Raw genomic sequence first — 115,343 nt, forward strand, 5'->3', positions numbered from 1 at the left:
AGCGAAGAGGTCACACCCGTTCCCATTCCGAACACGGCAGTTAAGCTCTTCAGCGCCGATGGTAGTTGGGGGTTTCCCCCTGTGAGAGTAGGACGCCGCCAAGCCATTTCGAAGGTCAGCCATTAGGCTGGTCTTTTTTTGTTTTCAGACTGGTACCATTAAAATAAAATGAAATCATTCACTGTTGCTAGGACAGGACAAGTTAGATATTGAAAACAACTTTCCGTCGATCTTTGATTAAAATCCCTGGATAAGCTGTTCAACCTATCTGAAAGAATTTATAATTAGAAAAATAGGCAAGCTGTTTAATAAGGGTGGAACAAAAATATTCATGAAAATAGTGAATGCAGGAAAGGAACGATTCTGTGAGTAAAAAGGGTAAAGAAAAGTTTGAAGTTAGAGAAGGAGAAAGCATTGATGAATGCCTAGATCGAATAAAGGCTGCAGGGTATTTTCCTGTGAGGAGAATGGAAGAACCCATTTTTGAGGAAAGAATCACGAATGGAATGGCTCATTATGAACCAATTAACAGGAAAATTGTATTTGAAGCAAAGTTATTGGAGCAAAACACGAACGATCATTAAGTATTCTATAAAAATATTCGATTTTGTCTTGACAATGAAAATGCGTGACGGTAAGATGAATGTATATTAATACCTCTCATATAATCCTGGGGATATGGCCCAAAAGTTTCTACCTGATGACCGTAAATCATCGGACTATGAGAAAAGTAGCTGACTTATTCGGAAACTATCGAAGTCTTTTTTGTGAAGACTTTTTTCCGGGCAGATTGCTTTCTCTATGAGGAAGAAGTCTGCCCGTTTTTTTTTGAAAATTATAGATGAAAGAATGGAAAGTGGGAGGGACAGTATTATGAAGTCGCAGGTCGGGGTCATTATGGGTAGCGTCTCGGATTGGGAAACGATGAAGTATGCTTGTGAATCATTGGAACAACTTGAAATCCCCTATGAAAAAAGAGTCGTTTCGGCCCACCGCACACCAGACTTATTGTTTGAATATGCAGAGAGTGCAAGAGAGCGCGGGATTAAGGTAATAATAGCAGGTGCAGGTGGAGCTGCTCATCTACCCGGTATGACGGCAGCTAAAACAATAGTACCTGTGATTGGAGTGCCAATCCAATCCAAGGCTTTAAACGGTTTGGATTCATTGTTATCAATTGTTCAAATGCCAGGCGGGGTACCGGTTGCCACGGTAGCCATCGGAAAGGCAGGGGCGATTAACGCAGGTTTGCTTGCGGCGCAGATATTGGCTGCTTTCGATTCAGAAATCGCCGATAGGATAGAGGTTCTCCGAGACGAAACTAGGGAAAAGGTGTTATTGAGCAGTGAACAACTTAAATAAGGTCATTTTACCGGGTCAGACGATTGGAATTATTGGCGGTGGACAGTTAGGCAGGATGATGGCCTTAGCGGCTAAGGCAGCAGGCTTTAAGATAGCTGTTCTTGAACCAACGACTAATGGTCCTTGTGCTCAAGTGGCAGATATAGAGATCCTTGGGGCTTATGATGACATAGATGCATTGAAAAGGCTGGCAAATGTCAGTGACGTCATTACCTATGAGTTCGAAAATATCAGTTCCAAGGCTCTAGATTGGTTGAAACAGCATGCCTATCTTCCTCAAGGGTCGGAATTATTAAAACAAACACAGGATCGGCTTACTGAAAAGAAAGCCATAGCAGGTGCCGGAGCAACGGTTGCCCCGTACCGGGAAATTCAGGATGTTTCGGAAATATACCTACATATAGAAGAATTAGGGTACCCAAGTGTGTTAAAAACGACCCGTGGCGGTTATGATGGAAAAGGGCAGTTAGTCATTAATGAGGAAGCTGATATTAAAAAGGCTGAATCCCTGCTCCAAACAGGTGTATGTGTATTAGAAGCTTGGATACCTTTCGTTAAGGAAATCTCGGTTGTCGTGACGCGTAAAGCGAATGGTGAAACAAGTCATTTTCCGGTAGCAGAAAATATTCATATTGAAAATATACTGCATAAAAGCATCGTTCCCGCTCGCATCAGTCAGAGTGCTGAAGAAAAGGCCATTGTGGAGGCTCGACAGCTTGCCGAGAAACTAGAACTGGTCGGTACATTGGCCGTGGAGATGTTTTTAACGGCAAAGGATGAAATCATCATCAATGAGCTTGCACCAAGACCACACAATTCGGGTCATTATACATTGGAAGCATGTGCAACATCCCAATTTGAACAGCATATCCGTGCTGTCTGTAATTGGCCCCTCGGAAATACCTCCTTGTTGCAACCGGTGGTCATGGTCAACGTCCTAGGTGAACACTTGGAGCCATTACTTCATGAAATTCCGGAGCTTACAGATTGGAAGATTCATCTTTATGGTAAAAGAGAGGCCAAGATAAAACGGAAAATGGGGCATGTTAACATTTTACGTCCAACACTCGAGGAAGCCCTTTTAGAAAGTGATCGAAGCAAAATTTGGAATCAACAGGTTGAAACGGAGGAAGCAAAATGATTGAACGTTATACCCGCCCTGAAATGGGTAACATTTGGACAGAGAAAAACCGCTTTAATGCATGGTTGGAAGTAGAAATCTTGGCATGTGAAGCATGGTCGGAACTTGGTGTCATACCGAAAGAAGACGTGAAGCTCCTTCGTGAAAATGCATCATTCGATGTAGAGCGCATCAATGAAATTGAAAAAGATACTCGCCATGATGTTGTGGCCTTCACGCGTGCGGTTTCCGAAACATTAGGTGAAGAACGTAAATGGGTGCATTATGGTCTGACTTCAACGGATGTAGTTGATACGGCACTTTCTTATGTGATTAAACAAGCGAATGATATTCTTTCAAAGGATTTAAATAATTTTGTCGAGATCTTGAAAAACAAAGCGAAAGAACATAAATATACCGTTCAAATGGGACGTACACATGGTGTGCATGCAGAACCGACTACTTTCGGCTTGAAGCTTGCCCTTTGGTACCAAGAAATGAAACGGAATGTGGAACGTTTTGATGCTGCTCGAAAAAACATCGAGGTAGGTAAAATCTCCGGTGCTGTTGGTACATATGCAAACATCGACCCGTTCGTTGAACAATTCGTCTGTGAAAAGCTGGGCCTTGAAGCTGATCCGATTTCAACGCAAACCTTGCAACGTGATCGCCATGCACACTATATGAGTACATTGGCGTTAATTGCAACTTCCATCGAAAAATTCGCTGTGGAAATCCGAGGATTACAAAAAAGCGAAACGCGCGAAGTGGAAGAATTCTTTGCAAAAGGACAAAAAGGATCATCGGCAATGCCTCATAAACGGAATCCTATCGGTTCTGAGAACATGACAGGAATGGCCCGGGTCATCCGTGGATACATGATGACAGCGTATGAGAATGTAGCTTTATGGCACGAACGTGATATCTCCCACTCTTCTGCTGAACGAATCATCTTGCCGGATGCAACGATTGCTTTGAATTATATGTTGAACCGCTTCAGTAACATCGTGAAAAACCTTACTGTCTATCCTGAGAACATGAAGCGTAACATGGATCGTACTCTTGGATTAATCTTCTCTCAACGCGTGTTGCTTGCTCTTATTGACAAGGGTCTTGTCCGTGAAGAGGCGTATGATACGGTTCAGCCACATGCGATGGACGCCTGGGAGCAACAAGTCCCATTCAGGAGCCTGATCGACAAGGATGATAAAATCACAAGCCTGCTTACTAAAGAAGAACTTGATGACTGTTTCGACCCTACCCATCATTTGAAAAACGTAGATGTGATCTTTGATCGCCTAGGCTTATAAAACAAGGTTGCAAACGTGAATCCCAGTCGGGTGAAGCGTTTGCTCCTTGCCTAATGATAAAATAAAAATTCATAATATTCACAATTCGGAGGTCTTAACAGATGGAAAAGCGAGAATTGCTGTATGAAGGGAAAGCGAAACAGATTTATGCAACGGACAACAGTGAAATAGTATGGGTGGAATACAAAGATTCAGCAACGGCTTTCAATGGCGAGAAGAAGTCAGAAATCGCTGGTAAAGGCCAGTTGAATAATCAAATTACTAGTTTACTATTTTCAAAGCTTGCCGAACAAAACATTCCTTCTCATTTTATAGAAAAGCTTTCCGAGCGGGAGCAACTGGTTAAAAAGGTCTCCATCATACCTCTTGAAGTGGTCGTTAGAAACACGGCTGCCGGTAGCTTCTCTAAACGCACTGGCATGGAAGAAGGCCACCCACTAAAGAAAACGCTCGTTGAATTTTATTATAAAGACGACGCACTCGGCGATCCCCTGTTGACGGAAGACCATATTGAAGAATTGGAACTTGCCAGCAAGGAAGATGTAGCTATCTTAAAGGAAAAGGCACGGGAAATCAGTAAGGTCCTATCAACCATCTTCCAAGAGATGGGCATTAACTTGATTGATTTTAAACTGGAGTTTGGCAAGACATCGGATGGGGAAATCCTATTGGCTGATGAAATTTCACCGGATACTTGTCGCCTTTGGGATGCAGTGACAAATGAAAAACTGGACAAAGACGTATTCCGCCGTGATTTAGGTAGTTTAACAGATGCATATGGAAAAATTCTAGCAAAGTTGGAGGGTACTCAACATGTATAAGGTTAAGGTATATATCACACTACGAGAAAGTGTACTGGATCCACAGGGGACAGCGGTTCAACAATCCCTTCATAGTTTGACATATAACGAAGTAAGCGATGTTCGTGTCGGGAAATACATTGAACTGACGATTGAAGACACCGACCGTGATTTAGATCAACTGGTGAAGGAAATGTGTGAAAAGCTATTAGCCAATACAGTCATTGAAGCGTACCGTTATGACGTGGAGGAGGTTGTCACCCAATGAAATTTGCTGTGATCGTTTTCCCTGGCTCCAATTGTGATGTCGACATGTACCATGCGATACAGGATGCGCTTGGGGAGGAAGTGGAGTATGTATGGCATTCCACGGATAATCTAGACAAATTTGACGGGATCCTGCTTCCAGGCGGATTCTCTTATGGCGACTACCTACGTTCAGGAGCGATTGCCCGTTTTTCCAATGTGATGGCCGAAGTCGTAAAAGCGGCTCAAGCAGGAAAGCCAGTTCTTGGCGTCTGCAATGGTTTTCAAATTTTGCTTGAAGCAGGGCTGTTACCGGGAGCGATGCGACGTAATGATGGTCTGAAATTCATCTGTCGTAATGTAGAGCTGAATGTTCAAAATAATGAATCAATGTTTACCACGGGATATTCATTAAACGAATCAATCACCATTCCAGTGGCCCATGGTGAAGGAAACTATTACTGTGATAAAGACACACTGGAGGAATTAAAACAAAATAACCGCATTCTGTTCACTTATAAGGGTGAAAATCCCAACGGTAGCCTAGAACAAATCGCGGGAATCACCAATGCACAAGGTAATGTCCTCGGAATGATGCCTCATCCCGAACGTGCTGTTGACTCACTGCTTGGCAGTAAAGACGGCTTAAAGATCTTTCAATCCATCGTGAAAAACTGGAGGGAATCACATGTTGTTACAGCTTGAACCAAGTCCGGATAAAATTAAATCGGAGCGTTTATACGCAAGTATGGGGCTATCCGATGAAGAATTCGCCATGGTGGAGAAAATCTTAGGCAGACTGCCGAATTATACGGAAACGGGTTTGTTTTCCGTCATGTGGTCAGAGCATTGTTCCTACAAAAATTCAAAACCCATCTTAAGAAAATTCCCGATTACGGGGGAAAAAGTATTACAAGGTCCTGGGGAAGGCGCAGGAATCGTCGATATCGGTGATAATCAGGCCGTCGTTTTCAAGATTGAAAGCCATAACCATCCATCGGCCATTGAGCCATATCAAGGAGCAGCGACAGGCGTCGGGGGCATTATCCGTGATGTCTTCTCCATGGGAGCCCGGCCTATCGCCATGTTGAATTCACTGCGCTTCGGTGAATTGGATAACGAACGCGTGAAGTATTTATTCAAAGAAGTGGTTGCAGGGATTGCTGGATATGGGAACTGCATTGGGATTCCCACTGTCGGCGGTGAAATTCAATTCGATCCTTCCTATGAGGGAAATCCATTAGTCAATGCCATGTGCGTCGGGTTAATTGACCATAAGGACATCAAGAAAGGCCAAGCTCATGGTGTCGGGAATACGGTTATGTACGTGGGTGCCAAAACTGGCCGTGATGGCATTCATGGAGCTACATTTGCATCGGAAGAACTTTCAGAGTCTTCAGAAGAGAAAAGACCAGCCGTGCAAGTTGGCGATCCATTCATGGAGAAATTACTGTTAGAAGCTTGCCTTGAACTCATCCATAATGATGCGCTTGTCGGCATTCAGGATATGGGCGCAGCGGGGCTTACTAGCTCTTCGGCTGAGATGGCGAGTAAAGCTGGATCAGGGATTAAAATGAACCTTGATTTAGTGCCTCAACGTGAAACAGGCATGACTGCGTATGAAATGATGCTGTCTGAGTCACAAGAACGGATGTTAATCGTCGTTACTAAAGGACGGGAACAGGAAATCGTTGATTTGTTTACGAAGTATGACCTGGAAGCAGTTGCTGTTGGTGAAGTAACGGATGATAAAAACTTAACACTTTCCCATCAAGGTGAAATCGTTGCGGAAGTTCCGGTTGATGCATTGGCTGAAGAAGCACCAATCTATCAAAAGCCATCTGCTGAGCCACAGTATTTCCGCGACTTCCAAAGCATGACGGCAAAAGTGCCGGTTATCAAGGATTATAAGGGTACTCTTATAGCGTTATTACAACAGCCTACCATTTCAAGCAAGGAATGGGTTTACGACCAATACGATTATATGGTTCGTACGAATACAGTGGTATCACCTGGTTCCGACGCTGCAGTGGTACGTGTGCGAGGAACGAATAAAGCTCTTGCAATGACAACGGATTGTAACTCCCGCTATATTTACCTCGACCCCGAGACAGGCGGTAAGATTGCTGTAGCTGAGGCGGCCCGTAACATTGTCTGTTCAGGTGGAGAACCTTTGGCGATTACAGATTGCTTGAATTTTGGAAATCCAGAAAAGCCAGAGATATTTTGGCAACTGGAAAAAGCCGCTGATGGCATGAGCGAAGCATGTCGCAGCTTAAGTACGCCTGTCATTGGTGGAAATGTATCTCTTTATAATGAAACGAATGGCGAGGCCATTTATCCAACTCCAGTAGTGGGGATGGTTGGTCTTGTACATGACCTTCAACATATCACGACCCAAACGTTCAAACATGAATCCGACTTGATATATGTGGTCGGGGAAGCGAAAGCTGAATTTGGCGGCAGTGAACTTCAAAAAATGGTAGAAGGAAAAATCTTTGGACCTGCACCGGAATTGGACTTACATGTTGAACAAAAACGGCAAGCACAAATTCTTGAAGCCATTCGAGCAGGGCATATCGCCTCCGCACATGATCTTTCAGAGGGTGGTTTGGCTGTTGCCTTAAGTGAATCTCTATTCGGTCCGACTACACTCGGCGCAAACGTTCAGGTTTCCGGCGAATTGGTATCCGGGTTGTTCAGTGAAACGCAATCCCGATTCTTACTATCCGTTAGTCCAGAAAACCAAGTGGCATTTGAATCCATTGTTGAAGATGCAATCCTTATAGGGGAAGTAACGAATGATCCAAAAATAATCGTGACGGATGATGGCGATAATCTGGTATTTGAAGTAAATGTTGATGAATTACAATCAGCTTGGAAAGGGGCCATTCCATGCTTGCTGAAATAAGAAGTCTTAATGAGGAATGTGGCGTAGTAGGAGTCTGGGGACATCAAGATGCAGCACAGCTTGCCTATTACGGACTGCATAGCTTACAGCATCGGGGCCAAGAGGGAGCAGGCATTGTCGTGACGGACGGTAATCAAATGTCCATCACGAAAGGGGAAGGTCTTGTAACGGAAATCTTCACGGCAGAAAAAATGCAGGCACTTTCCGGTACAGGGAAGTCAGCGATAGGTCATGTCCGTTATACGACAGCAGGCGGCGGTGGATATCAAAACGTCCAGCCTTTCTTGTTCAATTCACATACAGGGGGGCTGGCTCTTGCCCATAATGGGAATATCGTCAATGCCAGCCAGTTAAAAGCACAGTTAGAGGGACAGGGGAGCATTTTTCAAACGACGTCGGATACGGAAGTCCTTGCACATTTGATTAAACGCTCCGGTTATTCTGATATAAGGGATTCTGTGAAAAATAGCTTAAGTATGCTGAAGGGTGCCTACGCATTTGTTATCATGACAGAAAACCAAATGATTTTAGCGCGGGATCCACATGGTTTCCGTCCACTTTCCCTCGGAAAGATAGGAGATGCGTATTACGCCGCTTCTGAAACATGTGCTCTTGATATCGTTGGGGCGGAATTCATCCGTGATATCGAACCAGGCGAGCTTGTCGTCATCAATGATGAAGGAATCTATTCAGAATACTTTTCCCTTTCCAGTCAACAAGCCATGTGTACGATGGAATATGTGTATTTTTCCCGCCCGGATAGCAATATTGATGGGATTAATGTACATACAGCCAGGAAAAACCTTGGTAAGCAAATGGCTCAGGAAGCGAAAATCGAAGCGGATGTTGTCACGGGTGTTCCGGATTCAAGCATATCGGCGGCCATTGGTTATGCCGAAGCTGCGGGCATCCCTTATGAAATGGGCTTAATTAAGAACCGTTATGTCGGACGGACATTTATTCAACCGTCGCAAAGCCTTCGCGAACAGGGTGTGAAGATGAAGCTATCACCGGTACGAGGCGTCGTTGAAGGGAAACGCGTGATCATGGTGGACGATTCGATCGTACGTGGTACGACCAGCAGAAGGATTGTCCGCATGCTGAAAGATGCAGGGGCGAAAGAGGTCCATGTTGTGATCAGTTCGCCTCCAATTAAAAATCCATGTTTTTACGGTATTGATACATCGAAAAAAGATGAACTGATTGCCAGCTCCAAATCGGTGGAGGAAATACGGGAAATCATTGAAGCCGATTCATTAACCTTCTTAAGTGTGGAAGGCATGGTCGAAGCGATTGGACGTCCGTTTGCTGGAGAAACACGCGGTTCATGTCTAGCATGCTTCACGGGAAATTATCCAACGGAAATTTTCGATTATGAACGGGAAAAAATTAAATGCTAAAAAGGCATCGATAAGAACGAGTGGTTTTCGGAGGGGGATTTCAAATGGCTAATGCATATAAGCAGGCTGGCGTCGATATTGAAGCGGGCTACGAAGCGGTAAATCGGATGAAGAAACATGTAAAACGGACATTTCGTCCTGAAGTAATGAACGGATTGGGTGGTTTCGGAGGCATGTTCGATTTGTCTTCGTTACACCTTAAAGAGCCTGTCCTTATCTCAGGAACGGATGGAGTCGGGACGAAGCTTTTACTCGCGTTCATGATGGATAAACATGATACAATTGGAATAGATTGTGTAGCGATGTGCGTCAATGATGTGGTCGTACAGGGGGCTGCGCCGTTGTACTTTTTAGATTACATAGCTTGCGGCAAAGCTGATCCCGAGAGAATTGAAATGATCGTTAAAGGGATTGCGGACGGATGTGAGCAAGCGGGTTGTGCTTTAATCGGTGGGGAAACAGCTGAAATGCCAGGGATGTACGAAATCGAAGAATATGACGTGGCTGGGTTCACTGTTGGGGCGGTTGAAAAATCACGCTTAATTACGGGTGAGGGCATATCCAATGGTGATGTTGTCATCGGTCTTGCTTCAAGCGGGATCCATAGCAATGGCTATTCACTTGTCCGTAAAATCCTTCTTGAAGATGCAGGAATGGATTTACAGGAACTCGTGCCGGAGTTCGGTTGCAAATTGGGTGAAGAATTGTTGAAACCGACAAGGATCTATGTCCAGTCGATATTATCAACACTTGAAAAGTTTGAAGTGAAGGGACTAGCACATATTACAGGTGGCGGGTTCATCGAAAATATTCCGCGTATCCTTCCTGAAAACTGCGGTGTTGAAATTGAGTTGGGCAGCTGGACGATTCCCCCAGTATTCTCGTACCTTGAGGAAAAAGGAAATCTTGTTCAGGAGGAAATGTTCAATATATTCAATATGGGCATCGGGATGACGGCCGTCGTGAGAAAATCGGATGCTCCTGCGATCATTGCGCATCTACAGTCTTGTGGTGAACAGGCTTCTGTCATAGGAACGATTATTGAGGGTGAAGGAGTGTCTTTTAAGCGATGAGACGCCTTGCTGTCTTTGCATCGGGTAATGGAAGCAACTTTCAAGCAATCGCTGATGCAATAAAAGAGGGAAATCTAGAAGCGGATATATGCCTTGTTGTTTGTGACCGTGAGGATGCTTACGTAATTGAGAGGGCTAGAATGGAGAACATTCCGGTATTCTCATTCTCAGCAAAACAGCACGTAAATAAGGCGGGATATGAACGGGAGATACTCGATGAACTTCATGTCCATGACGTAGAATTCATTATTCTTGCTGGTTATATGCGGTTAATAGGATCGACGTTATTAGGGGAGTATTCACACAGGATTGTGAATATTCACCCTTCTCTTTTGCCTTGCTTTCCAGGTAAGGATGCTATTGGCCAGGCTTTTAAGGCTGAAGTGAAGGAAACCGGGGTCACGATTCATTATGTCGATGAGGGAATGGATACAGGACCGATTATTGCTCAACAGGCGGTCCCCATTCTTAACGGAGATACAAAAGACATCCTCCAAAAAAGAATTCAGGAATTGGAACATGATCTGTATCCAAAAATTTTGCAACAGCTATGCCAAGAGAAACAACATACATAATGGAGGGAACAACATACCATGAAGAAACGTGCGTTAATTAGTGTATCGGATAAAACAGGTATCGTAGAATTTGCCAAAGGGTTGAAAGAGGCCGGGTTTGAAATCATTTCAACGGGCGGTACGAGTAAAACATTACAGGATAATGGCGTGGATGTTATCGGTATCAGTGAAATCACTGGTTTCCCGGAAATTCTGGACGGCCGCGTTAAAACGCTACACCCGAATGTCCATGCAGCAGTCTTAGCCAAGCATGGAGATGAAGGGCATAAAGCTCAACTAGCAGAGCATCATATTGAACCGATTCAGTTGGTCTGTGTGAACCTTTATCCTTTCCAATCGACGATATCGAAACCGGATGTGACGGTGGAAGATGCGATTGAGAACATCGATATCGGAGGACCGACCATGCTACGTTCGTCTGCGAAAAACCACGAGTATGTGACAGTTATCGTCGATAGCGAGGATTATGCAACGGTATTGGCTGAGCTAAAAGAAAACGGAGATGTCTCAAAAACGACGAATCGTCGTCTGGCAGCTAAAGTCTTCCGTCATACAGCGGCATACGATGCCGTGATTTCAGAATATATGACTGAGCTTGCCGAAGAAGAGAATCCAGAATCACTTACTGTTACTTATGAATTGAAACAGTCGCTTCGTTATGGGGAAAATCCTCATCAAAAAGCAGCGTTCTATAAAAAACCGCTTGGATCTACCTTCTCGATTGCGGAAGCAAAACAACTGCACGGAAAAGAGCTTTCATACAATAACATCAATGATGCAGACGCAGCCCTTCAAATCGTTAAGGAATTCAAAGAACCGGCAGCCGTGGCCGTCAAGCATATGAATCCTTGTGGAGTCGGTGTTGGTGATACGATTCTGGAAGCATTCGATAAAGCGTATGAAGCGGATTCCACTTCGATTTTTGGTGGCATCATCGCCTTGAACCGTGAAGTGGATAAAGCGACTGCGGAAAAGCTTCACGAAATTTTCCTTGAAATCATCATCGCTCCAGGATTCTCTAAGGAAGCATTGGATGTATTGACAAGTAAGAAGAACCTTCGTCTATTAACGGTTAATTTCCAGGCTGCTAAAAAACCGGAACGTAAATTGACTTCAATTGAAGGTGGTTTACTCGTGCAAGAACGTGATGCTTTCGGTTTGAAGGATGCAGAAGTAAAAGTGGCAACAAAACGCGAACCGACCGCAGAAGAGTGGAAAGCTCTTGAACTTGGTTGGAAAATCGTGAAACATGTCAAATCGAATGCCATCGTTATTTGTAATGATCAGATGACATTGGGCGTGGGTGCAGGGCAAATGAACCGTGTCGGCGCAGCAAAAATAGCTCTAGAACAAGCTAGTGAAAGAGTAGCGGGAAGTGCTTTGGCATCGGATGCTTTCTTCCCTATGGACGATACCGTGGAGGCGGCGGCAAAAGCAGGCGTAACGGCAATCATCCAGCCAGGTGGATCGAAGAAAGACCAAGATTCAATTGATAAAGCCGATGAATATGGAATAGCAATGGTATTCACAGGAGTTCGCCACTTTAAACATTAATCGAAGATGAGGTGCGGTAATGAATGTACTAGTGATTGGCCGTGGAGGCAGGGAGCACGCTATCGCCCGTAAACTGTTTGAAAGCAAACGGGTTAAGAAAGTCTTCGTGGCGCCAGGGAATCCCGGCATGGAAGATGTTGCCGAGCTTATATCAATCGAGGAAACCAATCATCAAGAATTGGTCGCTTTCGCAAAAGAAAATGCGATTGCCTTGACGGTGATTGGACCGGAAACGCCTTTACTTAATGGGTTGGCTGATGACTTTGAGAAAGAAAACTTGCAGGTGTTCGGACCAAACAGCCGGGCTGCGGTCATTGAAGGAAGTAAATCATTTGCTAAGAATTTAATGAGGGATTATCATATTCCAACAGCAGAATATGAGACGTTTTCTGATTATGAGCAGGCAAAGGCATATATCGAAAAAGCGGGCGCTCCCATCGTCATCAAGGCTGATGGCCTGGCTGCGGGCAAAGGCGTAGTAGTCGCCATGACGATGCAGGAGGCAATGGAAGCCATTCATGATATGCTAGTCGGTGCAAAGTTCGGGGAAGCTTCAGCAAAGGTTGTCATCGAGGAATACCTGGATGGCGAGGAGTTTTCATTGATGGCCTTTGTGAACGGGGATAAAGTATATCCAATGGTAATCGCACAGGATCATAAACGTGCGTACAATGGTGATAAAGGACCGAATACTGGTGGAATGGGTGCGTACTCCCCCGTCCCTCAAATATCCGATAGTATGGTGCAAGCAGCGGTAGATGCCATTCTGCAACCGACGGTTCATGCGATGATTTCAGAAAATCGCCGATTTACAGGCATATTATATGCCGGGTTAATTGCAACGGAAAAGGGTACAAAAGTGATTGAATTCAACGCCCGTTTTGGGGATCCGGAAACTCAAGTAGTATTGCCCCGCTTAAAGACGGATTTCGTCGATACCCTTGAAGCGGTCCTTGCAGGGGAAGATTTAGATCTTGAATGGCATGATGAAGCGGTTCTTGGTGTAGTCGTGGCTGCAGAAGGCTATCCTGGAGCATACACGAAGGGGGCGGTCATCAAAGGGTTGGATAGGATTCAGCCGGACACCCATATTTACCATGCCGGGACGGCCAAAAACGACGAGGGAGATCTAGTTTCCAATGGAGGCAGGGTATTGCTTGTTGCGGCTAAAGGAAACGACCTTGCGTCTGCCCAAAGACAAGTCTATAAAGAAGTAGAACATATTGAAAAAGAAGGCCTGTTTTGGCGTACGGATATTGGATATCGAGCCATAGAATAGGTTCCTTGACCATAAAAAGAAGCTGGCTCAAATCTCGAGTCAGCTTCTTTTAAAATGAAATCAATACGAATCAGATTGGTCATCCCTGTTCTGCTTATCCTTCATCATGGCTTGGCCATTTTCCATTACATCGACAACGGGGCAATAGCGCAATATGCCTTCGCCTATTTTCATGGCAGCAAGGATGACCACCATTAAGTAAGATTGATTTTTCCATGGCTTTTTAACCATTTTCGCTGTGGCCCAGGTAAGAAAGGTAAAGCCACAGGTAATCCGCATAAGCGCATTGACTATGCTGATATTTTGTTTGAATTTCATGATAAGTTCATCCTTTCACAAAAATTTCACAGTATTCTGGTTAACTTTACTGTGTTAATGAAATAAATATGTTACTATAAGATAAAATTGGATTGAATTGGGATTTCAATTCCTTTGTCTTACAATTCATGGAGGGATGTTTATGCTGGAACAACGTTATAGATGGAAAAATAAACATCTACGGGAACATATAGATGTGCTGGATGGAAAGAGGTCACCACACATTCTTTTGAAAAATGCTACATATTTAAACCAGGCTTTACGAAAATGGGTGAAAGCAAATATATGGATTTATGACGATCGCATTATCTATGTCGGTACAAACCTTCCTGAAAATATAGACCGCTGTGAAATGGTTGATTGTTCAGATCAGTACCTGGTCCCGGGATATATTGAGCCGCATTCACACCCTTCTCAATTATATAATCCCCTGTCTTTCTCACGCTATGCATCCCATTTTGGGACAACGACACTTATCAATGATAACCTGCCATTCCTTTTGCAATTAGGAAAAAAGAAAGCGTTTTCTCTTTTGAAGGAGCTACGTAACATCCCTGTTACGATGTATTGGTGGAGCCGTTTTGATGGACAAACGGAGTTGATCGATGAAGATACCGTATTTTCTCATGGAGCGGTTAAATCCTGGCTTGAGCATGATGCCGTTTTACAGGGCGGTGAACTGACGGGGTGGCCTAAGCTTCTTGATGGCGATGACATGATGCTGCATTGGATTCAGGAGGCCAAGCGGATGAGGAAGAAGATAGAGGGTCACTTTCCTGGTGCTTCTGAGAAAACACTTGCCAAGATGACACTATTTGGAGCCGATTGTGACCATGAGGCCATGACAGGTGATGAGGTGATGGAGCGCTTACTTCAAGGCTATTTCGTTTCATTAAGGCATTCATCCATCCGTCCGGATCTCCCAAACATATTGCAGGAAATTCATGAACTGGGTATCGATCAATATGATAAGTTCTTTTATACAACGGATGGTTCACCACCGTCTTTTTATGAAAAGGGATTCATAGATTGCTTGATTAAAATAGCAATCGAACAGGGTGTACCAGTCATTGACGCCTATAATATGGCCACTATCAATATCGCACGCTATTATAATATTGAATATCTCCATGGCAATATTGCTACGGGCAGAGTCGCCAATATCAATTTTCTGTCTGATATTGAGGAGCCCGCCCCGGTTTCTGTCATGGCTAAAGGGAAATGGGTGAAGCGGGATGGGGAAATCATTCCGGATTCACAAGAAATCAACTGGAGCGATTTTGACTTTAAACCGTTGGAAATGGACTGGGACCTTAGTTTGAAGGAAGATTTCGAATTCTCGATGCCGTTCGGAATAGAGCTGGTCAATAACGTGATCACCAAACCATATTCCCTTTCAAACGATGTGGGATATGAAGAGCTTACCTTTCAAGATGATGAGTGTTTCTTCATGCTCATCGATAAGGAAGGGAAATGGCGGATCAATACGATACTGAAGGGGTTTGCCGATAAGTTATGCGGTTTTGCAGCCACCTATACGAATACCGGGGATATCATTTTGATTGGGAAACGTAAGAAGGATATGCACCTGGCCTTCAACCGGCTGAAGGAAATCGGCGGCGGTATTGTTTTGACAGAGCAAGGAGAAGTGATTCATGAGGTGCCATTAACATTAAAAGGGATAATGTCCAATAAGGAAGTTCCTGAATTAATTATAGAAGAAAATGAATTGAAAAGATTGTTGCGTGAACGGGGTTATCGCTTCGCTGATCCCGTATATACCCTATCCTTTTTTTCTACGACCCATTTACCGTATATCAGGGTTACCCAGCGTGGGGTATATGATGTAATGAATAAAAATATACTCTTCCCTACTATAATGCGTTAAAATATAAAAGAACGCAGCAAACGACACGGTTGAGTAATCAGGAGCGTGAAAAGTGTATGAAAAAGTTTCTTTTCATCATGATAGCGATGTTACTTTTAGTAGGCTGTTCAGCGAAGGATAAGACAGAGGAAGACCAGCAAGACGAATCTGTCATGAAAGATACAGATGGTTCTTCAGGTGTTTTTCCGCTAACGGGAATAAGCACAGATGGAGAGAAGAAGCGTAGGGCCGTAGCGGTGATGATCAATAATCACCCACAGGCGCGTCCCCAATCGGGTCTTTCTGAAGCGGACATCGTTTATGAATTGCTGGCGGAGGGTGACATTACAAGGTTGTTAGCCGTTTTCCAGAGTGAGACCCCAGATCAAATCGGTCCGATTAGAAGTGCGAGAGATTATTATATCGAACTTGCCAAAGGCTTGGACTGTCTCTATGTATGCCACGGTAATAGCCCGGAGGCAAAGACGATGCTTGACAAAGGTTATGTTGATAACTTGAATGGCTTATATTATGATGGTACTCTATTTCAGCGGACTACAGACCGAAAAGCCCCACATAACTCCTACACCTCTTTTGAAAATATTGAAAAAGGTGCAAAGGAAAAAGGCTATGAGTTGACTGGTGCCCCCGAACCGTTTGCATTCTTGACGGAGGAAGAGGCAAAAGGTCTGCAAGGAGATGCAGCTTTGAACATCGATGTCGTCTATGGAGATGCATCATCCAATGTTCATTATGAGTATGAAAAAGCAGAAGAAAAATACACACGTTATTCGAATGGTGAGCAAACGGTTGAGTATCAATCTAAGAAACCTGTCCTGTTAGATAATATATTCATCATTGAGGCTGCTCATCAGGTGGTTGACGATAAAGGACGCCGAAAGATTGATTTGAAAAGCGGCGGAAAAGGTTACCTACTTCAAAAGGGGAAAATCAATGAAGTAGAATGGGTGAATAAAGATGACCGGATTATACCCGTGATTAATGGGAAAGAAGTAGGGTTGGTGACAGGCAAGACCTGGGTCAACGTAATTCCGAACCAACCAGGTATAGATAAGAACGTGTCATTTGATGCCCAAGAAAATTAAGGGGGAGTATGTATGCAAATTGATAAGTTAAGAGGGAAAGCGACAGATCAATTGTTTAATTCGATTCTTTCTTTGCGCGATTTAGACGAGTGCTATCGCTTTTTTGATGATTTATGCACCGTCAATGAAATATCATCTTTGGCACAACGTCTTGAAGTGGCCCGCATGCTTGAGGAAGGTAAAACTTATCATAAGATTGAAACGGAAACCGGAGCCAGCACGGCTACGATATCCAGGGTCAAACGTTGCTTGAACTACGGGAATGACGCTTATTCCATGGCCATCAATCGCATTAAAGAAGATGTAGAGGAACCAACTGAAACGTAATGGGACGTTTCCTATAATGGATGAATCGAAAAAAACCGAGGAACTCGTTTTCTTGGTTTTTTATTTTGAGTTTATCCAGGTGGTCGGCAGCTTTTTGAGAGGAGTTGCCACGATAGAGTGGGTTTTCGATTCATAGGTTTTTTTTGGAAAACTTTTTATCAGCACTTCTCTTTTTTTATGAAAAATCTTAATGCTATAATGGTTTAATGGGAAGTGTGAATGGAGGATTATTATGTACGATTTTCGCGAGTGGAAACATGTTTTCAAACTCGATCCAAATAAAGAAATAAGCGATGAAGCATTGGAAAAGGTTTGTGAATCTGGAACAGATGCCATTATGGTCGGCGGCACGGACGGAGTCACGCTTGAGAATGTGCTTCATTTAATGGCAAGGGTCAGGCGCTATACCGTTCCGTGCGTGATGGAGATTTCGTCAGTGGAAACGGTGACGCCGGGGTTCGATTTATATTTTATCCCAAGTGTGCTGAATAGCACCGATCCTGATTGGATGATGAAATTGCATCAGCAGGCGGTCAAGGAATACGGATATTTAATGAATTGGGACGAGATTTTTGTCGAGGGATATTGTATCCTCAACCCTGATTGCAAGGTGGCTCAATTGACGAATGCCAACACTGAATTGGATATGGATGATGTGGGTGCCTATGCGATGATGGCCGAAAAGATGTTCAATCTCCCTATTTTTTATCTGGAGTATAGCGGTATATATGGAGATGTCCGGATGCTGGAGGCTGCTAAAGAGAGCATGGAGAATAGCGTGCTATTCTATGGAGGCGGCATTAAATCAGTCGAACAGGCTAAAGAAATGGCCAAGTTTGCGGATGTAATCGTGGTTGGAAATGTAATTTATGAAGACTTGAAGGCGGCACTTGCAACGGTTGCCGCTGTTAAATAAAACGTTCATGGGATTAATGAAGTGTAGTATAATAAAAGAACAAATGTTCGTACAGGCGGTGTAATGATGCAATATTTAGCGGAAAAATTACTAACGGGTTTGAATGAACAACAACAAAAAGCAGTAAAAGCAACGGATGGCCCACTATTGATCATGGCTGGTGCAGGTAGTGGAAAGACCCGTGTTCTAACACATAGGATCGCATACTTGATGGTGGAGAAAGAAATCGCTCCTTGGAATATCCTTGCCATTACGTTTACCAACAAAGCGGCCCGAGAAATGAAAGAAAGAATCCGGGCGATTCTAGGTGGAGCATCCGAGGACATTTGGATTTCGACATTTCACTCCATGTGTGTCCGGATTTTACGAAGAGATATCGACCGGATGGGTTTTAACCGGAACTTCTCCATTTTAGACACGACAGATCAGCAATCAGTCGTTAAGCAAATCCTGAAAGACCGCAATCTGGATCCAAAGAAATATGATTATCGGGCTATCCTTGGAAGTATCAGCTCGGCGAAAAATGAATTGGTCGGTCCGGAAGAATACCAAAAAACCGCATCGGACTTTTTCACAAAAATCACGGCGGATGTCTATACGGAATACCAAAAAAGGTTACGGAAAAACTCAGCACTTGATTTTGATGATTTGATCATGATGACGATCCAATTATTCCAGATAGTTCCGGAAGTTTTGGAATACTATCAACGCAAGTTTCAATATATCCATGTCGATGAGTATCAAGATACCAACCGTGCCCAATATATGCTTGTTAAACTACTTGCCTCACGTTTTCGTAATCTATGCGTTGTAGGGGATTCGGATCAGTCAATCTATCGGTGGCGCGGTGCGGATATAGCCAATATCCTTTCTTTTGAAAAGGATTATCCGAATGCTACGATGATTTTCCTTGAACAGAATTACCGTTCAACGAAAAAAATCCTTGAAGCGGCCAATAAGGTCATTGATAATAACCAAAACCGTAAGCCGAAGAATCTATGGACAGAGAACGTAGCGGGTAATAAGTTATCTTATTTCAGGGCAGACAATGAGCAAGGTGAAGCACAATTCGTAGCAGGGAAAATAAATGAATTAACGCTAAAAGGCGAAAGAAAGTATTCTGATATAGCAATCCTGTATCGGACAAACGCACAGTCCCGGGTAATGGAGGAAGTGCTGCTTAAGTCAAACATCAACTATGCCATTGTCGGCGGCACCAAGTTCTATGATCGTAAAGAGATCAAGGACCTGCTTGCTTATCTACGGCTCATCGCCAATCCTGACGATGATATTAGCCTGCGCCGTGTAATCAATGTTCCAAAACGCGGCATTGGCGCAACATCGATGGATAAGGTGGCGGATTACGCCAATCAATATGATATTTCCATTTATAAAGCGCTCGAGTCGATAGAAATGATCGGGATTAGCGGGAAGGCGACGAAAGCAGCCCGTGAATTCCATACGTTGATTACGAATTATACGAATCAGCAGGAATTTTTGTCCGTTACGGAATTGGTAGAAGAAGTCATCGAAAAAACGGGATACCGTGAAATGTTAAGGGCTGAAAAAACGATTGAATCACAAAGCCGCCTAGAAAATATTGATGAGTTTCTATCCGTGACGAAAGCATTTGAAAGTAATAGTGAAGATAAATCATTAGTGGGCTTTTTAACGGATTTGGCGTTGGTGGCCGATATCGATAAACTAGATGAAAACCCAGAAGACGCTAACGATGCGGTAACGCTGATGACGCTCCATTCTGCGAAGGGCCTCGAATATCCGGTCGTCTTTTTACTTGGGCTTGAAGAAGGGGTATTCCCACATAGCCGCTCCCTCATGGATGAGGAAGAGATGGAAGAAGAACGCCGTCTTGCCTACGTGGGCATTACAAGGGCTGAAAACGAATTGTTTTTAAGCAATGCCCAAATGCGGACACTTTACGGACGCACGAACATGAATCCAGTGTCCCGTTTCATTTCGGAAATCCCGGCAGAACTTCTGGAAGATTTAAAACCGAAACCCGCTCCCAAGTCTAAGCAAACTTCATTCAGTTCTTCGGCGAGGACAGGTTCTACTGCACCTACCCATGCTAGAAAAACACCTAGCTTCGGACGTGCTGTTTCTGCCCCATCTGCAACAGGCGGTGAAGAAATAGGCTGGGCTGTCGGTGATAAGGCTTCCCATAAAAAATGGGGTGTCGGAACGGTAGTCAGTGTAAAAGGGGAAGGCGAAGGAAAAGAATTGGATATCGCATTTCCTAGTCCGACCGGAATCAAGCGTTTGTTGGCGAAGTTTGCACCAATCGAAAAAGTTTAAGCTATGAATATACGCCTACTGGCAAAGGATAAAGTTACCTGCATGTACGTCGCCTTCTCATAAAGAAGGCGACCGGGTTTCTTTAGAAAGGATTGAATGTATGGATATACAAGCTGCAAAGAAAAGTGTCCTTGAATTACAAACACTATTAAATCAATACAGTTATGAATACTATGTGCTGGATCAACCTTCTGTGCCGGATGCCGAATATGACCGACTTTTACGCGATCTCATCGAGCTTGAGGAAAAATTCCCCGAGTTGAAGACTCCTGATTCTCCAACGCAGCGTGTCGGCGGGGCCATCCTGGATATGTTTGAAAAAGTGGAGCACACAACACCCATGCTTAGCTTGGGCAATGCCTTCAATGAAGATGATCTACGTGATTTTGATAGAAAGGTCCGTCAGGCCGTTGGGGAGAATTATTCCTATGTATGTGAGTTGAAAATCGATGGATTGGCCGTCACTCTTCAATATGAAAATGGTTACTTCATAAAAGGGGCGACCCGGGGGGATGGAACGATTGGTGAAGATATCACCGAGAACCTGAAAACAATCAAATCCATTCCATTGAAGATCAGGAAACCAATCGGAATCGAAGTCCGTGGAGAGGCATTCATGCCGAAGAGATCCTTTGAAGGGTTGAATGCGGCGAAAGAAGAACGTGGGGAAGAACCGTTTGCGAATCCTCGTAATGCAGCAGCTGGTTCTTTAAGGCAGCTTGATCCCAAGCTTGCGGCAAAGCGGAATCTGGACATTTTTCTTTACGCCATTGCCGATTTAGGAGAAACTGGGGTTGGTTCCCATGGTGAAGCGCTCGATTTACTGGACGAACTAGGATTTAAGACGAATAAAGAACGAAAGACCTGTTCGAATATAGATGAGGTACTCGCCTATATCGAAAATTGGACAGAACAGCGTCCAAACTTGGCGTATGATATCGATGGGATTGTCGTAAAAGTCGATTCACTTGAACAACAGGATGAATTGGGATTCACGGCCAAAAGCCCAAGATGGGCAATCGCCTACAAGTTCCCGGCAGAAGAAGTGGTCACGACGCTACGATCCATTGAACTGAATGTTGGTCGTACGGGTGTTTTGACGCCAACGGCTGTGTTGGATCCTGTCAGAGTCGCGGGCTCTACCGTTCAACGGGCTTCACTACATAATGAAGATTTAATCCGGGAGAAAGATATTCGGATTGGAGACCAAGTGGTCGTAAAAAAGGCAGGCGATATTATACCAGAGGTCGTCAATGTACTAGTGGAACGCCGTACAGGTGAAGAAGTAGAATTCCAGATGCCGACTGAATGCCCTGAATGTGAAAGTGAGCTCGTGAGACTTGAAGGGGAAGTGGCCCTGCGTTGCATCAACCCTAAATGTCCCGCTCAGATTCGTGAAGGGTTAATTCACTTTGTATCACGTACTGCCATGAATATCGACAGTATGGGTGAAAAGGTCATCAGCCAGCTTTTCAAGGAAGAACTGATACACGATGTAGCCGATATATATAAACTTACGTATGATCAAGTCATTGAATTGGAACGGATGGGGGAAAAATCCGTCAATAAGTTGCTTCAAGCGATAGAGGCATCCAAAAGCAATTCACTTGAAAAGTTGTTATTCGGTCTTGGTATCCGACATGTCGGTTCGAAAGCCGCGAAGACGCTAGCACGGGAGTTCGGCACCATGGATGCCCTGAGCAAGGCAAGCCGCGAACAATTAACGGGAATCAACGAAATCGGTGAAAAAATGGCCGATTCAATCGTTGCGTATTTTGAGCAAGAAGAAGTTCATGCGTTGCTAGAGGAGTTGAAATCAGCGGGTGTGAATCTGGCCTATAAAGGGGCTAGAGCCATTCCAGTGGAAGAAATCGATTCTATATTTGCAGGGAAAACGGTTGTTTTGACCGGGAAACTACATCAGCTTACACGCAATGAAGCAAAAGAGAAATTAGAAGCACTAGGTGCCAACGTCGCTGGAAGTGTCAGCAAGAAGACTGATTTGGTTGTGGCAGGCGAAGATGCTGGATCAAAGCTTGAAAAGGCAGAGAGCTTAGGTGTTCTAGTGTGGGATGAAGAGAGACTAATCGAGGAATTTACTAAATAAGAGGTGTAGGCTATGAGGAAACACTCCATTTTGGGAATGCTTCTTATCCTACTGCTTGCTGGTTGTGCACCAAGTTTCGATGATGAGCAAGAGGTAGTGAAAGATTCCAAGGACAAAGAGGAGACAGCAATCATTCCGAAATACAAAATTTCGGATGAATATTATCAAACGATTCTTCCATTTGAGCCATCAAAGGCCCGCGGTTTGGTTGTATCGAATTTAAACACTCGATACGATATAGAAGAATTTGAAAACGGACTTATGCGATTGGCGCAAAATCAGTTTAATCCAGACGATTATTTGTTCCAAGAAGGACAAATGCTTGACAGTTCGACGATTTCATCTTGGCTGAACAGAAAATACACAAAAAGCCAGTTGAAAGAAAAAGACTTGAAAGCCAGTGAGAATCTAGGCTTGAACCCTGTAGATACAGGTAAGGGCGACATTGATAAACGGAATGAAGAAAACCCAATCTATCTAGCTCATATTCTGGAACATAATTACTTGACGAAAACGGAAGATAATAAAGTCAGCCTTGGCGGTGTCGTCATCGGCCTTGCCTTGAATTCGGTTCATTATTATCAAAAAGAAGCATACGGTGCCACGTATGAAACCAAAATAGATAGTAAGGAACTGAAAAGAGAAGGAGAACAAATCGCGGAAGAAGTCCTGAAACGATTACGTAAAACGGAAAAATTAAAGAATGTGCCGATTACGATTGCCCTTTTCGAACAGAACGAGAAATCTTCCGTCGTCCCTGGGAATTTCATATCCTATACGAATATCGAAAAAAGCTCTAATGAAATCAAGAAATGGAACAGTGTAGATGAAAAATACTACCTATTCCCTTCGACAAAAGCAGAAAAAAAATATAGGGACGACGTCAACACCTTCACCAATTTCAAAGAGGATGTCGAAGAGTATTTCCCTAACTTCAATGGCGTAATAGGCCGGGCCTTTTATATGGACAACCAATTACAGAAGTTGAACATCGACATACCCATTCAATTCTATGGGAATTCCGAAGCTATCGGCTTCACTCAATATGTAGCGGGTCTCGTGATGGAACGTTTTCCAAAGTATATTTCCGTGCAAGTATCAATTACTTCGGTCAACGGACCAGAAGCACTCATCGTCCGTCAGGCAAATCAAGACGAACCGACTGTGCATATATACGAATAAAGGAAAAGGAGGAGATGGAGCCTGATATGGCCCCATCTTCTTTCATGATTAGTAAGGGGTTCTGGAGAGATACGAGGTATCTTGGAATTCCGCCAGGGAATTTCCGACAGCATTCTCATATTTCCCGGAAAATACTACTTTTTCCTTTGAAAATTTTGAAATTCGACATTGCAACTCTTGTTGCTTTACTGTGTAATAGTTTGATATGATTTAAACGATGATTTTCTGGAGAAAAGCGACTAGATTCAGTGGCTTTGGATATTTTGGAGGTGAAGAGAATGTCACGTATAACTATGGACCAAGTTAAGCACGTTGCCCATTTGGCACGTTTGGCAATTACGGAAGAAGAAGCAGAAAAATTCCAACATCAGCTTGATCAAATGATTTCATTTGCTGAACAGTTGAATGAACTTGATACAGACCAGGTAAAACCGACTTCTCACGTTTTGGATATGAAAAATGTAATGCGTGAAGATGTAGCGAAACCAGGACTACCGGTGGAAGAAGTAGTCAAGAATGCACCAGATAGCAAAGATGGTTATATCCGCGTACCATCTATAATGGAATAAGGAGGGACAATGATGTCGTTGTTCGAACAAAAGGTTTCCGAGCTTCATGAACGTTTACATAATAAAGAAATCAGTGTTACTGATCTTGTTAACGAATCGTATGAACGGATCGGACAGGTAGAAGACAAGGTACAGGCATTTTTAACATTAGATGAAGAAAACGCCCGCAACCAAGCAAAAAAAATGGATGACCAATTAGCTAAAGGCGAGAGTCAAGGCGTCTTGTTCGGTATGCCGATTGGTGTAAAAGATAATATTGTCACAAAAAATTTACGGACTACATGTGCAAGTAAAATATTGGAGAACTTCAATCCAATATATGATGCCACTGCCGTTCAAAAATTACAAAGTGCTGAAACAGTGACGATTGGTAAGTTGAACATGGATGAATTCGCGATGGGATCTTCAAATGAGAATTCAGCTTATAAGGCGACTCGCAATCCATGGAATACGGATTATGTACCAGGTGGGTCTTCAGGCGGTTCTGCTGCCTCTGTCGCTGCTGGTGAAGTCCTGTTCTCATTAGGTTCGGATACAGGTGGTTCGATTCGCCAACCAGCTGCTTATTGCGGAGTCGTTGGCTTAAAACCTACATATGGACGGGTATCCCGTTTTGGGCTTGTGGCATTTGCTTCTTCATTAGACCAAATTGGTCCGATTACAAGAACGGTTGAAGATAATGCATATTTACTTGAAGCGATTTCTGGTGTCGATCCAATGGATTCCACATCGGCTAACGTGGATGTGCCAAGTTTTGTGAATTCATTAACAGGCGATGTTAAAGGATTGAAAATTGCCGTGCCAAAGGAATATCTTGGTGAAGGCGTTGGGGAAGAGGCACGCAACTCCGTGCTTGAAGCCTTAAAAGTATTAGAAGGACTTGGAGCAGAATGGGAAGAGGTTTCATTGCCGCATTCCAAATACGCTCTAGCAGCCTACTACCTGCTTTCTTCATCTGAAGCGTCTGCCAACCTTTCTCGTTTTGACGGGGTTCGTTATGGCCACCGTACGGATAATGCCGAAACGCTAATCGAAATGTACAAGCAAACACGTGCGGAAGGTTTCGGTGATGAAGTTAAACGCCGTATCATGCTTGGAACGTTCTCCTTAAGCTCCGGCTATTATGATGCTTATTATAAAAAAGCTCAAAAAGTCCGTACATTAATCAAAAAAGACTTTGAAGATGTATTCGAAAAATATGATGTCATCGTGGGACCAACCACGCCTACACCAGCATTCAAAATCGGTGAGAAAGTCGATGATCCATTAACGATGTATGCGAATGATATTTTGACGATTCCAGTCAACCTTGCGGGTGTACCAGGCATTTCGGTACCATGCGGATTCGCGGCTAACGGTCTACCACTTGGTCTACAAATGATCGGGAAACATTTTGATGAAAGCACGATTTATCGCGCAGCTCACGCTTTTGAGCAAGCAACAGATTTTCATAAACAATTTCCTAAGCTGTAAGGGGTGAAATAAATGGACTTTGAAACGGTAATTGGTCTAGAAGTACACGTAGAATTAAAGACAGATTCAAAAATTTTCTCAAGCAGCCCGAATCATTTCGGTGCTTCTCCAAATAGCAATACGACTGTCATTGATCTTGGTTATCCTGGGGTGCTGCCAGTCGTCAATAAAAAGGCTGTTGATTTTGCAATGAAGGCAGCCATCGCGCTGAATTGTGAAATCGCAGAGATTACGAAATTCGACCGTAAAAATTATTTTTATCCAGATAATCCGAAAGCCTATCAAATTTCACAATTTGATCAACCAATCGGGGAACATGGATGGATTGAAATCGAAGTCGGCGGAAAGAAAAAGAAAATCGGCATTACCCGTATCCATATGGAAGAAGATGCAGGGAAACTTACGCATAAAGGCAACCATTCTCTATGTGACTATAACCGCCAAGGTACACCACTTGTTGAAATCGTATCCGAGCCGGATATCACTTCTCCAGAAGAGGCCTATGCTTATCTTGAAAAGTTGAAATCCATCATACAATACACGGGTGTCAGTGATTGTAAAATGGAAGAAGGCTCACTTCGTTGTGACGCGAACATTTCCTTGAAACCGGTTGGTCAAAAGGAATTCGGTACGAAAACCGAACTGAAGAACTTGAACTCGTTCAACTTCGTTCGTAAAGGACTTGAGCATGAGGAAATCCGCCAAGCCGAAATATTGAATGAAGGTGGCGTCATTGAACAAGAAACACGCCGTTTCGATGAGGCTACTGGCAGAACGGTTCTGATGCGTGTCAAAGAGGGTTCTGATGATTATCGTTACTTCCCGGAACCGGACTTATTGACGATCCATATCGATGAGGAATGGAAAGCGCGCATTGCTGCGGAAATTCCTGAACTGCCGGATGCACGGAAAAAGCGTTATGCTGAAGAGTTTGGCTTACCGGAGTATGATGCAGCTGTTCTTACCGTAACAAAAGAAATGGCTGATTTCTTTGAAGCATCGGTTGCAGCAGGTGCGGATGCAAAACTGGCGTCAAACTGGATCATGGGTGAAGTTTCTGCATTCTTGAATGCTGAAGGAAAAGAACTTCACGATGTGGCATTGACTGCCGAGTCATTGGCAGGCATGATCAAACTTATCAAAGATGGCACAATTTCTTCTAAAATCGCGAAAAAGGTATTCAAGGAATTGATTGAAAACGGCGGTGACGCTGAAGCTATCGTTAAGGAAAAAGGACTTGTCCAGATTTCTGACGAAGGTGCGTTAAAGACAGCTGTTGAGGAAGCCTTGAATAATAACCCTCAATCGATTGAAGACTTTAAAGCGGGTAAACAAAAAGCTATTGGATTCCTTGTCGGACAAATCATGAAAGCGACAAAAGGACAAGCCAATCCACAACTTGTAAATAAAATCTTGATTGAAGAAATCAATAAACGCTAATCGATGGCCGTATCACTTCCGGGTGGTACGGTTTTCTCATGGAGAATAGTACATGCAGAAAAAATTTATTTAGGAGTTATCTGTAGGGATAACTCCTTTTTGTCTCGTCTATAACATGAAAGCTTAAATGAAAGGGGGGAGAGAAGTGACAGATGCGTTAGTGGAGAAGGTAAGAAGTGGGAATGATCATGCTTTCCGCATTTTGATTGAAACGTATAAAGAATCGGTTTTCAGGACGGTTTATTCCGTCCTGCACAATCAAAAGGATGCTGAAGATGCCACACAGGAAGTCTTCATCAAAATCTACACTTCTCTTCCCCAATATCAAAATCAAGGGTTCAAAACGTGGATGACGCGAATAGCCGTCAATCATGCGATAGACTTGAAGCGGAAAAGAGACCGGAAAAAGGAAGTATCGCATGAGGAACAGCCATCAGAGGGGCATCTAGGTTTATCCGAAGATGTTGAGGCACTATTCTTCCAGAATGAAAGAAGAAAACTGGTGCTACAAAAACTTGATGACCTTCCAGCTGGATACCGTGAAGTGGTGCACGACTTTTACATAAAGGAAAAAACCTATCAACAAATTGCCGAGGAACAGCAAATCCAAGTGAAATCGGTTGAAGTAAAGCTGTACCGGGCAAGAAATTGGATGAAAAAACATTGGAAAGAGGAGGATTTTTCATGAAACATGTTTCTGTAACAGAGTGGACTGCGTATATCGCAGATGAAATCCCGGATGCTCTAAAAGTAGAATATGAAAATCATCTGTACTCCTGTGACGATTGTTTAACGCATTATATGGAAGCGCTAGAAAGAGAGGAAAGTGTTCGGCCTAACGAGGAACTGGATATCGCGGATAGCGTGATGAACACGATTGCAGCACTCAAAACCGTGCCATCCGCAGAGGATGAAACAAAGAACACCCGTTCAATGAGGACCATTACAAAACACTATTTGATTGCCGCAGGCTTTACTGTGTTACTGATGGCGAGTGGAGCGTTTCACTCTTTGACTAAATACGTCGATAATGTGGAGTCTGGGGCTATAAAAGAAACGCCGCCGGTAACAGACGGACTGATTGATAAAACATTTAACTGGATGGATGATATCGAAAAGAAAAATAAGGAGGGGTTTAAATATGAATAAAAGTCCGGTGTTAGCCTTTATATTGTCGTTTTTCCCCGGGGCCGGCCATTTCTACTTGGGCAGGATCTTCAAAGGGCTATTTTATTTTTTGGCTACGGTAGGATTGGGGGCTATCGGGATCCTACTAGCCGTGGTCAGTCAAGATGATGGTTTCCTTGCTATTTCGATTTTGGGAGTCTTCGTGTACCTCATCAGCATTTTTGATTTGGTGATCACTTCTTTAAGAGGGGCAAACATTAAATCAGGCTCGGAAGGCAGTAGCATGGTTCAGCCTGAGGCCGAAAGGTTCTATGTGATCGTCCTGTCATTCGTACCGGGCCTGGGCCATTTTCAGCTCGGTCTCATGAATCGCGGGCTCACGTTTTTGATTGGGTTCCTGGGGCTCGGCGTTATGGTGATATTCATAACGGCAATGACCCATATAGATGGCTTGTTGATATTCATGGCCCTTTTACCGGTGATTTGGGTGTACAGCTTTTTTGATGGCATCCAACAGCTGAACAAAAAGCAAAAAGGGGAAGAGCTGGTTGATCGTTCGGTTTTAGAAGATTTGGAAGAGAGAAGGGAATCTGGCAAGAAGAGTAAATCGGTTGCCACATTGTTCTCTGTATTCCCAGGTGCAGGCCACTTATATTTGGGCTTACAAAAACGTGGAATCCAATTAATGGCGGGATTCTTATTCGCCATCTATATCCTGGATTTACTTCGATTGGGTTTTTTCTTCTTTCTGATTCCCATCATTTGGTTTTATAGCTTTTTTGATGGCTTGCAAAAAGCATCCAAAATGGATGAAGGACCACTGGTGGACACGCCAATCATTACAGGCATTGCCCATCAACAAAAGTGGTTCGGATATGGGTTGGTGGCTATAGGCGTTTATTTCTTCGCGAGCAATATCATAGTACCCGCAGCAGCTCCCTATTTACAGCAATGGCTAGGGGATAACTTTGAGTATTGGTTTAGGGATTATTTTCAAAAAGGGATTGTATGTGTCCTATTAATAGGCGGCGGAATCAAATTGCTGTCTGGAAGTAAGAAAGAGAAAGTTAGGGGGGAAACAAAATGAGAACATGGAGAGTTGGGACGGTGTCAATGGGTGTGGCCCTAATCGGGTTAGGCGTACTTTTGTTGCTTTCACAGATTTCAGATATGAGTTTGACGACGATCCTTTTATCCTGGTGGCCGCTTCTTTTCATCATTTTAGGAGGCGAGATCCTCTTTTATATCTATTATTCAAGGAAAGAGAGTTCTTTCGTAAAATATGATTTTATTAGTATCATTTTTGTAGGACTGCTTGGAATGATGGGCATTGCTTTACTTTTGCTAACATCAAGCGGCGTGATGGAACAGGTGACGGCAGCGGTGAAAAGCGAGGAAAAAACCGTCGATTTGCCTGGCTTCAATGAAAAAGCCGGGAAAAAAATTCAGCGGGTCGTATTGGATCCGGGATACTACCCTCTAACGGTTGAAGGAGGGAGCAATGAGAATGTTTCCATTTTTGGCACGTACGATGAACGTGTAATGGAAGATAGTGAGTCACTATTAAAAGAGGCTGAAGACTATCTAATGGTGGAAAGGAAAGGCGATACACTTTATATCAGTTTGAAAGATCTCCCCGTTCAAAATGGACTGCTGGGTGGAGATAGGATGAACCTTGAAGCAACGCTCATCATACCTGCCGACCTGGCTTTGGAAGTCGAGGGAAAAGACACAGACCTCACTTTAAAGCCGAGAGAACTAGTTAACGATTGGAATGTAGATGATGCAGGTTCTCTTACTGTCTATCTACAGGAAAAAAGCGATATAACGATACAGGCATTTGGAGTCGAAGAGCTGGAAGGGCCAAAAGATAGCTGGAAATCTGTCAGCGTGAAGACGGAAGATGATGAAGATAGCGACGTAAAGAATGGTACGTTGAAATTTGGCAAAGGACGTCATACCTTGACGATTTCAGATTCTTATAACGTGAACGTTCGGTATCATTAATTAAGACTAGATACTAGAATAAATTCATAAAAAGCTATATAATTTCTCTGATAAGATAGCAGATATGAATAAATAAGGATGGGCCAGCTTACGGTCCTTTTTTTTGAGGGAAATTGCTTTTCGTGAAGTGAAGGATTATTATGTAACTTATGGAATCAATACGTATAAGGATGATGGGAAATGAAAAGAGCGAGGTTAATTTATAACCCGACATCAGGACGGGAAGCCATCAAGAAAAGTTTACCAGCGGTGCTCGCCAAGCTAGAGGCAGCTGGATACGAGGCTTCGACACATGCAACTACCGGTGCTGGTGATGCAACGAACGCTGCCAAAATTGCCATCGAACGCGGATATGATATCGTTATCGCAGCGGGCGGAGATGGTACAATCTATGAGGTGGTAAACGGACTTGCCGATGCAGAAAAACGCCCGAAATTAGGAATCATTCCGACGGGAACAACGAATGATTTTGCACGGGCATTGCATTTACCGAAATCCATTGAGGGCGCAGCCGATATCATTGCCAATGGGCATACGATGCCGATTGATATTGGAAAGATGAATGAGAAGTACTTCATCAATATTGCAGGCGGAGGACGATTGACCGAATTAACTTACGATGTACCAATCAAGCTCAAAACAATGCTGGGACAGCTGGCCTACTATATTAAAGGAATCGAGATGTTGCCTTCCATCAAACCGACGGAAGTGTCGATAGAATATGATGGAAAGCTTTTTGAAGGCGAAATCATGTTGTTTTTAGTAGCTAACACGAACTCTGTCGGCGGTTTTGAAAAATTGGCACCAGATGCATCGCTCAATGATGGGATGTTCACGCTGCTAATATTGAAAAAAGCAAATCTTGCAGATATCGTCCGCATTGTTACGTTGGCCATGCGCGGAGAACATATCCATGATAGAAATGTCATCTATGTAAAAGCCAATAGAATCAAAATTACATCAAAAAAAGAAATGATGCTCAACCTAGATGGGGAATTCGGTGGTATGGCACCAGCTGAATTCGTTAACCAGTATCGTCATTTCGATGTTTTCATTCCACAAGGCATTTTGGCGGATGACCCGGAAAATAAATAATCAATAAAGGTCACTTCACATTGAGTGGCCTTTTCATTTTATTCTAGTAAGGAGATTGAGGAACGTGACTATCAGAAGAGCAACTAAAGAAGACGCAGAAAAGGCAGCAATATTAATACGTTTTGCCATCAAGGAAATAGCCGAAACACTTACCGGTGAAACGAAGGAAGAAAAAATACTTGCTGTTCTTGGGGATTTTTTCAGAAGCAGTGGAAACAGAATGAGTTATGAAAATACGTTGGTGTATGAACAGGATGGGCAAGTGGCTGGATTGATCATCGCCTATCATGGAAAAGATGCCGTGGCCTTGGATGAACCGATAGCGGAACGATTAAGAAGGAAAAAGAATGACCCAAGCATTAACATCGACAAAGAAGCGGAGATGGAAGACTTCTATTTGGATACAATAAGTGTGGATCCCGATTTTCGCGGCAAAGGTATTGGGACATCTTTAATTCATCAAATGGAAGCGTTCGGAGTAGAGAAGGGATATCCAAGTATTTCATTAATTGTTGAAGATGTTAATCCCGATGCAGGGCGTCTTTATAAACGATTAGGATACAAAAAGACGAAGATGATTAGAGTTAGTGACGGGGAATTTGCCTATATGGTCAAGGAACTAGAAAAAACCCCAGTATAAACTGGGGATCAGGCTTGCAGATGTAAGGATTGACCCTTCTATGTTTGCTGTCCATTCATGGCAGCCCAGTCGGCATATGCGCCGGAACCATTGCAGCCGGGACAGTCGTGGATATCTGAAAAATGATACTCCGTCGGTACAAAAGAGCTGTATCCCCGACCGTAACAATCTGGACAAAGGCCTTTTTCTTCCATGCTTGCTCGATGTTTTTCTAGCCTGTTTGAGTTCCAGTCTGATATGGAGCTGAATAAACCCATTTCTTCACCTCATTCACTTTTCCTTACTTTTCTCGATCCTGCGCCGTTTTATGCACAAAACGATGAATTAATCAGGAATTCTTTTTCTATATTTTTATGAGGAATAGCGTGAATTGGTGAGTCATTTTGTGGCAAGGCTATGTTTGTGGTAAAATACAGGTTAGCTTAAAAAAGAAAAGAGAAGATGATATGAAAACAACAACACCTGTTAATAAGAATGATATTATAGAGGTTTTATTCGAAGATTTAACGCACGAAGGTGCTGGAGTAGCTAAAGTTGATGGCTATCCGATCTTCGTTCAGAACGCGCTACCTGGTGAAAAAGCAAAAATTAAAGTCTTGAAGGCCAATAAAGGATATGGATTCGGACGTTTGATGGAAATTATCGAAAATAGTCCATATCGCGTGGAGATCCCTACTGAAGACTATAACAAGTATGGTGGCTGTCAACTGCAACATATGAGTTATGAAGGTCAATTGGAGTTTAAGGAAAAACAAGTGCGTGACGTGATGACCCGCATTGGAAAACTTGAGGATGCGACGGTTTATCCGGTTATTGGGATGGAAGATCCTACCCATTACCGTAATAAAGCGCAAGTGCCTGTCGGGGAGAAAGATGGCAAGCTGATTGCAGGGTTCTTTAAACCACGTACACATGAAATTGTGGAAACAAAAGAAAGCATCATTCAGAATGAAGTGATTAGCGAAGCTGTTCAGGTTGTGAAGGAAGTCTTTAGTCATCTGGGAATTCCCGCTTACAATGAGCAAACACATAAAGGTGTTTTGCGTCACATCATGGCTCGTTATGCTAAACAAACGGGTGAGCTAATGATCGTGCTTGTTACACGGACCAGGAGTATCCCATTCATCGAAACCATCGTGAAGGAAATCACTGACCGACTTCCACAGGTGAAATCAATCGTTCAAAACGTGAATACGAAGAAGACGAATGTCATTTTGGGAGAAAAAATGTTCGTGCTTTGGGGTAACGAAGTAATCTATGACATGATTGGCGACGTGAAATTTGCGATTTCGGCTAAATCCTTCTACCAAATCAACCCGGACCAAACGAAAGTCCTTTATGACAAGGCGCTGGAGTATGCTGGATTAACGGGAGAAGAAACCGTGATTGATGCCTATTGTGGCATTGGTACCATTTCCTTATTCTTGGCACAAAAAGCGAAAAAGGTCATCGGCGTGGAAGTGGTGGAAGAAGCCATAGAAGACGCACGCCGCAATGCAGAACTGAATGAGATTACGAATGCCGAATTCGTTGTTGGTGATGCAGGAAGCGTGATTGCTGAATACTATCAAAAAGGTAATACAGCTGACGTCATCGTCATGGACCCACCGCGCAAGGGCTGTGAAGAAACGCTTCTAAATACAATTATTGAGATGAAACCGAAGAAAGTCGTTTATGTATCTTGCAACCCAGGAACATTAGCCCGGGATCTTCATATTTTGGAAGAAGGCGGATATAAGGCTGTTCATGTCCAACCTGTTGATATGTTCCCGATGACTACGCATGTTGAAAATGTTGTGTTATTAGAGTTAAAGTGAATGTGAATAATTGTCTTTAATAGAAAATGAATGCCGAAGCAGGATCCAATAAGGGTCCTGCTTTTTGATTTTTTTTCATTTACCCATTCTTGTCCTTAAGATTTGGACATATATTAAGGAATATCGAATAGGGAGCAAGGTGGTTTTATCAATTTTCAAAAAGTAGTGGCAGTGATTGTTGGTAGCTTTTTGATTGGTGTTGGGATAAATGGATTCTTGGTCCCTTATCACTTGATAGATGGTGGGATTATCGGGATCGCTCTCGTTCTACATTACTTCTTTGACTTTCAGACAGGGCTTTCGATGTTGGTTCTTAGCATCCCTTTATTTACATATGCCTGGTGTTATGAGCGTTCCCTTTTCTATAGCAGCATCCATGGGTTACTATTGACTTCTCTTTTCATGGATTGGTTAAGCCCATTAAAAAGGGAATTTGCGGTTTCTATTTTCACCAGTTCATTGGTTGGTGGGGTAATTATCGGGGTGGGGATAGGGCTTATGCTCAGATATGAAACAAGCAGTGGAGGAACGGATTTGTTGGCAAAATTCATTGCCAAATCCTCCTCCATGGATATTGCTTTAATCATTATCATCATTGATACCGCAATCATATCAGCCGGTTTATTTATTTTAGGAATAGAGATTTTTCTGTTTTCATGTCTGACTATTGTCATTATCGGTGTGATTACATCCATCATGGAAGTACGAAAATGAATGCTCTTACGCCTAAAGAAATATAATTAATTTTTCAACATGAAGGTTACCTCATCAATGGCTTTTTGCAGTTTCTCACTATTTTTACTATACATCGCTTTGGCATCTTTTGATTCAGTAGAGAGGGCAAACACCTCTAAGTCTGCTTGGCACTTTTTTAAAGTCGCGAGCATTAGAGGTCTTTCTTGAGGAGAAGGGACCTTAAGTTTATCGTCATATAGATCAACCGTTAACTCTCCATTCGAATTCGCTTGTCCAAGAAAGACATTTTCAAGGAGCACTCCTGATTTATCCAGTTCATCATTGAGCCAGTTACGATTTAGCCCAATGGTGGAGAGCGGTTCATCCAGGATCTTCCCATCCATGATGACCGTCTGTGGTTCCTTGACTGAAGCAACTGTCATGTTTAAATCTTTTGCCGTTAGAGGTTGGTTTTCTTTCTTTAACAGGACGGAAAAATCACCATTTGCCTCTAATAAGGCAAACTCGACTGTGGATACATCAAAGACATCTTTACTTCTAAGTAACCACAATAATTCATCGGTTGTATACTTTTCTTTTTTTAAATTGTCTTCCATGATCTTTCCGTCTTTAATAAACACCGTCGCTTTCCCTTCCACCAAATCACGGAAAATTTTACTTTTCATCGAAACCAATCCAGCTAAGAAAGGTGCCAATGCGAAAACGAGAATGGAGAGGACGCCATGCATTATGTTTCCTTCTACCTTTGTGGCTAATTCCGCTCCGATGTTTCCGATTGTTATACCGGTGACATATTCAAAAAACGAAAGCTGGGATATTTGTTTTTTTCCTAACCATTTAGTAATTAAAAAAAGGACAACTAAAAAAAATAGGGATCGTAAAACAATCTGCAACCATTCAGGCATTATTCAGCACCTCCTGTAAATAAAGGGTTTTAAAACCCCTTATATTGTGGTTCTTCTCTCTCTAACTCTCCGACCCTCTTTTGAATATCTTTCATTACTTCATTCACTTTCATCATTGTTTCATGTAAAATCCGCTTCGATTCATCATCCTGAGTTCGGAGCGCTAGGCTAGATAGTCCAGCTTCTACACCTCTAAGACTGGCGGCACATTGTTTAACATCAGATGCTATAGTCATCTTAAAAACTCCTTATTCATTTGGATTAAACTCAACCATTCAGATTTTCCTACTGAATCCTAATTTATTATGGTTGTTGCTGAGCGTCATATTCAATCGAAACGGCATGGGCAATACATGGAATCGATTCACTTTGTTGAAAGGATAGAGGAGATAATAAGGCACCTGTAGCCACGACTAGCATCCGTTTGATTTCTCCTTTTTTCATACGATTTAATAGATGACCATATACAACAGTTGCCGAACATCCGGGCCCGCTGGCCCCTGCCAAAACTGGCTGGGTATCTCTATAAATCATTAGCCCACAATCAACATACTGTTCTTCCTTGATGGGAGTGCCGTGTTTTTTGAATATCTCAAGTGAGACCTCATGCCCGATTTTCCCTAAATCGCCCGTCACGATTAAATCATAATAAGAAGGATCGAGATTCCGTTCTTTTAGGTGTGTTTCAATCGTATCAACAGCAGCTGGGGCCATAGCTCCCCCCATGTTAAAAGGGTCCATTAATCCCATATCAATGACACGCCCGATCGTTGCCGATGTGACCTGAGGGCCGGTGCCGGAACTGCTTAATAAGGCGACGCCTGCACCGGTCACGGTCCATTGTGCAGTGGGCGGTTTTTGACCGCCGTATTCAGTTGGGTAACGAAATTGCTTTTCAACTGCGGCGTTGTGACTAGAGGCACCGGTTAATAAATAATCCGCGCCCTTTGTGTTGATCAGGTAAGCACCAAGAGCGAGTCCTTCCATCGAAGTTGAGCATGCCCCAAATAAGCCAAGGTATGGTGTACCAAGCGTCCGGCAGGCAAAACTTGTCGGTGTTATTTGATTGATGAGATCGCCCCCAAGGAAGAACTGTATCTGTTCTTTTTGTAGGCCAGCCTTTTCAATTGCTTTTGTATTTGCTTCTTCTAGAAGAACTTTATGAGCTTTTTCATAGGAATCCTGATTCAACCATAAGTCGGAATGAAGAGTATCGAAATCATCTGCTAACATTCCTTTTGCTTCAAATGGTCCACCGATGGTACCTGTGGAGAGTATGACAGGCTTTTGATCAAAAATCCATGTGCGATGCCCCGTCAGCATTATAAATCACCCCAATGTGTGAGAATTGATTTTTATAAGATTAAAGAAGACAGTCATTAAAAGTCTTAGCAAGAAATATAAAAAGGTTGGTTGTCTCAACCAACCTCTTTATATTTTTATTGCTTATATTGTGGTTCTTCTTGTTCAATTTCATTAATACGTGGAGTAATGTTGTCAACTATCTCCTGTGCTTGTTGAGCAGCTTGCTGATAGAGTTGCTTCGCTTGTTCGTTATCAGTTGAAAGGGCGAAAGTTTCGAAGCTAGCTTGAGCACTTTTTAGACCGGCTAAGGTTGTTTTTACATCACTGATTACTGTCATGGATGATACCTCCTGTTATTTACTTTCCTTTATATAATGGTAAAGGATCATTTTTAATATTCCTGCCATTTTTTTCTCTAGTTGAGTCGAGACGTAGGAAGACAGATGGAGATGCACATATATAAGAGATGACTGTAAGTAATTACCAACTAAAACTAACCGCATTTTCACCGATACAATCATTATCACGTACTCGCGTAATAGAAAAATGCAACTTAAGTAGGAGATGGAAAGATGAAGATGACTGTAAAGAAAAAATTACTATGGAGCTTTTGCGGAGTATTGTCTCTTTTAGCTATCATAACGGGGATAACATTTTATCAGTTCAACAGTGTAGACGATAGTTATTCAAGTGTCATAGAAGACCGTGTCAAAAAGATTTCTCTTTCGACAAAAATGGTCGATGCGATTCGCACGGAACAAATCGCCCTCCGAGGGTACTTGGTCAATGATACGGATAAATATTTATCAGCGTTCCAACAATCGAAGGATTCCTTCAAACAAGCTTTCGATACATATAGTGGGCTTAGTCTAGATCCCGAGGCAAAGGAAATTTTGGACGAGCTAAATGGCTATGCTACCGAATATGAAACGCTGGCCGGACAGCTAATTGAATTAAAGGATCTAGATGATAAAAAAGGATACATCGACTTAATGAACAATCAAGGAGCTCCCCTTACAATAAAATTAAATGAAGTGAGTGAAGAGGCATTTAATTATCAACAGGCTGCCCTTTTAGAAAAAAGTGATGAATTGTCCGTTCAGGTTAACGGGGTGAAAAGGATTATTCTGATTATAAGCGTCCTAGCCATTATCACGGGGGTGGCGATTGCTTTAATCATAAACCGGAGCATCTCAAAACCTGTGCTGCTCGTTTCAGCTGCAGCGAAACAGATTGCAGCCGGAAATTTGACGATAGAAGATGTGAAAGTGAAGAATAGGGATGAAATCGGTGAATTGGCCAGCTCTTTTAATGAAATGAAAGGTAATTTGCGAAGTTTGATCAATACGGTGAATGTTGCAACGGATCAAGTTGCTGCTTCTTCGGAGGAACTGATGGCAAGCGCGGAACAAACCAATTCTGCGACAACACAGGTGGTAACGGCCATACAAGAAGTGGCCGGTGGGGCTGAAACTCAAAATAACTATGTAGAAGAGAGTTCAAAGGGTGTCCAAGTCATGGCCATCGGTACCAAGAAAGTTGCCTTAACGACTTCCGCTGTTACTGAATCGGCAATGGAGGCCGCAAAACAAGCCAATATCGGTAGCGAGTATCTTAACAAAGTGATTGAACAAATGAAATCCATTTCAACGTCCACAAACGAATCAAATGAAGTGGTGAAAAAACTGAATGATCAATCCAATGAAATTGGCAAGATCATCGAAGTGATCACGGGCATAGCCGACCAGACGAATCTCTTAGCCTTGAACGCGGCTATCGAATCGGCAAGAGCCGGTGAACATGGGAAAGGTTTTGCAGTCGTGGCTGATGAAGTCAAGAAATTGGCTGAACAATCTCGCCAGTCAGCTAAGCAGATTGCTGACCTCATTCAGGATATTCAAGATGATACGGTACTTGTGGTCAATACGATGAACTATGGCACCCAGGAAGTGACAGAGGGAATGAAACTTGTCGAGGAGACTGGGAAAACATTCGATTCCATCCTAGAGTCGATAGAAATGGTAAGTTCCGAAATACAAGAGGCATCCGCTGTATCGGAGGAAATGGCAGCGAGTGTAGATCAAGTGAGCGCGGCCATTGAGCAAGTAACCCGTATTGCGGAAGGATCGGTAACAAGTACGGCCGAAATTGCTTCAGCTTCAGAGGAACAGCTGGCTTCCATGGAGGAAATCACCGCCTCTGCTTCATCACTGGCGAGGATGGCCGAGGAATTGAAAGAGAAGGTCGTTGCTTTCAAAATTTAAGCAAACAAGAGATGTCCGGGAAACCGGGCTTTTTTTGTGGCTTTTTGTCAGAAAGTTATCTTCTGAACAAGAAGGAATCTACCAGGGAAAAAAGAACTATTGTAGTGAGACAAAAAAGGGTTAGGAAGGGGAGAGGAAATGAATAATAAGAGGAAGGCGGCAAGTATGTTATTAGCGGTGGCATTGGTGGCCACGCCATTCAGTGCAACGGCCAAACAGGCGAAAGTGGAGTATGTCGCTTTAGGGGATTCGTTGGCCGCTGGGCAAACACCGGATGGGGTCATCGATTATGGATATGCCGATTATATTGCGGATTCTTTTGTGAAGAATAAATATAAGCTGGCCGATTTCGATAATTTTGGTGTACCCGGGTATACCTCTGAAAAATTGAAGAATGATTTGGTTAAAAGCAGTAAGGTCAGAAAGGAAATTAAAGAAGCGACCCATATCACCATTGATATTGGTGCCAATGATCTCCTAGGTAAAATTAAGACGGACCCTTACAATGCACAGGAAGCAATCGATGTGGTCCGTATTAATTTGCAAAGCATTCTCCGTACGATCGATAAACTGAACCCAAAGGCCAAGGTATATGTGATGGGTTATTATAATCCCTTCCCCTACTATCCGAAAGAGCAACAGGAACTTCTTTTGCCACTATTGAAAAGTCTAAATGAACAAATCAAAGCGGTAGCAAAGAAAAATGGGGATACTTACGTATCGACCGAAACTCAAATAGGGAAAAAATATAAAGAGTATCTTCCAAATAAACAAGATATCCATCTGAGTAAGTCCGGGTATAAGGTAGTTGCCAAAGAGTTTTGGAAAGGCATAACTAAAAAGAAGTAGAAGGTCATCCTTTCAAAGACGTTAAAGTCAACATGTTAGTATGTTGGCTTTTTTTTTGATGAAGAAGAGGATGGTCCCTTTTAAAATTTAATCAATCGTTTGATTAATGGGGGGGAACGGTAGTATGCTTGGGTTTCATGATGCCATGAAAGAAATAAGGAGTGAATGATCATTGGGAGCATGCAATCTTAACCATACCAGGCAAGATGTCAGGATGAAGCTTAATAGCCAACAGGATTTCTTGCCAAAAACGCTAGGCGAAGCTTTGAAGGAGTTGCTGGAAAAAGAGCAGACGCAAGAAATGCTTAATGAACTTTTCCATCTGCTAAAGAAATATGATTTATCTTCCAAAGAAGAGCAAGACGCAAGAAATGAAAAATTAGCCCAACTCATAAACTGAGTCAGGTGAAACGGGAGCGCTAAGGTGCTCCCGTTTTTTTTAGGCTTGATATGGGTGGTTTACCCGAAAACGGGATTTACAGTAATAATATCAGGCTGGATGTACATAGGATAAGGCGATGTGTCATTTACACCGAGCAATAGGAATAAGAAAAAATTGAGGTAAGGGGTGATACGTAAAACGAATGGGTACTCATGCCTATTATTCCTGTAGGATTTGTCTTTTTTTGTCGAAAACATAGAATTATAGAAATATGTTGTTTATGATGATAAAGGACTAACGTTTTAGTAGTTTATGGAGTCATAAGCAGGATAAGGGAGAGAGAAATGAAAAATGAAAAATTGTAAAACATGTGGTAAGCCGGTGGATGCGGATGCAAAATTTTGTCCTTCATGCGGTGCGGTACTTCCGGGGGAAGAACAGCTCACGGAAAAGGAAATAGCCGCTGCAGAAATGAGGCAGGAGCAAGCTGAGGAAAAGCCCTCTAAGAAGCGATTTAACAAAAGAACGCTAATCATTGCGGCAATCTTAACAATCATCCTTATTTCCAGTGCAGCTGCAGCCATTATTCTTCATAAATCCCCAAAAGAATTATATCTACTTTCTGAATATAAATCGTATCAATATGCAAAAGAGCAATGGGTGGATCAGCATGGTGATTCATTGGAATTCCAAGAGAAAACGATGCAGCAACCTTCCCGTTCGGAGATGACACTAAGTGGGGATGTCGACATGGATTCCTTAGGGAGCGATCAAGACTTCGAGATGGTCAAGGAACTATTGGGCCAGGCATCGATTTCCGCCAAAATGGATCAGGATCCCAAAACGAATCAGGGTCATTACACCGTCGCATTAAATATTGATAAGGAAAAAGCAATGGATGTGGAAATGGTCCAATCCAAGGACCAAGCCGGACTAAAGGTGCCCATGTTATATGATAAGTTCTTTTTCCTGAACTTTGATGAATATGGGGAGTTCATGCGGATGATGGATCCGTTATATGATGGACCGGAAACATTGGAAATATCAGACCTTGAATGGCAGGATTTGAAACTGACAGAGAAGGAACAGAAACATATACAAAAACGCTATGGATCTTTCCTGATGGATAATTTGGATGATGATCAATTCAAGGTTGAAAAAGGTGTGGAATATAAGCACGAAGGCGATGCCATGAAGGTAAGGAAAGTCACTCTGAAACTTTCTGCTTCTGAAACTAAAACATTCATAGACGACTTAATGGATGAAATGATTAAAGATACAGAGCTTCATAATATTCTAGTGAAACGGGCTCAAAAGGTGGCGGGTGCTGCTGCCTTAACCGAACAGGTAGATGAAGAGATGCAAGATACAAAGGCAATGAAACGCCAATTGGTTGACGGCTTGAAAGACGCTAAGGGTGAATTGAAGGATATCCGTTTTGCTGAAGGATTTACCTCCACTTTATTAATAGACAAGAAAGAGCGAATCATCGACCGTAAAGTAACGACATCAATAGGGGATAGCTCTGATCAAGTTAATGTGGTCATGAAAGGTAAAAACATTCCTTACGGGGATGATCAGGCATTCAAAGAATTCAGTATCAATTTAGCACCTGATCATGATCAGGATACAGAGGTAATGTTCAGTGTCACGAATGATGCTGCCGCAAAAAAAGAGAAGCGGACTGAAGATCTCAAGGCAGCCTTTATGTTTAAAGAGTTTGGTGATACCAATGAAATCAAGTTTACGATGAAGAGTGACATCAAAGAAGAAAAAGCTGGGAAACAGGATATCACCAGGACATTCAACCTGGACTTTGATGGTGCGGATTTCTCGGATATGCCGTCTGCATGGAAGGGAACGGTTGAACAGAAGAATGACCTGAACATAAAGGATGAGTATTCTAATTCAAAATTCAAGATGACAGTCGGACTAGAGGATGCTTCGGAATCGGGAAGCGTCACAATCAACCTGGATTCCAAGACGAAGCTGAAAGATAAAGTGGATATGCAGGACTTTAAGCTTGATTCTGGTCAGGGATTAAGTGTTGTCGACATTTCTCCTGATGAGATTTATGAAATCCAGCAAGAAGTAGGGACGAATCTTATGGAGCTCGGTATGAAATACGGGCTCATTTCTGAAGATATGTTCGATTACGATTATGGCGATGAAGCGAGTTATGATGGTTATTATGATTTTGAAGATGAAGATTCTGATGATGCATTTTAAGTAGGGTGAGTTTTATATGAGGAACATGTTTGTGTTTACTTCCTTTTATCTAAAGGTACTGTTGAAAAATAGGAAATCGGCCGCAGCATTGTGGCTGACTCCTATTTTCTTTTTATTGGGTGCGGGTGTGATTGGGAATCACTTTTTAAAAGAGGAGAGCCGAGTTCAAGCATTTCAGGTAGCTGTAATAAATGAAGACCCTACGGTAGAAACGAAGATGGTCATCCAGCAGCTTACGGATAGCCCGCATTTGAATGGGGTCATGACCACCCTTGATACCAGTCAACAAAAGGCATATGAACTCCTCCATAATAATAAGGTAGCTGCAGTTATTTACATTCCTAAGGGATTTAGCCGTGACGTAGCACGAGGCATCAATACACCCGTCAAAGTTACGGGAAACAGCCAAAGACCACTTCAATCCCAGCTTGTCCGTCATGTGATGGAAAGTGCGGCTGATTTTACTTCAGCTGCACAAGGCGGGATCAATACAATCGATTCCTTCATGGAAGAGGTGGAGTTTTCCGAGGGCATGCAGAAGAAACAATTCAAAAGGGATGTTCTTTCCTTCTCCCTCCATGTACTAAGTCGTGGGGAAATCTTTGATGAAAAAAAGCAAAAGAATCTTTTTCAGGAAAGTCTATTACATTATTATGCTATCTCTTTTTATATACTGCTTATCATGATATGGAGCTTTTTAGGGCTTCTATTACTGAAAAGAAATGAAAGTGCAGCCATAGAAAACCGTCTTTTGGGATTGGGTTTTTCTCATTTTCAATCCACCCTATCTAGAATGCTTGCGGCATATATCATGGTTTCGGTCAGTTCCATCCTGATTGCCCTTCTCTACTTATTATGGAATGGGATCTCTAAACCGACGGAGATAAGTATATGGATCGGCAGTACACTCGTGGCTGCTTTCGTATTTATAACCTTTTTTAGCTGGATGGAGGCAATGATACGGAATGAAAGATTTTATCAATTTGCCGGTATCGGCCTTATTCTTTTAGGGGCTGTCATTGGTGAGCATTTCATACCCGTCGTATATTTTCCGGATTGGTTACAAATCTTGAATTTATTTTCATTAAATGGATGGGTCCTCAAGTTCATGTTCGCAATGGTGCAGGAGGAAGCAGCCTATGCCCCTGTCGAAATTGGTTCTTGGCTCATCATTTTATCTCTGTGCAGTGTCTTCATCATAAAGGGGATTTTACAAATAAGGAGGAGTAGGTAATGGGAGTCATGATAGAAAAACTAAAGCATATGTTCAAGCCTATTACCCTCCTATTGTTTCTGCTACCGATCGTGGCCGCTGTTGGGGTGGGTTCGTTACTGGAGAAGCAACAAAAGGAATTGGTCATCCCGATTGCTATCGTAGATGAAGACCAAACGGATTTTTCGGGAAACCTCATCAAACAAATGGAGCTACAGCAACGCATCGTCGTGAAAGAGACCTCATTCGATGAGGCCGATACCCTTCTTTCCCGTAATGAGGTAGACAGTATATTCGTCTTAAAGAAAGGGTTTCAGGCGCATATATTAGATGACAAAAGAAAAGAGAGCATCGAGCTGTGGACTTCACCAACTTCCATAGCCTCGGGTATTGTTCGTGAAGTGGTAGCGAGTGAGGTTACGAAGGTGACAAGCTCCGTCAAAGCTGCCAATCGAGTGGAAAAGCTCTATCAACAAGAAAAAGGCATAAAGGCGGATGTGTGGAATGAGGCATTCGAATATACGAAAGATCAGTTGGATCCAAAACCGTTGATGACCATAAACTATGTCAGTGAAAATAGTATAGCGGGAACACAAAATAAAGATGTTCTATTTACTTCCTACCTAGGTGTTTGGAGTTTCTTCACCATGCTGTCCTGTTTCATTACATCGGATTGGGTCGTGAAGGAACGCTCCGTTTTATTTCCGAGAATAATGACGACGAATATAGGACTCGCCTCTTATTTAAGACAGACGTCGGGAGCCTATATTCTTTTTCATGTTCTTCAAGCTGCTTGCAGTTTAATGGTTTTAAGGTATTTTCAACTTATGGAAACTACACTTTTTCTATATCTTGGAATGGTTCTGTTCATCATTTTTACAACTTCCATCAGCATGTGGACGGCGAGTCGGATGCATCATCTCGGAAGCTATTATGTGGCCGGTTCATTAATGGCATTCATTCTGGCAATTGCGGGGGGGAGTTTTTTTCCGATTGGTGATATTTCCCCAACGTTTGAATTTATATCCCTTTGGCTTCCTCAGAAAATTCTATGGGTAACGGCCTACCCGTGGTATACGTCATTTAGCGAGATTGGATGGACCGTATTATTTTCGGGAGTTTGCATAGCGTTGCTTTGGAGAACGACAAATTGGGGGCTGAACGTCAGATGATTATCATTAATAATATCGTAAAGAGATACGGAGATAACTTGCTACTTGATGATGTGTCATTGCAAATAGGAAAAGGAGAAATCTTTGGACTTTTGGGATCCAACGGGGCAGGGAAGTCAACACTCATTTCCATCCTTGCAACCGTATTACAGCCTTCTAGTGGCAACATCAGGATTAATGGGCTGGATTTAAAAAAGCAAACGAAGCAAGTTCGTCAACTCATTGGTTTTGTCCCACAGGATATCGCATTATGGGATGAGTTTACCGTCAAAGAAAATCTTCGTTTTTGGAGTAAGTTTGTAAAGGGAAAAGTAACGGAAGAACGTCTACTGGAGCTATGTGATGCCGTACAGCTAGAGGATAAGTGGGATGAAAGGGTATCGAGCCTCTCTGGAGGAATGAAGAGGAAACTGAACATTGCCGTTTCTCTGATTCACGATCCGGATATTCTCTTGATGGACGAACCAACTGTCGGGATTGACCTTCAATCCAAGCTTGAAATTAATCAATATGTAGAGAGATTGGCAGAGCAAGGGAAGACAATTGTATACATTACCCATGATATGAGTGAAATCGTGAAGTTATGTGACCGTATTGGTGTGTTGCAAAAAGGGGTCATGAAATTTACCGGGACTCTGAAGCAAGCGGCCGAGAGCTTCCGGGAAATGGGGTATTACAATATAGGGATAGAAGAAGTGGTGTATCGATTATTAAGGAAGACGGATGACACGGTTTCATAAAAACTATACCCTGCGCTAATAGTCAGCTTTTCATCTATTAATCAAACGTTTGATTAATAGATTCGGAAATCAATTAAGGTAGGTGAGGGAAGCATGTTCTTAGTGGGAGCAACCCAAAAGGTTCTCAAAAATTTAGATATATAAGCAGTCAATTTTAAGGAAGGCGTGGAGGAGGGATTCTATAGATGGCATGTCAATTCATTTAAGGTTGGCAGATATACTTGTCTTACGATGATAAATGATCTGACCCTTTATAGTGTGACCATCGTGGGAGTAAAGAAGAAAGACTAGTGGGAGTGGACACTCAAGAAATTAACCATTACTATAATCGATTCATCCATCTAAAACTATCAGGTTATCCGATAAACTTAATGAAAGAGCAACTAGAAAAAATGTAAACAGCAGGGCTTTGCACCTGCTGTTTTTATGCATTAGTCTCCAAGGGTATAGTTAAATGGGATAATTTCGTCGTCCCATGGATGTTTAGTGATGTTGTTTTTTCGTTGCTGATTATTTTCAGTTAGCCTATTCACAATCTGGTTTACATGGTCCACGGCAGCGTTTATACGTGACACATCATGATGAACCTGACTGATTCTCTTCAGCTGTTGGCGTTCATTTTGACGTTCAAGTTCCAGAATTCTTCCTTCAATCGATTGCATTTGGGGGAGCTTGGCCTCGATATCCAGCTCTTGGAACTGGTGATTTCCGTTTTGTTGGGGCAACGGATAGAAACCGTGATGCTTCATTACTTCACTCTCCTTTAAAATCTGGATAGACAGATATCAATAGTCTATGTGGGAGTTAAGAAAGTGACAAAGTTTCTGATTTGAGGGAAAGAAATCATTTCAATAAATTTGCAGAAATCCTCCAGTTCCTATATCGTTTAGGTAAGGAAGAAATCTTTCTTCCGTTATGAAACTAAAGTAGCGATCATCCGTATATATAGAAAAGAGTGTAAGTCAGGAGGATAATACTAATGAATCGATTTCTTGCTGATGTTGTTCCTATGCTGGTTGCAGGCCCTATAGCTTTGTTAGTGGGATTGATCAGCCTATTTGCCTTAGATCAATCCTTCATGATTTCGGTGGTCTTTTCACTGGTCGGAGGGGGGCTCACTTACTGGTTGGGTTCACTTTATTTCACTTCACGATTTTTAAAAAAACATCAACTTACAAGGAAAGAATATCAATATATAAAGAAAAATATAGATGAAGCAAAGCCAAAAATCTGGCGGGTTCAAAAGGCACTTATTTCAGTGCGTCACCTTTCTTCCTTCAAACAGAGGAAGGATATGATTAAAATGATCAGGAAAATATATAGTCTGACTAAAAAAGAGCCGAAAAGGTTCTATAAAGCTGAATCGTTTTATTATTCTCATTTGGATTCCGCAACGGAGTTGGCAGAGAAATATGTTTTTCTGGCCCAGCAACCGAGAAAGAACAAGGAGCTTGAACTGTCATTGACCGAAACTAGAAAGACGTTGAAGGATCTTACTAAAACGATAGAAAAAGATTTATATAAAGTCCTTTCCGATGATATTGATACCCTCAATTTTGAATTGGATGTTGCAAAACAAGCCATTAAAACACGCAAAGAGTCACAAATAGAGGAAAGCAGGAGGCTAAAATGAATAATAAGGATTCTGATTTGTTGAATAATGCCAGTAGCTCTAATTTAATGGATGACCTTTTAGCCAATCCTTTTGCTGAGGTGAAGGAGCAAGAAACATTGTCCAAACAGGAAGCAAAGCCGATCAAACTCATCGATGTGATTCCGGAGGAGAATCGGGAGAAGGCCTATCAGCTTGCGAAACAGATCGACCCGACGAATCATCAGGCCATGATATCGTATGGAACACCGGCCCAATCAAAGCTACTGTCCTTTTCCAATTCGATGCTTGAGCATGTGCAAAAGAAGGATGTTGGTGAAGTAGGCGACATCATCAGTGATCTAATGAAGAAATTAAACGAATTGAGCCCGGATGAACTGAAGGCCGAAAAACCCTCGTTCTTCGCTAGAATGTTCGGCAAACTGTCAGGCTCGGTACAGGAAGCCCTTTCGAAGTACCAAAAAACAGGCGCTCAAATCGACCGAATCAGCGTCAAGCTTGATCGTAGCAAGAATGTACTCCTATCGGATATTGTAATCTTGGAAAAGCTCTATGAAACGAATAAGGAGTACTTCCAAGCGTTGAATGTCTATATCGCAGCAGGGGAAATCAAGCTTGAAGAGTTATATGAGCAAACCATTCCTGCGCTTAAGAAATCTGCTGAGATGAGCAATGACCAGATGAAGTTCCAGGAAGTCAACGATATGCGCCAATTTGCTGAACGACTCGATAAAAGGCTGTATGATCTGAAATTGAGCCGCGAAATCACAATTCAAAGCGCTCCGCAGATCAGGTTGATTCAAAATACGAATCAGGCACTTGTCGAGAAGATACAATCCTCCATCATGACGGCCATCCCACTTTGGAAGAACCAGGTCGCCATTGCATTGACTTTAATCAGACAGCGTCATGCCGTGGAGGCACAAAAGCAGGTATCCAAAACGACGAATGACCTGTTATTGAAGAATTCGGAGATGTTGAAAGTCAATACGATCGAAACCGCCAAGGAAAATGAGCGGGGGCTGGTAGACATTGAAACGCTTAAGAATACACAGGCCAATTTAATTTCCACTCTTGAAGAAACGCTTAGAATTCAAGAAGAAGGAAGACATAAACGACGTCATGCTGAGCAGGAACTTGCCGTGATGGAAAATGAATTGAAGCAGAAGCTTCTGGAGATAAAAGGATAAGGGGGAATCTACGATGGATGCTTTTGAAGCCATTAAAACGAGAAGAAGTATTGGGCTGGTCAAACAAGATCCTGTGCCCAAAGAAATCATCGAACAAATTATCGAATCCGGAACTTATGCACCTAATCACTTTAGAACGGAGCCTTGGCGGTTTTTCGTACTGATGGGTGAAGGAAGAAACAAGCTTGGTCAGGTTTTTGAGGAAATCACTAAACTTGAAAATGTGGATGACACACCAGAGAGCCTAATAAGCAAAATGGAAAAAGCAAAGAAAAACCCACTGAGGGCGCCTGTCATCATTGCGGTAGGCATTGAGCCTAGCGATAAGAAAAATGTCATTCTAACTGAAGAGTATGGTGCGGTCAACAGTGCTGTTCAGAACATGCTATTAACGGCACACTCGCTGGGGCTGGGTGCGGTATGGAGAACCGGTAAAATTGCCTATCATGATAAGGTGAGGGAATTTTTCGGTTTATCGGCCAAAGGGGAAATCCTGGCTTTTATCTATCTGGGGTATCCGGATATGGAGCCCAAACCAGCAAAAAAAACGCCAATCGACCAATTGACGACTTGGATCGTATGAACAAGAAGCGGAAACGCTTCTTTTTTTTTTTCAATTAGATTTAAAACACAAACATATGGTATTATCAAAGTAGTGGTCAATTACTATATTAGAAAACTAAAAGATCGTAAAATAGCATGTTGAATGAAGTGATGCTTTTTTGTTTGTGCAGAGTTAATAAAGAGGAGGGACATAGAGAGTGAACACACGTTCATTCTTTTAAATATGGGAAATATTATATTACTTCTTGCAGGAGCGACTTTATTCCTAAATGGAAAAATGACGTTAGGAAAAGCCGATGCAAGAAATGTTGCGGTATTTAATTTATTTGTTGGCTCGTTTCAGGTGCTCGGTGCGTTTTATTTAATTATTGTTTCAGAACCTAGCAATGCAATGTCTTTAGGACATGCATCGATATTCTTGTTTGGTTTTACCTACTTGTACTTGGGAATAACCATTCTAAAAGGGATGGATGGAAGCGGTCTCGGGTACTTTTCACTATGGGTATCCATTTTGTCCCTTGTGTACGCAACCGTAGAGTTTGCTCAATATGGTGACATGGTGAAGGGGTTGAACTGGGTATTATGGTCGTTCCTTTGGGGGATGTTCTATTTGACCAACTGTAAGAAGTTGCCCATTTCCGAATTCGTCGGGAAAATTTCGCTTGTACTATCATGGGTTACACTGACTATTCCATCATTATTGACCCTTACAGGTGTCTTTGATAACCAAACCATTTACAAAGCTTGGGCCATTGTATTGGTTGTATCTATTATCTACATCGGGTATCTGGGTTATTTATTATTTTACAAGAAAAAAGAAAAAACAAAAGCTATAGCAGCATAACTCATGGAGCAGTATCTCCGTTTGCCATAAACGGAGGTACTGCTCCTCTTTTATATATACCTTTTGTAGTTGAAGAATAGGGATACGCCTTTGTCTGCTCCGTTTCAAGTGACGGTTTAGGATTTAGGTTGTACAATAAATGAGGTTAATAAATTTTGATGAATTAGGATGTGTCTAATAGATGAGAACGATTGATCCATTTGAAATTATTGATGGAAAAGCGATTAAATATTTGGATGTCTTTGGCGTTGAAAACGGCATTGCATTAAAAAGTAAGTATGAAGATAAAACGTATTGGATTTATGATTACTATTGCATGCATCAGACTTGCGATTGCCAGGAAGTCTATCTAGAGTTCGTTGAGGAAAAGAAAGATAATAAGCAAGCGGGGCAACATTTTGGAATACGTGTTTCTTTCCATGATAATCAATTTGTTCTAGAGGATTATAATACTTCCAAACAAAAGGCAATGGATATCGCCGAAGATACATTGAAATATAGCAAAGATATAATGGAGCTGTTTAAACAACGCTACGAGAAAATGAAGCAAAAGGGTACCCAGATCATTATGGAGAGTGCAAAAGCGGCGAAAATGCCTCATGTCCATACAGAACCTGTCATAGGTCGGAATGATCCTTGTCCTTGTGGTAGCGGGAAAAAATATAAAAAGTGCTGTGGCAGGGCTTAACTATATCGAAAAGGTGACTTCAATGGAAGTTGCCTTTTTTATTGAAAAAAATGGGAAATTTAAGTGGTATTTAAAGAACGTATGTTCTATAATGAAAAAGTAAGTAAATGGCCAGTGAGAAATAAAGGTAGTTAAATAGTTGGAATTTTATGTAAAACTATTTTTTATTTTCAAAAATCTGGTATATATAAGTTGAAGAGATTCTTTTTTATCTCTTTAATGGTTAACGACAACCAGATGGGATAGGTCTCCCTCGCCGAGGATAGTCAAATTATTGACGAAGGAAGGGGTAATCAAATGTCGAAAGAAAAAAGATTAATTCCTTACAAAGTGTTAGAAATAATGGAAAAGGCCAATGAGAAAGTTCCTGAAGGTGTGGAGCTTATAAAGGCACCGGAAATATGGGAACAAGGCAATTATGGTGAAGGTGTGGTCATTGCGGTCATTGACACTGGTATAGATAAGGAACATCCCGATTTAAAAGAGAGAATCATTGACGGAAGGGATTTTACTGAAACCGGGGATTACCATGATGATAATGGGCATGGAACCCATGTCAGTGGTACGATTTTAGCGACCCTGAATGATGTAGGTGTAGTAGGTGTGGCACCGAAAGCGAGTATTCTAGCTTTGAAGGCTTTAAATGGAAAGGGCCAGGGAGATATCAACTGGATCAATGGGGCATTGGAGTATGCAATCAATTGGAAAGGGCCGCAGGGTGAAAAGGTCTCCGTCATTTCACTTTCACTGGGAGGGCCCCCGGATGATAAGGAACATCAGCTAATACAAAAAGCGATACAGAATGATATTCTTGTCGTTTGTGCAGCAGGGAACGGTGGAGATGGCCGCCATGATACGGATGAGTTAGATTATCCAGGAGCTTATTCAGAAGTGGTGGAAGTGGGGGCGGTGGACTTAAGCCGGAACTTGGCAGATTTTTCGAATACGAATGACGAAATTGACTTAGTGGCACCGGGTGTCGATATTCTCTCCACATATCCAGGAAGCAAGTATGCTAAGCTCAGTGGGACATCAATGGCTACACCACATGTGAGCGGAGCTGCAGCCCTCTTGAAAATCATCTCAGAAAAAGAATTCGGTCGTAAATTAACAGAGGCGGAACTATATGCCCAACTGGTAAAAAATACGGAAGATTTGGGGATAAGCAAGAAGGCACAAGGAAATGGAATGTTGAATTTATCAATGGTCACGCATAGTGCACAGAATGAAATTAGAAGAACCATTGAAGCAAGCAAGTCCATGGTTGTAGAATAATAAGTAAAAGATGCCCCAAGTGATTTTGGGGCATCTTCTTAAATGATTACTTCTTATTTTTACGTGCGGCTATCGTAAGGGCAATAATCGAGATGATCAAAGATAAAAGGCCAAGTATGATGATCAGTGTTTGATCGTTATTCTCTTCTTTGTCTGTGGACTCCTTCGATTTGTCTACAGAATCGGAATGAGAGTGATCACCTTCTTTTGCATGTTCATGGACTGATGAATCTTCATTGCTCTTGGAAGCTGCCATAATTTCTGTTATGGAGTGTGGTAGGTCAGAACCTTCCTCTCCACTCCATTCGACAATCTCCCCATCGGCATAGTATTGAAATGCATCCCAAGCGATATCGGCCTCATCCTTTGGATTTTGGGCAACGAACGTGAATTGTTGGAACTGGCCTGCAGCTATGCCATCACCAGTCGCTTCCCAGGTTACTGTTTTTACATGTCCTTTTTTATCCTTTTCCGTTGTCACTTTCCAATCGGGGACTGGTTGGTAACTTGAAAAGGTGATGCCTTCAGGAACCTTTAAGGCAACCTTCGTGGTAGATGATTCTTTTTCAACCGGAACTTTCAGTGTATAGGTTTCCCAAGCTTCAGGTGCTGAAGAGCTTGGGTTGACCGTAACATGGGCATTTGCAGATCCAGCAAAGAGGAATAGAGATGCCAATGCACCGATAATTAGCTTTGTACCATTTTTCATGTTTATTTCTTCCCTTCTCATTATGAGTTTCCTACTAATATTACAAAATCCGCATCAATAGAGTGGAGTTCCTTCGTTAAACCATGAACTTGAATCTTCCATTTTCCTGACATGGTTATAAGCGACTTGGTTTTGAATATACCCTTTTCTTCTTCCTGAAGGTGCAATTTTACTTCCCCTGTGTCTTCATCTAAAGGCTCCATGACCACTGTAAGCTGTTCGATATCTGTATAAGGGATGCCCTCATTATTTATTAACTCCACTTGAATGAGGTTCTCACCGATTTCATTGGGGGTCACCGATAAAGTTACTTGATCATTATTTTCAGTCATTTCCGTTTTCTCTACAGGCCCTGGAGAAGACTTGGCTGTCTGAACATTTGTTAAAAGAGCAGCAATAAGGAGAATGATGATTCCCAGGCTGAATTCTATTCCAGTACTGAGGCCCAGCTTCTTCGTTTTTCTTTTCCCACGGAGTAAATGAAATGCCCCAAACCCTAACATGATGGACATAAGTCCGATTTTCCCGAGTAATAATTGTCCATATGTCGTATTTAGCAATGAATGAAGAGTTGGGACATGTTGAAAACTACTGTAAAGTCCGCTGACGATCAGGACAATCACAAAGAGAACGGCCCATGAGGAAAACTTCTGTATGATTGACCAATAAAACGTTTTTTTATCAACATCAGTCAGCTTCGGATTATAGGACTTTGGAAGAATTATCAGTATAGCCAATAAACCGCCTAGCCATAATGCCATGGACATTACATGGAGAAAATCCATAGATACAGCCAGGTATTGATGAGTTGTATCCATGGTATGTCCGATTAAGGCCTTGCAAACCATCAAGGCAGATATAAGGATAAAGGATGTTAGGAGAGAAACCTTGTTGAAGTAATTTCTCCATATAGCCAAAATTGCCACAAGTAAGGCAATTAGCAACACCATTTCTATCATCCAAATATTTCCGAATTGGGTGGTCTGTAATACTTCTTTTAGGTAGATGCCATTGAAAGCATGCCACCAACCTACATCAGCGTCAATCGTAACTTTTAAAGGTAGACTCAATAGAATGGAAATCGCCAGTCCGGTATAAGATAGCCAGATATAGCGTCGGGCCCTATTGCTGATTTGATCAGGAGTAGGGCGTTTCACCAATGATAAATAAAAAAAGAGTGCACCAGTAAGAGCGGCAAAACAAAGATATTGAAGGCTTTGCAGGACTATTTGTGTTGTACTTGGAAAGCCTGCATGTTCTTCGCCGATCAGTTGATCGGATGGGATGTTGGATTCCCCATATTGAAAGGGAATTGTACCTTTGATGGGGTGACCATCACTAGAAACCACTCTCCATTTAATGATATAAACCCCTTCATCGAAAGAGCTTGACCATGTAGCTTCAAGGGTATTCCCTGAAACTTGGATATCTTGAAGTGGGATCTCCTTCCCCTCTTTGCTGTACATGGCAAGTGAGTGAAAGGAAGATTGTATAGTTTCACTGAATTGAATGCTGATCTTTTCAGGTATAGTATCCAAGCTCTCATTTGGGCTAGGATTCGAGCTCAAAATGGATGCATGGCCAAAGGCCGTTACCGGTAAGATAAACAAGGCAAGTAGACTGACGAACAGCCATATGTAATTCTTCATTTTGTTGTGCCAGCAACCTTTCTTAGTACTTCTATGAACTAGTATAAAATGAAAATGTGAAATAACAGTGAAAAAATGAAGAGAATCTCTCTACATTTTCTTGATCTATAAGCTAATTATTCTATTTCCTATTATGCATCATTAAGAAATAATTAAGCTTACCATGGTACTCTGACCTTACCATATTACAGGAAATGTAGGGGGGAGTACGTTGAAAAAGATAAAAAAAGGCGAGAAGGTGATTTTAGCCGGTTCAATCGTTGTATGGGGACGTTTACTTATATCCCGAACACAACAAAATAGGACAAGTAAACAAGTACTTATCCTATTTATATATGGGCAATTCAATTTTAACTTCGGTACCATGGTTTAGTTTGCTACTAAAGTGTACTTTTCCTTGGTGCGCTTCGATAATTCGGCAACTTACGGTCAGACCAAGCCCAGTCCCTTTTTCTTTAGATGAAAAAAAGGGCTCCCCGAGATGTTTCATGCGATCTTTCTCGATTCCACAGCCATTATCCTTGATTGTAATGGAAATGGAATGGCTAATATGCTCAATTTCTATTGAAATATGGGATGCTGTTGCTTCCAGAGCATTTTTGACCATGTTGATGAATACTTGTTTCAGCTGGTTTGCTTCGCATAAAATAAGCGGTATGTCGTTTTTCACATTGATAGAAATTTGAGCGGAAGAAGAATCGGCTTCTACAAGAAGCAAGGCTCTGACTTCATCCATCAATTCTACAATTTGATTTTGACTGAACATGATTTCCTGAGGCTTTGCTAGGACAAGCAATTCGCTAACGATTAAGTTGATCCGGTCTAATTCGCTAAGCATGATGGTGTAATATTGATCATGGGGTTGGTCGTTTTTTTTCAGGAGTTGAACGAACCCTTTTAAGGACGTTAAAGGATTACGCACTTCATGAGCAACACTTGCTGCAAGTTCACCGATGATCGAAAGTTTCTCGGATTTTCGTAAGCGTCTTTCTGTTTCACGAATTTGTGTTACGTCTTTTGCATACGTAATGATACCGGCTAATTCTTTGCCCACTAACATAGGAACAAAAGTACAAGAAAGTAAAATGGAATTCCCGTATTTGGTAACAAACGCTATATCTTTTCCTTTTTTAATCCCCTTCTGATTTTCCACGACATATTGACAGGAAGATTGGATGAGCTCTTTAGCTTCTGCGGAAAAATCCAAATCTATAAAAGGGTCCCCTTGAACCTCACCTTTACGAAATCCAGTGACGGTTTCAAATCTTGGATTGACGTTTATGATGGTTCCTTTCAAATCAAGCATTAACATGGGGGAAGGGTTGTGATCAAACAAAGATTTATAACGCTGTTCACTAGCAAGCAATTGACTTTCCGCGGTAATTCTTTCTGAAATATCCCTACCTATGACTACTAACCCTTTTCGTGAACCATCTTCATGAAATAATGGGACTTTGATGGTATCGAAGGTCTTAAAATGACCGTTTGGCAGTGGAATATTCTCCTCACAACGCGTAATCTTCTTCATTGCCCATGTTTCTTGATCGGAATCTTCACAGTAAATCAATGAATCTCTGTAGAATTGGGAGTACTCGGCAAGCTCGCTATCTTTTTTTCCTTTATAGTCCACATTCTCCAATTGGAATAACTGAAGTCCAAACGTATTCGATTCTAGCCATCTACCTTCTCCATCCTTAAAATTCACAAAGTCTACCATTGAGTTAATAAGGGTACTTCGAAGTTGTTCTTCTTCTTTTAGTTGTTTGAACTCTTCTCTTTTAGATAAGTAGAGAAATAAAATCAAACCGATTAATAGGACAAAGATGAACCCTTCTGCTCGCTGGAGTTGAAGGAACGCCTCTTTAGTATTCAAGGAATTCATTAAATAGTAATTGAAAACAAGTAATGTGGTCATTCCAGAAAGAATGTAGATTACTAATATGATACGTCTCGGCATATGGGTCTCCCTGAATTCTCCGACATTTCAAAGCTGAAATACATACACATTTTAACAAACTATTGGCTGAAAATATACGATTCCACACAAAAAAACAGGCAGCAAGGTTACCTGTTTTTCTTAAAGAGTGATAGGTTCTTTTTTTTCTTGAAGCGCTTGTAGATAAGGAAAAAGGTTAAGAGCAGGAAACCGAGTACAATCAATGTATATTGATTCATCTCTACGGAAAGAAGTCCATATGGAATTAAAGAGAGAAAGAAGAAGTAGATGAGATTGCCTAATGCTGTTGCCATTAAGAAATCTTTGAAGGTGACGGAACTAACTCCAGCTGCAAGGTTTATTAAACTTGTCGGTATGAAAGGGAAAATTCTACCGGTAAAGACATACATAAACCCATGATCCTTGACGGAATCCTGCCAGTCGGTACCCATCTTTCTTAAAATCAATGACTGGAACCAGTGCCTGGCAGCATAGAAAATGGTTCCTGACGCGACCACGCTTGTTAACCAACTCCATAGATACCCGAATGCAAAGCCAAAGATCGTTACATTAATTGTTAAAAGTAAAATCAGGGGGATGACAGTAAAGGAGTTCTGAATGATCATCAAAACGAACGTCACTACAAAGGTAAGAAGGAGATTTTCTGTCAATATGGCTATCACGGATTCCAAGTCGCTATTCCAAATCATCGTGAATAATTCTGAATTTAGCCCGATGAATGTTACTACAATCAGAAGGACGAGTAACATCAGTATTTTTTTCTGCAAAAAGTCACCACCATTTATCAATTTTTTTGAGTATGGTTGAAAAAAAGAGCCGCTGCATGTAGCAGACAGCTCTTTGGATATAGAATGTTCTTTTACTTTATGCACAGTGAGTTCAAAGCAACTTTCCAAATTGAATTCTTTTATTCATCATATAAATGATGGGTGCCCCGATCAGTAGGACGAGGAATTCCCCGGCTGCTGTTGTTGCCCAACTTATTAAGAATGGCAATCCTAAGACTAGATTCAATTCTATGGCTATTAGGAACATCGTAACCGTGAATATGATGATGGTCATGGCCATTCGACCCTTAATGCCCGTTATGAAACGGGAAGAAAAGATGACAAGCAATAAGGCTATCAGAGATTGCCCGACCCCAAAAATCAAGTCATATGCCCCTAACTGTGAAAAGAAAAGGTTCGATATGAACACACCGACGACTATGCCGGATATATATTTCTTATTAAATACAATAAGATGATTCAACATTTCGGGAATGCGGAATTGAAGCACCCCAAACATAATCGGCTGAAGCACGAATGAGACAGCGATATAGATGGCAGCCAATAGACCATTTATCGCGAGCGTACGAATATTCATTTTTTTCTCTCCCTAGTTTTTTATCGTGGGATGGTTACGAACCACGTTAGGCTTTTGCCCGAAGTTTAATAGTATCGTATTTTGGCCTCTTTCGTCAATTTCAAGATTTTATGCGAAATATTGAATATTTAGAATAAAGGAAAGAGATTTTGCTTTACTATAGTGAAGAATGGTACGATTCATAAAAAGAGTTAAAGGAAAGGGATGAAAGTAAATGTCAATCGAGAGTGTTAGGGCCCACTTTAAACAATGGAACAGGGAACATGATGTGATGGAATTCAAAACATCTAGTGCCACAGTAAACCAAGCTGCGGAGACAATCGGGGTTATACCCGCGCGCATTGCCAAAACGTTGTCATTTAGGGCAGAAGGAGACCAAGCAATTTTGGTCGTGGCCGCTGGAGATGCGAAAGTCGATAATAAGAAATTCCGGAAAATGTTTGGGTTCAAGGCAAGGATGTTATCTCCAGAAGAAGTTCTTGAACAGACCGGACATGCAATCGGGGGTGTCTGCCCATTTGGATTGGCAAATGAACTGGATGTTTACTTGGATGTTTCGATGAAACGGTTTGAGACAGTTTTCCCGGCTTGCGGGAGCGCGAACTCAGCCATTGAACTTTCACTCGGGGATTTATTTCAATTCTCAAAAGCAAAGGACTGGGTAGATGTTTGCAAGGACTGGGAACAAGAAGTGAATGAAGATATGCAGAAACATATCATTTGAATGAAGGAATAAAGTCCACTTCATGTGGACTTATTTCTGATAGTGGGGAGTTATTAGGTTCTAATGAATTAGGATAGAATGCCAATGATGGAGGGTCATGGATGTCCAATGTAGAGTACAAAAACAATAATAGTAGTTATCACAGTCTTAAAAATCTATATGAGGAAAATATCACGGTCAGAAGCATAGCCCAAGAGTTTGAGTTTTGTGGAAAAGATGAATCGGCCATTGATATCAAAAATGTAATGGAGGAAAAACACTTTGATACATTGGCCGTGAAAGACCAGGGGGAAATCGTTGGTTATATCGATAGACATGAACTTGGCGAAGGGAACATTTCGGATTATATGAAGCTCTTTTCCCCAAGGGAACTTGTATCGGATTCAACGCCCTTGATCCAATTGTTAGGCATTTTTAAGAAGAAAACGAGGGTATTCGTGTTAGAGAATAATTCAATCAAAAAGTTAATCACGCATGCCGACCTCCAAAAACCACCAATCAGGATGCTGATTTTTGGCTATATCACTTTATTGGAAATGAGACTTAGTGATATTATCATGCATCGATTCGGGGGTGAAAGCTGGTATCCGATGATTAGTGAGGATCGTCTACATAAGGCAAGTGAATTATATGAAAGGAGAATGGAGAAAAATGAGGAGATTAATTTAATTGAATGTCTACAAATTAGCGATAAATTCGACATTATTCATAAAGATAAAGAGTTGAGAACATTTTTTCAAATCCCATCCAAAAGTAAAGGGAAGAAAGATGCCAATGCCATCAGGAAGTTACGGGATAAGATTTCGCATGCTAATGAACTTGGGATGGATATGTCTTGGATTGAAATCATAGAAGTGGTCGAAATCTGTGGCCGCTTGCTGGAAATCTCTGAGTCCTATCATTATGAATGGGGGTAAACAGATAGAAGGATTGGAGAAAAAGGGAGAGTGCTGGTTGCTCCATTTTCAATATCCCGGAAAACCTTGAGGAAGTCGTTAGGAGAACCTGTTAGTATGCGGTTCTTTTTTTGTTGCGGAAAAAAGCTGCCTGAATGGAAGGCAGCTTTTCTCGGTCTTTAAAATTCAGGCAGTTCATCCAGATTATTTTCTTTAATGCCATCAGGCTCACTTCGCAAAATGTCCCGACCATATTTATGAAAGACATCTACGTTTGCGAGTGCACCAGCCTTGGCTTCTGAAAGAGCGGTGGGATAGTCCAGTTCCCTTCCGGTATTTGTCTTGATGGCGATGATATTATCCTCTTCATTCTTCCGTACGGCGACAATTTCTTCTTTGTCGTTCCCACCTTGTTGGTTCGCTTGTGGCGTTCCTTGTTGTTTGTAGGATTCATAGGCTTCTTCAAATGTGTCCATTGTACACCTCCTCTTTATAGGGTGAACCATTTTTCCAGCAATATACGAACTGGTTTTCGTCATCATTGAGCCGGATTTCTGTCATAATGGGCCGAATTTTCGGCTAGGATTTACGTTTGAACCTAACTTGATTGGACTTTTCTGTTTGGCATGGCACTTGCATTATAAATAAGTGGAAGTGAGAAAAACACGGACCTAAGGGAGGAATAGAATCATGAATGTAAATCAGGGGACAAGTACGGTGGAATCGAAAACATTGAAGGATGTTAAAACAATGAAGGCAGCGGTCGTCAATGAATTTAAACAAGAGCTTGAAATAAAGGATGTACCGATTCCGGATTTAGAGTATGGTGAGATTCTAGTTAAAATTAAGGCATGTGGCGTATGTCACACGGATTTACATGCAGCACATGGCGACTGGCCGGTGAAGCCAAAGCTCCCGCTTATTCCTGGACATGAAGGAGTAGGGATTATCGAGAAGGTAGCAGAGGGCGTCACAACATTGAAAGTCGGTGACCGAGTAGGGATTCCATGGCTTTATTCAGCATGTGGCGACTGTGAATACTGTTTGACGGGCCGTGAAACGCTCTGCTTGGATCAACTCAATGCAGGATATTCGGTGGACGGAGGATATGCGGAATATTGTAAGGCACCGGCAAAATATGTTGTCAAGGTTCCGGAAGGGCTAGATTTTGCCGAGGTCTCCCCAATTTTCTGTGCAGGTGTGACGACGTATAAAGCGCTTAAGGTTTCAGAAGCAAAACCAGGGGACTGGGTCGCAATCTATGGTATTGGCGGACTTGGGCATGTTGCGCTTCAATATGCGAAGGCGATGGGATTCAATGTCATTGCCGTCGATATTCAAGATGATAAGCTTGAGCTGGCAAAAGAACTAGGAGCGGATTATACAGTGAATGGGTTGAAGAATGATCCCGTTCAAGCAATTAAGGATAAAGTTGGTGGCGTACAAGCAGCTATTTCTGTTGCCGTAACGAAAAAAGCATTTGAACAGGCTTACAGTTCAGTCAAAAGAGGCGGAACACTCGTCGTGGTCGGATTGCCGAATGATGAACTTCCTATCCCTATTTTTGATACGGTATTAAATGGGGTAACTGTGCGAGGTTCAATCGTTGGTACAAGAAAAGATTTACAAGAATCTCTTCAATTTGCGGCAGATGGAAAAGTACGGACGAATATTGAAACAAGACCGCTTGATGAAATCAATGATGTGTTTAAAATGATGGAAAAGGGTGAAATTAACGGTCGTATCGTTTTAACAATGGAATAGAAAAAAATGAAAGGGTGTCCTATTAATGGGGGCACCCTTGTTCATATAAGAGTCAGGTATGTTTTTTTTCATTTAGTATATAACGTAATTTCCTCATTGAAATCTGTAGGCGCTTGGCGGCTTCATTCCGGTTTCCATACGTTTTTTGAAGGGTTTGCAGGACGAGCTCTTTTTCGATGGTAGATTCGAACTGTTTGATTTCCAAGAGTATGTTTTCAAGCGTCAGCTCATCTTTTTCATTAAAATCGGCTACAAGTTTCTTCCGCCATTCTTCGAGAGGGTTTTCAGGAGAGTGAAGATCCATTGTAGCTTGTTTCTTGGGTGAAATGACCTGATGGGTAGGGAGAACGATATCGTCCGCAGTGATATCCTGTCCATGATCTGCGAGGGTTAAGGTTCTCATCACGGTATTAGATAGCTCACGTATATTTCCGGGCCAGTCGTATAGCTGTAATTTTTCGATAGCCTCTTGTGAAAAGAATACATCTGCCTGACCATTCCTTTCGACCAGATGCTCGACAAGGAGAGGGATATCCTCTTTTCTATGACGTAATGCTGGTATTTCAAGAGTGACAACATTCAGGCGGTAAAATAGATCCTCCCGAAATTTATTGTTTTCTACTGCTTGCTGAAGATTTTCATTAGTGGCAGCTACCAATCGTGCGTTGGTCCGTAATGTCCCACTGCTTCCGACCCGCATAAATTCCCTAGTTTCCAAGACCCGCAGAAGCTTGACTTGGATGGCTGGACTGGCATCAGCAATTTCATCAAGGAAAAGGGTTCCATTTCCGGCTATTTCAAAAAAGCCTTTTCGTTGTTGGGTTGCACCGGTGAATGCGCCTTTTTCATGGCCGAATAATTCACTTTCAAGCAGGGATTCTGAAATGGCTCCACAATTAATCGCGATAAAGGGCTCGTGGTTACGCGGGCTTGCTGAGTGAATGAAGCGGGAGAGCACCTCTTTACCCGTTCCCGTTTCCCCTTCTATTAAGACATTAACCGATTTTTGAGCGACTTTGAACGCCATTTCTGTCAGTTCTTTCATTATGACACTTTCACCGACGATGAGACCGGAGTCCCTGGCCAGTTTCTGAAAGAAATGCTGATTCACATCCGTGTTTTCATTCAGGAGGTTTTCAATCTGCTTTTCTAATATCTCAATATCGGCAAAGGGTTTTTCCATATAATCACTTGCGCCAAGTTTCATTGCGCGGACGGCGGTCTTGACTGTGCTGTAACCAGTCATGATGAGTGCCTTGCAACGAGGTTGTTTTTGTTTGAGATGTTGTAAAAGGGAAAGGCCGTCACAATCGGGAAGCTTCAAATCAATCATCGCAGCATCATAATGCTCCTGATTAAAATCGATTGCATAAAAGTCCTTTCCACTATGTATGACGTGTACGTTGTATCCTTTCATCGTAAAAAGCCGGGATAAAAAGGTACCCACCTCTTTTTCATCGTCCACTACAAGTAAATGAATCATGTTATTCACTCCTCTCATCTTCTGTCGGTAGGGGGATCTTCAGTGAAAATATACTTCCTTGGCCTGGCGTACTCCATACGTCAATTTTGCCGCCATGATCTTTCGCGATGCCAAGACTAACAGACAACCCCAGTCCAGTCCCCTTGTCGCGGTCTTTTGTCGTATGAAAAGGGTGGAAAATAAGAGGGAGGCGCTCGGCTTCAATTCCTGTCCCATTATCAGCCACCTGGACGATCATATATTCCTCTTCTAAAAAGGTCTGGATGGTGATGGTTTTTGGGGCTGATTCATCAAGATCACTCAAGGCATCCTTGGCATTCAATAACAAGTTGATGATAATCTGTTCAATCTGCTGTTGGCTGCCCTTGATGTACGGCAGGTCTTCCTGTAGGGAAAGGTGAATGAATATTTGTTTCTTCTCGAGTTGGAACTTCAGCAAGTTCAAAACTTGGTGGATGGCTTCGTTCATAGAATAATAGTGGAACTTGTATTCATCCTGCCGTGAAAAGGTAAGCAGACTTTTTACGATTTGCCTGCATCGGTCGCCGCAATTTTGGATATCGGTTAGCAGGTTGTAATCATGGTGTTCCGGAAGTGTGCTTCTCAATAAAAGCTGAGAGTTACCAATGATGGCGGTTAATGGACTATTCAATTCATGGGCTATTCCCGCTGCCATTTCACCGATGGCCCCTAGCTTGTCGGCATGAAGTAATTGAGCTTCCATTTTTCTTCTTTCGGTAACATTTTTATAATAAGCGATAACACCGTATACTTGCTGTTCCTTGTTTTGAATGGGGTAGGCGTGCATTTCCATTATGGCTCCTTGCTGAAGAAGGAGTTCCTGAAAACCTGGCTTATCAAGTGAGAAGGTTTCTTGAATGAGAGCTTGAGATGCCTTTTTCAAAGGTTCTAATTCAAAAAAATCCTGGGCTGCATCATTGGATTTGTAGACCCCACCCTCCCGGTCAAAGACGACAATCATATCTTCTACCGCCTTAAAGGTATCCTCCCATTCCTGCTTAGAATGAAGTACTTCCATATAGAGCAGAGCATTTTCGAAAGTTAGCGCTAGCTGATTGGATAGTTGCTTTAGAAAATCTAACTCCTCTTTGAGCCATGCTGTGTTATTCTTCCTGCCGAAGGTTAAAATCCCGATTTCTTCATTTTTTCCGTACATAGGAATCAAGAGGAGCGTTTCTATCTGAAGGGACAGAAGTTGTTCTTTTTCTGGAAAAGCAGGGAGCATCTCGACGTTTATCTGGATCGGTTCCTTTATCGAATGTAATTGGTCTTTGGATTCAATGTTAAGCTCGCATGGTTCATTAGGGCATATATGGAGTAGAGTCGGATCTTCTTCATATAAAATAATGAAATGACAGTCATCAAATGAGACCAGTCGTTTTAGTTTATCGACTACATTTCGAAGAATAAGATGAATATCCAAGTCTCCGTTCATGTTCTTGGTAATATCATTCATGATTTCAAGTTGTAGATTCTTCTTTTTTAACTCATCGACGGTCTTCTTTAGTTCAGTGTAGTATGTTTTTTTCGAAGACCGTACACCGGTCATTAAATCTATCATTTCATTTTTGTTCATGGTTGCACCTCCTATAGGGCTGTAAGGAGCAATTGTTTAATCTGTTCTATGGACATATCACGAGGATTTGTAATCATGCAGGCATCATCAATAGCGGTCATGCCTATTAGTTCAATCATATCCGTAGTAATGCCGACATCCCCTAAACTTAGAGGCACGCCTATATCTTGGGATAACTCCCGAACGAAGGCAACAGCGGCGGCGCCTGATTGTTGCTCTGTTAAGGTCCGTGTGTCGATTCCCATGATTTCCGCAATATCGCTGAATCGCCTAGGGGAAGCAATTCGGTTGAAATCCATGACATGGGGGAGAAGGATTGCATTGATTTCCCCATGCGGAAGCAGGTACTTTCCGCCGATGGCATGGGAAATCGCATGGGCGGCTCCTAAAATGGCGTTGGAAAAGGCAAGTCCGGCTTGCAGGCTAGCCATGGCCATCGCCTCTTTTGCTTCTTCATTATTTTTAGATGCAACAGAAGGGCGTAGGTAACGGGAGACGATGGAGAGGGCGTTCTGTGCTTGAACATCAGTAAGTGGTGTTGCTGCGATAGAAACATAGGCTTCAATGGCGTGAGTCAAAACGTCCATACCCGTTGCCGCAGTCAAGTCTGGATCCAAAGTTGTCAACGTAGCCGGATCGATGATGGCAATATCGGGTACGATCGACTTTGAGATGATCGTCATTTTCTTCTCTCGGAACGAATCGACAATCACCGAAAATTGGGAGACTTCCGAGCCGGATCCAGCCGTGGTCATAATCATCACCATGGGTGGAAGAGGCGAATGGACTTTATCGACCCCTTCATAATCACTGGTGACTCCGCCGTTTGATGCCAATAAAGCGACCCCTTTGGCGACATCCAGCGCACTTCCTCCGCCAACCCCTATGATGGCATCACACTCATGATTATGAAACGTCAAACAGCCGGCTTCTATTTCACGGTCTTTAGGATTTGTCGTTGCATCGATAAAGGAAGCGTAGGCAAGTCCTGCATCTTGACAGGATTTTACGACGATATCCAGCCAGCCGGCATTGGCTACACCAGGGTCACTTACAATCAGCACCTTTTTGGCCCCTAAACGTAGGCATGCCTCTCCCGCTTGCTCTATCGAACCTTTTCCAAAAATCACTTCAGGCATCACGAATTTAGTAATGGACATTCTCGCCCCTTCTTCCCTGATTAAAGTCGTATTCTCTTTGTACTACTTTCCAGAAAAAAAGCTAAATTCCTGTACGTTCAAAAGAATTTTTATATAGGATGACAAAAAAATAAATCGTATCCCAGCGTAAACGCTTATAAAAGGTATTATAGACTAGCGGGGAAATGGGATAATTAGGATGAATATACCTATTTTAAATATTCTGAATAATTTACAATGGATTATAAGAATCTATTGAAATTAGGAGGAAATCTATGAAAAAACCATTTCTATCTCTTACATTAGCTACTACGTTAGCGTTGGGAGGCGTTAGTAGTACCACTGCATTGGCGGCACCTGCTCATTCATCTCCGAGTGAAAAAGCCCCCTCCACAGATAAGCAAATTGTTAAGAGAATCAATGTCGACAAAATCTACAAGAATATTGAATACCTCTCGCAAACACCTCGCGTGGCTGGCACAGAATCGGAGTATAAAGCGGTCCAGTTCATCCAAAAGCAGTTTAAGTCATATGGCTACAAAGCGGATATTGAAGAGTTTCAATTCTTATCCTACACAGATCCTGACAAGGTGGAACTGGCTTTCGACGGATATGATGGGGAAGTTCAACCAAAACATTTAACCTATTCAGTAAATGGGGACGTTTCAGGTGATGTGGTATACGCTGGATTAGGAACGTTGGAGGAGCTTGAACAAGCCAATGTTGCCGGAAAGATTGCTCTCATACAACGAGGAAGCCTTTCTTTTGCTGAGAAAGTAGTGAATGCAGCTCAAAAAGGGGCTGTGGGAGTCATCATTTACAATAACGCAGAGGGAGATTTAAACGGGACACTCGGAGGAGTCAATGACCAATATGCACCGTCTGTCACAATTACGAAAACGGCAGGTGAAGCAGTCGTAGCAAAATTGGAAAATGGAGAAAAGGTGAAGGCCTCCTTGAAAATCGAGGGTGCTTCTTCGGGAGAAAAAACGTCCTATAATGTAGTAGCAACGAAAAAAGCAACCAAGAATATAAAGGCGAAGAAGAGTGACATCATATATGTAACCGGACATCATGATTCAGTAGCTGGGGCACCAGGTGCAAATGATGATGCATCAGGGACTTCCGTCACGCTTGAGCTTGCCCGTGTTCTGAAGGATCTGCCTACAGACACGGAAATTCGCTTCATCACCTTTGGAGCAGAGGAAAATGGATTGCTAGGTTCGCAGGATTATGTGGACAATCTATCAGAAGATGAAATCAACAGAAGTATTGCAAACTTCAATCTGGATATGGTCGGTAGTAAGGATGCTGGGGACTTGATTCTCTTGACGAACGATGGAGAACCGAATCTAGTAACGGATCTTGCACAGGCTTCTAGCAAGAGACTGAACGGTGTAGCTACCCCTTATGGAGAGGGAGGTCGAAGTGACCATGTATCCTTCTCTGAAGCAGGTATCCCTGCTGCCTTGTTCATACACAATCCATCAGAGCCTTGGTATCATTCCCCAGATGATACGATTGATAAAATCTCAAAAGAAAAGCTTCAAGATGTAGCACGAATTGCGGGGACAGCGGTCTATGACCAAGCAAAAGTGCAAGAGAAAAAACCGAAACCGAAACATAAAAAAGGTAAGAAACAAAGAATGCCTCATTTACACTTCAAACAGGATATTAGATAAATAAAGAATGCCGAGAGGATGCAGGTTGCATCCTCTTCTTTTGATTTATTTTAAAAAAAGGAGGTAAAAAGACTTAGTCGCATATCGAACTTGCTGTGAGGAAATTCCTGTTGAACTATCAAAGTAGCGTATTTATCCCTATTTATCTCTCGGACTTTAATCCTTATAATGAAAAATATGTAAAATATGACATTTGTTTATTCGAGGAATTATTTATGAGGTGATTCTTTTGGGATATGTACAAGGACGGAGTGACGCTCACTCTACGTTTTTCTTTAGTGAAATGGATAGTATGAATGGGAGGAATACCCGATTAGAACAGAAGGATACATATAGAATTATCCGAATTCAAGAAGTTGGTGTTGTAAATGACGACGATTAAACTGAATCATTCCGCCGTGACCAAGCAAGTCGGCCAGGTGAAAACGGCCGTGGATGGGACGACAATCGGAGCACTGCCGGTCGATCAGCTCGGCAATAACGATCTGAGCTTCACATCGAAATGGGAGGAAAGGGAAACCAATCTGGAAAAGACCTTCAATCAATATCTGACGATCGTCAAAAAGAATCTGGAAGACACCCGGGCCAACGTGGATTTACTGAAAGAGCAGGATGAAGCCATCACCCATACTGCACAGGGGTATCAGCCATTATGACGATATTCGAAGCTAAGCCTTTGAAGTCGGCCGTCAAGTCACGGGCCAAGCAATATGAGGACCTCAAGGGACAGGTCGAAACGCTTAAAAAGGAATTCCAGGGAATCGTCGACCTTGATGAAGAATTGGCCGGAGCCGGGGCGACGGCCATCAAGAACTTTTACCGGGCGCAGGTCACCGTGGCGAATGCCTGGATCGAATTATTCTCCACACAAATCAGTTTCCTAAAAGGCATTCCGGCCATATTGGAAGAAGCGGACCTATCCGGTGAGACCGTGGTCGAGGTGCCCTTTTTAGAGGGAGAAGTGGCCCATGGTCTTACCAATGCCAAGTCGATGGTGAACCAGCAGTCTACCGATCTCCAAAAGATTTTCCAAAACATTGAAGATATCCTTCAGCTTAGCGTATTCAAACAAGATGATTTCCATGAGAAAATGGAGAGTGCTGAAAAAGAAAAGAATACGACCATCAAGAAAGTGAAGGATGTAGACAGTAAACTGGTCGAGGAATATGAAGTGAGCGAGGACCAGGAAAAAGTGGCCATTGGACTTGTGCAGGCTCTCATTGAAGCCACCAGTCAGGACGGTACCATTTCCCCGATGAACTTCAACCAAAGCGCCTTTCGAGTGAGTGCAGCCTATCAAGTGAAGGATGAAGTGGCCGAGAACATGAAAGGCTACCGGGAGTTTAAGAAACAAGAGGCCGAAGCCCGGAAGCTCGAAAAGGAAATGGAAGCAATCTATGCAGGGCTGGCCAAACAGAATATTAAAAGCAATCGAAGCGATGATTCAATAATGGATTCAAATACTGGGGACTATGCTTTAACATTTGAAGGGAAAAGGAAGGTACTTGGTGGTAACGGTTCAGGAACTCCGGATGGCCTAGCCCCATATGCCATAGCGGCAACTGATTTCCTTCTAGGCGATATAGCTACTATGATTGGTCCCGGTTCCACTACAAATGAAAGAATAACAGCTGCAGCGTTCACTTTCATTAAACCCATAAAAGTCTTAGATAAGGGTCATGATGTGCTAAAAGGTGTTAAGATTAAGGATGCTGGTAAGGGTATAGATAATGCTAAAGATATAAACAAATTAACTGTTGATGATATACCAACTGCAAAGAGTGGGAATTTTAATAAATTCTTCAATTCCCTTACAAGTAATGAACTAGACGAACTTTGGAAAGATAAAAAGATTAGAAAGAAAATTGAACGTCAGCTTAGAGAACCTGGAGGTTTACATGAATGGCACTTAGTTTCAAGAGCTCCGCAATTTAAGTGTTGGAATATTGGTGCTGAAGAGATTAAAGACTTAAGAACAGCTATATCCGATGTCAAATTTGTCAATCCAAAGGGTGTTCACGGAGGATTAGGCTCAACTAAAGCACATAATGAATTGTTAGCAATAATAGATACTTCTAGCGACTATAATACATTTGTTAGACGGCTTAATAATTGGGCTAATTATAGATTAGAGGGTGGAGTTTCGTCTTTACCACAAGGTCTAAGATTAAAGTAGGAGGGTACTATAATGGAAAAACAAGGATGGGTTTCAATTTGGTTAGGGAATATTAACGATGAGGACCCAATAGGAGAGTATGTTGATTTAACGTATGATGAGGATGGCGAGTCTGTCCCTTCCCAATTCTTTATCGATTTTAATATTGATATGGATGAAACTGATGAGGATACAATAGAAAAAGCAGTCTATAAGAATAGTAGTAGTGATATATCAGCATTATTAGATGGGTGTTCGTATGAAGAAATTGTCATCCCAAAAATCCAGAAAAGTATAAACCTAAAGAAATCATATAATGCAGTAATTTTAATATATAATTTTGAATATAACAATGAAATTAGTTCAACTGGTGCTTTTGATTTTATTGCTACTACTAATTATGAATAAGAGAACTCTTAAAGGTTCTAATTAGTAAGTCTCCAGGCAAAGAGATTGATATACCTGAGATAATGTAATTTATGTGAAACCTTGATTGGCAAAGTTTGAAGAGATACCTAGTGACGAATGAACTATTTATTACTTACAGAATAGAGATAACCCTTGCAATCCCAAATTTGATGTTTTTACAAATTATATAGTACGTACAACACCTTTTAAACGTATGCCCAATTTACTCTTAATTTTGTTAAGTAAATAACCATAATATCATCAGTTACCACCATTTTATTCTCCAAAGCTATACCTAAGGGACAACTGATTTAGAGGATAATTTTCTAACTAAATATGATGAGGGGTGTTTGGTTATCCGCAGACTTTTTAGTTTATCTTACTTGTGGACATTGAATAAATACGAAGGTAAGTAAAACATATTTGGAAGGAATAATTTTAATAGGCAAAACATAAAACCTAGACGAATAAGTGGTCTAGGTTTATATGTGTTTAATATACACTTCAAGGTTTTTAGCTTCAGAAGGATATATCACTTCTTTATAGGTTTTGATGAAGGGATAAAAACCCTCTACCTGTTTTATTTTAAATAGGCTTGGGTTGTTTTAAGAGCTCGAATATTGCTATTGTAGGGATATTCATATTAAGAAGCGGAGATGTGTTTCTTTGATACATATATTAATTGCAGATGATGATCAACATATTCGAGAGTTACTCAAATTTCACTTAGAAAAAGAAGGATACATGGTGTTCGAAGCGAAGGATGGGAATGTGGCTTCCTTATTATTAGAGAAAGAACGGATTCATCTGGCTGTTGTGGATATCATGATGCCTTATAAAAACGGACTGGATCTTTGTAAGGAGATACGCGATCAATATGATTTACCGGTTATTTTACTTACGGCTAAGGATCAGCTCATTGATAAAGAAAAGGGATACTATGCCGGGACGGATGATTATCTCGTTAAACCCTTCGAGCCACAAGAGCTTTTATTTAGAATGAAAGCGCTTTTGCGACGGTACCGTATGGTGAATGCTGAGTTAATAACATTAAATCAAACCATCATCGACCGAAGAAGTTATGAAGTCCGAATTCAGGGAAATACATTGCTTCTTCCGCTTAAGGAGTTTGAACTGCTTGCTCAATTAGGGAGTTTTCCCGATCAGGTTTTTACGCGGGAGCAACTTATCGAACTTGTGTGGGGAGCAGATTTTGAAGGGGATGACCGGACGGTGGATGTTCATATCAAACGGTTACGTGAACGATTCACAGGACGTACGGATGATTTTGTCATCACGACTGTCAGGGGATTGGGATACAAGCTGGGGGTCAAAAAATAGTGAAAACACTCTATTTTCGAATCGTTGTCCAAACGATCTTAATCATGGTGCTTGCTAGCGTCATTGCTTTTTTACTTTCTAATGTGTATTACCATCAAGTTCTTAAACCCTACAATGGAGAGAAAATCAGCAAGGTCGCAAGGGAGATCGTTTCTTTGTATGAGGAAAATCCTGATCAGGATATTGATGCTTATTTAAACCATGTATCAGGATTGCATTACCAGCTGTACTTAATCAATGAACAGGGTAAGGCTACTTCTTATGGCAAACCGTTTCATCAAACGGATTTGGATGGGGATACGGTTTCTGATGTCTTGAACGGGAAAGTCTATGAAGGGATTGAAACCTATAATAACGGGCTGTTCATTACCGGTTTTTTTGAAGATGCATTAGAAAATAGTATTGGGGTTCCGCTGAACGTGAATGGCGAAAAATACGCCTTGTTCGTTCGGCCTGATATTGAAAAGCAGTTTGGGGAAATTCGTTTTTTCCTGGCCGTTTTGCTTGTTCTTATGATCTTACTTAGTTTCTTTTTCATTATTTTTAACACACGTTTTCTTGTTAAGCCTATTACCAAATTAACGGAAGCGACAAAAAGGATTGCTGACGGGGATTATAGTGGTGAATTGAACGTTACCCGTGGTGATGAAATTGGGGATTTGGCGAAACATTTTTCGAAAATGACGCAGAGCATCCAACGTCTGGAAGACATGAGACAGGAATTCGTTTCCAATGTTTCACATGAAATTCAATCTCCTCTCGCCTCGATTCAGGGCTTCTCCCAAACCCTGCAATCGGAAGAGTTAACGAAGGAAAAACGAAAGGAGTACTTGTCCATTATTGAAAAGGAGAGTCGGCGCATGTCCGCGATGAGTAAGCAACTTCTGATGCTCGCTTCATTGGATAAAGGAGACGATCCCCTCCAGCCCACAAGCTTTGATTTAGCTCAGCAAATAAGACAAGTGCTGTTCATGCTGGAATGGAGTTGGCGGGAAAAAGACATGGTGATTGAAATGGATCTACCATCCACCATGATTTCTGCAGACGAGAAGCTATTAAGCCAGGTGTGGACAAACCTGATAACGAATAGCATTAAATACTCGGATAGCGGGAGTTCGATCATTATACGCATCAAAAAAATTGGCCGGATGGTCGAAGTGATCATTAAAGACACTGGTATGGGGATGGCCGATGAAGAGCTTCCTCATATCTTTGAACGGTTTTATAAAGTTGATAAAATGCGTAATCGCAGTGAGAACGGGAGCGGCATAGGTCTTTCCATTACGAAAAAGACGGTGGAACTTCACGGTGGAACGATTGCGGTTCAGAGTGAACTTGGGGAAGGGTCTACTTTTTATGTTCGTTTGCCGCTTATGTAATCAATTGTTCATCTTCCATTCATAATGATTCATTACAATCGATGTATACCACATGAACATAAGGGATTGGATGTTCAAACGGTAACAAAAGAATTGGGAGATGAAAAAATGTTTTTAGCAATACGTGAGCTGAAACATTCAAAGGTGCGTTACTTACTGATCGGGTTGATCATGGTTTTGGTCGCATGGCTGGTCTTTATCATTTCTGGATTGGCTAATGGACTTTCAGCTGAAAATGCTTCATCGATACAAGGCATGGATGCTGACTATTTCGTGATGGAGTCTGACGTGGAGCATAAACTAAACCGATCTACTATTCCGCTGGATACATTAAGTGAGGTTCGTTCTTCAACGGGTGTTGAAGGAGCGGAGGCCCTGGGTCAAATGATGTTGACCTTCAATAAAGAAGGTACATCGAAAAAGACGGATGTCACGATTTTTGCAACGGATGCCAATGGGTTCCTTGCACCCAAAATCGTGGAAGGGAAAAGCTATGATAATAAGAAGAAAGGCGATATAGTAGCCAATGATTCTTTAAAAGAGGACGGCTATAAGGTAGGGGATACGGTAGTAGATGAATTATCCGGTAACAAATTCACTATCGTAGGATTCACCGAAAATCAATCCTACAGCCATACACCTGTTGTGTACATGAACGTTAAGGGATGGCAGGGGATTAATCCTCGGTTGAAAAACACGGACGCAATTAGCACAATTGCGGTTCAAATGGATCAAGTAGGTCCGTTGAAGTCTGTGTCTGATGTGGAACTCATTACGAAGGATGAGATGCTTCAAAGTATCCCGGGATTTAAAGAAGAACAAGGTACATTGGCGATGATGATAGCCTTTCTGTTTGTGATTGCTGCATTTGTTCTTGCTGTGTTCTTCTATGTCATCACTTTACAGAAGACGAATCAATTTGGAGTCATGAAAGCACTCGGAGCAAGTACTGGCTACCTTGCAAAAAGTATCGTGGGCCAAGTGTTCATGCTTGCGGTGGTATGTATAGCAAGTAGTGTTGCACTAACATACGGGGTCACTTTCATCATGCCAGAAGGAATGCCTTTTGAATTAAGTACTTCTTTGGTCATTCAATATTCGATTCTTTTATTGATTGTTTCGGTATTGGGTTCCTTGTTATCACTATATCGAGTGTCAAAAATTGATGCCATTGAAGCCATTGGGAGGGTAGCATGATGAATCATAAACTATCATTCGATCACGTCAGCAAAATTTACGGTGAAGGTGAGAATATCGTGAGGGCTCTTGACGATGTTACCTTTCAAGTGAAAGCTGGGGAATTTGTGGCCGTTGTTGGTCCATCAGGTTCGGGGAAAAGTACTTTCCTCTCTATAGCAGGTGCTTTACTTTCCCCAAGTAAAGGTAGTTTGCTTTTAAATAATGAGGATATAACATCATTTTCTCCGAAGAAATTAACACGTGTCCGTCTAGAGAAAATTGGCTTTGTTTTTCAATCATCCAATCTTGTTCCGTACCTTACCGTACGTGACCAGCTTCTGCTTATTTCAGAACTGATTGGGCAACGTGACAAGAAAGCTGTGAAAAAAGCTGATGAATTACTTAGTCATCTCGGGCTTAGTCATCGGTGCAATCATTTGCCAGAAGAGCTTTCAGGCGGTGAACGTCAACGGGTAGCAATTGCGCGGTCGTTGATGAATAATCCAGACATCATTTTAGCAGATGAACCCACTGCAAGCCTTGATTCAAAGCGGGGGCGAGAGGTAGTGGAAATGCTTGCGACCGAGGTGAAGTTAAGAAACAAGGCAGCCATCATGGTGACGCATGATGAGAGAATGTTAGATTTGTGTGACCGTGTCGTCAACATTACGGATGGCAAGATTCTTCTATAAAAGAGGTAGTATGCAGGCTACTGTATTCCGGTTTAGCGGGAGTACAGTGGCCTTTTACCATTCCTGATTTAAGAGATGAATTATTTTAACAGATTAAGAAAATCAATGAAGGAATCAAGAAATTACGTGTTACTATATAGCAAGGAAATTGTTTATATAAAGGCGGGTAAGTTACATATGAAAAAGACTTCTTTAGATGTTCTCATTATAATAATAGGTGCGTTCATTTTTGCGTTGGCAATCAATCTTTTCGTTATTCCCAATGATCTCGGTGAAGGTGGAGTAACGGGGATTACCATCATTTTATTCTATTTATTCCAGTGGTCACCGGGCCTGGTAAGTTTCATTATGAATGCATTCCTTCTGATTGTCGGATATAAATTTTTATCGAGGATTACAACCATTTATACGATTATTGCCGTCACCTTCCATTCTCTTTTTCTACATTTGACGGAGAATTGGAACGTTTCTTCGGATGAAATCGTAATCAATGCCATATTTGGCGGTGTGTTTGCTGGTGTAGGAATTGGTTTGATCATTCGGGTGGGCGGTACGACGGCAGGTTCTACCATTCTTGCTCGGATCACAAATAAATATTTAGGCTGGAGCATAAGTTATGGGTTATTGTTCTTTGATATAATCGTGGCCGTCTCATCCTATTTCATTATCGGTGCGGAAGGTCTCATGCTAACTATCCTTATGCTATATATTGGAACGAAAGTAATGGAGTTCATCATTGAGGGTGTAAACCCGAAAAAGGCAATCACCATCATCTCGAAAGAAGCAGATCTCATTGCGAAACAAGTTACGGTTAAAATGGATAGAGGGGTCACAGTTTTTGATGGACATGGCTACTATACGAAAGATGCGAAGGAAATTCTATATATTGTCATTAGTAAACAAGAGGTCGTCAAGTTAAAGAGAATTGTTCAGTCTACCGATAGCCAAGCTTTTATCGCGATACATGATGTAAGGGATGTATTTGGTGAGGGGTTCGTGGATATTTCGAAGTCATAAAATCATTTTGGGAGCCGGATTGGGCTCCTTTTTTATATGGAAATAAATGTACTTCATTTCAAGGGGCCTAGCAGGGCTTTTTTTATTTCCCTGAAAATGACAAAAAAATCTGTGAATTTCGAATAAATTGTTATATTATGTAAGTAAGAATCCAACCATCATGAGGAATACAGCCATTATATATGGAGGTGTTTAGCATGATTCTTTTAAAAGTGGATGACAGAAAGTTTGGGAAGAGCAATATTAAGTACAGCGTTGTGGATAAGGAAACGGATGAATTACTTATTAGTGGTGTATTCGAGGAATTTGGACAAGCAAGTGATAAATATTATGAATTGAAGGAAGAGTATGGGTCATCCAACGTGAAAATGGTTTTGAAGTGAATGAAGGGGAGCCTTTTGGTTTCCCATTTCTCTAATGAAATACATCTTGGATTCTGAATGGTTGAAAAAGATGAAGAAATACCCAGAATGGATATCCGTTCAAATTATATAATCAGGATAAGGAATAATTCTTGGGTATTCAATCATATAATTTAGAAGAAGAAACGTAATATATTCGTAGAGTTATACATTTAATTGTAAGTAATGTAATTAAGTGGTAATATAAAGAAAAAGAAATGTAACCGATTACAATTAGGTTTGTAAGGTGGTGGTTTATCTTTCAATAGAATAGTGAAATGACAGTTTATAAGACATCTACTTTTCATACTTTATGCAAACGTTTTCTTAAAAGGTATAGGAATTTACGGAAAAAGGGAGAGTTGATAGGCATGAAGCGTAAAAAATGGTATGGGGGAATCTTTTCTATTTTATTGATATTTAGTGTGGTCTTAGCAGGTTGCTCTTCTTCTACTGGCGGGGACAGTGATTCCGATAATAAAGATAAAGTGACGCTGGATATTTTCCAATTTAAAGTAGAGTTTAAGCCGCAATTTGAGACTCTGGCCAAGCAGTATGAAAAAGAGAACCCAAATGTGAAAATCAAAGTATCGACAGTTGGCGGCGGGAATGATTATAAATCAGCCATTACCGCAAAATTTGCTTCCGGTGAGGAACCAGCAGTGTTTAACATTGGCGGACCGATCGATGTGGAACAATATAAAGATAGATTATCAGATTTGAAGGATACGAAAGCTGCAGAGGCAGCACTAGATGGGACGTTGGATGGCGTTGAAGAGGACGGGCAGATTCTTGGGCTTCCATTCAATCAGGAAGGGTATGGCCTGATTTATAACAAAAGGGTCTTTAAAGAAGCCGGAATCAAGGCGGAAGAACTTACAAGCTATACAGCTCTAGAGGATGCAGTGAAGAAGCTGGATTCACAGAAAGGCAAATTGAAGCTTGATGCAGTATTCGCGTATCCGGTCAAAGAGAAATGGGTAACGGGAAACCATTTATCCAATGTCTTTTTAGCACCGGAGTTTGATGGAAACGTGTTGACGGCAAGCAAGGCGGAAACCGTCAAGTTCTCGGATGGAGACAAGTTCAAACAACTGGTCGATATTCAAAATAAATATTCTGTTCAGCCAACGGCAAGCCTTGATTACTCCCAACAAGTAGAAGAGTTATTCTCCCTTGAAAAGGTTGCAATCATCCAGCAAGGGAACTGGGTGTATAACACAGTGTATGACATGGATCCCGAATTAGCTGAAAATGGCATAGGGATCATCCCTATTCCGAATGGGGACACGGCAGCCATGCCGGTCGGGGTACCGAACTATTGGGCAGTAAATAAGAAATCGGATGAGAAAGTTCAGGAAGAAGCGAGGAAGTTCCTAGACTGGATGTATACATCCGATGCAGGTAAAAAAGCTGTATTAGAAGATTTTAAATTCATTCCAGCCTATGAAGGGTATGACGTTGAAAAAATTGCCGATCCTCTATCAAAAGAAATTTATAAGTATTCACAAGAGGGAAATACCATTGGATGGGTGTTCAATGGATATCCAGTCGGGTGGAACGATGATCTGGGTGCAAGTGTCCAAAAATATGTAACCGGTAAAATGACATGGGATGAACTCGTCAAACAAAACATTGAAAACTGGGAGAAAATCCACAGTAAATAGGCATTCCGTTAAATAGGGAAACAACCAATCGAGCCTAACTTGTGTCGATTGGTTGTTTGTTCTATAAATATATTCGCTACTTACACACTATATTAGGAGGTCGGTTTCAAATGCGAAATCGAGATGCTGCATATTGGCTGTTCTTGACACCTGTTCTAGCCGCGATCATTTTGGTCGTGATCGTGCCGCTCATTTACGGGTTTTATTATTCATTTACGAATTGGAACGGTTTGGGTACGCCCGATTTCACGGGTCTCAAAAATTATATAAACCTATTCTCGGACAAGGGCTTCCTGGATACATTTTGGTTCACCATCAAATTTTCTGTAACAGCGATTGTGGTCATAAACGTTCTTGGTTTGAGCTTGGCACTTATCGTGACTTCAAAACTGAAATCGAGCAACCTTCTTCGGACCATTTTCTTTATGCCGAACTTAATCGGTGGATTGATTCTTGGTTTCATTTGGCAGTTCATCTTCATCAAAGTCTTTGGTGCCATTGGCGATGTAACCGGCATAGAGGCATTTAATGGTTGGCTTTCCACAACCGAGACTGGATTTTGGGGATTGATCATTTTAACGTCCTGGCAGATGGCGGGATATATCATGATCATTTATATCGCTTATTTACAGGCAGTTCCTGAAGACCTGATTGAAGCGGCTAAAATCGATGGGGCCAATAGCTTCCAACGTTTTCGCCATATAACTTTTCCGCTTGTGGCACCAGCCTTCACGGTTAGTTTGTTCTTGACGCTTTCACACTCTTTCAAAATATATGATCAAAACCTTTCTTTGACGAACGGTGCGCCATACAATTCAACAGAAATGGTCGCAATGAACATTGTTAAATCGGCGTTTACCGAAAATGATATGGCTTATGCACAGGCCAAGGCCGTGATCTTTTTCGTGATTGTGGCAGCCGTTTCCTTGACACAGGTATATATCAATAAGAAAAGGGAGGTTGAGCTATGATGAGAAAGAATTGGAAGCTTTGGCTGGTCGGATTGATCGGGTTTGTATTGGCCTTGTTATGGCTCACCCCTTTTTATTTAATGATCGTAAATGCTTTTAAAATGAAACGCGAGATTTTCTCTGACACATTGGGCTTGCCGGATACCTGGACACTAGAAAATTTCACTCAGGCCTTCGAACAATTGGATTTTCTTCGGACTTTATTCAATTCCATCTTTATATCGGTTGTCAGTGTCGTGATAATTATTATCTTTTCAGCAATGGCCGCATACGCGCTATCACGAAATAAAAGTAAATTTAGTTCTTTGCTGTTCTTCGTGTTTGTGGCAGCCATGCTTATTCCATTCCAATCGGTGATGATCCCGCTTGTAGCCCAATTTGGTCAGATGGGTATGTTGAATCGCACCGGATTGATCATCATGTACTTAGGGTTTGGATGCAGTCTCTCCATATTCCTATATCATGGTACTTTAAAAGGGATCCCCATCACGCTGGATGAAGCGGCTAAAATCGATGGAGCCAACCGTTTTCAAGTATTCTGGTATATCATTTTTCCATTATTGAAACCGATGTCAATCACGGTCGGGATCTTGAATGTCATCTGGATTTGGAATGATTACCTTTTGCCATCGCTTGTTATCGGGGGTGCGGGATCTGAGACCATTCCACTTAAATTATTCTTCTTTTTCGGTCAATATACGAAACAATGGCATCTTGCCTTGGCAGGACTTACCTTGTCAATCATTCCAGTCATCATTGCGTACTTTTTTGCCCAAAGACAAATTATTAAAGGAATTGCTGACGGTGCAGTTAAATAACTATTTAGATATAGGGAATAATAAGCCCTGTGCGATGAACGGGAGTAGATGAAAATGTCTGTAACGATCAAAGACGTTGCCAAGAAAGCGAATGTCGCTCCATCCACGGTATCGCGTGTTATTCATAACAGTCCTACCATTAGTGAAAAGACAAAGCGTAAAGTACGGAAGGTATTGAAGGAAATGGGCTATCATATGAATGAAAATGCCCGGAATTTGGTTACAAAATCCACGAAGACCATTGGAATCGTAATGAAAAATTCGGCTAGGGAATCCCTGTACAATCCATTCTTTCCAGAAGTGATCCGAGGCATTGGCGACTTTTGTAATAAAGAGGGGTATAGCCTTTCGCTAACGACTGGGGAAACCGAGGATGCCATTTTTGAAGATGTCGTTAAAATGGTTCAAGGTAGACGCGTGGATGGCATGATTGTTTTGTATTCGAAGCAGGATGATAAAGTGGTGCCCTATCTAGTGAAACAAAGCTTCCCATTTGTCTTGGTAGGGAAGCCAAGGACGGATATGAGTGGCATCACTTTCATTGATAACGACAATGTTCAAGCGGCTAAGGAATTATCGGAGTTCGTCATCAATCTTGGTCATCAACGAATTGCCTTTTTAGGGGGCAGTCCTGAATTCGAAGTGATCCAGGCGCGTTTAAGCGGATTCCGACAAGCAATGGAACAGGCAAAGTTAAGCGTGCCAAAGGAAAGTATTAAACTGATTCCATTGAATCGCGCCGATGGCATAAAAGCCATCGAGGAACTGCTGAATTTACCTGAATCACCAACGGCATTTATAGTCATGGACCTATTATTGGGTGTGCTGTTATTGGGCGTGTTAGCGGAAAAGAAGTTGAAAGTTCCGGAACAAATAAGTGTCGTCTGCTTTAATCACTCGGAGTTTATCGAATTCTTAAGTACACCACTAACCACGGTCGATATTCATACGTACCAGCTGGGCTATGAAGCAGCAAAGTGCGTATTTGATTTAATCGCTGATCCTAAAATGATGGAAAAGAGTATCCGAGTTCCTACCAAAATCGTACAGCGTGAGTCACATTCCGCTATTGAAAAAGAAATTACAGAGAAATTGTAGAATTGTTTTAGCAATTAAAGCTTGATTTTTCCTAACATAAATTTACAATATAGATTACCAATGTATTTAATCTTATTATTCAAAATTATTTTTTTATTGTTTCTAACGCAAACGTTTGCGTAACAAAATAAGAGGTATTAGTTAAACATGCAGGGGAAGTCGCCGAAAAAACATATGGAGGAGATTCTGATGAAGGTTTTGGTATGGAACGAGTATCGCCATGAACAAACGAAGCCAGAGGTAGCAGAGATTTATCCAAATGGGATCCATGGCGCGATTGCCGAGTTCTTACAAGAAGATCAGATTGAGGTTAACACGGCTACGCTTGACGAAAAAGAGCATGGTCTGACGGAAGAGGTACTGAAGGAAACGGATGTACTCCTCTGGTGGGGGCATATTGCACATGATGAAGTGCAGGATGAAATCGTCCAACGTGTTCATAAGCGGGTGCTCGAAGGGATGGGCCTTATCGTCCTCCATTCAGGACACTTTTCGAAAATCTTCAAACAATTAATGGGAACGACCTGCGATCTGAAATGGCGCGTAGCGGATGAAAGGGAACGGCTCTGGGTCGTGGATCCCGCTCACCCCATCGTTGAAGGAATCGGTGAATATATTGAGCTTGAGAAGGAAGAAATGTACGGGGAGCATTTCGATATACCCGCACCAGATCAATTGCTCTTAATGAGCTGGTTTGAAGGCGGCGAAGTTTTCCGAAGCGGATGCACGTACCAACGTGGAAAAGGAAGGGTATTCTATTTCCGGCCTGGCCATGAAACGTATCCGACCTACTATAACCCAGAGATACAGCGGGTGATAAAGAATGCGGTCAAGTGGGTCAAGCCACGTTCTCACAACAATGTGGTTTATGGAAAAGCGGTACCATTGGAGAATATCTCATCCAAGAGATGAAGTGAAGGAGAGAGCAGAATGGTCAAAGTACAAGTGGGAGTCATTGGTTGTGGGAGCATTGCGAAAAATAGGCATTTTCCGGAATATGAAGCGCATCAGGAAACCGATATTGTAGCCGTTTGTGATATTGCGCAAGACAGGGCGAATGCAGCGGCACAAAGGTATGACGCAAAAGCATATACTGATTATATAGAACTCTTAAAGAATAAGGATATTGACGTGGTTAGTGTATGTACACCGAATTACCTGCATGCCCCCATCACGATCGCTGCTCTTGAAGCTGGAAAGCATGTTCTTTGTGAAAAGCCCATGGCGACCTCTTTAGAAGATGCGGAAAAAATGAATGAAGCAGCTGTAAAAAGCGGCAAGATATTAATGATTGGTCATAATCAGCGGTTTGTCCCTTCACATCAAAAAGCCAAAAAGCTAATTGAGAGTGGGGAATTAGGAAAGATTTACAGCTTCCGGACAGCTTTTGGACATTCAGGACCTGAAACTTGGAGTGTCGATGGGGAGAACAGCTGGTTTTTTAAAAAAGATCAAGCGGTCATCGGGGCGATGGGGGACTTAGGTGTTCATAAAGCCGATTTACTGCGATATGTGTTAGGCGAGGAATTTGTGGAAGTCGGAGCTTTTGTGGAAACGAGTGCAAAGCAACAGGCGGATGTTGATGATAGCGCTGCCTGCATCCTGCGAACGGGAAGCGGTATTATTGGTACCCTGACGGCAAGCTGGTCGTACGCAAAAGAAGACAACGCAACGGTCATTTATGCGGAAAAAGCCGTATTGCGTCTAGAAGACGACCCTAAATATTCACTGATTATCCATCATAAGAATGGGAAGACCGAAACCTTCGAATTAGGGGGCATCCAGACAAATGACTCTGGCGGACAGCATGATACTGGAGTAATCAGCCACTTTATAAAAAGTGTGGTAAACAATGAAGAGCCTCTTGTCACAGGAATTGAAGGATTACAATCACTAAAAGTCATTCTCGGCGCAATGGAATCAAATGCATCCAGACAAATCGTCCGCTTATAAAGGGGTTTAATAGTCATCATGTACAAATTGAAAATGGGTATTATCGGTGCTGGGGGGATTGCCCAAAAAAGGCATATCCCAGCCTTCCAAACATTACAGGATAAAGTGGTTTTATATGCAATTCAGGATATTGATGAATTGAAGGCGAGAGATGTCGCCAGGCAACATCATATTGAAAAAGTTTTTACCAATTATGAAGATATGTTTGCCGAAGTGGATGCGGTCACGATAGCCACACCGAACAAGTTTCATGCCGAGATTTCCATCGCGGCATTGCAGGCTGGTGTACATGTTTTATGTGAAAAGCCGATGGCCATCACGACTGAGGAATGTAAGGCAATAACCGATGCGGCAAACTTATCTGGAAAAGTGCTCTCCATTGCGTATCATTACAGGTTCATGAAGGAAGCCCAGGCTGCCAAAAAAATGATTCGAGCAGGTGAAATTGGAGAGCCATACGTGGCACGAGTTCAGGCCATTCGACGAAGGAAAGTCCCCGGTTGGGGCGTATTTACGAGCAAGGAATTGCAAGGCGGAGGCAGTGTGATCGATTATGGCTGTCACTTGCTTGACTTGGCTTTATGGCTGATGGATGACCCAGAACCAATCGAAATTGTAGGTTCGACATATAATTATGTCAGTAAGGGTGTCGATCAAGTCAATCTATGGGGCAATTTCGATGCTTCCGTTTTTGAAGTGGATGACCATGCAACAGCTTATATCAAATTTGCAAATGGAGCTTCTTTGTTATTTGAAACGTCGTGGGCCGCGAATATCCGCGAAGAAGCGACAGTCTTGAGTTTATCCGGAACACAGGGTGGTCTAGATGTGTTCCCGCTCATATTGAACCAGGCGAAGCACGGGATGCTTTTGAATAGTGAAGCAGTTTGGATGCCAGGTGAGGACACACCGGATCTTCAACAGGCGGCGAACTTTATCGATAGTTGCCTTGGTTTTGCCGAACCACTGGTAAAACCGGCGGAAGCCATGAAAGTATCGAAAATCATTGAAGCTATTTACCAAAGTTCCGCAAGCGGAAAAGTCATGAGCATCAATTAATGCAAAGGTGAGGTGAGGCGAGTGAAACTAGGCGTTTTTACAGTACTATTCGGACAAAAAACATTTGAGGAAATGCTTGATTATGTGGCAGCCTCTGGATTGAAAACAGTGGAAATCGGTACAGGCGGGTACCCAGGTAATGCCCATTGTCCACTGGATGAGCTATTGGAGAGTGAAGAAAAGCGGCAGAACTACATGGAAGCCATCCAATCAAGGGGGCTAGCCATCAGTGCGTTCAGCTGTCACGGCAACCCTATTTCCCCAGATGAAAGCTGGGCTAGGGAAAGTGATGAAAATCTAGTAAAGTCCATTAAGTTAGCTGCCTTGATGAATGTACCGGTCGTCAATACCTTTTCCGGTACCGCAGGTGATCACGAAGGTGCCAAATATCCGAATTGGCCGGTTGCTCCATGGCCGAACGAATATGCGGATGTCTTGAAATGGCAATGGGAAGAAAAACTGATTCCCTATTGGAAAAAAATCGCTACGCTTGCTGATGAACATCATATTAAAATTGGACTCGAACTGCATGGAGGTTTTCTCGTCCACACACCATACACCTTGTTGAAGTTACGGGAAGCCACATCGAACGCAATCGGTGCCAACCTTGACCCAAGCCATCTCTGGTGGCAGGGAATCGAACCTGTCGGCGCCATTAAAATTCTTGGAAAAGCTGGAGCCATTTATCATTTCCATGCTAAAGACACCTATCTGGACCAAGATAATATCAATATGTACGGTCTCACCGACATGCAACCATACGGCAACATCCAGACACGTGCCTGGAACTTCCGCTCAGTAGGTTGCGGCCATAGCCTCCAAGAATGGTCCGACATGATGAGTGCCCTTCGTACTTATGGCTATGACTACGTCGTCAGCATCGAACACGAAGATCCGCTCATGTCGATCGAAGAAGGTTTCCAACGAGCCGTGACGAACTTGAAAACCGTCCTGATCAACGAAAGTCCAACCGATCTATGGTGGGTATAACCGATAATGAGCAGCCTAATGGTTGCTTTTTATTTTGGAGTCGAATTGGACTTTGACCGAAAAAAGCTGGATTAGACCGATATATCTTCAACTAGACCGATAAAATGTTGAAATTGACTGATATATTACGCAGTTTGACCGATAAAAGGAATGCAGCTGCTAAAAAAAGATGCTCCCAAATCTGGGGGCATCCTCTTCACTCATCTTTTTCTTGGTGTGTAATTCAATTCTGCAAATAGTTCGTTTAATTCTTCTTTTGTCAGGTCGCGCCATTGACCGAGGGGTAACCTGTCCAAGTGGATGTTCATGATGCGAACGCGCTGCAGTTCACGGACTTCATAACCTAGTGCCGTACACATGCGGCGGATTTGCCGGTTCAACCCTTGCATTAAGGTAATGTTGAACGTATGGCGTGAAAGCGGCTTGACTTCACATGGAAGTGTTTTCGTATCCAAAATTTCTACGCCTGATGACATCTCTTGTAGGAAGGAATCAGTAAGTGGCTTATCAACAGTGACAATATACTCTTTCTCATGCTTGTTCTCTGCCCGGAGGATTTCATTTACGATATCTCCGTCATTTGTAAGCAGAATCAAACCGCTTGAGTCTTTATCAAGACGACCAACATGGAAAATGCGTAGCGGATGATTAACAAAATCAACAATGTTTCCTTTGATATGTTTTTCAGTCGTGCTTGTGATGCCTGTGGGTTTATTCAGTGCAATATATACATACTGCTGCTCCACTTTTATCGGTTTGCCATCGACACAAACATCATCGCCCGGTTCAGCTTGGCTGCCAAGTTCGGCCACAGCTCCGTTTATGGTCACTCGACCTTCAGCAATCCATTTATCGGCGCCTCGTCTCGAAGTAATCCCTGATTCACTAATATATTTATTGATTCTCAACTAAAGCACACCTTTACATTCAGATTTTCTTCTATAAAGATAACGTAAATCATGCTAGATAAACAAGGGGAAAGCTAAAATGTCTACTTAAGCAGAAACCACAGCTTTATTATCCTTCTTCTTTTTAGTGGTTAAGTAGACACCGGAGAAGACAAGAAGGCCGCCAAGAATTTGGACTATTGTGATGTTTTGACCCAACATCAAGCTTAGAATCGCAGTGAAGACGACAATGAGATTAAGGTAAACGCCAGCTTGGCTTGCATCAATATGACGCAGTGAAATGTTCCAGAAAATGAAGGAACCAACGGATGGAAAGATTCCAATATATAAAATGCCTACCATCGCTTGAGTACTTACATCAAGGTTCAGCCCCGAACTAAAGGCGAACGGAGCAGCCAGAATCAGTCCAAGTAAAACGGATACGGCGGTGGCTGATATGGCCGGGATATTTTTTATCTTTTTGGCGATGAGTGAATAGAAGGTCCAGACAAGTATCGCCAGAATCATCAACAGATCTCCTTTATTGAAGGTAAGATGGAAAATGGTCTGAAGATGTCCATTCGTTAAGACCAATAATACTCCGAATAAGGATAGAATAAGGCCAATCACATGTAGGAATGAAATGTTCTCTTTTAATAGTAAGACGGAAAACAGGACGATGACCGCAGGGGTGATCGAATTAACGAGAGCGGCATTCATGGAAGTCGTATAGGTCAAAGCCCAATACAGGAAAAAATTATAGCCGATGATGCCGAGCATGCCCATCAGTAATAGTACTTTCCATGCTTTCCATACACTTTTCCAATCGGGTTTTTCAATCCAATGAGCAAGAGGAAATAATAAGATAACAGCAATTAGCCAGCGTGAAAACGTGAGTTGAATCGGCGAAAGTTCAGCAACGACGTATTTGCCGAAAATATAATTACCTGCCCAGAATAAATTAGCCAAGATAAGAAATAAAAGAATATAAGATTTTTTCATGGGGTAGCCTCTTTCTTTAGTGATTGAATATTCAATAAATATACCAATGTAGAAAAAGGGAAGCAATATAAATAGTGAAGATTACGTTGAGGGATTATTCTTGTCCAGGAAGGGATGCTATTCATTCATTGCGGGAGACCATGAATATGAAATAAAGAAAAAAGCTGTTCAATCGAAATTGAACAGCTTCTCTCTTATCTTTTAAGCGAAAATCGCGCTGATTTCAGCAATATCATCGATGGTTAATTCAACGTCCAATGCTTTTAAATTACGCAAGACTTGCTCAGGCTTTTTGGACCCGGGTATCAAGACATCTATGGAATGACGTGTTAAATACCAGGCAAGGGCGACGTCCGCAACCTCTGCGTTTTTTCGGTTGGCGATTTCACGAAGCTCCTCGACTTTTTGCAAGTTGCTGGAATAGGCTTGTCCTTGGAAAAGGGGATCTTTAGCTCGCAGGTCGTCAAACTTCGATTCTTCATTATATTTGCCACCAAGCAGGCCGGATGCAAGCGGAAAATAAGGGACAAAGGAAATTTGATTTTCAGCTGTATATGGAAGCAAGTCTTGCTCGGCTCCCCGCTTAAACAGGTTATATTCGGATTGTAAGACGTCGACATAGCCGTCTTTATTAGCTTCTTTTAATTGCTCGAACGAAAAATTCGAGACGCCAATCGCCTTGATTTTTCCGGCATCTTTCAATTCTTTTAAAGCCCCGACAGCCTCATCCTTTGGTGTAGCTTCATCAGGGAAATGAATGTAAAATAAATCAATATAATCAGTCTGGAGCCGCTTTAAACTGGATTCTACAGACTCTCTAAGGAAAGCGGGAGAGTTGTCAATTACCATTTTACCATCCACAAATTTATGGGCACCTTTCGTAGCGAGTACCACTTCCTCGCGTTTGCCGGTATCCTTCAGCACTTCGCCAATCAGTTCCTCCGAGCGTCCGGGCCCGTAAATGTAGGCTGTATCCCAAAAGTTGATCCCTTCTTCAAGAGCCGTCCGCAGGACATCTCTTCCGGTATCTTCATTCAGGTTAGGGAATAGGTTATGTCCACCAATTGCATTCGTACCAAGACCAATCTGATTCACATACAAATTCGTTTTACCAATACGTGTTTGCTTTGACATTTATTGATCATCTCCTCTATCCTTATCATAACAAAAATAGGGTGGTAATTTCCAAAAATAAGCAATAGAAGGCGAGAAAAAAGCAGATGAATCAACGGACTCATCTGCTCCACTTATTTGGTTTCCATGTCTTCGGTGGGTGATGCTTTCCTTGCTTGGCTTAGAATAATGCCAATGACCGTGCCAACCAAGGCTGGTAGGACCCATTCCATTCCATGTTCAGAAAACGGAAGGGCTTCGGTGAATGTTTCCACGAGTCCTAATGGTACATCAAAAGCGCTCAGTCCATCGATCAGGGCAAAGATACCGGTGAAAATCATAGCGCTCCGGTATACTTTTTTTGGATTCTTAAAGTGACGGCTGAAGAACGTCAAAGCGACCAGGACAATTGTTAAAGGGTAGGCCATCACTAGGAAAGGTACGGATACTTTTAAGATTTGATTCAATCCTAGATTGGATAGAGTGAACCCGATTAGCGTAATGAGCAGGACGACCGTTTTGTAGCTGGCCTTAGGAATGAGATTGGAAAAATAATGTCCACAGGCTGTTGTTAATCCTACTACGGATGCGATACAGGCCAATAGGAAGATGATCCCCAAAAGGGTTTTCCCGCCTGTCCCAAGTAATAGGGTAGAAGCGGCGGTCAGGATATCGGTTCCATTTTCATAAGAACCGTTCGCAGCCATGCGTGCTCCCATGAAACCTAAGGATGTATACACAAGAGATAGGAAGATTGCTGTGACCATTCCAGCCTTTATGGTGTACTTAGTCAGCTGCTTACGGTCCGATACCCCTCTCTTTTGGATGGAGGTCAGGATGACAATCCCGAAGGCTAGGGCGGCTAAAGCATCCATCGTGTTATAACCTTCAATGAACCCTTTTGAAAAAGCACCTGTTACGTACGCCTCTGTTGGTGCCTGGAAGGGTGCATCCAGTTTTATAAAGCCAACGATACAAAGGATGACAATAGACCCTAATAGAGTGGGCGTGCTCCAACGGCTCATGATGGTCTCCATTTTTTCAGGATTCATCGATATGGCATAAACAATCAAGAAGAATGCAATCGTGAATAGGAATAAAAAGAGCGATTGGCCTATCGTGTCGCCAAGATAGGGTTTGAATCCCATTTCATAGGCGACGTTAGCATTTCTGGGTATGGCAAGGAAAGGTCCGATGCTTAAATAGATGACGATCATGAAAATCTTGCTGAAAGTTGGGTGCACACGCGACCCAATCGTTTCTGCCCCGCCTTTGACGAGGGAAACGGCGACCAGAACTAGAATCGGGAGTCCGACGCCTGTGACGATAAATCCTGCGATGGCCGGCCAGAAGGAAGTCCCTGATGAGGCTCCCAAAAATGGAGGGAAAATCAGGTTGCCCGCCCCGAAGAACATGGAGAAAAGCATAAGCCCGATAAATAATACGTCTGTTTTTTTCATGATGATGTCTCCTTTTTACGTTCTAGTGAAAATCTCGCCGAATGGACTAACGGGATCATGTGAAAGTATTACTAAGAAAATAAAAAAACGCCCCTACTTAGAGGGACGAGTTGTGTGCTCGCTTTACCACCCATATCCGCGCTTTTTTAAAAGCCACGGCAATCAGTCAACGTACGGTCCATACGGAGCCAATATTATTAAGCTTTGCATGTTGGTTTTTTTGATTCCCATCAAAACCTAGGTTTCATCGTAAGGAGCTATTATAATCTAGAGATAATTTAGCAAATTCAGTATACTAAGTCAATAGGATGAAGTCTTCTTTAGGACAGGATATTAGTCCTAGAGAATCTGGTATGGTTTAAAACGGTTTATGATCAATCGAAAGAATCGTAAAAACTCCCTATTATCTTTCTACCTTCATCTATATTATAATAGAAGTAGAACACTAAAGGAGACAATATGATGTCTGAAAATAAAAAGTTGAGCCTGGCGGATGCTGTCAAGCAGAAATTGGCGCAAAAGCAAGCTGAAACAAGTAAAGATAAACTTGAAACCGGTGTTGTGAAAAAAACAAAACCGCTTAAAAGCCAATTAACTAAAAAGCCCAATAATCAACGTAAGCGCACAGGGGTATAATCCCAATTTGTCAAAGGACAATTACTGTTCAATGCTTATCAGAGAGCAGTATCCTTCATGATCAAAGGTGCTGCTTTTTTTATATTATTTTATTTTTACCATTTTAAGGTAGTGTGTAAACGGGGATTCTGGTAATTTAATGGTATAGGAGAAATCCCTCGCATTGCTTCATATCCTGGTGAAATCCATAAAAGCATATTTTAAGGGAGAGAGTCGATTTGTTAAAAACATTACAAGCCCGGCGGTTTCTGTTTTAAACTTGTAAGAGTTATGACATGTTGTTACCATATTGTTTTGTTAAAATAATAATTTGGAGCTTTGACAGATCATTTTCTTATCTAAAGGAACCTATTGATTTGATCCTTTACTTGAAAATATGAAATATATCGGGGGAATTACGATGGAAGAACAGCTGATTGGCAAAAAGTTCTATGAAACGATGATTGATGACATAAATAAGCATCCGATTCAAGCCTTGGGAGAAATGTTTCTCGTGGAACAAAAAAAGGAAAGATCGGATTTAACCACAATCAGGTTTGCCCAGGGGGAAGTGTACTTCCTGCATCATGACTTTGAGGCGGCCATATTTAAATGGGAGAATATAGAGGGCAATCTTGCTGAATGGGCTAAGAAGAATATTGCTGATGCCTACTTTGAGCTAGAGATGTATTCGACGGCAGAAGATATTTATAAAGCCATTAATACGAGCGAACCTGTATTAAAGACGGAAGTCCTTCTGCAACTGTTTTCACTATACATAGTAGAAACAAGAAATGATCTGGCATCCAAAGTGGTGAAGGAAGCAGTCGATTTCCAACCGGATTATCCAAATGTCACGGAAATTGCGCGTTCCTTCTTTGAAGCGCAAAAGGATTGGAATAGCGCGATAGTTTTAGCGGCCAACGAAAGTATCCGTACGGAGTCAATGGCTTGGTTCGATGTTTTGAAAACATACATCCAGCAGGGCGTTGCACAATCGACGGCTCCGGATTATTTCGCGAACGTGCTTAGATCCTTATATAATCTTGACCAAGATCGTTTTGAGAAAATGACGGTAGCCCTTTGGAAGAACTATAAATATACGGATTCTTACTTTGAATGGCTTAAGGTCATCAATAAATTGATCGATGAAATCGAATTGAACAACGGGGATGTTTGGGATGAGCTTTCCGTCTATTATCGCGATGCCTATGCAGGATTACTAGAAGGTACGCATTTAGTCAAAGAGTTAAGTCCTGTCGTACCAAGACTGTTGGAAAATTGGTTAAAAATCGCTGAAGGGGAGATTTCGTTATTTGCAGCGGCATCTGTCCTTTCCTGGAATGAGATTTTCCCAGATACAGTGAGCGCACTTGTTGTTCAAGATGCAGAAAGTCTGTTAGCGAAATCCCCTAGATTGGGAGGCGGTCTCGAAGCAGGCGAAAAACTGATTCACTCCATCATTCAATGGGCAGAGAGCAATGATCTATTAGTCGGCAATAAGCTGAAATGGATGGTTGAGGGAATTAAGGATATGAGCAATTTCAATCTGCTTCTTGTTGGAAGTGCAGGAAATGGCAAGACATCCTTCATTCAATCGATAGCGGGTGAAAGCATTGCAGCGGAAGACCATTCATCTCTTGTGAGCGTTAAAGATGGCGATGACCTGGAAATCTATGAAATTACCGATACAGATCGTAAAATGGTCGAAGAGTTAACGGAGTTGGATGAAACGCGTCGTCAACGCGGAACGATTGTCGATGTGACACTCATCAGTGATTATTTGAGAAATAATCGCCTGCGTCTACTGGATACTCCAGGATTTAATGGAGAGAAAAGCGTAGACCCTGACTTCCAAAATTACTTACTGGAGAGCGATGGAGTGATGTTCGTTCTGGATGCACGGGCACCTTTCACGGGCAGTGAACGTGATTTGCTATTGGAAATGCAACAAATGGCCCCTAAACTTCCTATTCATTTCTTGCTGAATAAAATGGATACCATCTATAGTGATCAAGTGGCAGTCAGGATGGAAGATGAAACATGGGATAAGGTGAATGCTTATTTCCCGAACGCGAAGGTATTTGCTTTCTCCAAGCTTTATGACAGCAAACAGCAACTGCAGGATCTAGCCGTCTTCCTTCACGCAAACTATCAAGATAGCAATTGGAAGGAAATGAGGGCGGAGAAGCTCCTTGCCTTCACGCGTAAAACTTTATCCTATCTATTAGAAAAACGGGCAGCGAATGAACGGAAATGCGAGCATTCGATTTCTTGGAATGAACAGATGGAAGTGAAGTTGAATGGCGCTACGAATCAGTTGACTGATTTGGAAAAAGAAAAAACCGAAAACATTACAAGATCTTATCGCTTATTAAAAGAAGAAGTGAAAAAACAGCTTTCCACACGAATTCCTGAATTACTGCGTGATTGCTCTAAAACATTATCTGAGAATAGTGACTTTAGCCAAGTGCATATACAGTTGAATCAGGAAATGAACGATCGGATCCAGGCATTTATATCCGATAAAATCATGCCGCAGTATTTCCGCTCGCTTCAAGACTGGATTGCTACATCTGAGTTAGAATTCACGCAAAGCCAACAGTTCATGGATGAGATGAGCGCAGGCTTCAATGAGCTATACAAAGAAGAACGTATTGTACTGGCCGGGGACTTCCGGGTCTTGGATGACTGGCGCCGTGATGCGGACCGGATGACAAGCAGCATCCGGATAGAAAATGTAAATATATTACTAAGAAGGACCCCATCTCAGTTGATTCTTAAGGGAGCCGGGAAGCTATTTGGTGCCATTCCGCAAAATAAAGCGAATATGTACAATCGATATAAGAAGTTCTTGGAAAATGAAGACTTCCAGGATGTTGCCGATATGATCAGTGACAGATTCCTTACTCAGTTTGGATTGTTCGAAAAATCCTTGGAACGTGACATATCCCTGTTCTACCGCAGTCCATTTTCCATCCTTGAAAAAAATATCGAACAGACGAAAGCCGAAATCAAAGAACAGCAGGCTACATTGGAACATATGAGACAAAATCCTGAAGTCTACCGTGATCCGATTACCCTGTTCGAAGTGAAACTGCGCCAATTCGAACGCCTTGAAAAAATCGAGAAAAGACGCCTGGCGAAACTGCAAGGAAAATAAAACATTTAAAATATTCTAAAAACTATTGACTTAATGACTATATCCCTATAAAGTGGTACTTACCATAACGAAACGTAACACATTATATTCTCTTATCAAGAGTGGCGGAGGGACTGGCCCTACGATGCCCAGCAACCGTTCCAATTAGGAATTGGTGCTAAATCCTGCAAAACAGAAATGTTTTGACAGATAAGAGAGGGATAAGTCTGCAAACCAGCTGATTAAACCTCTCTATTTTAGAGAGGTTTTTATTTTGTGTTTATGCCGAGCTAACAGATAAGAATAATGTAAAAAATAGGGGGAATTAAAATGGGAAGATCAATTTTAAAAGGAGCTTTCGTTTCAGTCATCGCTTCGGCGTTGCTTTTGACGGGGTGTTCTTCGGGACAAAGTACAGGGGAAGCGAAAAAAGAGGAAAAGGTATCTTTTGAAAATGTTCCAGAGCGATTTGCGAAAGGCGAGGGAGCTAAAATTAAAGTCATTCGTAAAATTGGCGGCGATGATCACACTGCCCAATACTTAGCAGGGGCGCAAGAAGAAGGAGAAGCACTTGGCTTCCAAGTAGATACTTTTACGGCCAATGGCGATACGGCTAAATTCCATGACGCCATCGCTCAGGCTCTGGAGGAAGACTATGATGGCTATATCATTTCCCATGGTGATGATGCAGCGACAGTGAATGACGTACAAAAGTTGGTTGATGCAGGGAAAAGCGTAGTCACATTCGATTCCATCGGCGATTTAACGAAAATTGATGGGGTAACAGTAACCTCACAAGATGACGAAGCATTGGCAACTCTTGCTTTTGACAAATTGATTGAAGAGCAAAAAGGCGAAGCGAACATTGCATACCTTTGGGTAGATGGTTTCCCTCCTATGGTGAGAAGAAATGCCGTGTATCAAGAAAAGCTGAAAGAAAATCCTGGCATTCATGAAATTGAAAGATTCGGAGTGGCATCTTCAGATACTTCGGTCCAGACGCAAAATGCCGTCTCGGCGATGTTGAACAAGTATCCAAAAGGTAAAATAGACGCAATTTTCGCAACCTGGGATGCATTCGCTATCGGAGCAGCTCGTGCGATAAAAGAAGCGGGGCGCGATGAAGTGAAAATCTATGGTATTGACGTGTCCAATGCTGACCTTCAGGAGATTCAAACAAAAGGAAGCTCATGGTCGTATACCGCAGCGGTTGATCCGAAGTTGATTGGTGCAGTGAATATGAGACTGCTAGCGAAAAAACTAGCGGGGGAAGAAACGCCGCAAACCTATGATTTAGAAGCATCATTGATATCTCAAAAACAGCTTCAATCATCGAAGGACGCTGTCAACATGACCAATCTATCCGGCATTGTTCAAGGCTGGGGAGTATCAACGGAATTTGAAGAAGACTGGATGAAAGTATTGAAAGAACATTATAAGAAGTAACGATCAGAATCAGTAGACACTCTCTTTCAAGTTGAAGAGAGTGTCTGTTTAATGGGAGGGATTGGACATGGGCATTCAACTAGAAATGAAACAAATATCGATTGAGTTTCCAGGTGTAAAAGCGCTTAGTGAAGTTGATTTTTCAGTACAGTCGGGAACAGCACATGCATTGGTCGGCGCAAATGGAGCAGGGAAATCGACGCTAATGAAAGTCTTATCAGGAGCTCATGTCCATTATACCGGCGACATTTTTCTAAATGGCCAGGTACAGGATATCCGTTCGCCAAAGTCGGCACAGGAAGCTGGCATTCAAATTGTGTATCAGGAAGTGGATACGGCCCTCATTCCTTATTTAACGGTTGCGGAGAACGTGATGCTGAATGAATCCGTACAGAACATGGGGAGAAAACAAATCATCAAGTGGAAGGAATTACATAGAAAAGCGACGGAAATCTTGGAAGAAATGAACATCCATGTGTCTTCGAAAAAACTGGTAAGGGACCTTACGTTGGCCGAAAAGCAGATGGTCTTGATAGCTAGGGCCGTTTCAACCGCATGTAAATTCTTGATTCTTGATGAGCCGACTGCTCCGTTAAGCCATACGGAAACAACGGAACTATTCCGGATTGTGAATGAGCTGAAGCAACGTGGTGTAGGCATTATTTTCATTTCTCATCGTCTACCCGAGATATTTGAAGTGTGTGAGGACATTACAATCATGAGAAATGGGAAGAGTGTGAGGCGCAGTAGAATCAGTGATATCACACAAAACGAAGTGATTGAGCAGATGCTTGGAAAGTCAATGGAAGAACAGTTTCCCGTCGTGAATGCCGAGATAGGTGCGGTGATGTTTGAAGTGAACCGACTGTCGGATGCCGATAAAGTCAAAGATGTCAGTCTTCATGTGAGGGCCGGTGAGATAGTCGGTTTAGCGGGCCTTGTCGGGGCAGGGAAAACGGAGCTTTGTAAAACGCTTTTCGGTCATACGGCCATTATAACGGGGGAAGTTGTATTGAATGGAAGGAAGCTTATTCTGAAAACGCCCCATCATGCTGTGAAGAGCGGCTTGGCACTAGTCCCCGAAGAACGGAGGAAAGAAGGCGTTCTCGTACAGGAGTCTGTTACTACGAACCTGACTGCTGCAAGTGTCGGGAAATTCAGTAAGGCATTCAGCTTCGTCGATCGCCAGGCAGAAAAGATAAAGGCGAAAGACCTGATAGCCACTCTTGGGATCAAAACGCCTTCAGAGGAAGCGAAGGTCGAAAACCTATCAGGGGGCAATCAGCAAAAGATCGCCATCGGAAAGTGGTTATTGGCTGATGCGGATGTATACATATTCGATGAGCCGACAAAAGGCGTCGACGTCGGGGCCAAGAAGGATATTTTTGAACTGATCGCAAAGTTAGCCCAAAAGGGGAAAGCGATTATTTATGCATCATCCGAATTGGCCGAAATCATAGGAATCACAAACAGGACCTATGTTTTATATGACGGAAGGATGGTCAAGGAGCTAGAGACAAGCAAGACAAATGAAGAAGAACTACTATTCTACTCAACAGGGGGCAAATAGGATGAGTACACCAATTCCGGTTCTTACAGAGAAACCAACAACGCCAGCCAGGAAAAAAGTTGATCTGTTCGAATTCTTTTATAAATATGGAACGATTCTGACGATCATCATCTTGATTGCGGTTTTTGCTATTGCGAATCCATCGTTCATTCAAACGAATAATCTTATTAACATTTTACGTTCCATCTCCATCGTGACAATCATCGCCATCGGGATCACGATTTCCTTGACGGTTGACGGCTTCGATTTGTCAGTTGGCTCCGTTGCCTCATTAGCCAATGCCATCGTCATCTCGATGTTTGTCTGGTTTTCCCAGGATACGTTGATTGCGATAATAGCGGCCATTGGTGCTTCGCTTGTGGTGGGCGCATTGAATTCATTCATGATTGTAAAGTTAAGGATCCCGGACATGCTGATGACATTGGCGACCATGTTCATCATTCAAGGGCTTGCCCTTACTTATACAAAAGGGGCCACGGTTTCACAAAACATGGTGATGCCTGATGGAACATTCGCTACAGGTTTAATCAGCCCATTTTTCGCCAAAATCGGACAAGTGCCTTGGATTATCCTGATCATGGGCGTCATTGTCGTTGCGACTCATATCTTTTTGACCTACACGAAGCATGGCCGTTATATGTACATCATTGGCGGAAATAAGGAGGCGGCTAGACTTTCGGGAATCTCGGTCAATAAATATAAAGTAGTGGCCTATCTTCTGTCGGCGCTGTTCGCTGCTATCGGCGGGATCGTCCTTGCTTCCCGTGTCATGACATCGGAAATCAATTCAGGTTCTCCCTATTTAATGGATGCGGTGGCGGCGGCCTTCATTGGTTCTTCTGTTCTAGGAGCAGGTAAACCGAATGCTTTCGGAACGTTCATCGGGGCCGTTTTGATTGGAATTCTGCAAAATGGGCTAATCATGATGTCGGTCCCATATTATGCAATGGACATCGTGAAAGGCGCAGTTCTCGCCCTTGCCTTGGCTGTGACCTATTATAAACAAAAACACTGAAACATTAAGGACCAGCAGTCGCCATGATTGCTGGTCTTTTGTTTCAGTGTGGCGAATTTTTCATTTGGGCTTGGATAACTTCATTTCATACTGCATATAAATCGTACCGGCCTGTTCTTGTGTAATCTCGAATTTGTTACTCGCCTTTTCCGTGATGGCGTCTTGGGTATTCTGTCCTCCAGTGTTGTATAGTGACTTCATGTAAAGATAAATTTCTTTTTCTTTATCTGAACCGATTGCATCGTTTTCCCCGGGTGCCTGTGAATATCCTTCCGCCACTTGGCTGACCCCTTGCTCGAGGCCGCTTTTTTCAGAGGACTCTTCCGTTGTTGGGCTTGCTTCACTTTCCTCCACGGTTTTTTTACTGGATGGATTTTGCATGCAGCCATACAGTAGACAAAGAGAGCAAGCCAATAGGACAAACTTCATCGCTCTTATCATCCCTACCTCCTTATATGAAAAAAGAAACAGAATCTTCATATATAAGATCCTGTTCTAATGGGGTGCTTATTTAAACTTCTGGATTTCACTGTCTCCCTCGAATTTGTTATCCTCCAATATGCCAATCTCCTCAATGTGATTCCGGGCGGCCTCGTCACCTAACCTGTATATGATCCGGTATAGTTTTTTCATGGCCGCATCATATTTATCATTGGCCCGGTCATGATGGTAGAGAAGATAAGGTACGTGAGAACGGGCAAAAGCTTCAAGATCATCTTTCAGATGATCGTCCAAACATTGCTTTAACTCGGCTAATTCGTCATCATTCGCTTGTATGGTGAAGCTTGGGTTTTCATCTAGTTTCTGTGCCAGAATATCTCCACTCACTAAATCCACATGATACGTCTGCTTTTCTTGACTCATTTATACCACCCCTTCAAGTGTTTAATTATGATGTACCACTATTTGTAAAAAAGTAACCCTAAAAATGAATATCCCATAAAAAAGTCGCTTTCATACATAGATGTCAGATATTTCTTATGAAATAGGGTAAGATAGATTTAGAGATTGATAGGACAACTTAGGACATTGAACAAGGATGGGGAGTGCTACTATGAAGAAATTATCCGTATGTATTTTATTGATGGTATTTATCGTTTCAGGTTGTGCAACGAGGATGTATGACTCAAACATGGAATTGGGGAAAAGCCAACTAAAGGAAGAGAATTATTTAGAAGCACATGAAGCATTTGAGTTGGCTTATGAAGATGATCCCACTGCGGAAGCGAAAGAGCTGATGGAGCTATCAGGCCTACTTTACGATGGAATGAAAAAATATGAAGAACAGGATGTAGAAGGAGCACAGGTCTTTTTCGAAGAGGCAGCCGCATATAAGGCAAAGTTTGAAGAAGGCAAGTTGATGGTTCAAAAGGCTACGGGAATGTTGGTGAAAACGGAAGAAGCCGACGTAGAACCAGTTGAAGAGGAGACGGATTTAGAGGAAACGACGGATGACCAAACGGGGGAGGAATCAGAAGCTATCCCCGAGTCGGAAGTTGAAGATAAACCGGCAGTAGAAACAGAAACGCCGAAGGAAGCACAAGAAGAGGAAAAAGCCGCTAAGGAAGAACCAGCCGAAGAAGGACCGGTTGAAGAGGAGAAGGACCCGGACCAAGGCTTTACAAAAGCGAAAGCGGAGCAGCTGGTGAAGGATTATGTGGATGCCGAAAATAATCCGCATCTACAAATCCAATATGATCACGATGATGAAAAGGGAGACTATATTTTTCAAGTCTTTGAAGTCGTCAATGATAGTAACGAAGGTGGACATACTGCCACGTATGGCTGGTATGGCGTGAATAAGCAGAAAAAAGAAGTGTATGAAGTGATGTAAGGAGGGGCGCCTTTAATAGAGGCGTCTTTTTTTGTTTGTAAGCAGTTTATCGGTCAAAACCGTATTTATATCGGTCAATTTAGATGTTTTATCGGTCAAAACCAGACCTTTATCGGTCCAAGCCGCAAATATATCGGTCCATCTAAGAAATTTATATTTTTTCAAGGTTTCTTAAGAATTTTTTAATAATTCCTGTTTATGATGGAGGCAGGTGAAAGTCATAAATAGGAGGGAAGAAGATGGAGAACTATAATGGTGAAGGACAAGTCAGGGTGAAAGATAAACCGAAAAAAGTAAAGTCACATGTGTTTACTGGCCTTGTTTCAGGAGTGGTCGCTTCTTTAGTAACCTCTTCTGTATTTGTATTCGGGGGTGAGTTTGGGGATACCGAGAAAGAAGCCGTGAATGAAACCTCTCAAACCGCAGCCGTAGAGCAAACAGTCACTCCACAAAAGTTGTCGATGAGTACAGATTCCAATCAGAGGGCTGATATGGTTGAAACAGCTTCAAAATCGATTGTAGGTGTCGTCAACTTTCAAGAAACACAAAGTCGGTATCCCCTCCAGCAGCAAAGTACGGAAAATGAAACGGTGGAAAGTGGCACGGGATCAGGGGTCATTTATAAAAAAGACAATGGCAAAGCCTATATCATCACGAATAACCATGTAATCGAAGGAGCTAAGGAAGTGGAAATATCGTTATATGATGGGAAAAAGGCAACAGCAGAGGTGGTCGGTGCTGATGCCTTAACGGACTTAGCGGTGTTGACGATTGATGATTCAATTGCTCCGGCAGCCGTCAGTATTGGTGATTCTGATAGCATTCGACCAGGTGAGGAGGTATTGGCCATCGGGAATCCGCTCGGACTTGATTTTTCGCGCTCAGTAACACAAGGAATCATTAGTGCAACGGGAAGGGCGATTTCGGTTGATACTTCGGACGGCGAATGGGAGCTGGATGTGTTACAAACGGATGCGGCCATCAACCCTGGAAATAGCGGGGGTGCCTTAATCAATACGGCTGGTGAAGTGATTGGCATCAATAGCTTGAAAATATCGGAAAGTGGAGTGGAGGGCTTAGGCTTTGCGATTCCAAGTAACGAGGTCATCCCGATAGTAAAAGAGCTAATCGAAAAGGGAAAAATTACGCGACCCTATTTAGGTGTCAGTCTTACCAATACAGAGGAACTCCCACAATATTATCTACAGAAAATGCCTGAGCCTGCAAAAACCGGGGTAATGGTCAATAGTGTAGAACCAGGTTCGGCGGCTGCGGATGCAGGTCTCCAGCAACAGGATGTCATCGTGGCGATTGAGGGCGCCAAGATTGGCACGGCTGCTGAATTGAGAAAACAACTGTACAAAGATAAGAAAATAGGTGACAAGGTAACATTCAAGATCTATCGAGGGGCAAAAGAAAAGACGTTGACGATAACCTTGAAAGGTTCTTAATAGGAAAAGACTTCGGATTGAAAACTGTCCGAAGTCTTTTCTTTTAGAGTAGAATTTTTAGTATAGCTAATAATATAACCATGAGGGAACATATCTATATTCCCTTCCAATAAAGAGAAATGATTTGTCAAGGAAAACAACGTGTTTATAATGTAAAATAGTAGAAATATTGACAAAAATGTGAAAATTGTTAAAATAGAAAGAAAAGGAGCTGACAGGATGGAAGCTAATCAGAAGATCATGGATGCATTGAAATGGGTATCAGGCACAGGATGTACAATCGGAATTATATTGTTTTTAATCAGTTTTTCTGTAAGCGGTTACAACGGAGGGTATGTGCTATCAACAATAGGGATAACCATAGCGTTAAGTGCAGCGAGTATTTTCTTGGTTGGTATATTATTTGTCTTGGCAGAAGAAATGACGGCGAACACCAAAAAAGGGGAAAGAATTATACCGGAAACAACGAAGCTTATAAAATTCAAGTCCAAAACAAAAAGAAGAAAGGTGTCAATTTGACACCTTTCTTCTTTTTTATTAGGAGAGTAGAGCGTTTCTTCAATAGAAGAAACGCTTATTTACTTTAAAAAAACCGTATGCAGGTAATGATAAAAAAGTATGATTTTTTAGTTTCCACAATGGCTAAGGGAAAAACACTTACAATAATTTATATCAGTATAAAATAAGTAAGTGAAGAAAAAGGATGTTTATACCAGATTAGACATATTATCCTACTCATATTGTGAAATATTTAACATTAGAGGTGATTTTGAGGCATATTTCCCCATGATGTATAATGTTACAATTGTTTATTTCACTATATTAATATAAAATAAAATAGACATAGGTAGGGACAATCCTGTACTTTGGGAAGCTGTCTCGTTTTTCATTATAAGGATTTATTATAGGGCATAAGAAAAAAATAATACAATATAACTGCTCATTTACCACATATTTACGGTTTTTAAATGAACTTTTTATGACATTCTTCATTTCATATTGTCTTTTTTTCCACTTGGAACTAAGATATGAGAATAAGAGGTTTAAAGATTGGTAAATGTTTTCTCCGAATAATTACCAATGTCAAATATATTATACTAAGAGAGGGGTAGCACGATGAAAATAAAGTGGGCTTTTTTAACCATCCTTTTTACTGTTGCCACAGTGTTAACAGGCTGCGAACCATTAATGGTCTTAGATCCAAAAGGGCCTCAAGCTGAAACGCAAGCTAAGGACATAATGTTATCTATTGGATTAATGTCGATTATCGTTCTAGTCGTTTTTGGAATTTTAATCTATATGTTAGTCAAGTACAGAGCTTCTAAACAAAGTAAGGATTACGAACCGCCTCATATTGAAGGAAGTAAACTTGTAGAGACAATTTGTGTTGGTGTTCCAATTTTAATTGTAGGTTTCCTTTCTATTGTTTCTACTCAAAGTAACTATAAAGTAGAGGCAACACCTGAAGGATATGAAGATAAAGAGCCTTTGGTTGTTTACGCTTCAACATCTAACTGGAAATGGCATTTTAGTTATCCAGAAGAAAATATTGAAACGGTTAACTATTTATACATTCCAACAGACCGTCCGCTTGAATTCAAACTTTACTCTTATGGACCAATCACAAGTTTCTGGATTCCACAACTTGGTGGTCAAAAATACGCAATGAGCGACATGGTTAACACTCTGCACCTAGCAGCTGACGAACCAGGTGAATACATGGGTAGAAACGCAAACTTTAGTGGTAAAGGATTCGCTGAGAACACGTTCAACGTTACAGCAATGCCTGAAGCCGAGTTTGATGAATGGGTAGATGAAGTGCATCAAACTGCTAAACCTCTTACAGAAGATAAATTCGATGAGTTATTAGAACCAGGTCATCTTGGTACATCCACTTACACTGGAACTCATCTAGAATTCAGTCCTGCTCCTGAGGGTGAAAATGGTGGACATGATCATGGATCAGACGAAGGTTCACACGAAGGACATGATTCACACGAAGAGCACGAAGAACACGAAGAACACGAAGAACATAGCAATCATTAAGATGTGGGGTTAGTTATACAACTAACCTTACAGGGTAAACAATAAATTTCCAAAAGGAGTCACGATAGTATGGAATTCTTTGATCGATTTGCCGTACCTCATCCAAGTCTTGCGATTTACGCATCGATGGTTGCCATTGGTCTTACTACTCTTGCCATAATTGCTGGTTTGACCTATTTCAAAAAATGGGGTTATCTTTGGCGTGAATGGTTAACAACGGTTGACCATAAACGTATCGGTATCATGTATATAATTGCTGCTTTAGCCATGCTTTTCCGCGGTGGCGCAGATGCTATCATGATGCGTGCACAACTTGCCGTACCAGATAACACTCTTTTAGATGCACAGCATTATAATGAAATTTTCACGACACATGGTGTCGTAATGATCATATTCATGGCAATGCCATTTATCATGGCGTTCATGAACATCGTTGTTCCGCTTCAAATCGGTGCACGTGACGTAGCATTCCCACGTCTAAATGCACTAAGTTTCTGGTTATTCTTTATGGGTGCGATGTTAATAAACATTTCATTCGTAGTCGGTGGTTCTCCTGATGCAGGTTGGACTTCTTATTTCCCACTGGCAGGTAATGACTTCAGTGAGTCGGTAGGCTCGAATTATTACATGTTCGCTCTTCAGATTTCAGGTCTTGGTACATTGATGACGGGTATTAACTTCATCACTACAATCCTGAAAATGAGAGCACCTGGTATTACATTGATGAAAATGCCAATGTTTACTTGGTCAGCTTTAATCACTAACTTAATCATTGTTTTCGCTTTCCCTGTATTAACAGTGTTGCTTATCATGGGAACAATGGATAGATTATTCGGAACCCACTTCTTTACAACAACTGGTGGCGGTATGGATATGCTTTGGGCCAACTTCTTCTGGGTTTGGGGACATCCTGAGGTTTATATCTTAATCTTGCCGGCATTCGGTATTTATAGTGAGGTTATCTCAACCTTTGCCAAACGTAACCTATATGGTTATAAATCAATGGTAGCTTCAATGGTTCTTATCTCGCTTCTTTCATTCTTAGTATGGGTGCATCACTTCTTTACTATGGGTCAAGGAGCACTTACAAACAGTATCTTCTCTATCACAACGATGGCGATTGCTGTTCCAACCGGAGTTAAGATATTCAACTGGTTGTTCACGCTTTGGAAAGGTAAGATTACATTTACCACTCCAATGATTTATTCAGTACTATTCTTACCGATCTTTACTATCGGTGGTGTTACTGGGGTAATGCTTGGTATGTCAGCAGCCGATTACCAGTACCATAATACAATGTTCTTGGTAGCCCATTTCCATATGGTTATTATTCCTGGTGTTGTATTCGCGATGCTAGCTGGTCTTCATTTCTACTGGCCAAAAATGTTCGGTTTCATGTTGAATGAAAAGCTTGGTAAGATTTCAGCTTGGATCATTACAATGAGTACATTAGTTGCCTTTATGCCAATGTTCTTCAGTGGATTAGATGGTCAAGCACGTCGTATGTACACATATTCCGAATCAACTGGATTCGGGTTGATGAATATGATTTCCTTCATTGGAGCAGCTGGACTTGCTGTAGGTTTTGTAGTAATCGTCTATAACGTGTACTACAGTGTACGTTACTCTCCAAGAAACATCGGTTCAGATCCATGGGATGCTCGTTCTCTTGAATGGTCTACTCATAACCCTGCACCGGAATATAACTTTGCCGTATTACCACAGGTTAATTCAATCGAACCTGTTTGGGATGCTAAGAAAAAGGGACATGACTTATTCCCAGGCAAGTATGAAAAAATTCATATGCCTAATAATAGCGGAATGCCGATCATCATGAGTGCGATATTCTTTGTTTGGGGCTTCTCATTCATATTTGCACTTTGGATTCCTGCTATCGTTGCTACAATCGCGATCTTTGTTTGTATGGCGCTTCGGTCATTCGAGGAAGATCATGGTCACTACATTTCAGTTGAAGAAATTGAAGAGACAGAATCAAAATTGCGAGGTGCTAAATAATGAAAATTGATAACTCGCTGCCACTTGAATATAGTACTGAAGAGAATAGTCTGAAGATATTTGGTTTCTGGATTTTCCTTGGTGCTGAAATTATGCTTTTCGCTACACTTTTTGCTGGATATTTCGTATTACAGGGCCGTACTGCTGGAGGCCCTGGAGTGGAGATTTTTGAAATCACTCCAGTTCTAGCTGAAACAATCTTACTTTTAACAAGTAGTTTTGTTATCGGTCTTGGTATTCACGCCATGCGTCTTGGCAGACAGAAAGCGATGATAACTTTCTTTGCTATCACGCTTCTGCTAGGCCTAGGATTCTTATGCGTAGAAGTTTACGAGTTTATCCACTATGTTCATATTGGGGCAGGATTACAAACTAGTGCTTTCACAGCCATGCTGATGACAACATTAGGAACTCATGGAGCTCACGTAACCGCTGGTCTATTCTGGGGAACGTTCATTATCCTTCAGGTTAAAAAGCGCGGATTGACTCCAGCGACAGCTAATAAATCGTTTATCTTCTCTCTTTACTGGCATTTCTTGGATGTAGTTTGGATCTTTATCTTTAGCTTCATCTATCTGAAAGGAATGATCTCATAATGTCTGAATTGTTCCCACGAAAACAAGTAATGGGTTTTGTATTCTCAATGATTCTTACTGCAGTGGCTCTTGCCGTTTACTTCTTTGATATGTCATTCCCAGTTGGTATGACGGTACTTCTTGTTACTGCATTTATACAAGCAGGTCTTCAACTTGTTGTATTCATGCATGCTGGTGAAACGAAAGATGGAAAAGCAATTTACGTAAACGTTTATTACGGTATGTTCATTGCATTATTCACGGTCTTTGGTACTTTACTAGCTATGACTTGGGGTTACTTGTAAGAGAATCTAATCAAAAGAGGGCGTCCTTCAAAAGGCGCTCTTTTTTTGTTTGTTCGGGGTAATTTCATATAGTAGGGTAAGGGGATACATTCGATAGGATTCTTTGAAGTTTCATAAAAAAAGGCAATAAAAAAAGCAGGTATCTAAGGCGATGCCTGCTTTTTTATTCCTTCCACTGTTTCTCGACTTGATGAAGCGCCGTTTGAAAAATTTCTTGCTCATTGGCACCTGGTTTTGCAAGAACATTCGTTTGATAGGACTTTCCATTGTAATCCACTTTCACAGTAACTTTGACCATTTTCCATCTTCCTTTCTTTATCATGGTACCTTCGAAGTACACACTTACTATATACCCATTCTTACCGGGCAATCAAACATTTAGCCTATGCTGCTCTCTAAAATATTTAATATTCATAATTATCTGATAAATAAAACGAGATGTCAACACTTTTTGGGGTCAGACCCTATTTCCCAGAATTCATTCAAGTGAAATATGCTTGGTACAACAGGGTTCATGACAGTTGGTTAAGGGGTCAGACCCCATTTCCCAAGGTGGCTCGGGAATGGGGTTTGATTTTAGATTTTGGTTAGGATGATTCCGATCAGGGCTGCGAAGACGCCGGCGATTTGGTAGGTTTTTAGTTTTTCTTTGAATAGGTAGCAACCAGCGAATACGACGATCAGGCAGTTGAGGCTGACGACTGGAAAGATGATGCTTGCTATGCCGGTATTCAGGGCGAAGAAATAGCAGCCGTATCCGATTACGCTCAAGAGGCCTACACAGGAACCAATCTTGATTTCTTTAGATTTAATTTTCTCATGTTTAATGCCCATCGCGACCATGAGGTAAACCGTTCCTCCTCCGTACATGGATACCAGAATATCAAGGGAGCTCAGGTGAAGGCGTGTCGTTGTCGTCATCAGGATGCCGAGTACGCCAAAGGAGAAGATGGCAAATAAGGTATGCATCATCCAAGGGACATACTGATGATTCCCTTTGGCATTTGGCGTGTACTGGATGATCAAGGTGGCGAGCAACATACAGATGACGCCGCTCCATTGCAACTGAGAAATGTGCTCATGAAAAATGAGCGCTGCACAGAGAATCGGGAAAATGGTATTCGCCGCGATTAAAGGGGAAGTCAGGCTTGCCGGGCCTTTTTCAAAGGCACTTGCCATTTGGATATTCCCATTAGCATTGAGGACCCCGATTGCCGCACCTAGCAGGATGGAGACCCAATTCAGGTTCAGCCCATCGACGAGCACACCATACATAATGGATAGAATGAAAGCAACAAAATAAAAGAAGAACTGGATATGTATTTTGGAATGGCCTTTTGTTCCACTCCATTTGAAAATGCTGTTATTGATGCCGAAACAAAAACTGGTGATGAGGGCTGCAAAAATCCACATGGCTGTAATCTCTTCCTTCATTTAGGATAAACTCTTTATATATTCTAGCTTAAGATAAGAAAGTTTCAAAGTTTGATATTGACAGAATTGAGTTTATCTACTATATTTACACATGATAAAATCAAATGAATTCCCGATAAACGGGAGAGGTTCATAGCATCACCCTCTTAAAAAAACTATGGCTTGATATTTTGCGAATCAACCATATCTTTAAGGAGATATGGTTTTTATTTGTGTAGAGGCCCCATTATGAACCTCCCTGGATACGTGGAAGAGGAGGACGTTTATATGTCTGGAAGAAAAGAAGAAGAATTAAAGGATATCACCCTACTAGGAAACCAGGGTACACAATATTCCTTTGATTATGCACCGGAAATTTTGGAGTCCTTTGATAATAAGCATCCGAACAGGGATTACTTCGTCAAGTTCAATTGCCCGGAGTTTACGAGTTTATGTCCGATTACGGGGCAGCCTGATTTTGCGACCATCTATATCAGCTACATTCCGAGTGTGAAAATGGTCGAAAGCAAGTCGTTGAAATTGTATTTGTTCTCTTTCCGCAATCATGGAGATTTTCACGAAGACTGCATGAATATCATCATGAATGATTTAATCGAATTGATGGATCCGAAGTATATTGAGGTCTGGGGCAAGTTCACTCCACGGGGTGGCATTTCCATTGATCCTTATACGAACTATGGAAAACCAGGGACGAAGTTTGAAGAAATGGCGAGTTACCGGTTGATGAACCATGACTTGTATCCAGAAACTGTGGATAATCGGTAAGTGAAATGTGGTCTTTAATGATTTAGCTTCTCGATTTTTCGGGAAGCTTTTTTATGTGTAGAACTTAAATTGGGCGGATAGGATAAGGCAATTTAACCATCATGAAAATTTCATTCGAATTGTCTTTATCAAAAATACATATGTCCTCATATAATGGAATTAATCCTTGATTGTTTCGTAAAAAAGCGTAATAATAGGGAGAGTTGATTTTGACAGAATATTTCTAAAAATAGGGGTTGTCGGGATGAAAGTAGCAAAGTTTGGCGGGAGCTCACTCGCGTCGGGAGAACAATTGAAGAAGGTATTCGAAATTGTGGTTTCAGATCCAGAGAGAAAAGTCATCGTTGTTTCAGCACCAGGGAAACGCAATTCTGATGATATAAAGGTGACGGATTTACTGATTGCCGCTGCGGAACGCCAGTTGCATGGGGATGATGGTGGGCTTTTAATAGAAGATGTCGTTTCTCGATATGCGAGTATTGCTGAGGAGTTAGACATTCCAGGAGAGGTCATTGCGGAGATACGTGACAATTTATATAGCCTGCTGCATGCAGACCAGAGTAAACCGAAGCGTTATTTGGATGCCTTGAAGGCGAGCGGAGAAGATAATAATGCGAAGCTGGTTTCAGCCTATTTTCGGAGTCGTGGGGTAGAGGCTCAGTATATGGACCCGATGAAAGCCGGCTTAATTGTGACGGATGAGGGCGGATATACACAGGTGCTTCCTGAATCATATGAGCGTTTATACGCACTTCGTGAGGAGCCGGGTATCGTGGTATTCCCCGGATTCTTCGGATATACAATGGATGGGGATGTTTTAACTTTTTCAAGGAGCGGATCGGATATTACGGGTTCGATTCTTGCAAATGGCGTCAAGGCAGACTTATATGAGAACTTTACGGACGTGGATGCCGTGTACGCAGTGAATCCACATGTGGTGTCCAATCCGAAGGGAATACGTGAATTGACGTATCGGGAAATGCGAGAACTGTCTTATGCCGGTTTTTCGGTCTTTCACGATGAAGCGTTAATCCCTGCATTCCGTGCTGGTATTCCAGTACATATACAGAACACGAACAATCCGAGTGCACAGGGGACAAGGATTGTGAGTACCCGTGATAATATGAATGGGCCCGTCATAGGGATTGCGAGTGACAAAGGGTTTTGCAGTATTTACATTAATAAATACTTGATGAACCGTGAAGTTGGATTCGGTCGTAAATTGCTTCATATTCTTGAAGATTACGGTGTATCTTATGAACATGCCCCATCTGGCATTGATGATGTCACGATCATCCTCCGTCAAGATCAAATGAGTGAAGAGGCCGAGGCGAAAATTGTTTCGCGCATTAAGCAGGAGCTTCATGCCGATCAAGTCATTGTTGAACATAATCTGGCCTTGATCATGGTCGTCGGTGAAGGCATGCGTCATAATGTGGGAACAACGGCAAGGGCATCGAAAGCGTTGGCCGATGCTAAGGTCAACATTGAAATGATTAACCAAGGTTCTTCCGAAGTGAGCATGATGTTCGGTGTGAAGGGTCATAGCGAAGAGACGGCCATCCAGGCGCTATATCATGAGTTTTTTTAAGAATAAGAGAATATGAGACCCTCCAAAACAGGGGGGTTTTTCGTTTGCGGAAAAATAAGCTCTTTATTTTCTACCATAATTTAGGCATGATGGTAGAAGAGAGAAGGAAAGAGGGCGGACGGTATGGGGTGGTTAGTCAATCTACGGATTGTCATGTTCTTGATGATCAGTTTTATGTATTACTGGAGGATTCCGGATTCCAATCCATATGTAAAAGGCCTGCTCATCTTGATCGCTATTGGTTTTATCCTGAATCATTATTTGCTTTTTTATAAGGATTCAATTCAACATGATCTCCGAATCGTCTATTTCGATGGCATCCTCAGTTTTGTATATGGATTTTTGTTCCCCCAGACTACCCTTTATATGATTCTAGTCGGTGTCGTTGCGATTACTGTGTTTATCCTCGTCTCGGAGTCTAAGAAACATAGAATATTTGGCTTGTTTTTTGTATTCCTATGGGGGTTGGTTATGGTTTCGACCTATTTACAAACAGGTACGCTGGATATCATGGATAACCTCATGAGTTTCTCATTTGTCGCCTTTACGTCTGTAGTCGGCAATTTGATCCGGAAACTCACTGAGGCCAGTGATGTGGTGAATGAGCAATACTTACAATTGAATGAGGCGCATGAAGAGCTGTCTGTGGCCCATAAACGGTTGCAGGAATATTCCCTTCAGGCAGAGGAAACGGCAAAAATCAGAGAGAGAAACCGGATTGCAAGGGAGATACATGATACGGTGGGACATAAGATGACGGCCTTATTCGTGCAGATGGAGCTAGCTTATGAACTGATTGACCATGACTTGGAAAAGGCGAAGGGTACGATGAATATTTGCAAGGATTTGGCCCAGGGTGCCTTGGAGGAGGTTCGCTATTCCGTTCAGGCATTGAATGAAGACGAGACGGCTTTCCTGACAAGTGTGAATAGGTTGCTGAATGAATTTCACCAATCGACAGGCCTGAAATCGACTCTTGAACTTTCGGGGGATTCAAGCCTTATTCCCCATACCCTTCAGCCAACACTCATCCGTGTGATTCAGGAGAGTCTAACCAATGCAAAACGTCATGGAAATGCAACGGTTAGTTCAATCAGGCTGGTCTGCATTCCGGAAATGGTGAGGGTTGAGATCCAGGATAACGGCAAGGGTGCAAGCCTTATCATTCCAGGGTTCGGGTTGAAGACGATGCAAGACCGGATTAATGAAATGGGTGGGGTGTTGTCATATGGAAGCAAGGAAGCCCAAGGGTTCCATATGACCGCAGAGTTCCCGTTAAACGAGAAAAAATGGGCGATAGGAGGAACGTGATGATAAGGGTAATGGTGGTTGATGATCAGCCGCTCATCCGTGACGGTTTGGCGGCTTTGTTGAATTTGCGTCCAGAACTGGAAGTGGTTGGCGTGGCAAGTAACGGCATGGAGGCTTATGAACGGTCAGTGGAAATGAAACCGGATATTGTGTTGATGGATATCCGGATGCCACAGACGAATGGTGTGGCAGGGACAAAGTTGATTACATCAAAACTTCCCCATACAAAGGTGCTGATGCTTACAACGTTTCAAGATAGTGCCCTCATTTTCTCAGCATTGGAGGAAGGGGCGAGCGGGTATTTGCTGAAGGACATGTCAGCGGACATGATTGCAAATGCCATCAGGACCGTTCAATCAGGTGGGGTGGTGCTGCCCCCGGAAATCACTATACACATGCTTCGAGAGTTAAGGAGCGAAAAAGAAAGGAAAGCGAGTGAATCGCCTGCTGTCCTTGGTGATTTAACAAACAGGGAATATGATGTCCTTCGGGATCTTGGCCATGGAAAAAGTAACAAGGAAATCGCAGCCACTTTGTGCATCACGGAGGGCACCGTGAAAAACCATGTTTCCAATATCATTTCCAAACTTGAATTACGTGACCGCACCCAGGCTGCCGTTTTTGCCGTACGATATGGGGTCACTACGTTTACAGAGTGAAACTTCCATATCATCCAAGATAGATGACTTTCGGCATAGACGAAGGTCATTTTTTTTTGTGGAATTCTTCCTTGAGGCAGATGGTTTTTTTTTACTTTGGTCATAGAATTAGGGGGAAGCGTCATACGAGGGGGAATGTATCGTGTTAAAGGTGAAAGAGGTCAGGAAATCATACGGGAAGCATGTGGCCGTACAGGATGTTTCCTTTTCGGTGGATAAAGGGGAATCCTTCGGTTTGTTGGGACCAAATGGAGCAGGTAAGTCAACGACGATTGCCATGATTTGCGGGTTGTTGCCTTATGACTCGGGAGACATCCTTATCGATGGTCTTTCGGTGAAAAAACAGCCAAGGGACGTTAAAAAGAAAATTGGAATCGTTCCACAGGAAATTGCCCTGTACCCGACGATGAGCGCACAGGATAATTTACTGTTCTGGGGAAGGATGCAGGGACTGACGAGGGCACAAGGGAAACAAAGGGCAGGGGTTGTGCTTGAAATCATCGGGTTGTTGGATAGGGCCAAAGATAAAGTCGAAACCTTCTCGGGCGGGATGAAAAGAAGGCTGAATATCGGAGCCGCTTTAATGCATGAGCCTGAGCTACTGATCATGGATGAGCCAACGGTCGGAATCGATCCGCAATCCCGCAACCATATTCTAGAAACGGTGAAGCGGTTGAATAGGGAAGGGATGACGGTGATTTATACCAGTCACTATATGGAGGAAGTCGAGCACCTTTGCGACCGGATCGCAATCGTCGATGAAGGGAAAATCATTGCGCTCGGCAAGAAAGAAGCCTTATGTGACACGTTGACGGAGGGAATATTCATCAAACTACAGGTCGATTCCCTCAATGGTATGTGGCTTAAGGAATTGGAAGGGTTGGAGAATGTGGATAGAGTCGTGATCAATGAAGAAACACACACACTAGAAGTCATGGTGACCAATCACCCGAATATCGTCTCTGATATTATAGCTTCTGCTGTGAAGTCCACTGTTAAAGTGCTGTCCTTTGAAAGGAAGGAACCGAATTTAGAGAGTCTTTTCCTACAATTGACGGGGAAATCGCTACGGGATTAGGAGGGGTGGAGAATGAAGAGCTTTCTGATTGCATGGAAGGATTTTAAGATACGGGCCATGGACAGGCGAGGTTTCATGACCATGCTGATTATGCCCTTAATCTTGACGTTGATTTTAGGAATGGCTTTGAAGGATATATTTGGTCGAGATGAAGGGTTTCAGGAAACATCGGTCGGGCTGTACGTGGATAAAAAAGACCCGATGGCCGATGCATTGAAGCAAGATGTCTTAGAAAAGACGGAGTTCCTTACACTAAAAACGGTAGACAGTGAAGAGAAGCTTAAAGAAATGGTGAAAAAGGAGGAAGTTGAAGTTGGAATCCTTATCCCGGCTGAATGGAGTGCAAACCTTGATGAGGCCGTTCTTTACTCGAATCAAGATACTCAACTAAAAGCGACGGTCGTCGAATCGATCATCTCTTCTTTTACCGAGCGGGTACAGACGATTTCAAAGACATCTGAGGCTGTCATGAAAAATGCGACGCAGACACAAGCAGTCGCTACGGGCGAAGGCGCTGGCAAGGAAACTGCAGAGCGAGTATCCATGGAGTTGACGGAAAGTGGAAAGGTGGACATGGAAGTCGGGAATCAATCGGTCGGCGAAACATCCATTTCGTCGATGCAGTATTATGCGGCCGCGATGCTGGTCATGTTTTTGCTTTTTAATGTGACTCTGGGAGCCAAATCCATGATCCAGGAACGTCATACAGACACGCTGGCAAGATTGAACAGTGCCCCGATGAATCAATATTCAATCCTTATCGGGAAGTTCTTGGGCACCCTCTATTTCGCATTCATTCAATTATTGCTCTTTTACGTAGCCACTTCTCTCTTCTTCAACGTCAATTGGGGAGAAAGTCGAGGGCAGGTGGTGGCGTTCGGTTTCATGTATTCCGTCGCCGTCGCGGGTCTGTCCATGTTGTTGGCCGCCTTCATCAGGAAAGAGAAGACAGCCGATTTGATCAGCGGGATCGGCATCCAACTGTTTGCAATCGTCGGGGGTTCGATGCTGCCAATCTATGCGTTTCCTGAGCGGCTTAAAACCATTGCAGCACTAACGCCGAATAATTGGGCACTGACCGGTTTCTTGGACATCATGTCCGGCGTGGGCTGGAGTGGACTGTTGTTGCCGTTTTCGGTTTTGGGGCTAATAGGGCTTGTATCCATGCTGATTGGTGCTTGGCGCTTAAGGGGGAGATATGCTTGAGAAAAGTCTGGAACATCTGCCGCTTTGAAATCCAGCGGGTCTTTAAGGAACGGCAGAGCTATCTTATCATGTTTGCCATGCCTCTTATTTTTACACTTTTATTCGGTACCTTAATGGGATCGGATGATCGAGATCCGCTAGCGGTTACATTCGTGGATGAAGATAAGTCCTTGTTATCGAAATCGCTATTTGAAGAATTGCATGAGAAGAATGCCCTGTTCACCTTGGAAAAGGGTTCTAACCAGGATGCGCTCACGGATCTTGATAATAAAAAGATTGTCGGAGTCATTCATGTCGGTAAGGGATTCGAAGCCAAAATGTTGGAGGAGGACCTTCCCAATGTCCGGTTTGAACATATTCCCGAGTTCACCACGCCCCAAACGATCACCGGGTATCTTTCAAATAAGCTTTCGAAACTGAATATCGAAATGGCCGGTTCCCTCGTTTGGAGTGAACAGAGCGGCGAAGACTGGAAAAAGCTATATGGAAAGCTGAGAAAGGAATCGGCTACGGAAGAATCAGGTCTGAAACAGGTTACCCTCGGTGGAGGCCAGGTTAATGAGCAGGGAGGTTTTTCGAGCAGCGCTTCCGGGTTTTCCATCATGTTTTTGATGATTACGATGATGAGTGTCACGGGTACGATTTTAGAGGCGAGAAGTAACGGCGTATGGTACCGTTTACTGTCCACCCCGGCATCACGTTTTGAAATAGCTTTCGGTTACCTACTTTCCTTCTTCATGATTGGCTGGATTCAATTTGGAATCTTGATGCTGGCGACTTCTATCTTTTTTGATGTTAGCTGGGGAAATCCCATCTATTTGGTGCTTCTCGTTTCTGCCATGTTGTTCGCGATTGTAGGCCTGGGCCTGATGATTTCGGGCTTTGTAAAAACGGTCGAGCAACAGTCTGCAATCGGAAACCTCGTCGTCATTTCCACCTGCATGATTGCCGGTGTGTATTGGCCACTGGAAATCGAGCCTGCCTTTATGCAGAAGATGGCGGAGTTCCTGCCTCAGAGGTGGGCCATGAAGGGGCTGACGGATATTGCGGGAAATGGGTCCCTCCCTATTGAATCAATCGCTATCTTACTGTTATTCGGACTCGTGTTTTTATTACTGGGCATACGGAGGATCCGATTTGAATAAGAAAGACGCGCTGGTAGCTCAGCGCGTCTTTTACTTAATTCAATACCCATTTGTCTTTCAAGAATAATAGTCTTGATACAGTGAAAAAGATGGCAATGGAGACGATAAGGCTACCTGCTGTCAGTACGATATTCTGGTAGTCGATGACGCCGTAAAGCAGTTCCTTAAAAAGGGCGAATATATTGAAGAATGGAATCAAGAAATGCTTGGTCGTCAATTCGTGCAGGCCAGTGCCTCCTAGGAATAGGACAGGCAGGACACCGAGCATCGTAATCGGCGATAGGTAGTTCTGCGACTCTTTCACGGTTTTGGATATGATGCTGGCTGACATTTGCAGGGCGCCAATGAATAGAGAAAATAAAATGGTGATCAATAGGGCGGTCGGAAGAATCAACCATAGGTCACTACCGAAATGAAAGCCCTTTTTCAATTCTTCCGTTAAAAACATGAGTTCCAAGGTGACAACAAGGATCGAGACGATTCCCGCCAGGGCCCCGATGGAGGAGATCGTCAGCCATTTGGCTAGCAGGATCTTTCCACGGCTAACGGGTGTCATAAGTAAAGCTTCCATCGTTTTCCGGTCTTTTTCCCCGGCAAATGAGTCAGAGGCAAGCGGATAGGCACCCGTACTGATCGCCATCGTGATGATCATGGGGAGAAAGAGCGATAGTATGCTCAAGGAGGCACCATTATCGCTATCTATCCCGGCCTCTTTGAAGTCGACCTTTAGCGGGCTGATCATGTTAGTATCCACATTGATCGATTGCAAGCGCTCCTGGATGATTTGTTTTTCAAAGAGAGTTAAGGCTGACTCGACCTGTGAAAGGACGAAGGAGCCATCTTGGCTATAGGAGTCACCTGAAAGGCTGAATGTGACTTGTTCCCCCTTTTTGATTTGCTCCATGAACTTATCACTAACCTGTAGGGCAGCAGCGGCTTTTCCGTCTTGGACAGCGTCTGTCGGACTCTTGAACGATTGGACATCAATTTGAGGGAAGTCCTTCAGTAGTGATTTGGCGTCCGTCGTGAATGATGGATCTACAGCAAGGGTATGGGTTTCCTCTTCATCCGTTGCCATCATGCTCTCATAAAATAACGTCAGTCCCGTCAACAAAAGGATGGGAAGAAATACACTTAATAATAGCGTCCGGCGGTCCCGTAAAGCTTCCTTCAACTCTTTTATATACATATTAAGAAACATGAGACTGATTCCCCCTTACAAGTTTGGACATGAATATATAATTCAGATCACGGCTATTCTCTTCCTTATATAGAGATTCCAACTGGCCTTCATACACCATTTCCCCTTTGTGCATCATGGCTACAGAGTCACATAGCAGGGTCACTTCCTCCATGATATGGCTTGAGAATATGATGGTTTTGCCTTGATTCTTTAGCCGAAGAACAAGCTGGCGGAATACATTCGATGAAGTGATATCGAGTCCTGTCGTCGGCTCGTCAAACAGGATGATTTCTGGGTCATGGATGAGCGTCCGCGATATGGCCACTTTTTGGCGCATGCCTTTAGAGAATCCGCCGACTTTACGATCGAGATAATCCTTCATCCCGAACATGACGGCCAGTTCTTCTATCCTCACCTTAGTTTCGTGCTTGCTCAAACCGTACAGAGTGGCGAAATAGGCGAGATTTTCACGTGTGGTTAAGCGGTCGTACAGGCCGGTTTCCCCTCCGAACAGGACACCAATCTTTTTCTTGAT

110 protein-coding genes, 1 rRNA gene and 3 riboswitches (1 of these 114 running past the window's edge) are annotated in these 115,343 nt (G+C 42.3%); of the genes, 86 read left to right on the plus strand and 25 right to left on the minus strand.

Annotated elements, in window-relative coordinates; genetic code table 11:
• The 14 genes from rrf to purD all read left to right on the plus strand — a co-directional run.
• Positions 1–104, plus strand: a 5S ribosomal RNA gene (gene rrf, locus ACIQXH_RS15025); the annotation flags it as partial.
• A 261-nt stretch (positions 105–365) separates the two neighbouring features.
• Positions 366–584: an NETI motif-containing protein gene (locus tag ACIQXH_RS15030; protein WP_402989383.1), complete on the plus strand. Its 219-nt coding sequence runs from the start codon at positions 366–368 to the stop codon at positions 582–584.
• 56 nt (positions 585–640) lie between these two features.
• Positions 641–742, plus strand: a riboswitch (purine riboswitch).
• Between the two features lie 131 nt (positions 743–873).
• Positions 874–1,362, plus strand: coding sequence for a 5-(carboxyamino)imidazole ribonucleotide mutase (gene purE / locus ACIQXH_RS15035; protein ID WP_402872294.1), 489 nt, complete (start codon positions 874–876; stop codon positions 1,360–1,362).
• On the plus strand, positions 1,346–2,503 hold the full coding sequence (purK, locus tag ACIQXH_RS15040; RefSeq protein WP_402958638.1) for a 5-(carboxyamino)imidazole ribonucleotide synthase: 1,158 nt from the start codon (positions 1,346–1,348) through the stop codon (positions 2,501–2,503). Before purE ends, purK begins: the two co-directional genes overlap by 17 nt.
• Positions 2,500–3,792: an adenylosuccinate lyase gene (purB, locus tag ACIQXH_RS15045; protein ID WP_402872289.1), complete on the plus strand. Its 1,293-nt coding sequence runs from the start codon at positions 2,500–2,502 to the stop codon at positions 3,790–3,792. The genes purK and purB overlap by 4 nt, the downstream gene beginning before the upstream one ends.
• Before the next feature lie 101 nt (positions 3,793–3,893).
• Positions 3,894–4,613 (plus strand): phosphoribosylaminoimidazolesuccinocarboxamide synthase, encoded by a 720-nt coding sequence (purC, locus tag ACIQXH_RS15050; protein ID WP_402958634.1) that lies wholly within the window; start codon positions 3,894–3,896, stop codon positions 4,611–4,613.
• Complete coding sequence (gene purS / locus ACIQXH_RS15055; RefSeq protein WP_402872285.1) at positions 4,606–4,860, plus strand: phosphoribosylformylglycinamidine synthase subunit PurS; 255 nt, start codon at positions 4,606–4,608, stop codon at positions 4,858–4,860. The genes purC and purS overlap by 8 nt, the downstream gene beginning before the upstream one ends.
• On the plus strand, positions 4,857–5,543 hold the full coding sequence (purQ, locus tag ACIQXH_RS15060; RefSeq protein ID WP_402872282.1) for a phosphoribosylformylglycinamidine synthase subunit PurQ: 687 nt from the start codon (positions 4,857–4,859) through the stop codon (positions 5,541–5,543). Before purS ends, purQ begins: the two co-directional genes overlap by 4 nt.
• Positions 5,527–7,749 (plus strand): phosphoribosylformylglycinamidine synthase subunit PurL, encoded by a 2,223-nt coding sequence (gene purL / locus ACIQXH_RS15065; protein ID WP_403124295.1) that lies wholly within the window; start codon positions 5,527–5,529, stop codon positions 7,747–7,749. Before purQ ends, purL begins: the two co-directional genes overlap by 17 nt.
• Complete coding sequence (gene purF, locus ACIQXH_RS15070) at positions 7,734–9,149, plus strand: amidophosphoribosyltransferase (RefSeq protein WP_402872278.1); 1,416 nt, start codon at positions 7,734–7,736, stop codon at positions 9,147–9,149. Before purL ends, purF begins: the two co-directional genes overlap by 16 nt.
• 44 nt (positions 9,150–9,193) lie before the next feature.
• Positions 9,194–10,222 (plus strand): phosphoribosylformylglycinamidine cyclo-ligase, encoded by a 1,029-nt coding sequence (gene purM, locus ACIQXH_RS15075; RefSeq protein ID WP_403124298.1) that lies wholly within the window; start codon positions 9,194–9,196, stop codon positions 10,220–10,222.
• The gene (gene purN, locus ACIQXH_RS15080; RefSeq protein WP_403124301.1) at positions 10,219–10,797 is read left to right on the plus strand and encodes a phosphoribosylglycinamide formyltransferase; all 579 of its coding nucleotides are present in this window, start codon (positions 10,219–10,221) and stop codon (positions 10,795–10,797) included. Before purM ends, purN begins: the two co-directional genes overlap by 4 nt.
• An 18-nt stretch (positions 10,798–10,815) precedes the next feature.
• Positions 10,816–12,351 (plus strand): bifunctional phosphoribosylaminoimidazolecarboxamide formyltransferase/IMP cyclohydrolase, encoded by a 1,536-nt coding sequence (purH, locus tag ACIQXH_RS15085; protein WP_402872271.1) that lies wholly within the window; start codon positions 10,816–10,818, stop codon positions 12,349–12,351.
• A 19-nt stretch (positions 12,352–12,370) separates the two neighbouring features.
• Entirely contained in the window at positions 12,371–13,630 is a 1,260-nt protein-coding gene (purD, locus tag ACIQXH_RS15090) for a phosphoribosylamine--glycine ligase (RefSeq protein WP_402872269.1), read from the plus strand.
• A 60-nt stretch (positions 13,631–13,690) separates the two neighbouring features.
• Here the strand turns inward: purD and ACIQXH_RS15095 are convergent, their stop codons facing one another.
• Positions 13,691–13,948 (minus strand): YgaP-like transmembrane domain, encoded by a 258-nt coding sequence (locus tag ACIQXH_RS15095; protein WP_402872266.1) that lies wholly within the window; start codon positions 13,946–13,948, stop codon positions 13,691–13,693.
• Positions 13,949–14,090: 142 nt separating this feature from the next.
• Here ACIQXH_RS15095 and ACIQXH_RS15100 point away from each other — a divergent pair, with 142 nt between their 5' ends.
• The 18 genes from ACIQXH_RS15100 to ACIQXH_RS15185 all read left to right on the plus strand — a co-directional run bounded on the left by ACIQXH_RS15100 (position 14,091) and on the right by ACIQXH_RS15185 (position 34,652).
• Positions 14,091–15,836 carry an adenine deaminase C-terminal domain-containing protein gene (locus ACIQXH_RS15100; protein WP_402872263.1) on the plus strand — a complete coding sequence of 582 codons (1,746 nt, stop codon included), beginning with the start codon at positions 14,091–14,093 and terminating at the stop codon, positions 15,834–15,836.
• A gap of 56 nt (positions 15,837–15,892) precedes the next feature.
• Positions 15,893–16,921: a DUF3048 domain-containing protein gene (locus ACIQXH_RS15105; protein ID WP_402872261.1), complete on the plus strand. Its 1,029-nt coding sequence runs from the start codon at positions 15,893–15,895 to the stop codon at positions 16,919–16,921.
• Positions 16,922–16,933: 12 nt separating this feature from the next.
• Positions 16,934–17,248, plus strand: coding sequence for a YerC/YecD family TrpR-related protein (locus tag ACIQXH_RS15110; protein WP_402872258.1), 315 nt, complete (start codon positions 16,934–16,936; stop codon positions 17,246–17,248).
• A gap of 232 nt (positions 17,249–17,480) precedes the next feature.
• The gene (gene pcrB, locus ACIQXH_RS15115; RefSeq protein ID WP_402872255.1) at positions 17,481–18,164 is read left to right on the plus strand and encodes a heptaprenylglyceryl phosphate synthase; all 684 of its coding nucleotides are present in this window, start codon (positions 17,481–17,483) and stop codon (positions 18,162–18,164) included.
• Positions 18,165–18,230: 66 nt separating this feature from the next.
• Entirely contained in the window at positions 18,231–20,480 is a 2,250-nt protein-coding gene (gene pcrA, locus ACIQXH_RS15120; protein ID WP_402872252.1) for a DNA helicase PcrA, read from the plus strand.
• A 100-nt stretch (positions 20,481–20,580) separates the two neighbouring features.
• Entirely contained in the window at positions 20,581–22,587 is a 2,007-nt protein-coding gene (gene ligA, locus ACIQXH_RS15125) for an NAD-dependent DNA ligase LigA (RefSeq protein ID WP_403124304.1), read from the plus strand.
• A 12-nt stretch (positions 22,588–22,599) separates the two neighbouring features.
• Positions 22,600–23,769, plus strand: coding sequence for a CamS family sex pheromone protein (locus tag ACIQXH_RS15130; RefSeq protein WP_402872244.1), 1,170 nt, complete (start codon positions 22,600–22,602; stop codon positions 23,767–23,769).
• Positions 23,770–24,047: 278 nt separating this feature from the next.
• Entirely contained in the window at positions 24,048–24,338 is a 291-nt protein-coding gene (gene gatC / locus ACIQXH_RS15135) for an Asp-tRNA(Asn)/Glu-tRNA(Gln) amidotransferase subunit GatC (protein ID WP_402872241.1), read from the plus strand.
• A gap of 12 nt (positions 24,339–24,350) precedes the next feature.
• Entirely contained in the window at positions 24,351–25,811 is a 1,461-nt protein-coding gene (gene gatA / locus ACIQXH_RS15140; RefSeq protein WP_403124308.1) for an Asp-tRNA(Asn)/Glu-tRNA(Gln) amidotransferase subunit GatA, read from the plus strand.
• Positions 25,812–25,823: 12 nt separating this feature from the next.
• On the plus strand, positions 25,824–27,251 hold the full coding sequence (gene gatB / locus ACIQXH_RS15145) for an Asp-tRNA(Asn)/Glu-tRNA(Gln) amidotransferase subunit GatB (protein ID WP_402872234.1): 1,428 nt from the start codon (positions 25,824–25,826) through the stop codon (positions 27,249–27,251).
• Positions 27,252–27,396: 145 nt separating this feature from the next.
• Positions 27,397–27,939, plus strand: a complete 543-nt coding sequence (locus tag ACIQXH_RS15150; RefSeq protein WP_402958612.1) for a sigma-70 family RNA polymerase sigma factor — start codon at positions 27,397–27,399, stop codon at positions 27,937–27,939.
• Positions 27,936–28,400 carry an anti-sigma factor gene (locus tag ACIQXH_RS15155; protein ID WP_403124313.1) on the plus strand — a complete coding sequence of 155 codons (465 nt, stop codon included), beginning with the start codon at positions 27,936–27,938 and terminating at the stop codon, positions 28,398–28,400. The genes ACIQXH_RS15150 and ACIQXH_RS15155 overlap by 4 nt, the downstream gene beginning before the upstream one ends.
• Positions 28,393–29,466: an NINE protein gene (locus tag ACIQXH_RS15160; protein WP_402872225.1), complete on the plus strand. Its 1,074-nt coding sequence runs from the start codon at positions 28,393–28,395 to the stop codon at positions 29,464–29,466. Before ACIQXH_RS15155 ends, ACIQXH_RS15160 begins: the two co-directional genes overlap by 8 nt.
• Positions 29,463–30,386, plus strand: a complete 924-nt coding sequence (locus ACIQXH_RS15165; protein ID WP_403124316.1) for a LiaI-LiaF-like domain-containing protein — start codon at positions 29,463–29,465, stop codon at positions 30,384–30,386. Before ACIQXH_RS15160 ends, ACIQXH_RS15165 begins: the two co-directional genes overlap by 4 nt.
• A 180-nt stretch (positions 30,387–30,566) precedes the next feature.
• Positions 30,567–31,481, plus strand: coding sequence for a diacylglycerol kinase (locus ACIQXH_RS15170; protein ID WP_402872220.1), 915 nt, complete (start codon positions 30,567–30,569; stop codon positions 31,479–31,481).
• Between the two features lie 64 nt (positions 31,482–31,545).
• The gene (locus ACIQXH_RS15175; protein ID WP_402872217.1) at positions 31,546–32,121 is read left to right on the plus strand and encodes a GNAT family N-acetyltransferase; all 576 of its coding nucleotides are present in this window, start codon (positions 31,546–31,548) and stop codon (positions 32,119–32,121) included.
• A gap of 446 nt (positions 32,122–32,567) precedes the next feature.
• Positions 32,568–33,938, plus strand: a complete 1,371-nt coding sequence (rlmD, locus tag ACIQXH_RS15180) for a 23S rRNA (uracil(1939)-C(5))-methyltransferase RlmD (RefSeq protein WP_402872214.1) — start codon at positions 32,568–32,570, stop codon at positions 33,936–33,938.
• 171 nt (positions 33,939–34,109) lie between these two features.
• Entirely contained in the window at positions 34,110–34,652 is a 543-nt protein-coding gene (locus tag ACIQXH_RS15185; RefSeq protein ID WP_403079996.1) for a YitT family protein, read from the plus strand.
• Positions 34,653–34,678: 26 nt separating this feature from the next.
• Here ACIQXH_RS15185 and ACIQXH_RS15190 read toward each other — a convergent pair whose 3' ends face one another.
• From ACIQXH_RS15190 to ACIQXH_RS15205, 4 genes are all read right to left on the minus strand, one after another.
• The gene (locus ACIQXH_RS15190; RefSeq protein ID WP_403124320.1) at positions 34,679–35,539 is read right to left on the minus strand and encodes a DUF421 domain-containing protein; all 861 of its coding nucleotides are present in this window, start codon (positions 35,537–35,539) and stop codon (positions 34,679–34,681) included.
• A 29-nt stretch (positions 35,540–35,568) separates the two neighbouring features.
• Positions 35,569–35,775: a DUF1657 domain-containing protein gene (locus ACIQXH_RS15195; RefSeq protein ID WP_403124323.1), complete on the minus strand. Its 207-nt coding sequence runs from the start codon at positions 35,773–35,775 to the stop codon at positions 35,569–35,571.
• Between the two features lie 67 nt (positions 35,776–35,842).
• Positions 35,843–36,862 (minus strand): stage V sporulation protein AD, encoded by a 1,020-nt coding sequence (spoVAD, locus tag ACIQXH_RS15200; protein ID WP_403124326.1) that lies wholly within the window; start codon positions 36,860–36,862, stop codon positions 35,843–35,845.
• 116 nt (positions 36,863–36,978) lie between these two features.
• Positions 36,979–37,182: a DUF1657 domain-containing protein gene (locus ACIQXH_RS15205; protein ID WP_402872198.1), complete on the minus strand. Its 204-nt coding sequence runs from the start codon at positions 37,180–37,182 to the stop codon at positions 36,979–36,981.
• Between the two features lie 234 nt (positions 37,183–37,416).
• On the opposite strand from ACIQXH_RS15205, the gene ACIQXH_RS15210 reads away from it, so the two are divergent.
• From ACIQXH_RS15210 to ACIQXH_RS15245, 8 genes are all read left to right on the plus strand, one after another.
• On the plus strand, positions 37,417–39,108 hold the full coding sequence (locus tag ACIQXH_RS15210; RefSeq protein WP_403124329.1) for a methyl-accepting chemotaxis protein: 1,692 nt from the start codon (positions 37,417–37,419) through the stop codon (positions 39,106–39,108).
• Between the two features lie 138 nt (positions 39,109–39,246).
• The gene (locus tag ACIQXH_RS15215; protein WP_403124332.1) at positions 39,247–39,957 is read left to right on the plus strand and encodes a GDSL-type esterase/lipase family protein; all 711 of its coding nucleotides are present in this window, start codon (positions 39,247–39,249) and stop codon (positions 39,955–39,957) included.
• A gap of 172 nt (positions 39,958–40,129) precedes the next feature.
• The gene (locus ACIQXH_RS15220) at positions 40,130–40,357 is read left to right on the plus strand and encodes a hypothetical protein (protein ID WP_403124335.1); all 228 of its coding nucleotides are present in this window, start codon (positions 40,130–40,132) and stop codon (positions 40,355–40,357) included.
• Positions 40,358–40,690: 333 nt separating this feature from the next.
• Entirely contained in the window at positions 40,691–42,568 is a 1,878-nt protein-coding gene (locus ACIQXH_RS15225) for a zinc-ribbon domain-containing protein (RefSeq protein WP_403124337.1), read from the plus strand.
• A 16-nt stretch (positions 42,569–42,584) separates the two neighbouring features.
• Positions 42,585–43,802 carry an ABC transporter permease gene (locus tag ACIQXH_RS15230; protein WP_403124340.1) on the plus strand — a complete coding sequence of 406 codons (1,218 nt, stop codon included), beginning with the start codon at positions 42,585–42,587 and terminating at the stop codon, positions 43,800–43,802.
• Positions 43,802–44,953, plus strand: a complete 1,152-nt coding sequence (locus ACIQXH_RS15235; protein WP_403124342.1) for an ABC transporter permease — start codon at positions 43,802–43,804, stop codon at positions 44,951–44,953. The genes ACIQXH_RS15230 and ACIQXH_RS15235 overlap by 1 nt, the downstream gene beginning before the upstream one ends.
• Positions 44,950–45,693, plus strand: coding sequence for an ABC transporter ATP-binding protein (locus ACIQXH_RS15240; protein WP_403124344.1), 744 nt, complete (start codon positions 44,950–44,952; stop codon positions 45,691–45,693). Before ACIQXH_RS15235 ends, ACIQXH_RS15240 begins: the two co-directional genes overlap by 4 nt.
• 165 nt (positions 45,694–45,858) lie before the next feature.
• Positions 45,859–45,984: a DUF6933 domain-containing protein gene (locus ACIQXH_RS15245; RefSeq protein ID WP_403124349.1), complete on the plus strand. Its 126-nt coding sequence runs from the start codon at positions 45,859–45,861 to the stop codon at positions 45,982–45,984.
• 140 nt (positions 45,985–46,124) lie between these two features.
• On the opposite strand, the gene ACIQXH_RS15250 is transcribed toward ACIQXH_RS15245, so the two are convergent.
• A complete protein-coding gene (locus ACIQXH_RS15250) occupies positions 46,125–46,442 on the minus strand; it encodes a hypothetical protein (protein WP_403124352.1) in 318 nt (105 codons plus the stop codon).
• A gap of 230 nt (positions 46,443–46,672) precedes the next feature.
• On the opposite strand from ACIQXH_RS15250, the gene ACIQXH_RS15255 reads away from it, so the two are divergent.
• The 6 genes from ACIQXH_RS15255 to ACIQXH_RS15280 all read left to right on the plus strand — a co-directional run bounded on the left by ACIQXH_RS15255 (position 46,673) and on the right by ACIQXH_RS15280 (position 51,866).
• The gene (locus ACIQXH_RS15255; protein WP_403124354.1) at positions 46,673–47,326 is read left to right on the plus strand and encodes a 5-bromo-4-chloroindolyl phosphate hydrolysis family protein; all 654 of its coding nucleotides are present in this window, start codon (positions 46,673–46,675) and stop codon (positions 47,324–47,326) included.
• The gene (locus ACIQXH_RS15260; RefSeq protein ID WP_402958577.1) at positions 47,323–48,495 is read left to right on the plus strand and encodes a toxic anion resistance protein; all 1,173 of its coding nucleotides are present in this window, start codon (positions 47,323–47,325) and stop codon (positions 48,493–48,495) included. The genes ACIQXH_RS15255 and ACIQXH_RS15260 overlap by 4 nt, the downstream gene beginning before the upstream one ends.
• A 13-nt stretch (positions 48,496–48,508) precedes the next feature.
• Positions 48,509–49,078 carry a nitroreductase family protein gene (locus tag ACIQXH_RS15265; RefSeq protein WP_402872166.1) on the plus strand — a complete coding sequence of 190 codons (570 nt, stop codon included), beginning with the start codon at positions 48,509–48,511 and terminating at the stop codon, positions 49,076–49,078.
• A gap of 204 nt (positions 49,079–49,282) precedes the next feature.
• A complete protein-coding gene (locus tag ACIQXH_RS15270; RefSeq protein ID WP_403124357.1) occupies positions 49,283–49,903 on the plus strand; it encodes an AmiS/UreI family transporter in 621 nt (206 codons plus the stop codon).
• A 181-nt stretch (positions 49,904–50,084) separates the two neighbouring features.
• Complete coding sequence (locus ACIQXH_RS15275) at positions 50,085–50,591, plus strand: SEC-C metal-binding domain-containing protein (RefSeq protein ID WP_402872160.1); 507 nt, start codon at positions 50,085–50,087, stop codon at positions 50,589–50,591.
• A gap of 297 nt (positions 50,592–50,888) precedes the next feature.
• Positions 50,889–51,866 (plus strand): S8 family peptidase, encoded by a 978-nt coding sequence (locus tag ACIQXH_RS15280; protein WP_402872157.1) that lies wholly within the window; start codon positions 50,889–50,891, stop codon positions 51,864–51,866.
• 46 nt (positions 51,867–51,912) lie between these two features.
• On the opposite strand, the gene ACIQXH_RS15285 is transcribed toward ACIQXH_RS15280, so the two are convergent.
• From ACIQXH_RS15285 to ACIQXH_RS15305, 5 genes are all read right to left on the minus strand, one after another.
• Positions 51,913–52,575 (minus strand): YcnI family copper-binding membrane protein, encoded by a 663-nt coding sequence (locus tag ACIQXH_RS15285; protein ID WP_403124360.1) that lies wholly within the window; start codon positions 52,573–52,575, stop codon positions 51,913–51,915.
• Between the two features lie 20 nt (positions 52,576–52,595).
• Positions 52,596–54,224 carry a copper resistance protein CopC gene (locus ACIQXH_RS15290; protein ID WP_403124363.1) on the minus strand — a complete coding sequence of 543 codons (1,629 nt, stop codon included), beginning with the start codon at positions 54,222–54,224 and terminating at the stop codon, positions 52,596–52,598.
• Between the two features lie 325 nt (positions 54,225–54,549).
• Positions 54,550–56,181 (minus strand): ATP-binding protein, encoded by a 1,632-nt coding sequence (locus tag ACIQXH_RS15295; RefSeq protein ID WP_403124365.1) that lies wholly within the window; start codon positions 56,179–56,181, stop codon positions 54,550–54,552.
• 107 nt (positions 56,182–56,288) lie between these two features.
• Positions 56,289–56,948: a TVP38/TMEM64 family protein gene (locus ACIQXH_RS15300; protein WP_403124368.1), complete on the minus strand. Its 660-nt coding sequence runs from the start codon at positions 56,946–56,948 to the stop codon at positions 56,289–56,291.
• A 112-nt stretch (positions 56,949–57,060) separates the two neighbouring features.
• Complete coding sequence (locus ACIQXH_RS15305) at positions 57,061–57,546, minus strand: QueT transporter family protein (protein WP_402872143.1); 486 nt, start codon at positions 57,544–57,546, stop codon at positions 57,061–57,063.
• A gap of 6 nt (positions 57,547–57,552) precedes the next feature.
• Positions 57,553–57,597, minus strand: a riboswitch (PreQ1 riboswitch).
• Positions 57,598–57,760: 163 nt separating this feature from the next.
• On the opposite strand from ACIQXH_RS15305, the gene ACIQXH_RS15310 reads away from it, so the two are divergent.
• Both ACIQXH_RS15310 and ACIQXH_RS15315 read left to right on the plus strand, forming a co-directional pair.
• On the plus strand, positions 57,761–58,270 hold the full coding sequence (locus tag ACIQXH_RS15310) for a YbaK/EbsC family protein (protein WP_403124370.1): 510 nt from the start codon (positions 57,761–57,763) through the stop codon (positions 58,268–58,270).
• A 101-nt stretch (positions 58,271–58,371) separates the two neighbouring features.
• Positions 58,372–59,187, plus strand: coding sequence for a hypothetical protein (locus ACIQXH_RS15315; protein ID WP_402872137.1), 816 nt, complete (start codon positions 58,372–58,374; stop codon positions 59,185–59,187).
• 158 nt (positions 59,188–59,345) lie between these two features.
• Here ACIQXH_RS15315 and ACIQXH_RS15320 read toward each other — a convergent pair whose 3' ends face one another.
• The gene (locus ACIQXH_RS15320) at positions 59,346–59,642 is read right to left on the minus strand and encodes a DUF3892 domain-containing protein (RefSeq protein WP_402872134.1); all 297 of its coding nucleotides are present in this window, start codon (positions 59,640–59,642) and stop codon (positions 59,346–59,348) included.
• A 274-nt stretch (positions 59,643–59,916) separates the two neighbouring features.
• On the opposite strand from ACIQXH_RS15320, the gene adhP reads away from it, so the two are divergent.
• On the plus strand, positions 59,917–60,930 hold the full coding sequence (gene adhP, locus ACIQXH_RS15325) for an alcohol dehydrogenase AdhP (RefSeq protein ID WP_402958646.1): 1,014 nt from the start codon (positions 59,917–59,919) through the stop codon (positions 60,928–60,930).
• A 52-nt stretch (positions 60,931–60,982) separates the two neighbouring features.
• On the opposite strand, the gene ACIQXH_RS15330 is transcribed toward adhP, so the two are convergent.
• Genes ACIQXH_RS15330 through ACIQXH_RS15340 form a run of 3 tightly spaced genes read right to left on the minus strand, consistent with a single transcriptional unit; the run spans position 60,983 to position 65,170 of the window.
• Positions 60,983–62,413: a sigma-54-dependent transcriptional regulator gene (locus ACIQXH_RS15330; RefSeq protein ID WP_403124373.1), complete on the minus strand. Its 1,431-nt coding sequence runs from the start codon at positions 62,411–62,413 to the stop codon at positions 60,983–60,985.
• A gap of 1 nt (position 62,414) precedes the next feature.
• On the minus strand, positions 62,415–64,010 hold the full coding sequence (locus tag ACIQXH_RS15335) for an ATP-binding protein (protein WP_403124376.1): 1,596 nt from the start codon (positions 64,008–64,010) through the stop codon (positions 62,415–62,417).
• Positions 64,011–64,021: 11 nt separating this feature from the next.
• The gene (locus tag ACIQXH_RS15340; RefSeq protein ID WP_403124379.1) at positions 64,022–65,170 is read right to left on the minus strand and encodes an iron-containing alcohol dehydrogenase; all 1,149 of its coding nucleotides are present in this window, start codon (positions 65,168–65,170) and stop codon (positions 64,022–64,024) included.
• A 254-nt stretch (positions 65,171–65,424) separates the two neighbouring features.
• Between ACIQXH_RS15340 and ACIQXH_RS15345 the strand changes: the two genes are divergently transcribed.
• From ACIQXH_RS15345 to ACIQXH_RS15430, 18 genes are all read left to right on the plus strand, one after another.
• A complete protein-coding gene (locus ACIQXH_RS15345; RefSeq protein WP_402989292.1) occupies positions 65,425–66,831 on the plus strand; it encodes a M28 family peptidase in 1,407 nt (468 codons plus the stop codon).
• 368 nt (positions 66,832–67,199) lie between these two features.
• Complete coding sequence (locus ACIQXH_RS15350) at positions 67,200–67,487, plus strand: YwqI/YxiC family protein (protein ID WP_403124382.1); 288 nt, start codon at positions 67,200–67,202, stop codon at positions 67,485–67,487.
• Positions 67,484–69,007 carry a T7SS effector LXG polymorphic toxin gene (locus ACIQXH_RS15355; RefSeq protein ID WP_403124385.1) on the plus strand — a complete coding sequence of 508 codons (1,524 nt, stop codon included), beginning with the start codon at positions 67,484–67,486 and terminating at the stop codon, positions 69,005–69,007. The genes ACIQXH_RS15350 and ACIQXH_RS15355 overlap by 4 nt, the downstream gene beginning before the upstream one ends.
• Positions 69,008–69,019: 12 nt before the next feature.
• Entirely contained in the window at positions 69,020–69,394 is a 375-nt protein-coding gene (locus ACIQXH_RS15360) for an immunity 22 family protein (RefSeq protein WP_402958541.1), read from the plus strand.
• Between the two features lie 666 nt (positions 69,395–70,060).
• A complete protein-coding gene (locus tag ACIQXH_RS15365) occupies positions 70,061–70,735 on the plus strand; it encodes a response regulator transcription factor (RefSeq protein WP_403124388.1) in 675 nt (224 codons plus the stop codon).
• Positions 70,735–72,114, plus strand: a complete 1,380-nt coding sequence (locus tag ACIQXH_RS15370; protein ID WP_403124391.1) for a sensor histidine kinase — start codon at positions 70,735–70,737, stop codon at positions 72,112–72,114. Before ACIQXH_RS15365 ends, ACIQXH_RS15370 begins: the two co-directional genes overlap by 1 nt.
• Positions 72,115–72,222: 108 nt before the next feature.
• Positions 72,223–73,311, plus strand: a complete 1,089-nt coding sequence (locus tag ACIQXH_RS15375) for an ABC transporter permease (RefSeq protein WP_403124393.1) — start codon at positions 72,223–72,225, stop codon at positions 73,309–73,311.
• A complete protein-coding gene (locus ACIQXH_RS15380) occupies positions 73,308–73,985 on the plus strand; it encodes an ABC transporter ATP-binding protein (RefSeq protein ID WP_402958533.1) in 678 nt (225 codons plus the stop codon). Before ACIQXH_RS15375 ends, ACIQXH_RS15380 begins: the two co-directional genes overlap by 4 nt.
• 177 nt (positions 73,986–74,162) lie before the next feature.
• Positions 74,163–75,002 (plus strand): YitT family protein, encoded by an 840-nt coding sequence (locus tag ACIQXH_RS15385; RefSeq protein ID WP_402872314.1) that lies wholly within the window; start codon positions 74,163–74,165, stop codon positions 75,000–75,002.
• Positions 75,003–75,199: 197 nt separating this feature from the next.
• Positions 75,200–75,385: a hypothetical protein gene (locus ACIQXH_RS15390; RefSeq protein ID WP_402872104.1), complete on the plus strand. Its 186-nt coding sequence runs from the start codon at positions 75,200–75,202 to the stop codon at positions 75,383–75,385.
• A 389-nt stretch (positions 75,386–75,774) separates the two neighbouring features.
• Entirely contained in the window at positions 75,775–77,070 is a 1,296-nt protein-coding gene (locus tag ACIQXH_RS15395; RefSeq protein ID WP_402872101.1) for an ABC transporter substrate-binding protein, read from the plus strand.
• Between the two features lie 110 nt (positions 77,071–77,180).
• Complete coding sequence (locus ACIQXH_RS15400) at positions 77,181–78,041, plus strand: carbohydrate ABC transporter permease (RefSeq protein ID WP_403124396.1); 861 nt, start codon at positions 77,181–77,183, stop codon at positions 78,039–78,041.
• Positions 78,038–78,859: a carbohydrate ABC transporter permease gene (locus tag ACIQXH_RS15405; protein ID WP_402872094.1), complete on the plus strand. Its 822-nt coding sequence runs from the start codon at positions 78,038–78,040 to the stop codon at positions 78,857–78,859. The genes ACIQXH_RS15400 and ACIQXH_RS15405 overlap by 4 nt, the downstream gene beginning before the upstream one ends.
• Before the next feature lie 54 nt (positions 78,860–78,913).
• Positions 78,914–79,957 (plus strand): LacI family DNA-binding transcriptional regulator, encoded by a 1,044-nt coding sequence (locus ACIQXH_RS15410; protein WP_402872092.1) that lies wholly within the window; start codon positions 78,914–78,916, stop codon positions 79,955–79,957.
• Positions 79,958–80,146: 189 nt separating this feature from the next.
• A complete protein-coding gene (locus tag ACIQXH_RS15415; protein WP_402872089.1) occupies positions 80,147–80,869 on the plus strand; it encodes a ThuA domain-containing protein in 723 nt (240 codons plus the stop codon).
• Between the two features lie 18 nt (positions 80,870–80,887).
• Positions 80,888–81,910 (plus strand): Gfo/Idh/MocA family protein, encoded by a 1,023-nt coding sequence (locus tag ACIQXH_RS15420; protein ID WP_402872086.1) that lies wholly within the window; start codon positions 80,888–80,890, stop codon positions 81,908–81,910.
• Between the two features lie 18 nt (positions 81,911–81,928).
• Entirely contained in the window at positions 81,929–82,969 is a 1,041-nt protein-coding gene (locus ACIQXH_RS15425; RefSeq protein WP_402872084.1) for a Gfo/Idh/MocA family protein, read from the plus strand.
• A 21-nt stretch (positions 82,970–82,990) separates the two neighbouring features.
• A complete protein-coding gene (locus tag ACIQXH_RS15430) occupies positions 82,991–83,959 on the plus strand; it encodes a sugar phosphate isomerase/epimerase family protein (RefSeq protein WP_402872082.1) in 969 nt (322 codons plus the stop codon).
• Positions 83,960–84,159: 200 nt separating this feature from the next.
• Here the strand turns inward: ACIQXH_RS15430 and rluF are convergent, their stop codons facing one another.
• The 4 genes from rluF to brnQ form a co-directional block, all read right to left on the minus strand.
• Positions 84,160–84,867: a 23S rRNA pseudouridine(2604) synthase RluF gene (gene rluF, locus ACIQXH_RS15435; RefSeq protein ID WP_402872080.1), complete on the minus strand. Its 708-nt coding sequence runs from the start codon at positions 84,865–84,867 to the stop codon at positions 84,160–84,162.
• 87 nt (positions 84,868–84,954) lie between these two features.
• Positions 84,955–85,848: a DMT family transporter gene (locus ACIQXH_RS15440; RefSeq protein ID WP_402872077.1), complete on the minus strand. Its 894-nt coding sequence runs from the start codon at positions 85,846–85,848 to the stop codon at positions 84,955–84,957.
• Between the two features lie 201 nt (positions 85,849–86,049).
• The gene (locus ACIQXH_RS15445) at positions 86,050–86,982 is read right to left on the minus strand and encodes an aldo/keto reductase (RefSeq protein WP_403124399.1); all 933 of its coding nucleotides are present in this window, start codon (positions 86,980–86,982) and stop codon (positions 86,050–86,052) included.
• A 113-nt stretch (positions 86,983–87,095) separates the two neighbouring features.
• Complete coding sequence (gene brnQ / locus ACIQXH_RS15450; protein WP_402872068.1) at positions 87,096–88,421, minus strand: branched-chain amino acid transport system II carrier protein; 1,326 nt, start codon at positions 88,419–88,421, stop codon at positions 87,096–87,098.
• 462 nt (positions 88,422–88,883) lie between these two features.
• Between brnQ and ACIQXH_RS15455 the strand changes: the two genes are divergently transcribed.
• The 5 genes from ACIQXH_RS15455 (at position 88,884) to ACIQXH_RS15475 (ending at position 96,209) form a co-directional block, all read left to right on the plus strand.
• On the plus strand, positions 88,884–89,057 hold the full coding sequence (locus ACIQXH_RS15455) for a hypothetical protein (RefSeq protein ID WP_402872063.1): 174 nt from the start codon (positions 88,884–88,886) through the stop codon (positions 89,055–89,057).
• Positions 89,058–89,457: 400 nt separating this feature from the next.
• Positions 89,458–92,199, plus strand: a complete 2,742-nt coding sequence (locus ACIQXH_RS15460; RefSeq protein ID WP_402958519.1) for a GTP-binding protein — start codon at positions 89,458–89,460, stop codon at positions 92,197–92,199.
• 89 nt (positions 92,200–92,288) lie between these two features.
• A riboswitch (SAM riboswitch) is annotated at positions 92,289–92,395 on the plus strand.
• A 113-nt stretch (positions 92,396–92,508) separates the two neighbouring features.
• Complete coding sequence (locus tag ACIQXH_RS15465) at positions 92,509–93,624, plus strand: sugar ABC transporter substrate-binding protein (protein ID WP_402958517.1); 1,116 nt, start codon at positions 92,509–92,511, stop codon at positions 93,622–93,624.
• Between the two features lie 67 nt (positions 93,625–93,691).
• Positions 93,692–95,194, plus strand: a complete 1,503-nt coding sequence (locus tag ACIQXH_RS15470) for a sugar ABC transporter ATP-binding protein (protein WP_402958515.1) — start codon at positions 93,692–93,694, stop codon at positions 95,192–95,194.
• 1 nt (position 95,195) lies between these two features.
• On the plus strand, positions 95,196–96,209 hold the full coding sequence (locus ACIQXH_RS15475; RefSeq protein ID WP_402872050.1) for an ABC transporter permease: 1,014 nt from the start codon (positions 95,196–95,198) through the stop codon (positions 96,207–96,209).
• 60 nt (positions 96,210–96,269) lie between these two features.
• Here the strand turns inward: ACIQXH_RS15475 and ACIQXH_RS15480 are convergent, their stop codons facing one another.
• Positions 96,270–96,650, minus strand: coding sequence for a hypothetical protein (locus ACIQXH_RS15480; RefSeq protein ID WP_402872047.1), 381 nt, complete (start codon positions 96,648–96,650; stop codon positions 96,270–96,272).
• 66 nt (positions 96,651–96,716) lie between these two features.
• On the minus strand, positions 96,717–97,073 hold the full coding sequence (locus ACIQXH_RS15485) for a hydrolase (protein WP_402872044.1): 357 nt from the start codon (positions 97,071–97,073) through the stop codon (positions 96,717–96,719).
• 190 nt (positions 97,074–97,263) lie between these two features.
• Between ACIQXH_RS15485 and ACIQXH_RS15490 the strand changes: the two genes are divergently transcribed.
• The 7 genes from ACIQXH_RS15490 to qoxD all read left to right on the plus strand — a co-directional run bounded on the left by ACIQXH_RS15490 (position 97,264) and on the right by qoxD (position 104,436).
• Positions 97,264–98,043, plus strand: a complete 780-nt coding sequence (locus ACIQXH_RS15490; RefSeq protein WP_402958513.1) for a COG3014 family protein — start codon at positions 97,264–97,266, stop codon at positions 98,041–98,043.
• A gap of 239 nt (positions 98,044–98,282) precedes the next feature.
• Complete coding sequence (locus ACIQXH_RS15495; protein WP_402958511.1) at positions 98,283–99,494, plus strand: S1C family serine protease; 1,212 nt, start codon at positions 98,283–98,285, stop codon at positions 99,492–99,494.
• Positions 99,495–99,713: 219 nt separating this feature from the next.
• A complete protein-coding gene (locus ACIQXH_RS15500; protein ID WP_402872035.1) occupies positions 99,714–100,013 on the plus strand; it encodes a hypothetical protein in 300 nt (99 codons plus the stop codon).
• A 597-nt stretch (positions 100,014–100,610) separates the two neighbouring features.
• On the plus strand, positions 100,611–101,540 hold the full coding sequence (gene qoxA / locus ACIQXH_RS15505) for a cytochrome aa3 quinol oxidase subunit II (RefSeq protein ID WP_402989232.1): 930 nt from the start codon (positions 100,611–100,613) through the stop codon (positions 101,538–101,540).
• A gap of 69 nt (positions 101,541–101,609) precedes the next feature.
• On the plus strand, positions 101,610–103,556 hold the full coding sequence (gene qoxB / locus ACIQXH_RS15510) for a cytochrome aa3 quinol oxidase subunit I (protein WP_402872029.1): 1,947 nt from the start codon (positions 101,610–101,612) through the stop codon (positions 103,554–103,556).
• A complete protein-coding gene (gene qoxC, locus ACIQXH_RS15515) occupies positions 103,556–104,152 on the plus strand; it encodes a cytochrome aa3 quinol oxidase subunit III (protein WP_402989229.1) in 597 nt (198 codons plus the stop codon). Before qoxB ends, qoxC begins: the two co-directional genes overlap by 1 nt.
• Complete coding sequence (qoxD, locus tag ACIQXH_RS15520) at positions 104,152–104,436, plus strand: cytochrome aa3 quinol oxidase subunit IV (RefSeq protein WP_402989226.1); 285 nt, start codon at positions 104,152–104,154, stop codon at positions 104,434–104,436. The genes qoxC and qoxD overlap by 1 nt, the downstream gene beginning before the upstream one ends.
• Positions 104,437–104,599: 163 nt before the next feature.
• Here qoxD and ACIQXH_RS15525 read toward each other — a convergent pair whose 3' ends face one another.
• Positions 104,600–104,734, minus strand: coding sequence for a BA3454 family stress response protein (locus ACIQXH_RS15525; RefSeq protein ID WP_402958509.1), 135 nt, complete (start codon positions 104,732–104,734; stop codon positions 104,600–104,602).
• Positions 104,735–105,012: 278 nt separating this feature from the next.
• Positions 105,013–105,870, minus strand: a complete 858-nt coding sequence (locus ACIQXH_RS15530) for an EamA family transporter (RefSeq protein WP_402872020.1) — start codon at positions 105,868–105,870, stop codon at positions 105,013–105,015.
• 267 nt (positions 105,871–106,137) lie between these two features.
• On the opposite strand from ACIQXH_RS15530, the gene queF reads away from it, so the two are divergent.
• The 7 genes from queF to ACIQXH_RS15565 all read left to right on the plus strand — a co-directional run bounded on the left by queF (position 106,138) and on the right by ACIQXH_RS15565 (position 113,625).
• The gene (gene queF / locus ACIQXH_RS15535; protein WP_402872017.1) at positions 106,138–106,635 is read left to right on the plus strand and encodes a preQ(1) synthase; all 498 of its coding nucleotides are present in this window, start codon (positions 106,138–106,140) and stop codon (positions 106,633–106,635) included.
• A gap of 244 nt (positions 106,636–106,879) precedes the next feature.
• On the plus strand, positions 106,880–108,226 hold the full coding sequence (locus ACIQXH_RS15540; protein WP_402872014.1) for an aspartate kinase: 1,347 nt from the start codon (positions 106,880–106,882) through the stop codon (positions 108,224–108,226).
• 123 nt (positions 108,227–108,349) lie between these two features.
• Positions 108,350–109,537 carry a histidine kinase gene (locus ACIQXH_RS15545; RefSeq protein WP_403124416.1) on the plus strand — a complete coding sequence of 396 codons (1,188 nt, stop codon included), beginning with the start codon at positions 108,350–108,352 and terminating at the stop codon, positions 109,535–109,537.
• A complete protein-coding gene (locus tag ACIQXH_RS15550) occupies positions 109,537–110,196 on the plus strand; it encodes a response regulator (protein WP_402872008.1) in 660 nt (219 codons plus the stop codon). Before ACIQXH_RS15545 ends, ACIQXH_RS15550 begins: the two co-directional genes overlap by 1 nt.
• Before the next feature lie 142 nt (positions 110,197–110,338).
• Positions 110,339–111,274: an ABC transporter ATP-binding protein gene (locus tag ACIQXH_RS15555; RefSeq protein WP_403124419.1), complete on the plus strand. Its 936-nt coding sequence runs from the start codon at positions 110,339–110,341 to the stop codon at positions 111,272–111,274.
• A 12-nt stretch (positions 111,275–111,286) separates the two neighbouring features.
• Positions 111,287–112,480 carry an ABC transporter permease gene (locus tag ACIQXH_RS15560; RefSeq protein WP_403124422.1) on the plus strand — a complete coding sequence of 398 codons (1,194 nt, stop codon included), beginning with the start codon at positions 111,287–111,289 and terminating at the stop codon, positions 112,478–112,480.
• On the plus strand, positions 112,477–113,625 hold the full coding sequence (locus tag ACIQXH_RS15565) for an ABC transporter permease (protein ID WP_403124425.1): 1,149 nt from the start codon (positions 112,477–112,479) through the stop codon (positions 113,623–113,625). Before ACIQXH_RS15560 ends, ACIQXH_RS15565 begins: the two co-directional genes overlap by 4 nt.
• 34 nt (positions 113,626–113,659) lie before the next feature.
• Here the strand turns inward: ACIQXH_RS15565 and ACIQXH_RS15570 are convergent, their stop codons facing one another.
• Together ACIQXH_RS15570 and ACIQXH_RS15575 are read right to left on the minus strand one after the other, a co-directional pair.
• Positions 113,660–114,826 carry an ABC transporter permease gene (locus ACIQXH_RS15570; protein WP_403124427.1) on the minus strand — a complete coding sequence of 389 codons (1,167 nt, stop codon included), beginning with the start codon at positions 114,824–114,826 and terminating at the stop codon, positions 113,660–113,662.
• A protein-coding gene (locus tag ACIQXH_RS15575; RefSeq protein ID WP_402871994.1) for an ATP-binding cassette domain-containing protein crosses the window boundary here: on the minus strand, positions 114,816–115,343 show its 3' portion. The gene runs 225 nt beyond the window's last position; only the last 528 of its 753 coding nucleotides appear in the window; its start codon lies off the right edge, out of view; it ends in the stop codon at positions 114,816–114,818. The genes ACIQXH_RS15570 and ACIQXH_RS15575 overlap by 11 nt, the downstream gene beginning before the upstream one ends.

Origin of the sequence: Peribacillus sp. NPDC097225, from assembly GCF_044761955.1 — a bacterium.
Classification (GTDB): domain Bacteria; phylum Bacillota; class Bacilli; order Bacillales; family DSM-1321; genus Peribacillus.

What these genes read in the sequence shown, in the direction of transcription:
- purE (WP_402872294.1), top strand. Translation starts at nt 874, where the DNA reads ATGAAGTCGCAGGTCGGGGTCATTATGGGTAGCGTCTCGGATTGGGAA.
- purB (WP_402872289.1), top strand. Translation starts at nt 2,500, where the DNA reads ATGATTGAACGTTATACCCGCCCTGAAATGGGTAACATTTGGACAGAG.
- purC (WP_402958634.1), top strand. Translation starts at nt 3,894, where the DNA reads ATGGAAAAGCGAGAATTGCTGTATGAAGGGAAAGCGAAACAGATTTAT.
- purS (WP_402872285.1), top strand. Translation starts at nt 4,606, where the DNA reads ATGTATAAGGTTAAGGTATATATCACACTACGAGAAAGTGTACTGGAT.
- purQ (WP_402872282.1), top strand. Translation starts at nt 4,857, where the DNA reads ATGAAATTTGCTGTGATCGTTTTCCCTGGCTCCAATTGTGATGTCGAC.
- purL (WP_403124295.1), top strand. Translation starts at nt 5,527, where the DNA reads ATGTTGTTACAGCTTGAACCAAGTCCGGATAAAATTAAATCGGAGCGT.
- purF (WP_402872278.1), top strand. Translation starts at nt 7,734, where the DNA reads ATGCTTGCTGAAATAAGAAGTCTTAATGAGGAATGTGGCGTAGTAGGA.
- purM (WP_403124298.1), top strand. Translation starts at nt 9,194, where the DNA reads ATGGCTAATGCATATAAGCAGGCTGGCGTCGATATTGAAGCGGGCTAC.
- purN (WP_403124301.1), top strand. Translation starts at nt 10,219, where the DNA reads ATGAGACGCCTTGCTGTCTTTGCATCGGGTAATGGAAGCAACTTTCAA.
- purH (WP_402872271.1), top strand. Translation starts at nt 10,816, where the DNA reads ATGAAGAAACGTGCGTTAATTAGTGTATCGGATAAAACAGGTATCGTA.
- purD (WP_402872269.1), top strand. Translation starts at nt 12,371, where the DNA reads ATGAATGTACTAGTGATTGGCCGTGGAGGCAGGGAGCACGCTATCGCC.
- ACIQXH_RS15095 (WP_402872266.1), bottom strand. Translation starts at nt 13,948, where the DNA reads ATGAAATTCAAACAAAATATCAGCATAGTCAATGCGCTTATGCGGATT.
- ACIQXH_RS15100 (WP_402872263.1), top strand. Translation starts at nt 14,091, where the DNA reads ATGCTGGAACAACGTTATAGATGGAAAAATAAACATCTACGGGAACAT.
- ACIQXH_RS15105 (WP_402872261.1), top strand. Translation starts at nt 15,893, where the DNA reads ATGAAAAAGTTTCTTTTCATCATGATAGCGATGTTACTTTTAGTAGGC.
- ACIQXH_RS15110 (WP_402872258.1), top strand. Translation starts at nt 16,934, where the DNA reads ATGCAAATTGATAAGTTAAGAGGGAAAGCGACAGATCAATTGTTTAAT.
- pcrB (WP_402872255.1), top strand. Translation starts at nt 17,481, where the DNA reads ATGTACGATTTTCGCGAGTGGAAACATGTTTTCAAACTCGATCCAAAT.
- pcrA (WP_402872252.1), top strand. Translation starts at nt 18,231, where the DNA reads ATGCAATATTTAGCGGAAAAATTACTAACGGGTTTGAATGAACAACAA.
- ligA (WP_403124304.1), top strand. Translation starts at nt 20,581, where the DNA reads ATGGATATACAAGCTGCAAAGAAAAGTGTCCTTGAATTACAAACACTA.
- ACIQXH_RS15130 (WP_402872244.1), top strand. Translation starts at nt 22,600, where the DNA reads ATGAGGAAACACTCCATTTTGGGAATGCTTCTTATCCTACTGCTTGCT.
- gatC (WP_402872241.1), top strand. Translation starts at nt 24,048, where the DNA reads ATGTCACGTATAACTATGGACCAAGTTAAGCACGTTGCCCATTTGGCA.
- gatA (WP_403124308.1), top strand. Translation starts at nt 24,351, where the DNA reads ATGTCGTTGTTCGAACAAAAGGTTTCCGAGCTTCATGAACGTTTACAT.
- gatB (WP_402872234.1), top strand. Translation starts at nt 25,824, where the DNA reads ATGGACTTTGAAACGGTAATTGGTCTAGAAGTACACGTAGAATTAAAG.
- ACIQXH_RS15155 (WP_403124313.1), top strand. Translation starts at nt 27,936, where the DNA reads ATGAAACATGTTTCTGTAACAGAGTGGACTGCGTATATCGCAGATGAA.
- ACIQXH_RS15160 (WP_402872225.1), top strand. Translation starts at nt 28,393, where the DNA reads ATGAATAAAAGTCCGGTGTTAGCCTTTATATTGTCGTTTTTCCCCGGG.
- ACIQXH_RS15165 (WP_403124316.1), top strand. Translation starts at nt 29,463, where the DNA reads ATGAGAACATGGAGAGTTGGGACGGTGTCAATGGGTGTGGCCCTAATC.
- ACIQXH_RS15170 (WP_402872220.1), top strand. Translation starts at nt 30,567, where the DNA reads ATGAAAAGAGCGAGGTTAATTTATAACCCGACATCAGGACGGGAAGCC.
- rlmD (WP_402872214.1), top strand. Translation starts at nt 32,568, where the DNA reads ATGAAAACAACAACACCTGTTAATAAGAATGATATTATAGAGGTTTTA.
- ACIQXH_RS15190 (WP_403124320.1), bottom strand. Translation starts at nt 35,539, where the DNA reads ATGCCTGAATGGTTGCAGATTGTTTTACGATCCCTATTTTTTTTAGTT.
- ACIQXH_RS15195 (WP_403124323.1), bottom strand. Translation starts at nt 35,775, where the DNA reads ATGACTATAGCATCTGATGTTAAACAATGTGCCGCCAGTCTTAGAGGT.
- spoVAD (WP_403124326.1), bottom strand. Translation starts at nt 36,862, where the DNA reads ATGCTGACGGGGCATCGCACATGGATTTTTGATCAAAAGCCTGTCATA.
- ACIQXH_RS15205 (WP_402872198.1), bottom strand. Translation starts at nt 37,182, where the DNA reads ATGACAGTAATCAGTGATGTAAAAACAACCTTAGCCGGTCTAAAAAGT.
- ACIQXH_RS15210 (WP_403124329.1), top strand. Translation starts at nt 37,417, where the DNA reads ATGAAGATGACTGTAAAGAAAAAATTACTATGGAGCTTTTGCGGAGTA.
- ACIQXH_RS15215 (WP_403124332.1), top strand. Translation starts at nt 39,247, where the DNA reads ATGAATAATAAGAGGAAGGCGGCAAGTATGTTATTAGCGGTGGCATTG.
- ACIQXH_RS15225 (WP_403124337.1), top strand. Translation starts at nt 40,691, where the DNA reads ATGAAAAATTGTAAAACATGTGGTAAGCCGGTGGATGCGGATGCAAAA.
- ACIQXH_RS15230 (WP_403124340.1), top strand. Translation starts at nt 42,585, where the DNA reads ATGAGGAACATGTTTGTGTTTACTTCCTTTTATCTAAAGGTACTGTTG.
- ACIQXH_RS15235 (WP_403124342.1), top strand. Translation starts at nt 43,802, where the DNA reads ATGGGAGTCATGATAGAAAAACTAAAGCATATGTTCAAGCCTATTACC.
- ACIQXH_RS15240 (WP_403124344.1), top strand. Translation starts at nt 44,950, where the DNA reads ATGATTATCATTAATAATATCGTAAAGAGATACGGAGATAACTTGCTA.
- ACIQXH_RS15250 (WP_403124352.1), bottom strand. Translation starts at nt 46,442, where the DNA reads ATGAAGCATCACGGTTTCTATCCGTTGCCCCAACAAAACGGAAATCAC.
- ACIQXH_RS15255 (WP_403124354.1), top strand. Translation starts at nt 46,673, where the DNA reads ATGAATCGATTTCTTGCTGATGTTGTTCCTATGCTGGTTGCAGGCCCT.
- ACIQXH_RS15260 (WP_402958577.1), top strand. Translation starts at nt 47,323, where the DNA reads ATGAATAATAAGGATTCTGATTTGTTGAATAATGCCAGTAGCTCTAAT.
- ACIQXH_RS15265 (WP_402872166.1), top strand. Translation starts at nt 48,509, where the DNA reads ATGGATGCTTTTGAAGCCATTAAAACGAGAAGAAGTATTGGGCTGGTC.
- ACIQXH_RS15270 (WP_403124357.1), top strand. Translation starts at nt 49,283, where the DNA reads ATGGGAAATATTATATTACTTCTTGCAGGAGCGACTTTATTCCTAAAT.
- ACIQXH_RS15275 (WP_402872160.1), top strand. Translation starts at nt 50,085, where the DNA reads ATGAGAACGATTGATCCATTTGAAATTATTGATGGAAAAGCGATTAAA.
- ACIQXH_RS15280 (WP_402872157.1), top strand. Translation starts at nt 50,889, where the DNA reads ATGTCGAAAGAAAAAAGATTAATTCCTTACAAAGTGTTAGAAATAATG.
- ACIQXH_RS15285 (WP_403124360.1), bottom strand. Translation starts at nt 52,575, where the DNA reads ATGAAAAATGGTACAAAGCTAATTATCGGTGCATTGGCATCTCTATTC.
- ACIQXH_RS15290 (WP_403124363.1), bottom strand. Translation starts at nt 54,224, where the DNA reads ATGAAGAATTACATATGGCTGTTCGTCAGTCTACTTGCCTTGTTTATC.
- ACIQXH_RS15295 (WP_403124365.1), bottom strand. Translation starts at nt 56,181, where the DNA reads ATGCCGAGACGTATCATATTAGTAATCTACATTCTTTCTGGAATGACC.
- ACIQXH_RS15305 (WP_402872143.1), bottom strand. Translation starts at nt 57,546, where the DNA reads ATGAATATTCGTACGCTCGCGATAAATGGTCTATTGGCTGCCATCTAT.
- ACIQXH_RS15310 (WP_403124370.1), top strand. Translation starts at nt 57,761, where the DNA reads ATGTCAATCGAGAGTGTTAGGGCCCACTTTAAACAATGGAACAGGGAA.
- ACIQXH_RS15315 (WP_402872137.1), top strand. Translation starts at nt 58,372, where the DNA reads ATGTCCAATGTAGAGTACAAAAACAATAATAGTAGTTATCACAGTCTT.
- ACIQXH_RS15320 (WP_402872134.1), bottom strand. Translation starts at nt 59,642, where the DNA reads ATGGACACATTTGAAGAAGCCTATGAATCCTACAAACAACAAGGAACG.
- adhP (WP_402958646.1), top strand. Translation starts at nt 59,917, where the DNA reads ATGAAGGCAGCGGTCGTCAATGAATTTAAACAAGAGCTTGAAATAAAG.
- ACIQXH_RS15330 (WP_403124373.1), bottom strand. Translation starts at nt 62,413, where the DNA reads ATGATTCATTTACTTGTAGTGGACGATGAAAAAGAGGTGGGTACCTTT.
- ACIQXH_RS15335 (WP_403124376.1), bottom strand. Translation starts at nt 64,010, where the DNA reads ATGAACAAAAATGAAATGATAGATTTAATGACCGGTGTACGGTCTTCG.
- ACIQXH_RS15340 (WP_403124379.1), bottom strand. Translation starts at nt 65,170, where the DNA reads ATGTCCATTACTAAATTCGTGATGCCTGAAGTGATTTTTGGAAAAGGT.
- ACIQXH_RS15345 (WP_402989292.1), top strand. Translation starts at nt 65,425, where the DNA reads ATGAAAAAACCATTTCTATCTCTTACATTAGCTACTACGTTAGCGTTG.
- ACIQXH_RS15350 (WP_403124382.1), top strand. Translation starts at nt 67,200, where the DNA reads ATGACGACGATTAAACTGAATCATTCCGCCGTGACCAAGCAAGTCGGC.
- ACIQXH_RS15355 (WP_403124385.1), top strand. Translation starts at nt 67,484, where the DNA reads ATGACGATATTCGAAGCTAAGCCTTTGAAGTCGGCCGTCAAGTCACGG.
- ACIQXH_RS15360 (WP_402958541.1), top strand. Translation starts at nt 69,020, where the DNA reads ATGGAAAAACAAGGATGGGTTTCAATTTGGTTAGGGAATATTAACGAT.
- ACIQXH_RS15375 (WP_403124393.1), top strand. Translation starts at nt 72,223, where the DNA reads ATGTTTTTAGCAATACGTGAGCTGAAACATTCAAAGGTGCGTTACTTA.
- ACIQXH_RS15380 (WP_402958533.1), top strand. Translation starts at nt 73,308, where the DNA reads ATGATGAATCATAAACTATCATTCGATCACGTCAGCAAAATTTACGGT.
- ACIQXH_RS15385 (WP_402872314.1), top strand. Translation starts at nt 74,163, where the DNA reads ATGAAAAAGACTTCTTTAGATGTTCTCATTATAATAATAGGTGCGTTC.
- ACIQXH_RS15390 (WP_402872104.1), top strand. Translation starts at nt 75,200, where the DNA reads ATGATTCTTTTAAAAGTGGATGACAGAAAGTTTGGGAAGAGCAATATT.
- ACIQXH_RS15395 (WP_402872101.1), top strand. Translation starts at nt 75,775, where the DNA reads ATGAAGCGTAAAAAATGGTATGGGGGAATCTTTTCTATTTTATTGATA.
- ACIQXH_RS15400 (WP_403124396.1), top strand. Translation starts at nt 77,181, where the DNA reads ATGCGAAATCGAGATGCTGCATATTGGCTGTTCTTGACACCTGTTCTA.
- ACIQXH_RS15405 (WP_402872094.1), top strand. Translation starts at nt 78,038, where the DNA reads ATGATGAGAAAGAATTGGAAGCTTTGGCTGGTCGGATTGATCGGGTTT.
- ACIQXH_RS15410 (WP_402872092.1), top strand. Translation starts at nt 78,914, where the DNA reads ATGTCTGTAACGATCAAAGACGTTGCCAAGAAAGCGAATGTCGCTCCA.
- ACIQXH_RS15415 (WP_402872089.1), top strand. Translation starts at nt 80,147, where the DNA reads ATGAAGGTTTTGGTATGGAACGAGTATCGCCATGAACAAACGAAGCCA.
- ACIQXH_RS15420 (WP_402872086.1), top strand. Translation starts at nt 80,888, where the DNA reads ATGGTCAAAGTACAAGTGGGAGTCATTGGTTGTGGGAGCATTGCGAAA.
- ACIQXH_RS15425 (WP_402872084.1), top strand. Translation starts at nt 81,929, where the DNA reads ATGTACAAATTGAAAATGGGTATTATCGGTGCTGGGGGGATTGCCCAA.
- ACIQXH_RS15440 (WP_402872077.1), bottom strand. Translation starts at nt 85,848, where the DNA reads ATGAAAAAATCTTATATTCTTTTATTTCTTATCTTGGCTAATTTATTC.
- ACIQXH_RS15445 (WP_403124399.1), bottom strand. Translation starts at nt 86,982, where the DNA reads ATGTCAAAGCAAACACGTATTGGTAAAACGAATTTGTATGTGAATCAG.
- brnQ (WP_402872068.1), bottom strand. Translation starts at nt 88,421, where the DNA reads ATGAAAAAAACAGACGTATTATTTATCGGGCTTATGCTTTTCTCCATG.
- ACIQXH_RS15455 (WP_402872063.1), top strand. Translation starts at nt 88,884, where the DNA reads ATGTCTGAAAATAAAAAGTTGAGCCTGGCGGATGCTGTCAAGCAGAAA.
- ACIQXH_RS15460 (WP_402958519.1), top strand. Translation starts at nt 89,458, where the DNA reads ATGGAAGAACAGCTGATTGGCAAAAAGTTCTATGAAACGATGATTGAT.
- ACIQXH_RS15465 (WP_402958517.1), top strand. Translation starts at nt 92,509, where the DNA reads ATGGGAAGATCAATTTTAAAAGGAGCTTTCGTTTCAGTCATCGCTTCG.
- ACIQXH_RS15470 (WP_402958515.1), top strand. Translation starts at nt 93,692, where the DNA reads ATGGGCATTCAACTAGAAATGAAACAAATATCGATTGAGTTTCCAGGT.
- ACIQXH_RS15475 (WP_402872050.1), top strand. Translation starts at nt 95,196, where the DNA reads ATGAGTACACCAATTCCGGTTCTTACAGAGAAACCAACAACGCCAGCC.
- ACIQXH_RS15480 (WP_402872047.1), bottom strand. Translation starts at nt 96,650, where the DNA reads ATGATAAGAGCGATGAAGTTTGTCCTATTGGCTTGCTCTCTTTGTCTA.
- ACIQXH_RS15485 (WP_402872044.1), bottom strand. Translation starts at nt 97,073, where the DNA reads ATGAGTCAAGAAAAGCAGACGTATCATGTGGATTTAGTGAGTGGAGAT.
- ACIQXH_RS15490 (WP_402958513.1), top strand. Translation starts at nt 97,264, where the DNA reads ATGAAGAAATTATCCGTATGTATTTTATTGATGGTATTTATCGTTTCA.
- ACIQXH_RS15495 (WP_402958511.1), top strand. Translation starts at nt 98,283, where the DNA reads ATGGAGAACTATAATGGTGAAGGACAAGTCAGGGTGAAAGATAAACCG.
- ACIQXH_RS15500 (WP_402872035.1), top strand. Translation starts at nt 99,714, where the DNA reads ATGGAAGCTAATCAGAAGATCATGGATGCATTGAAATGGGTATCAGGC.
- qoxA (WP_402989232.1), top strand. Translation starts at nt 100,611, where the DNA reads ATGAAAATAAAGTGGGCTTTTTTAACCATCCTTTTTACTGTTGCCACA.
- qoxB (WP_402872029.1), top strand. Translation starts at nt 101,610, where the DNA reads ATGGAATTCTTTGATCGATTTGCCGTACCTCATCCAAGTCTTGCGATT.
- qoxC (WP_402989229.1), top strand. Translation starts at nt 103,556, where the DNA reads ATGAAAATTGATAACTCGCTGCCACTTGAATATAGTACTGAAGAGAAT.
- qoxD (WP_402989226.1), top strand. Translation starts at nt 104,152, where the DNA reads ATGTCTGAATTGTTCCCACGAAAACAAGTAATGGGTTTTGTATTCTCA.
- ACIQXH_RS15525 (WP_402958509.1), bottom strand. Translation starts at nt 104,734, where the DNA reads ATGGTCAAAGTTACTGTGAAAGTGGATTACAATGGAAAGTCCTATCAA.
- ACIQXH_RS15530 (WP_402872020.1), bottom strand. Translation starts at nt 105,870, where the DNA reads ATGAAGGAAGAGATTACAGCCATGTGGATTTTTGCAGCCCTCATCACC.
- queF (WP_402872017.1), top strand. Translation starts at nt 106,138, where the DNA reads ATGTCTGGAAGAAAAGAAGAAGAATTAAAGGATATCACCCTACTAGGA.
- ACIQXH_RS15540 (WP_402872014.1), top strand. Translation starts at nt 106,880, where the DNA reads ATGAAAGTAGCAAAGTTTGGCGGGAGCTCACTCGCGTCGGGAGAACAA.
- ACIQXH_RS15545 (WP_403124416.1), top strand. Translation starts at nt 108,350, where the DNA reads ATGGGGTGGTTAGTCAATCTACGGATTGTCATGTTCTTGATGATCAGT.
- ACIQXH_RS15550 (WP_402872008.1), top strand. Translation starts at nt 109,537, where the DNA reads ATGATAAGGGTAATGGTGGTTGATGATCAGCCGCTCATCCGTGACGGT.
- ACIQXH_RS15560 (WP_403124422.1), top strand. Translation starts at nt 111,287, where the DNA reads ATGAAGAGCTTTCTGATTGCATGGAAGGATTTTAAGATACGGGCCATG.
- ACIQXH_RS15570 (WP_403124427.1), bottom strand. Translation starts at nt 114,826, where the DNA reads ATGTTTCTTAATATGTATATAAAAGAGTTGAAGGAAGCTTTACGGGAC.